The sequence below is a fragment of the Paenibacillus sp. GCM10027630 genome (assembly GCF_042676305.1).
GTDB lineage: Bacteria > Bacillota > Bacilli > Paenibacillales > NBRC-103111 > Paenibacillus_S.
On sequence record NZ_JBHTGY010000003.1, the window covers coordinates 115,344 to 223,930 of the forward strand.

Annotated in this window: 91 protein-coding genes (1 of these 91 only partly in view); 3 read left to right on the forward strand and 88 right to left on the reverse strand. The window is 45.0% G+C overall.

Going from position 1 to position 108,587, the window contains the following annotated elements; genetic code table 11:
- From ACFQ0C_RS02930 to ACFQ0C_RS03160, 47 genes are all read right to left on the reverse strand, one after another.
- On the reverse strand, positions 1-425 hold the beginning of the coding sequence (locus ACFQ0C_RS02930; RefSeq protein ID WP_379363813.1) for a PHP domain-containing protein. 1,081 nt of this gene lie to the left of the window's left edge; only the first 425 of its 1,506 coding nucleotides appear in the window; the start codon lies at positions 423-425; its stop codon lies beyond the left edge, outside the window.
- Between the two features lie 4 nt (positions 426-429).
- A complete protein-coding gene (locus ACFQ0C_RS02935) occupies positions 430-1,881 on the reverse strand; it encodes a sulfatase family protein (protein ID WP_379363815.1) in 1,452 nt (483 codons plus the stop codon).
- Between the two features lie 90 nt (positions 1,882-1,971).
- Positions 1,972-3,177 (reverse strand): ROK family protein, encoded by a 1,206-nt coding sequence (locus ACFQ0C_RS02940; protein ID WP_379363817.1) that lies wholly within the window; start codon positions 3,175-3,177, stop codon positions 1,972-1,974.
- A 48-nt stretch (positions 3,178-3,225) separates the two neighbouring features.
- Complete coding sequence (locus tag ACFQ0C_RS02945) at positions 3,226-3,840, reverse strand: YesL family protein (RefSeq protein ID WP_379363819.1); 615 nt, start codon at positions 3,838-3,840, stop codon at positions 3,226-3,228.
- A gap of 26 nt (positions 3,841-3,866) precedes the next feature.
- Entirely contained in the window at positions 3,867-5,162 is a 1,296-nt protein-coding gene (locus ACFQ0C_RS02950) for an ABC transporter substrate-binding protein (protein ID WP_379363821.1), read from the reverse strand.
- A 21-nt stretch (positions 5,163-5,183) separates the two neighbouring features.
- On the reverse strand, positions 5,184-6,020 hold the full coding sequence (locus ACFQ0C_RS02955; protein ID WP_379363823.1) for a carbohydrate ABC transporter permease: 837 nt from the start codon (positions 6,018-6,020) through the stop codon (positions 5,184-5,186).
- A 12-nt stretch (positions 6,021-6,032) separates the two neighbouring features.
- Positions 6,033-6,950 (reverse strand): carbohydrate ABC transporter permease, encoded by a 918-nt coding sequence (locus ACFQ0C_RS02960; protein WP_379363825.1) that lies wholly within the window; start codon positions 6,948-6,950, stop codon positions 6,033-6,035.
- 244 nt (positions 6,951-7,194) lie between these two features.
- Positions 7,195-8,319: a glycoside hydrolase family 88 protein gene (locus ACFQ0C_RS02965; protein ID WP_379363827.1), complete on the reverse strand. Its 1,125-nt coding sequence runs from the start codon at positions 8,317-8,319 to the stop codon at positions 7,195-7,197.
- Complete coding sequence (locus tag ACFQ0C_RS02970; RefSeq protein ID WP_379363829.1) at positions 8,316-10,148, reverse strand: ulvan lysase-like protein; 1,833 nt, start codon at positions 10,146-10,148, stop codon at positions 8,316-8,318. Before ACFQ0C_RS02970 ends, ACFQ0C_RS02965 begins: the two co-directional genes overlap by 4 nt.
- 36 nt (positions 10,149-10,184) lie before the next feature.
- Positions 10,185-11,639 carry a sulfatase family protein gene (locus ACFQ0C_RS02975; protein WP_379363831.1) on the reverse strand — a complete coding sequence of 485 codons (1,455 nt, stop codon included), beginning with the start codon at positions 11,637-11,639 and terminating at the stop codon, positions 10,185-10,187.
- Positions 11,640-11,696: 57 nt separating this feature from the next.
- Positions 11,697-13,919 (reverse strand): heparin/heparin-sulfate lyase HepB, encoded by a 2,223-nt coding sequence (gene hepB, locus ACFQ0C_RS02980; RefSeq protein WP_379363833.1) that lies wholly within the window; start codon positions 13,917-13,919, stop codon positions 11,697-11,699.
- A 3-nt stretch (positions 13,920-13,922) separates the two neighbouring features.
- Positions 13,923-14,663: a response regulator transcription factor gene (locus tag ACFQ0C_RS02985; protein WP_379363835.1), complete on the reverse strand. Its 741-nt coding sequence runs from the start codon at positions 14,661-14,663 to the stop codon at positions 13,923-13,925.
- 10 nt (positions 14,664-14,673) lie between these two features.
- Positions 14,674-16,503, reverse strand: coding sequence for a cache domain-containing sensor histidine kinase (locus ACFQ0C_RS02990; RefSeq protein ID WP_379363837.1), 1,830 nt, complete (start codon positions 16,501-16,503; stop codon positions 14,674-14,676).
- A gap of 19 nt (positions 16,504-16,522) precedes the next feature.
- Positions 16,523-17,365, reverse strand: coding sequence for a carbohydrate ABC transporter permease (locus tag ACFQ0C_RS02995; RefSeq protein WP_258214557.1), 843 nt, complete (start codon positions 17,363-17,365; stop codon positions 16,523-16,525).
- A 13-nt stretch (positions 17,366-17,378) separates the two neighbouring features.
- Positions 17,379-18,317 carry a carbohydrate ABC transporter permease gene (locus ACFQ0C_RS03000; protein WP_379363839.1) on the reverse strand — a complete coding sequence of 313 codons (939 nt, stop codon included), beginning with the start codon at positions 18,315-18,317 and terminating at the stop codon, positions 17,379-17,381.
- 192 nt (positions 18,318-18,509) lie between these two features.
- The gene (locus ACFQ0C_RS03005) at positions 18,510-19,976 is read right to left on the reverse strand and encodes a sulfatase family protein (protein WP_379363841.1); all 1,467 of its coding nucleotides are present in this window, start codon (positions 19,974-19,976) and stop codon (positions 18,510-18,512) included.
- Positions 19,977-20,001: 25 nt separating this feature from the next.
- A complete protein-coding gene (locus ACFQ0C_RS03010; RefSeq protein WP_379363843.1) occupies positions 20,002-21,507 on the reverse strand; it encodes an extracellular solute-binding protein in 1,506 nt (501 codons plus the stop codon).
- A gap of 178 nt (positions 21,508-21,685) precedes the next feature.
- The gene (locus ACFQ0C_RS03015) at positions 21,686-22,675 is read right to left on the reverse strand and encodes a Gfo/Idh/MocA family protein (RefSeq protein WP_379363845.1); all 990 of its coding nucleotides are present in this window, start codon (positions 22,673-22,675) and stop codon (positions 21,686-21,688) included.
- Positions 22,668-23,651, reverse strand: a complete 984-nt coding sequence (locus ACFQ0C_RS03020; protein ID WP_379363847.1) for a Gfo/Idh/MocA family protein — start codon at positions 23,649-23,651, stop codon at positions 22,668-22,670. Before ACFQ0C_RS03020 ends, ACFQ0C_RS03015 begins: the two co-directional genes overlap by 8 nt.
- Positions 23,652-23,697: 46 nt before the next feature.
- Positions 23,698-24,774: a Gfo/Idh/MocA family protein gene (locus ACFQ0C_RS03025; protein WP_379363849.1), complete on the reverse strand. Its 1,077-nt coding sequence runs from the start codon at positions 24,772-24,774 to the stop codon at positions 23,698-23,700.
- Between the two features lie 24 nt (positions 24,775-24,798).
- Complete coding sequence (locus ACFQ0C_RS03030; protein WP_379363851.1) at positions 24,799-26,415, reverse strand: extracellular solute-binding protein; 1,617 nt, start codon at positions 26,413-26,415, stop codon at positions 24,799-24,801.
- Positions 26,416-26,454: 39 nt separating this feature from the next.
- Positions 26,455-27,348, reverse strand: coding sequence for a carbohydrate ABC transporter permease (locus ACFQ0C_RS03035; protein WP_379363853.1), 894 nt, complete (start codon positions 27,346-27,348; stop codon positions 26,455-26,457).
- Positions 27,349-27,361: 13 nt separating this feature from the next.
- Complete coding sequence (locus tag ACFQ0C_RS03040; RefSeq protein WP_379363855.1) at positions 27,362-28,270, reverse strand: ABC transporter permease; 909 nt, start codon at positions 28,268-28,270, stop codon at positions 27,362-27,364.
- Between the two features lie 46 nt (positions 28,271-28,316).
- Positions 28,317-29,708 carry a sulfatase family protein gene (locus tag ACFQ0C_RS03045; RefSeq protein ID WP_379363857.1) on the reverse strand — a complete coding sequence of 464 codons (1,392 nt, stop codon included), beginning with the start codon at positions 29,706-29,708 and terminating at the stop codon, positions 28,317-28,319.
- A 250-nt stretch (positions 29,709-29,958) separates the two neighbouring features.
- The gene (locus tag ACFQ0C_RS03050; protein ID WP_379363859.1) at positions 29,959-32,325 is read right to left on the reverse strand and encodes a helix-turn-helix domain-containing protein; all 2,367 of its coding nucleotides are present in this window, start codon (positions 32,323-32,325) and stop codon (positions 29,959-29,961) included.
- A 136-nt stretch (positions 32,326-32,461) separates the two neighbouring features.
- The gene (locus ACFQ0C_RS03055) at positions 32,462-33,436 is read right to left on the reverse strand and encodes an ROK family protein (RefSeq protein ID WP_379363861.1); all 975 of its coding nucleotides are present in this window, start codon (positions 33,434-33,436) and stop codon (positions 32,462-32,464) included.
- Between the two features lie 60 nt (positions 33,437-33,496).
- Positions 33,497-34,480: a Gfo/Idh/MocA family protein gene (locus tag ACFQ0C_RS03060; protein WP_379363863.1), complete on the reverse strand. Its 984-nt coding sequence runs from the start codon at positions 34,478-34,480 to the stop codon at positions 33,497-33,499.
- Positions 34,473-35,570, reverse strand: a complete 1,098-nt coding sequence (locus ACFQ0C_RS03065) for a Gfo/Idh/MocA family protein (protein ID WP_379363865.1) — start codon at positions 35,568-35,570, stop codon at positions 34,473-34,475. Before ACFQ0C_RS03065 ends, ACFQ0C_RS03060 begins: the two co-directional genes overlap by 8 nt.
- Positions 35,571-35,742: 172 nt before the next feature.
- Positions 35,743-36,822, reverse strand: coding sequence for a Gfo/Idh/MocA family protein (locus ACFQ0C_RS03070; RefSeq protein ID WP_379363867.1), 1,080 nt, complete (start codon positions 36,820-36,822; stop codon positions 35,743-35,745).
- A 38-nt stretch (positions 36,823-36,860) separates the two neighbouring features.
- Complete coding sequence (gene nagB / locus ACFQ0C_RS03075) at positions 36,861-37,697, reverse strand: glucosamine-6-phosphate deaminase (protein ID WP_379363869.1); 837 nt, start codon at positions 37,695-37,697, stop codon at positions 36,861-36,863.
- Positions 37,649-39,151, reverse strand: coding sequence for a DUF3604 domain-containing protein (locus ACFQ0C_RS03080; RefSeq protein ID WP_379363871.1), 1,503 nt, complete (start codon positions 39,149-39,151; stop codon positions 37,649-37,651). Before ACFQ0C_RS03080 ends, nagB begins: the two co-directional genes overlap by 49 nt.
- A 13-nt stretch (positions 39,152-39,164) precedes the next feature.
- The gene (locus ACFQ0C_RS03085; protein WP_379363873.1) at positions 39,165-39,368 is read right to left on the reverse strand and encodes a YuzB family protein; all 204 of its coding nucleotides are present in this window, start codon (positions 39,366-39,368) and stop codon (positions 39,165-39,167) included.
- 14 nt (positions 39,369-39,382) lie between these two features.
- Positions 39,383-41,008 carry a sulfatase gene (locus ACFQ0C_RS03090; RefSeq protein ID WP_379363980.1) on the reverse strand — a complete coding sequence of 542 codons (1,626 nt, stop codon included), beginning with the start codon at positions 41,006-41,008 and terminating at the stop codon, positions 39,383-39,385.
- 62 nt (positions 41,009-41,070) lie between these two features.
- Positions 41,071-42,123 carry an aldose 1-epimerase family protein gene (locus tag ACFQ0C_RS03095; protein WP_379363875.1) on the reverse strand — a complete coding sequence of 351 codons (1,053 nt, stop codon included), beginning with the start codon at positions 42,121-42,123 and terminating at the stop codon, positions 41,071-41,073.
- A gap of 75 nt (positions 42,124-42,198) precedes the next feature.
- Positions 42,199-43,527, reverse strand: coding sequence for an ABC transporter substrate-binding protein (locus ACFQ0C_RS03100; protein ID WP_379363877.1), 1,329 nt, complete (start codon positions 43,525-43,527; stop codon positions 42,199-42,201).
- Between the two features lie 35 nt (positions 43,528-43,562).
- The gene (locus ACFQ0C_RS03105; protein ID WP_258214578.1) at positions 43,563-44,393 is read right to left on the reverse strand and encodes a carbohydrate ABC transporter permease; all 831 of its coding nucleotides are present in this window, start codon (positions 44,391-44,393) and stop codon (positions 43,563-43,565) included.
- A 2-nt stretch (positions 44,394-44,395) separates the two neighbouring features.
- Positions 44,396-45,517: a carbohydrate ABC transporter permease gene (locus ACFQ0C_RS03110; RefSeq protein WP_379363879.1), complete on the reverse strand. Its 1,122-nt coding sequence runs from the start codon at positions 45,515-45,517 to the stop codon at positions 44,396-44,398.
- Positions 45,518-45,541: 24 nt separating this feature from the next.
- On the reverse strand, positions 45,542-46,747 hold the full coding sequence (locus ACFQ0C_RS03115; protein ID WP_379363881.1) for an ROK family transcriptional regulator: 1,206 nt from the start codon (positions 46,745-46,747) through the stop codon (positions 45,542-45,544).
- A gap of 770 nt (positions 46,748-47,517) precedes the next feature.
- Positions 47,518-48,429 carry an N-acetylmuramic acid 6-phosphate etherase gene (murQ, locus tag ACFQ0C_RS03120; RefSeq protein ID WP_379363883.1) on the reverse strand — a complete coding sequence of 304 codons (912 nt, stop codon included), beginning with the start codon at positions 48,427-48,429 and terminating at the stop codon, positions 47,518-47,520.
- Positions 48,430-48,451: 22 nt separating this feature from the next.
- Positions 48,452-49,219 (reverse strand): HAD family hydrolase, encoded by a 768-nt coding sequence (locus tag ACFQ0C_RS03125; RefSeq protein WP_379363885.1) that lies wholly within the window; start codon positions 49,217-49,219, stop codon positions 48,452-48,454.
- Positions 49,219-50,040 carry a carbohydrate ABC transporter permease gene (locus ACFQ0C_RS03130; RefSeq protein ID WP_258214583.1) on the reverse strand — a complete coding sequence of 274 codons (822 nt, stop codon included), beginning with the start codon at positions 50,038-50,040 and terminating at the stop codon, positions 49,219-49,221. The genes ACFQ0C_RS03125 and ACFQ0C_RS03130 overlap by 1 nt, the downstream gene beginning before the upstream one ends.
- 25 nt (positions 50,041-50,065) lie before the next feature.
- Entirely contained in the window at positions 50,066-51,034 is a 969-nt protein-coding gene (locus tag ACFQ0C_RS03135) for a carbohydrate ABC transporter permease (protein ID WP_379363888.1), read from the reverse strand.
- Positions 51,035-51,074: 40 nt separating this feature from the next.
- Positions 51,075-52,103 (reverse strand): serine hydrolase domain-containing protein, encoded by a 1,029-nt coding sequence (locus tag ACFQ0C_RS03140; protein WP_379363890.1) that lies wholly within the window; start codon positions 52,101-52,103, stop codon positions 51,075-51,077.
- A gap of 47 nt (positions 52,104-52,150) precedes the next feature.
- Entirely contained in the window at positions 52,151-53,065 is a 915-nt protein-coding gene (locus tag ACFQ0C_RS03145; protein ID WP_379363892.1) for a C40 family peptidase, read from the reverse strand.
- Positions 53,065-54,162 (reverse strand): dipeptide epimerase, encoded by a 1,098-nt coding sequence (locus tag ACFQ0C_RS03150; RefSeq protein WP_379363894.1) that lies wholly within the window; start codon positions 54,160-54,162, stop codon positions 53,065-53,067. The genes ACFQ0C_RS03145 and ACFQ0C_RS03150 overlap by 1 nt, the downstream gene beginning before the upstream one ends.
- Before the next feature lie 71 nt (positions 54,163-54,233).
- On the reverse strand, positions 54,234-55,541 hold the full coding sequence (locus ACFQ0C_RS03155; protein ID WP_379363896.1) for an ABC transporter substrate-binding protein: 1,308 nt from the start codon (positions 55,539-55,541) through the stop codon (positions 54,234-54,236).
- A gap of 157 nt (positions 55,542-55,698) precedes the next feature.
- Positions 55,699-56,301 (reverse strand): L,D-transpeptidase family protein, encoded by a 603-nt coding sequence (locus ACFQ0C_RS03160; RefSeq protein WP_379363898.1) that lies wholly within the window; start codon positions 56,299-56,301, stop codon positions 55,699-55,701.
- Positions 56,302-56,849: 548 nt separating this feature from the next.
- Here ACFQ0C_RS03160 and ACFQ0C_RS03165 point away from each other — a divergent pair.
- Positions 56,850-58,010: an FAD-dependent oxidoreductase gene (locus ACFQ0C_RS03165; RefSeq protein ID WP_379363900.1), complete on the forward strand. Its 1,161-nt coding sequence runs from the start codon at positions 56,850-56,852 to the stop codon at positions 58,008-58,010.
- 54 nt (positions 58,011-58,064) lie between these two features.
- On the forward strand, positions 58,065-58,736 hold the full coding sequence (locus ACFQ0C_RS03170) for a TetR/AcrR family transcriptional regulator (RefSeq protein WP_379363902.1): 672 nt from the start codon (positions 58,065-58,067) through the stop codon (positions 58,734-58,736).
- A gap of 802 nt (positions 58,737-59,538) precedes the next feature.
- Here the strand turns inward: ACFQ0C_RS03170 and ACFQ0C_RS03175 are convergent.
- The 11 genes from ACFQ0C_RS03175 to ACFQ0C_RS03225 all read right to left on the reverse strand — a co-directional run bounded on the left by ACFQ0C_RS03175 (position 59,539) and on the right by ACFQ0C_RS03225 (position 75,304).
- A complete protein-coding gene (locus ACFQ0C_RS03175) occupies positions 59,539-61,794 on the reverse strand; it encodes a glycosyl hydrolase family 95 catalytic domain-containing protein (RefSeq protein WP_379363904.1) in 2,256 nt (751 codons plus the stop codon).
- An 8-nt stretch (positions 61,795-61,802) separates the two neighbouring features.
- Complete coding sequence (locus ACFQ0C_RS03180) at positions 61,803-62,672, reverse strand: carbohydrate ABC transporter permease (protein WP_379363906.1); 870 nt, start codon at positions 62,670-62,672, stop codon at positions 61,803-61,805.
- Between the two features lie 18 nt (positions 62,673-62,690).
- Positions 62,691-63,653: an ABC transporter permease gene (locus ACFQ0C_RS03185; protein ID WP_379363908.1), complete on the reverse strand. Its 963-nt coding sequence runs from the start codon at positions 63,651-63,653 to the stop codon at positions 62,691-62,693.
- A gap of 68 nt (positions 63,654-63,721) precedes the next feature.
- The gene (locus tag ACFQ0C_RS03190) at positions 63,722-65,278 is read right to left on the reverse strand and encodes an extracellular solute-binding protein (RefSeq protein WP_379363910.1); all 1,557 of its coding nucleotides are present in this window, start codon (positions 65,276-65,278) and stop codon (positions 63,722-63,724) included.
- A 188-nt stretch (positions 65,279-65,466) separates the two neighbouring features.
- The gene (locus ACFQ0C_RS03195; RefSeq protein ID WP_379363912.1) at positions 65,467-67,716 is read right to left on the reverse strand and encodes a helix-turn-helix domain-containing protein; all 2,250 of its coding nucleotides are present in this window, start codon (positions 67,714-67,716) and stop codon (positions 65,467-65,469) included.
- 957 nt (positions 67,717-68,673) lie between these two features.
- On the reverse strand, positions 68,674-69,555 hold the full coding sequence (locus tag ACFQ0C_RS03200; RefSeq protein WP_379363914.1) for an AraC family transcriptional regulator: 882 nt from the start codon (positions 69,553-69,555) through the stop codon (positions 68,674-68,676).
- A 52-nt stretch (positions 69,556-69,607) separates the two neighbouring features.
- Positions 69,608-70,387 (reverse strand): phytanoyl-CoA dioxygenase family protein, encoded by a 780-nt coding sequence (locus ACFQ0C_RS03205; protein ID WP_379363916.1) that lies wholly within the window; start codon positions 70,385-70,387, stop codon positions 69,608-69,610.
- 40 nt (positions 70,388-70,427) lie between these two features.
- Positions 70,428-71,309 (reverse strand): carbohydrate ABC transporter permease, encoded by an 882-nt coding sequence (locus tag ACFQ0C_RS03210; protein ID WP_379363918.1) that lies wholly within the window; start codon positions 71,307-71,309, stop codon positions 70,428-70,430.
- A gap of 13 nt (positions 71,310-71,322) precedes the next feature.
- Positions 71,323-72,267, reverse strand: coding sequence for an ABC transporter permease (locus ACFQ0C_RS03215; protein WP_379363982.1), 945 nt, complete (start codon positions 72,265-72,267; stop codon positions 71,323-71,325).
- 138 nt (positions 72,268-72,405) lie between these two features.
- A complete protein-coding gene (locus tag ACFQ0C_RS03220; protein WP_379363920.1) occupies positions 72,406-74,085 on the reverse strand; it encodes a type 2 periplasmic-binding domain-containing protein in 1,680 nt (559 codons plus the stop codon).
- A 40-nt stretch (positions 74,086-74,125) separates the two neighbouring features.
- Entirely contained in the window at positions 74,126-75,304 is a 1,179-nt protein-coding gene (locus ACFQ0C_RS03225) for a Gfo/Idh/MocA family protein (RefSeq protein WP_379363922.1), read from the reverse strand.
- 583 nt (positions 75,305-75,887) lie between these two features.
- Here ACFQ0C_RS03225 and ACFQ0C_RS03230 point away from each other — a divergent pair.
- On the forward strand, positions 75,888-76,742 hold the full coding sequence (locus tag ACFQ0C_RS03230) for an AraC family transcriptional regulator (RefSeq protein WP_379363924.1): 855 nt from the start codon (positions 75,888-75,890) through the stop codon (positions 76,740-76,742).
- A 60-nt stretch (positions 76,743-76,802) separates the two neighbouring features.
- On the opposite strand, the gene ACFQ0C_RS03235 is transcribed toward ACFQ0C_RS03230, so the two are convergent.
- The 30 genes from ACFQ0C_RS03235 to ACFQ0C_RS03380 form a co-directional block, all read right to left on the reverse strand.
- On the reverse strand, positions 76,803-77,684 hold the full coding sequence (locus ACFQ0C_RS03235) for a TolB family protein (protein WP_379363926.1): 882 nt from the start codon (positions 77,682-77,684) through the stop codon (positions 76,803-76,805).
- 20 nt (positions 77,685-77,704) lie between these two features.
- Positions 77,705-78,169, reverse strand: a complete 465-nt coding sequence (locus ACFQ0C_RS03240) for a VOC family protein (RefSeq protein ID WP_379363928.1) — start codon at positions 78,167-78,169, stop codon at positions 77,705-77,707.
- 15 nt (positions 78,170-78,184) lie between these two features.
- Positions 78,185-78,838: a ThuA domain-containing protein gene (locus ACFQ0C_RS03245; RefSeq protein WP_379363930.1), complete on the reverse strand. Its 654-nt coding sequence runs from the start codon at positions 78,836-78,838 to the stop codon at positions 78,185-78,187.
- A 30-nt stretch (positions 78,839-78,868) separates the two neighbouring features.
- Entirely contained in the window at positions 78,869-79,567 is a 699-nt protein-coding gene (locus ACFQ0C_RS03250) for an SDR family oxidoreductase (RefSeq protein WP_379363932.1), read from the reverse strand.
- Positions 79,564-80,073 (reverse strand): VOC family protein, encoded by a 510-nt coding sequence (locus tag ACFQ0C_RS03255; protein ID WP_379363934.1) that lies wholly within the window; start codon positions 80,071-80,073, stop codon positions 79,564-79,566. The genes ACFQ0C_RS03250 and ACFQ0C_RS03255 overlap by 4 nt, the downstream gene beginning before the upstream one ends.
- Positions 80,074-80,101: 28 nt before the next feature.
- Complete coding sequence (locus tag ACFQ0C_RS03260) at positions 80,102-80,560, reverse strand: VOC family protein (RefSeq protein ID WP_379363936.1); 459 nt, start codon at positions 80,558-80,560, stop codon at positions 80,102-80,104.
- Positions 80,561-80,621: 61 nt separating this feature from the next.
- The gene (locus tag ACFQ0C_RS03265) at positions 80,622-81,491 is read right to left on the reverse strand and encodes a carbohydrate ABC transporter permease (protein ID WP_379363938.1); all 870 of its coding nucleotides are present in this window, start codon (positions 81,489-81,491) and stop codon (positions 80,622-80,624) included.
- 1 nt (position 81,492) lies between these two features.
- Positions 81,493-82,452, reverse strand: a complete 960-nt coding sequence (locus tag ACFQ0C_RS03270; RefSeq protein WP_379363939.1) for an ABC transporter permease — start codon at positions 82,450-82,452, stop codon at positions 81,493-81,495.
- 16 nt (positions 82,453-82,468) lie between these two features.
- Positions 82,469-83,995 carry an extracellular solute-binding protein gene (locus tag ACFQ0C_RS03275; RefSeq protein ID WP_379363941.1) on the reverse strand — a complete coding sequence of 509 codons (1,527 nt, stop codon included), beginning with the start codon at positions 83,993-83,995 and terminating at the stop codon, positions 82,469-82,471.
- A 342-nt stretch (positions 83,996-84,337) separates the two neighbouring features.
- The gene (locus ACFQ0C_RS03280; RefSeq protein ID WP_379363943.1) at positions 84,338-86,140 is read right to left on the reverse strand and encodes a cache domain-containing sensor histidine kinase; all 1,803 of its coding nucleotides are present in this window, start codon (positions 86,138-86,140) and stop codon (positions 84,338-84,340) included.
- 229 nt (positions 86,141-86,369) lie between these two features.
- Positions 86,370-87,773, reverse strand: coding sequence for an alpha-amylase family protein (locus ACFQ0C_RS03285; protein WP_379363945.1), 1,404 nt, complete (start codon positions 87,771-87,773; stop codon positions 86,370-86,372).
- Between the two features lie 62 nt (positions 87,774-87,835).
- A complete protein-coding gene (locus tag ACFQ0C_RS03290) occupies positions 87,836-88,669 on the reverse strand; it encodes a DUF6282 family protein (RefSeq protein ID WP_379363947.1) in 834 nt (277 codons plus the stop codon).
- A gap of 24 nt (positions 88,670-88,693) precedes the next feature.
- On the reverse strand, positions 88,694-89,623 hold the full coding sequence (locus tag ACFQ0C_RS03295; RefSeq protein WP_379363949.1) for a hypothetical protein: 930 nt from the start codon (positions 89,621-89,623) through the stop codon (positions 88,694-88,696).
- A 31-nt stretch (positions 89,624-89,654) separates the two neighbouring features.
- A complete protein-coding gene (locus ACFQ0C_RS03300; protein WP_379363951.1) occupies positions 89,655-90,419 on the reverse strand; it encodes a hypothetical protein in 765 nt (254 codons plus the stop codon).
- Positions 90,420-90,445: 26 nt separating this feature from the next.
- Complete coding sequence (locus ACFQ0C_RS03305; protein ID WP_379363953.1) at positions 90,446-91,990, reverse strand: extracellular solute-binding protein; 1,545 nt, start codon at positions 91,988-91,990, stop codon at positions 90,446-90,448.
- Positions 91,991-92,027: 37 nt separating this feature from the next.
- Positions 92,028-92,198, reverse strand: coding sequence for a hypothetical protein (locus tag ACFQ0C_RS03310; protein ID WP_379363955.1), 171 nt, complete (start codon positions 92,196-92,198; stop codon positions 92,028-92,030).
- Positions 92,198-94,513 (reverse strand): helix-turn-helix domain-containing protein, encoded by a 2,316-nt coding sequence (locus ACFQ0C_RS03315; protein ID WP_379363957.1) that lies wholly within the window; start codon positions 94,511-94,513, stop codon positions 92,198-92,200. Before ACFQ0C_RS03315 ends, ACFQ0C_RS03310 begins: the two co-directional genes overlap by 1 nt.
- A gap of 23 nt (positions 94,514-94,536) precedes the next feature.
- Positions 94,537-95,415: a carbohydrate ABC transporter permease gene (locus tag ACFQ0C_RS03320; protein ID WP_379363984.1), complete on the reverse strand. Its 879-nt coding sequence runs from the start codon at positions 95,413-95,415 to the stop codon at positions 94,537-94,539.
- A 2-nt stretch (positions 95,416-95,417) separates the two neighbouring features.
- Entirely contained in the window at positions 95,418-96,326 is a 909-nt protein-coding gene (locus ACFQ0C_RS03325; RefSeq protein ID WP_258214662.1) for an ABC transporter permease, read from the reverse strand.
- Between the two features lie 355 nt (positions 96,327-96,681).
- Positions 96,682-97,563: a carbohydrate ABC transporter permease gene (locus ACFQ0C_RS03330; protein WP_379363959.1), complete on the reverse strand. Its 882-nt coding sequence runs from the start codon at positions 97,561-97,563 to the stop codon at positions 96,682-96,684.
- Positions 97,564-97,578: 15 nt separating this feature from the next.
- A complete protein-coding gene (locus tag ACFQ0C_RS03335; protein WP_379363987.1) occupies positions 97,579-98,463 on the reverse strand; it encodes an ABC transporter permease in 885 nt (294 codons plus the stop codon).
- An 85-nt stretch (positions 98,464-98,548) separates the two neighbouring features.
- On the reverse strand, positions 98,549-99,634 hold the full coding sequence (locus tag ACFQ0C_RS03340) for a mandelate racemase/muconate lactonizing enzyme family protein (protein WP_379363961.1): 1,086 nt from the start codon (positions 99,632-99,634) through the stop codon (positions 98,549-98,551).
- 84 nt (positions 99,635-99,718) lie between these two features.
- The gene (locus ACFQ0C_RS03345) at positions 99,719-102,043 is read right to left on the reverse strand and encodes a helix-turn-helix domain-containing protein (RefSeq protein WP_379363963.1); all 2,325 of its coding nucleotides are present in this window, start codon (positions 102,041-102,043) and stop codon (positions 99,719-99,721) included.
- 93 nt (positions 102,044-102,136) lie between these two features.
- Complete coding sequence (locus ACFQ0C_RS03350; RefSeq protein WP_379363965.1) at positions 102,137-103,669, reverse strand: extracellular solute-binding protein; 1,533 nt, start codon at positions 103,667-103,669, stop codon at positions 102,137-102,139.
- Positions 103,670-104,337: 668 nt separating this feature from the next.
- On the reverse strand, positions 104,338-105,351 hold the full coding sequence (locus tag ACFQ0C_RS03355) for a response regulator transcription factor (protein WP_258214646.1): 1,014 nt from the start codon (positions 105,349-105,351) through the stop codon (positions 104,338-104,340).
- A 214-nt stretch (positions 105,352-105,565) separates the two neighbouring features.
- Positions 105,566-105,928, reverse strand: a complete 363-nt coding sequence (locus tag ACFQ0C_RS03360; protein ID WP_379363967.1) for an NUDIX domain-containing protein — start codon at positions 105,926-105,928, stop codon at positions 105,566-105,568.
- A 42-nt stretch (positions 105,929-105,970) separates the two neighbouring features.
- A complete protein-coding gene (locus tag ACFQ0C_RS03365) occupies positions 105,971-106,504 on the reverse strand; it encodes a GNAT family N-acetyltransferase (protein ID WP_379363969.1) in 534 nt (177 codons plus the stop codon).
- Between the two features lie 3 nt (positions 106,505-106,507).
- Positions 106,508-106,915 carry a hypothetical protein gene (locus tag ACFQ0C_RS03370; RefSeq protein ID WP_379363971.1) on the reverse strand — a complete coding sequence of 136 codons (408 nt, stop codon included), beginning with the start codon at positions 106,913-106,915 and terminating at the stop codon, positions 106,508-106,510.
- Positions 106,916-107,033: 118 nt separating this feature from the next.
- Positions 107,034-107,699: an HAD family hydrolase gene (locus ACFQ0C_RS03375; RefSeq protein ID WP_379363989.1), complete on the reverse strand. Its 666-nt coding sequence runs from the start codon at positions 107,697-107,699 to the stop codon at positions 107,034-107,036.
- 70 nt (positions 107,700-107,769) lie between these two features.
- Positions 107,770-108,192, reverse strand: a complete 423-nt coding sequence (locus ACFQ0C_RS03380) for a hypothetical protein (RefSeq protein WP_379363973.1) — start codon at positions 108,190-108,192, stop codon at positions 107,770-107,772.
- Positions 108,193-108,587 lie beyond the last annotated feature (395 nt).

Consider the following 108,587-nt stretch of genomic DNA (forward strand, 5'->3'; position numbering starts at 1 on the left):
GTATAACCGACATGATGGGGAACGGCAATGACTTCCCTCGGCTTAAGAGCATTTACAACCTCATAAGGCGAAATACCTTGATACAATGGCATATCATCTTCCTTGCACAGAATATGATGATCGCCGTATTCGCTGGAATGAGCCTCATATCCCTGAAACGTGACAAATTCATGAGGGACATTCGCTTTTTTTACCGTCTCCAAAATTTGCTCCCAACGTGAAGCCAGCTTGGCAAAGCCCTTTTCATGAAAGTCGATAAGGAATTCAAGCTCCTGACTTCTTTCAGGCATATCATGCCATGAAGCATGCCCAATAATGGAGACGAAATCAAGCTGCCCCCGCGCCGCCTTCAGAGCATTTTCCAAGCTGCCGTAACCGTAGCTAATTCCGCAATGATTGTGAATATCTCCCCAATAAATGTTCATATGCTTATTCTCTCCCCGTATATTTCATTTTTAATGCATCCGCTTGCTTGTTCCACCCTGCTCTTTCCAGCCTTCCCACCCATTGCTCCGGTAGCATATAACGGAAAGGTCCGCCCGTCCGGATAATTTCCTGCATCGGATCGATTGTCCGTCCGGTTTTGTTCAAGTTCTCCGTCACCCAGCGTTCCAAGCGCTGCTCCATCAAATGGATGATCTCCGGATGCTCTTCGGCCACACTAACGGTTTGATTGGGATCGTTCAGCAAATCATAAAGCACAACCTCATCGAATTCGTACATCCCCTCATGATACGTGCGGATAAAATACCACCGTTGATCGCGCACAGCTCTCTGGCAAGCGTACAAGCCATGCTCCAACACGATATATTCCCGCCCTTCCATCTCTTCACCACGCAGCGCCGGCAGGAATGACTTGCCGTCCCAGCCTGACGGTTTTGCCAGCCCTAACAAATCAGCAATTGAGGCCATCACATCAACGTTGTAAACCAGGTCGTCATTCACATGACCCGGCTTGGTCACACCCGGAATTTTTACAATCAACGGAATATGATGCACCGATTCCGTAGCCATGCCATGTTCGAGATAGATCCCTTGCTCGCCGAAGGATTCGGCATGATCCGCACTTATGATGAAGCATATTTCATCCTCAATCCCAAGCTCCCGGTAGGCGTCCACTATTTCACCTACGCAAGCATCCATGTAAGAGATGCCTCCGTCAAAGCCATCGATCAGCTTGCGGTAATCGTTACGGCTGGCGATTTCAAGCGGCATCGTTGCCTGCGGAATTTTGCTGAAATCATCACTCCAGTGAAGGAAGGTCGCCGATCTCGGATGGCTGTCCTTGCGATGGCGTTGTATCGTTTCTTCATCAGGAAAGTCGGGTGCCGGTTTATCGGCAAACTGCTCCGCAAACCTCGGCGGATAAGTATATTTGGAATGCGGATCCCAATATTGGATATGCAGAAAGTAATTGTCCTCCTTACCATTCTGCTTGATCCAGGGAAGGACGGCCGCATTAACTTCATGCGCATCCTCATTGCCGCCTTTTAAAGTGTGCGTGTGAACCTCGTTCCACCCGGCAAAATACCACCATGCATGATGTCGATCTCCGAATGAAGAGAAGGTGATCGTCCGGTAGTCAGCCTCGCGTAAATACCTCGTAAAGAAAGGTACCTCCTTGCTGTGGAAATCGCCTTCCGGATAATGAAATTGACCGCCTGGCCCCCAGTGGGTTAAAGCTCCGTGGTTCATTCCGAACCGGCCCGATACGAAGCTTGCCCGGGAAGGAACACATGGGGATGCCGCACAATAGGTATGATTGAAGCGGACACCCTGCGATGCGATCTTATCCAAATTAGGCGTCGTGTTCCTGGAATAGCCGTAGCAGCCCATATGATCCGGCCTAATAGAATCGATATCCAAATAAATAATTCTCATCTTAATTCCTCCCGTATTTCAATAACGCGATTTACTTTCATAATGAATTTAATTAAAAGAGCAAAGCTCTCCTTAGAGCTTTGTGCCGGATTATAAAAGCGAGTATAGGGAAAAAGAGTCGTCAATCACTTGAGCCGCAGCCCCGAGTACAATAACTTCCTTCATATCGGAAGATACAATTGCCGTTTTTCTGGAGAAAACATTCATCTCCCTAGCTGCCACCATTTTCTTGATTTGTTCAAGTAAAATAGGATGACAGGTACCCAGCCTTCCGCCGATAATGATCATTTCCGGTGCAAAGTGCTGAATCACATTGGATACTCCTACTCCCAGAAAGGTCCCTGTTTCCTCCAACGCTTTCTTGGCTAGAATAGAGCCTTTCTCCATAGCGGTGATAATGTCTTCAAGCTCCACGGCATCAATGTCATTGTTGAAGTAATGCAGCTCACCCCGGCCTTCAAGCTTTAATATCTTTTTCATTCTTTCCACGACCTTCGGGATAGATACCAGTGTCTCCAGACATCCGTAATTGCCGCAAGTACACTGCTCTCCGTAGATATCGACGGTAGTGTGGGCTATTTCACCGGCCTTCCCGCTCAATCCACGGTACAGATTGTCGCGAACGATGATGCCGCTACCGATTCCCAAATCAGCTAGGATGTATACGAAATTGGTTGAACCTCTGCTTTTACCGAACCATTTCTCCGCAAGAGCTGCAACGTTCGCATTGTTATCAATGGTAATAGGAAAAGGAATCGCCTCTTCAAGCATCGCCCTCAATGGAATTTTCGTTTCTCCATAAAAGTTCGACGGCGATATATACCCCTCTTTGGTCTCGTTCAGCCAGCCTGGAATGCCGACGCCTACCCCAAGCAATTTGGAAGCATCTACATTAGCTTTGTCAAGCAATTGACCGGGTATTTCGCGCAAGTATTCGATGACGTTGGTAATTTTATCAGCTTTTGTCGTCGGCTTTACTTCAAATTGAATTAAGTTCCCTTCCAAATCGACTAACGCCGATTTCACGACCGTTCTACCGATTTCCACTCCAATCGAATAATAGCATTGGGCATTAAAGGTAAGCAGCACCTGACGGCGCCCGCGACTGGAAGGGAGTGTCCCCGCTTCCCTGATGATCTGTTCCTTTAAAAGCTCCTCAATGATTCTCGTTACCGTCGGCTGAGGAATATCCATGGCATCGGATAGTTCCTTACGCGATATAGGTCCCTTATCCCTAATGAACTTGATTACCTTTTTAATATTCAGTTCTTTCCCTACATGAAACACATTGATCATTGCGGCCACCCTATGGACGATTTTTATTAATCTTACTACAGTCTTTAATCACAAGTCTATATTTACAGGCTGCTCTGTGCTTCCCATAATTTTATCCGCAAACAAAACGATCAGAAAAGCTACTAAGCTGAAGCCTATGATTGGGATCAAGATGGGTACAAAATACAAAATCAGAACAATGAAGCTGATTCCTGCACTCATCAAAAGCGTCTGCGGCAGCTTTTGAAGGCTGTACACCAACGATTGCTTCAAGGTCTGAATAACACCAAGTCCGCATGAGGTAGAGACAGGAAATACAAACAACAGGGTTGACACGTAAAGTGCGCTAAGAAACAAGGACCATGCGAACAGTGCGGTATACACCCATTTATTTGCCGCAAAGCTGTGAGCGAACAAGAAATTGGAGGCAACAACCAGCAGTAACAAAAGCATTACGATTCCAAGACAAGTGGCAGGCAGCAGTTGCTTCACAAATGCTTTCCAGAAAAAAGGGATAAGACTTTCCCTATCCTTCTCATTCCGGTACATTTGGATGGTTTGAACCAAGCTTGCGCTTGAGGCAAATACTGTCACTAAGGGTAAACTAAACATAATCCATACAAAATTCAGTAAGGCTAAATTCATTACCCATTCAAAAAAACGATTCGCTTTTTCCGCTTTCATATCTTGTGCCCCCAATTGGCTCCCTATTATTTTTGCAGCAGTTTGTTCGCTTCCTGTGCTGCCTCGTCCAAAGCTTGCTGTGGCGTTAGTTTACCGTATAAAGCCTTCACAATCGCCTTGGAAATCGTTGTTCCGACCTTGGAATAATTTTCTGTCGGTGGCGGGGCGATAGCTTCGTTTAATGATTTGGAGAAAGGCTCTACCAACGGTGTTTTCGAAACAAATTCCTGATATTCTTTCGTTTGGAGCGTCGCCGGTTGAGTAGGCAAGCTGCCCATGCCGATATTCCATGCAGCCGAGTTTTCAGGTTGCAGCAAAAATTGAATAAACTCGTAAGCACCATCCTTATTTTTGGATTCTGACGGAACGGTTAAATACCATCCTCCTAAATAAGTAGCCGCTTTTTCGCGCTTCGGCAATTGAGCCGTTTTCGTGACGAAAGGGAATGCTTTCGATTGAGTAATCCAAAGTGGGAAGCCGATAAACATACCTACCTTACCCGTTGCAAAAGTTTGGGTGATCGTATTCTCATCCATTTGCTGCAATGGCGTTACCTTATGCTTCTGTACAAGATCAACCCACAGCTGCAAGGCTTCTACACCCTTGGACGAGTTGAACGTTGCTTGCTTCATATCCGGAGTAAAGTAATCCCCGCCGTTTTGCCAGAGAAATGCAGACCACTGGTTATTGGTAAACAATACTTCCTTCGTTGGCAGCAGAAGCCCCCACTGGTTTTTGCTTGGATCCGTCAGTTTTTTGGCATACTCAACCACTTCTTCCCATGTCTCCGGCGGCTTCGTTAAACCTGCTTGCTTGAATAAATCTTCGTTGTAATACAAGGCTGCCACACCAGCACTGATAGGGACTCCCCACATCTTATCATCCTTCATAATCACGGGACGTAAGGATTCATAAAATTGATCGGCCTTAATTTTCTTAGGCTTGTCCTTCATTAATTCATCAATAGTCATAAGTCCTTTGGAGCCTCTCAAAGCTGCAATATCCGGGGGGCCAGCTGTAAACAAGTCGGGTGGCGAACCGGCTGCGATCTCAGTAAATATTTTCTCCATCCGCTGATCAGGCGGAACGAAGGTTGGATTCACTGTGTATTTGTCCTGCGATTCATTAAATTTTTTGGCCAGAGACTGTACGATCTCACCATTCGCCCCTGCGAGTGCATATAAAAAGCTGACGGTTTGCTTTGCCGCAGGCTTGCCCTTATTTGGGTTATCTTCATTCTTTGCAGGCGTACTGCCGCCACAAGCTGACAATGCTACGGAACTAGTAAGTAAAACAGCAAGCGACCATTTCATTTTTCTCATTACCTTCACCCCTTATATTAGTTAGCCTTTAACTCCTGAGGAGACCGATCCTTCTACGAAAAACCTTTGGAACGCAATGTACACAACAAAGATAGGGATGGAAGACAGCACGGTAGCAGCCATCAGTAACGGCCATTGCAGCAAAAATTCGCTTTTAATCAATGCGAGACCCACCTGTACGGTACGCATCTCGGTGGATGTCGTCATAACGAGCGGCCAGAAAAAATCGTTCCATATATACGTAAAATTAAAAATAATGACACTTGCAATCGCAGGCTTGGAAATTGGAATGATGATTCGAATCAAGGTCTGCATCCGATTGCATCCATCCAGATAGGCTGCCTCTTCAAGCTCTTTCGGTATAGAAAGGAAAAAATTACGAATCAGAAACACGGCAAACGGATATACAAGAAACGGAATAATTAACGCCTTGAAGGTGTTCACCCAACCAAACGTCTTCATTAACAAAAAGCTGGGGACCATTGTCGCCTGATGAGGAATTAGCATCGTGCCGAGAATGACAATGAAAATTACTTTTTTACCTGGAAAATGCATTCTGGACAACGCATAACCTGCCATTAGGGATGTAATTACAACTCCAATAGTAGAGCCTACCGTAACCACCAAAGAATTATAGACGTAGTGCAGGAGCGATGCTTTCTGCAACGCTTCCGAATAGCTCGAAAGCAGTAACGTCTGCGGAATAATACTGATACCGGAAATTAGCGCTTCCTGCTGGCTTTTAAATGATGTAGACAGCATCCAGAGAAAAGGAAACAACGTTAATATACCCGACACATAAGCAATGACAGAAGTGAACAACGATTTGAAGCCCTTCCCTTTTTCAACCAAAGCCAACTGTCCTTTCCATTAAAAATCTATCTTCTTATCCATCAACTTAAATTGAAAGAGTGTTACCGCAAACATGAGCAAAAACAAAACAAATCCTATCGCGCTGGCGTAACCCATTTCAAAGTGCTGAAAAGCTACCTCATAAAGGTAATGCACCATTACATTCGTACTGCCGAGCGGACCTCCAGAAGTCATTACGTACACCTGTGCAAAAACTTGAAACGCATGGATCACCGTCATTATAATAACCAGCATGGATGCCGGCATCAGCAGCGGCCATGTTATATGTAAAAATTTCGTAAAGCTGCGCGCTCCATCAATTGCCGCTGCTTCATAATAATCATGTGAAATCCCTTGAAGCGCAGCTAAGTATATAACCGCATAGTACCCCATGTTTTTCCATATACTCATTATAATAATGGAATTCAATGCCCATTTCGGATCATCCAGCCACTGAGGGGACGTTAATCCGGCCGCTTGAAGCAATTGCGTAAGTGGACCAATATTCGGATCGAATAAATATCCCCATATCATCGCAGCTGCAACCATAGAAACAACGACGGGAGAATAGAAAAAGCCCCGGATAACAACGATGCCGCGAATTTTTTGATTAAGCAATAAAGCGATTGCAAGTGCGGCAGCGACGGAAAATACCGTTTTCATCAAAGTAAAATAAAACGTATGGTAGACAGAACTCATAAACTCTTTATCCGAAAACATCCGTGTATAATTACCGATACCAATGAATGTTTTATTCGGATCAATCAAATTCCATTCGAAAAAGCTTAAATATATGATGTAATAAAGTGGAAAAGCCATAAAAACGCCAATCCATACGATCACAGGAGATAAAAACATGTATCCTGAAACTGTTTCCGTAAAATTGTAGCCACTCTTCTTAAAATGTGCACGCACCTGATTTTTAATGTTACTCACCTCCATCCACAGTCCATTTAATTTCACTTTAAATATATATAGAGATAATTACAGGAATTAAAGCAGAATTCATCTTTAATTCCTCTTGATAGAGTATATCATCCCCTTTATATTATTTCAATATGAAATTATATAAGGATTTAATGCTTAAGAGATGAGAATGAATCAACACAGCAAAAAAACAGGAGGGTCGTATTGGTCCTCCTGGCTTTATTCATAAGTATGCCTTAACACTAGTACCGAATTACCAGAACATGCCCGTCTGCCCGCGAAGCTTAGCCAATGCCTCGACATAAAAGTAGTCTCCATAAATCAACGGTACATCGATATTTTTACCTGTCGGATAGGAGCCTGTCGCATGCATCACGATGGCCTCGTTCTGCAAATCCCATACGGTATAATGATTCGTTATGGATTTGAGAATACGTTCGGCGGATGATCGGTACATGACCGCATACTCAGTCGGAAGCTGCTCACTCAAGAGCAGCATACCCCCCGCTGCTATAACGGCAGCGGAAGAATCCCGGGGCGCGCCTTCCAATTCAGGAAGCCTGAAATCCCACGGAGGAACAAGATCCTCCGGTAAATTCGCCAGGAAGAAGTGGGCCGCACGCTGACTTCCGTGCAAATATCTTTCTTCCTTCGTATACGAGTAACAAATAGCCAACCCGTATACCGCCCATGCGATGCCTCGGGCCCAAGCGGATTGCGGACTGAAGCCTTGTCCGCCAAGGGCATCTTTCCGTTCTCCGGTCTCCGAATCGAAGCAAACAATATGATGAACCGAGCCGTCCGGTCTTAAAAATTCACGGAGCACCGTATCGGCATGCTCCATGGCAATATGCCGAAACCGTGGATCACCGGTTACCTCCGATGCCCAGAAGAGCAGGCTAAGATTCATGGTACAATCGATAATCGCCCAGCCTGTATTCTCCTCGAGTCCTCCCCAGTCTTTACCATTCCACGCCCTGATGAATTTGCCTTTAACATTAAATCTTCCAGCCAGCCAACTCGCGACCTTCAGAGCGCGTTTTCTCGACATCTCATTTCCGGTAACTTTGTAATTGGCCACCGAGCTTAGGCACCACATAAAGCCAACGTCATGATGCAGCTTCTCAAATTCATCAATCGCCGTATCCAGCTTCATTTCGCATTCTTCAGCCAACTGCCGCAGACTTTCATTGCCGTTGTCCCGGTACATTAACCACAGCAATCCCGGCCAAAAGCCGGATGTCCATTTGTTCGGCTCCGTGCTGTCATAGTGACCATCTATGGAGGCATGCGGAAATCCGGAGCCGATTAGAGGACTCGTAAGCCCGATTTTTCCCGTAACCTTATTCCATGCTTGTTCAATCCACGCTTCACTCATTCCCTAACTTCTCCTTTCATGATATGAACACTAGGTTCATCTAACCGAATTGACACTCGAAATGAATATTGTCCCGAGGTGAGCGGTCCTGTCCGCCATTTGAGAGGGACAGCAAGGACAGACGGAAACACAGACACAGCTTGCTCCGTTAACGATTCCCGGTCCAAATGGAAGCCCGCTCCCCTGCCGGAAACTTGAATGATGCTCCCTTTAACAGAAGAAATGTTAATTTCTCCCGCTATTTCTAATGCCGCGGAATCAGCTCCTGACACAATAGGTTCAACGATCCTAATTTGCTCGCATGGCAGCCGGACGTCGAAATCATATATTTTTTCAACATAGGCATCATAAAAAAGGTACCGGATCTTGTAAGAAATGCCGCAATCATACCGGATTCGGTCAGCTTCATATTTCAATTGCCCGTGTACTTCAACCTCAGGCCGACCCTCATTCATGAACGAGGCTGCATAAGCCTCATATTCATATAAATTGCTGTAAGTCATCCCTTGGCTTACCGCTTCAATTCTTGGAGTCGTTAGTTCTTCTGACACAGCAGGAAATGCCGGCATATTATACGGCTCATACCGTTCATATTTCGTCACGCTTCCGATCTGAACCGGACCGATATGCTCGTTCCACAAATAACTGATTGCTCCTCCAGTCGGAGCATGATGCACATGGTAACATGACACAGTGCCCATCCATTGACCCGTCCTCATATGATGGACTCCAAGGGAGGCATATTCCCTCACTCCGAAGATATGGTGCGATGGAATTGCGGCATCCTTCTGTGTAGGATCTTTCCCATAAGCAAGAGCAACGGCAAAAGCATCCGCCCTGTTGATGGTGGAGTGAATACAGCTCTGACTGAACAATTTCTTATAATGAGGACCGTAACCGATCATTCCGCCGCCTGGCCCGATGCTCTCTGACACATAGTAGGCGTTAAGTTCTGCTGCTTTGTAAAATGCCGGCTCCTCGTCGCACAGCATCATAAAAGCCATCTGGCAGCCATGAGCCGTCTTGCTTCCGAACAAGGTCCACTTGTAGTTCCTGCTGCCGAAGGAATTATCCATGGACCCGTCCGGATAAATCATTTCCAAATGCTTTCTCAGCGCATGCACAGTCATTTCCTTAACATGGTTATCTCCGGTCAAAATCGCATATTCGGCCATCGCGCCCAAGCTCATATCCATGTTATAGCCGATATCCACTGTACTTGTTACTCGGCTGAACGGCCGCTGATTCGTTTTTTCCCCCAGCAGAAAGCCGTCTCCGGTCAAATTAGCAAGCCCATAACGATCGATTAACTGCCGGGCCTGCTCCGCATAATGCGGAATCGATAAAATTATACTCGCCCAGTGGAGAACCACAGCCGATGTAAGGTAGTAATTGACGTTTGTTTTTCCGCCGTTTCCAAATATATGCGACACCCATTTCGCGGAAGAAGCAATCAAGTCTTTTAATGTATCCGCTTCTGTTTGCTCCCCGTACCTGCACAATAGATCGTAAGCATGGCATAACGAAAGCAGCTGGAACACGGTCGTTCCTTTCCATTCCCCTGCCAGCTCGTTTAACCAGGCCCCATCCGGCTGCTGAACGGAACGCATATAACCGGTTAACAACCGGGCGGATGTCAAATATTTGGCATTTCCTGTCGTTATGTACAAGTAATACAAAGGAAAGATCGCATCCCCGCATCGTCCATGAACGGTCCGGCATGCCGGACAACGAATCCCCCCTTGCCAAGCTGGGTCCGCAAGCTCCTGATGATCGATCAGCGTATCGCAGCAATGCTGCAAAAGCGGGAACAAGTAATTATCTGTCATCGCAATGCTCCTCTCAATCGGCCCTGTTTATACGGTTTATGCGTGAAAGCTGGCGTACATTTCAATAAATTGTTCATACGCATCATCAGATAAACTCAGCAAATCGCTCGTATCCTTCATATGCCGCCGCAGACTGGACAGCATATCTTCAATCCGTTCACGGTACGGCTCTCCGAATGCCAGATTTATTTGCTCCTGCGGATCATGGACGACGTCGTACAGCTCAAGGAACAGTTCATCCTTAAACAAATCTACTATCAATTTATAGTCCCCGTGCAATACAGTTCTTTGAAAGTTACTGCGGGAACCGTTCCCGTCAAACTGAATATATAAATCACGCTGCCCGATCGGCTCTCCCTGCATCGCCTTCAGCAAAGAAACTCCGGAAAATACCGTCTCTCCCTCCGCTATCTCCAAATAATCACATAACGTTGGAAGTACATCCACTGCACTAACCGGTTCTTCCAGATGCTTCGGCTCCATCCCCTCATGAGCAGGAAATTTGAATAGCAGCGGAGTTTTAACCGATTCCTCGTACATACACATTTTTTGATATAAACAATGCGAACCGAGCATTTCCCCATGATCGCTTGTAAAAACAAGAAGGGTATCGTCATAAATGCCCTGCTGCTTTAATTCGTCTACTATCTGGCCGACACAATGATCCAGCAGCGTAACCAAGCCCAGATATACAGGCCAAATACGCTGCCAATCCTCTCTGCTGTACCTTCCGCCTATGATGCCGGGCAAATTGTACAATTGAAGCGGAGACTGGCTTTTCGCCCATTGACCCACATTCTCAGGGAGCTCGGCGTCCTTGTACATCGAGTACCATGGCTCTGGAATATCAAGCGGTGGATGCGGGGCAACGAACATCGCATTGACCAGCAGCGGCTTGTTGGGATCACGCCCACGGATAGCATCTATCGTCGTGCGGGTAATATATCCGTCGTAAAAAAAGTCCAAGCCTTCCTCAAAGCAGCCGGTCTTGGGTATGGAATACCGTTTGCGCCGGGTCACTTTGCCAAATGCCATTTCCGGGACCCCACCCTTGAAGGAGGGACCGCCAGGATGCCGCTTTCCGTTCGCCTTCAAATAAGCATCGTAATTACCCTCCAGCGTATGCCAATGTGTCTTGCTGGCGCTCGCTTGAATGTCATCCATGTAAAAATGCTGTTTTCCGGTATGCCAGCTATCCCATTCCTCCTCCATCAGCTGGTACAGATTCGTTGTCCCCGGACGGACTTTTCCATGCTCCGCTTCCTTCGGCTCCCATGGGTTGATCAATGATCCGTTCACATTCGGATACGTTCCGGAGAAGAAGCTACCTCTCGCCGGTACGCACAGCGGCGAGGCGCAATATGCCCGATCCATTACGACACTTTCCTGCTGCAGACGATATATATTGGGAGTATACGTTTCATTTACAACATCATATCGCAGCTGATCTGCCATAATGATGACTACATTCGGTTTACGGATACCGGACATAAGTTACACGCTCCTTAATGGATTCAAATAAATGCCATTGTCGATGATACGTAATTGTCATTGAATTCCATTCAGCTGTCTAGTTAATCGGATGCTGCCGTTAATTCCTTGCAAATCCAGTGTGCCATTGTCTGTTTGGAATGACGCTCCATCCGTTTTCGCCTCTGTATGCAACTGCCATACGCCATCCTCCAAATCCGTGACCAACACCCTTGTCGATCCGTCAGATTGAGCAACAGGTATGCTTACTGTCCCGCCAATCCGGCTTCCATCGCTGCTGAATAAAACAAGCCAGTCTTGAACCTGCACTCCTGTCATGTTCCCGCAATTTATCCGAACGGCAGCCGGCGCTTCCACTCCATCATGATCTTTGATCTGTATCGCATGGAGGAAACGATCCTCGCGAGCCGCTTGCTCAGGCTGAACCTCGATTCGCCATGCACCCTGCTCCACGGTCTCTGCGTTGTCATTGGAGTAGTTCGTACCGGATACGAGGAACTCTTGTCCCTGTCCTCCGACCTTTCGGATCACAGCTTGTTCAGGCAGCAAGGTATCGACTGCAAGCTCTCCGCCGTAGCCCTCTTCTGCGCGCGATATAAGAGACCTGCTGCCCTGAACGACGGGTTCTTCAATGCTGTGGAGCAGCCATGATTTAACAAATTCCGGTTCAGAAGAAACGATGTAATCGTAAACGATAAACACAGCAGGAATCCCCGGCTTCTTCAAATTCAAAAAGACGAATGAACGGGTATGCTTGCTCACTTTGCTTGAATAGGCAGCGGTAATGTCCCCTTTTAAGTAAGAGAAATCCGGTGCCGCTTCATCCGGGCCTGCAGCATGAGCCAGCACCTCACCCCTTTGAAACTCGCCGCTCAGCAGCTCCTTCAGCAATTTTGGCGGTCTTCCATTGTTAGGCCAGCGCTGTCCGCCATCATTGACATTCGGCCATGTCAGGCCGCCGTCATGAATAGATGGATAATGCTCCAGCTCCTTCGGATCGTAGACCAGCATCGCGTTGTGAGCGATTGTGCGCTTGAAATAATATTTGTTATGCGGTGAGTGATATTTACCTGAAGAGCCTTTATAAATACCCGAATCAATCGCCAAATAGCCTTTATAGTAAATTTGAAACGTCCCCGCATCCAAATGCTGATGGTTATTGTACTGATACATCCCAACCTTCATTTCGGCCACTACCGTGGAGGATTGCTTGTCGATCCCTTCATCCCAGCCCGTCCGGGCGATCATAATTCCTGCCGGCTCCGCGAAATATCGGGTGAGTGGAAGGTCATGATGCGGTTTACGCGATAGCTTCGGATCATGAAACAGAAATGCAAAGAATACATACGCGTCCGGTATATCCGGATGCTCCCTGTATTGTTGATCGAGAAAATAACCGTTGCGGTAATAATTGCCTGCCATCAAGTACACAAGCGGAAACAATCGAATGTACTGATTCTCCTCATATAGCGGATTATCCGTGTCGCCATCCCGGAGCAGCTTGCCGTCCGGACGTCGGGTATATATCCATTGGTAGCCGATTCTTTCTTGTGCAGGGTCGAACACACAATCATGTCCCATTCTCGCAAAAAGCCATGTCGCATATAATTCAGACTGGTATCGGAAGCTTCCGTAATTGTCACCTTGGTGATGCCAGCCGGAAGGGTAGAAAAAGTTACGGGCAGGTACAAATTCAGCGAAAAAGCGGCCTGCGGCCAGATCGTACATTTCCGGATCTTCATCGTAAATGGCGATACCCGTGCCGATCAGATCGCGCATGAGCATCAGCTCGCTTGTATGGCCGACAAATGCACCTTCATGAGTCGGCGGATATCCGCATTCCAATAATGAAGCCAGCCGCTTGAAATGTGTGATCATATGGTTTCGTTCCGGCTCATTAAACAGGTCGTAGCACCAGTCATACACGACAGCCCCCGCCAGCATCAGGCGTCCTATCTCACGGGAAATATCCTGATACCTTGCGTTGAATTTCCTTGTAATGCTCGACATGGCTAGTGCCTTTGCTTTACGGCCCGCTTCCACCTGTCCGTTAAGGATATACAACAATGCATTCGCTTCCAATATAAACGCAGTGTCAGGGGAATCCCACGCTTCGGGTTCAATCACTTCGAAATCCGCAAAATCATGCAGCCGTTCCACCAGCTGAGACATATCCGGATGGTTCATCCTTTCTTGAAGCATCGCTCTGTCTGCAGCTTGCAGCAGCAACCGGGGTCTTTCTGCCGGAGGTCTCACCGGAGGTTTTTCCCACATAGCCATTTCTCACCCTTCCTCAATTTCATCTAAATGCTCGTCTTCATGATTTTGGTATATTTTAGGAGACATTCCTGTGTACTGCTTGAAGACCTTGCGAAAGTGCTTATAATCCGCATATCCTATTTGTTTGGCAATATCGGTAATGCTCAGTTTGCCGCTTTTAATCATTTGTATCGCCGCTTCCATGCGCTGCTCAGTCAAAAACTGCACAAATCCTTTGCCTGTTTCCTGCTTAAACAATCGGCTCAAGTAAGAAGCGTTGTAGCCCATCTGCTCGGAAAAATCGACAATAGACAAATCCTTCATAAACGACTCACAAACCGATTGCCGAATGTTCTCAATTAAATCTTTCCCCTGGGTTGAGGTAACTGGTACCGTATTCAATACGTCCACACGTCCCTTGGAGGAAGGCGGCATAGCTGTCTTTGCCCGCTCCAATGCAGATATAATTTGAGTCCGGTTCAATGGTTTTAAAATATAATCAAATGCGCCGTAATGTATCGCTTGCTTCGCATAATCAAATTCGCTATGCGCCGAAACGATCAAGACCGGAATCTTCCAGCCCCTCCTTCTTATTTCCTGCAGCAGCTGCAAGCCATCCATACCCGGCATGAGAATATCCGTTATGACAAGATCGATCTTTTCTTTCTCCAGATGAGTGATTGCCTGCAAGCCGTCTCTGGCCACCGCCGTTACCGTATAATCGGGGCAATCCCGCTTAATTACCTTCTTTAACCCTTCCAGCATCCAAAATTCGTCATCCACGATCAGCGTATTGTACAGTGTCAGTCCCTCCCGAAATTCTCATTTCCACACAGGTTCCTTCGTTTATACGGCTCCATATGTTCATACTGAATTTTTCCCGGTAATACATCTGTAATCTCAACCGTACATTGACCAGCCCGATATGCTCGTTCGGATCAAGGAAATTCGGCTCATCCTCCTGGAGCTGTGTGTGAATTTCACGCAGTCGGTACTCATCGATTCCAATCCCGTTATCTTCAAAACGAAATACGATATCTCCGCCTTCATTTCTTACAGCTATGGAGATTTCGCCTATTCCCTCCCTGCCTTGAAAAGCATGGGTTACAGAGTTTTCCACAATGGGCTGACAGATTAATTTCAATATTTTGTTAGGAAGCAGCTCAGGATCGACATGTACACGTACAATAAACTTATTCGGAAAACGGACCTGCACAATGCTCAGATAAGCATTCAAATGATCGATTTCTTCTTCCAGCGTAGTTATGGAGGAGCCGCTAATACTATATTTGAACATATGTGACAGCGCCTGGCTGACGGAGACGATATCATCAACGTCATAGACCTCTGCGATGCAAACAATAACGTTTAACGTATTGTAAAGAAAATGCGGATTGATTTGAGCTTGCAGCGCCTTCATTTCAGAATTTTTGCGAAGCAGCTGATGCCTGTATTCCCGCACCTCGGCCATATAGACTTCATCCTTCATCCGATTCAATTCAGCAACCATACGGTTGAACTGATTGCTAAGCCGTCCAATCTCATCATGGCTTCTCAAGGTTAGAGAAACATTGAAATCACCTTTCTCCACCACCCTCATGTTCTGCTCCAAATCCTTTAACGGACGAGTGATCATTCGACTAAGTGCGGTAGAAAGAATAAAGATTACAATGATTGCAGCCAGGCCTACGAGCACGATCCCCACGCGAATGCTTTGCATTTCCGTAGCTAGCTCGCTGAACGGGACGACACCGACTATTTTCCAGCCTGTTTGAGAGGAGGTGTAAAATCCAACGAGCATCATCTGTCCATCGATCTTCATCTGGAAATGACCCGATGTTTTCCCTTGGAAAAATTGCAGCCTGTTGTCTTCTTGCAGCCAGGATAGCGATTGCTCCGTTGGTATAACGTACCTTCCGTCTTCTGTCATCATAAAAACATACCCTGTGCTTCCCAACTGGATCGTTTCGCTCATCTGGCGAATGATTTTTGGAGAAAAGTCGAACAGCAGTGTCCCTTTGGTACGAAACTCGCGATTATCCATCAGCCTTGCGGAGAACGTGACGACCGGTTCATCTTTTAAATAAGTTTGAGGATGTACAGGATTCAGGTGAAACAATTCTTTTTGTTTGATTTGCCGATACCAGGCATCCTGCTCGAACGAATAATTCCGTTTGGCCACTTCCCCCGCTCCGTTATATACGAGTAAACCTGAGTCGGTGATAAGAAAAATTCCTTTCAAATGACTTCTTAAATTACCGATATTATCAAATAAGTCTCTGGTGCTGCGGATAGAGTAAACGAGCGCTGGCTCCGTGGGATCCTGCGAGTCGTGAAGAATGGTCTGTACATCGGGATCGAAACGCACAATGTTACCGACTCTTTCCATTTCCTGTACGAAGGAGTCTAATCGTTCTCCTACCTGTTTGGCGATTTCTACTGTATATTTACTCAGCTCTACTTCAAATGCTTTCGTAGAATCACGGTAAAAAATAAGCGCAAAAAACAGAATCGGTAATAGCCCGATCAGGAAAAAGACGATCAACAGCTTGTTCTTCATGTTCATGTTGCGAAATAATCCGGTTATGCCATTGTGCGTATTCATTAATTTCTTCCCCCAACGTTTAGCCTTTCACAGAGCCGGCAACTCCTTCCACGAAATAACGCTGAAAGGCAATGAAAATAGCGATGATTGGCAATAGAGAGATACTGGCGGCAGCCGCCATCCCTGTCCAGTCCACACTGTGTTCGCCTACAAATTGGTACATTCCGACACCAAGTGTACGCAGCTCTGGTTTACTTAATGTGAATATGAGCGGTAATAAAAATGAATTCCAAGACCACATAAATTGCAAAATGCAGGTCGTTGCCAAAATCGGCTTCGAGAGCGGCATCATAATTTGCACGAACGTACGGATAAATCCGCTGCCGTCCATCTCTGCAGCCTCTTCCAGTTCCTTAGGTATTCCACTAAAATGGGCGGTGAACAACAGGATGAACAATACATGAGCGCCCCCAACCTCCGCCAAAATAACGCCGGCCAAGGTGTTGTTAAGACCCAATGTGTTTATAAGAAAATATATAGGGATAATTGTATACCCTTTTGGCATAAATAGGGTAGCTGTTATTACAGACATAAACAACATTCTGCCCGGAAACCGGTAGCGGCCTAAGACATAACCGGTCATAGCGCACACCGCTACAACAATCGCTACAACGAACACGGAAACAAGGACCGTATTGACAAAATACGTGGAAAAATTAGCGGTTTCCCAAGCCCGCGCATAATTGGCAAATTGAAATTTCTCCGGAAGGAAGCTGTAGCCCTTCGATATGTATTCCGAATTCGTCTTGAATGAAGAGGAAATCATCCAAACAAACGGATAGATCCATATAATTCCGAAAGCTATTAATACCAGATGAACGCTCCAACGTGCTATGTTTTTGACCTGTCTGGATAATACCATTTTGTAGTCCTCCCTAGTGCGAAGATTGTTTGCCACCTGTTTTTTTGACCACGATCCCCAATATCAAGGATACGAACAGGATGGCGAAGCCGTATACAACACCCGCAGCAGATGCAAATCCTGCTCTTGGCATGCCTCCGCCCTCGAAAGCATAACGGTAAATGTACAAGTCAACCATATCCGTGTGAAAGGCAGGTCCTCCGTTCGTCATTGATTTCACAAGATCGAAGACATGCAGGGCATTAACCGAGGATAGCAGCAAAATTACGCTGCCCACAGGCAGCAGCAGCGGAAACATAACATAACGGAAGGTTTGCAGCCAGTTGGCTCCGTCAACTTTGGCCGCCTCGAATAGCTCTTTCGGAAGTGATTGGAGGGCAGCCAACCAATATACCATCTTCATTCCAAACGTTTTCCATATCCCCACCAATATTATAATCATCATAGCTGTATCCATTGAGCCTAACCAATCAATGGGCTTATCCAATATGCCCACTGCTATCAGCATTTCATTAATAAGTCCCTTGTAAGCGCCGAATATAAAGCGCATAACGATCCCGATAACCGCTGTCGTCGTCACAACCGGCAGGAAATAAATGGTCCTGTATATGGTTGCCCCTTTTAGCCAGGATGAATTCAAAAGAATCGCTATTAGAAGTGCCAGCGGTACCTGAACCAGCACAACGAAAAACATGAAGATGAAGCTGTTCTTGAATGCATTCCAAAAAAATGGATCGGAGATCGTTTCTGCGTAGTTTTCAAGCCCAATAAAATTGCTCAGTGAACCATACCCGCTCCAATTAAAAAAGCTGTACACATAACTCATAATGATCGGATAAATGGTGAAAGCGAGAAAAAGCGCCAACTGCGGTAAAATAAAAATATAGCAATAAATAAGTTTTTTTCTACGATTTTTGCTTATTTTCCCGGCATTTGGTTTGTTTCCTTTCATGTGCATCCCCTCCTGATTATATCTTTATTGTAACCGCTGTCAGCTGTATGTTTAAGGCAGTCTCTCTTTACATGGAGGGGGTTTATTTTTACTTTTCTAAAAGCAATTAAAAGCAAATTCTTTGCAGTCGGCTAAAAGCAAGCTGAAATAAAGAAGCAGTCCTACTGGTAGCGACTGCCTTATAGCGTACAGCTATTTAATCATTTTATATTCCGGATGTGGAACTTTAAACTTCTTATCTACATAACCGCTCGAAGCCGGATCCCCTACATTAAAGGATTCCAGACCCAGCTCCTGTTTGATTTTCGCTTGAAAAGCCTTGGCTCTTTCCTCCGTCTCCTCGGGATCGCATACGCTTCTCAACCTTTTTTCACCTTCCATCAGCACATCCTGAATAAACGGGGACGACTCGAGGTCAGCTGCCAGATCCTTCATTTCTTCCGGGTCCTGCTCAAGATCGAACAGCTGCGCTTGAACTCCGCCTGTGAAATAGACATATTTCCATTTGCTCCAACGAATCATGTACATTCCAACCGGCATACCATGTCCATGGTACTCACTGAACACAAAGTCGTTGCGGGATTCATCTGTTTCTCCACCCGCCAGCTTTAACAGCGACCTGCCCGGTACATCTTCAGGAAGCGGAATGCTGAGCGCATCACAAACTGTAGGAAAGATGTCCACCAGAGACACCGGATGATCTACCCGATTCCCTTGCCTTACATTCGGGCCCTTAACGATTAACGGTACATTCGAGGTTTCCTGATACATGCTGCACTTAAACCATAGACCATGCCGTCCAAGCTGCTCCCCGTGATCGCTTGTATAAATGATCAGCGTATCATCGTACAGATCTTCTTCCTCCAATGTACGAATGATCGTTCCAATATTGTCATCCAGCTCATTCGTGAGCGCATAATAGCCTACATGCATACGCCTAATCGTCTCTTCATCCACCACATCCGACCTGAAATAATGCCGAAGTGCATGAAGCGGTTCATTCAATTCCGTAAAGGGCCTGTTTAAAGATTCCGGCACATCCTTAATAAGGTTATCGTAGTAATCCCAATAATCTTTTTTCACATAGAAGGGAAAGTGAGGATGTGAAAATCCAACATACAAAAACCATGGTTTTTCCGGATTCGACTTTTGTTTCTTCGAGCGCTGCTTCAACCACTGAACCGTTTCTTCCAGAGCAAGCTGATCGTTGCTAAGCCCCTCGCGGATTCCGATGCGTTGGTATCTCTCCTCTACCAGGGGCTTCGCCTCTCCGGTTTCCCGGAAATAAGCTCCTACATCAATACGATTGCGATGTCCCGGCCGACTGGCTTCAAGGCCGTCATAGCGACCATCCGGATGGAGATCTAATTTCCCGATACTATGCATCGTTTGCCCGTGATCCGCAAGATGCTGGGACATCCCTTTGATTTGTCCGTCATAAGGGGTCGCATTGTCCCATGTGCCCAGCTCATTAACATAACGCCCTGTAAAAAAGCTCGCCCTTGCCGGAGTGCATACAGGACAATTGGTGTAGGATTGTGTAAATTGAGTCCCTTCCTTGGCCAAGCGATCAAGTGTTGCGGTTCTCGCTACTTGATGTCCGGAGCATCCCATCACGTTATTTGAATGTTCATCGGACATGATTACCAGTACATTCATTTATTGAACCCTCTTTCGAAGTGAACTATTTTAACGCCTTGTACAAATCATCCGTATAATCCTTGGCTGGGTCCCAATTCGGGAAAGTAAAATCGTTCAAGCTGACATTCGCACCGCTCTTGTTCACCTTGTCGATAGCCGCCTGTAAACCTGCATTTAGTTTGTTGTTATAGTCCTTTAGTGTCGTCTCGACGTTGCCTTTATCCTCCATCAAGAGCATGATCAGCAAGTCACCGAAAATCGGCTTTACTTTGGACTGCCGCATTTCACCCAATTCCGCAATAACCGTAGCCGTGTTCGGATTCCGTTTTGTCGTGCTCGGACCGAGTCTCATCGTTGAGGCATGAAGGTTATAGAAGGTGTTGAACTCAGGATACGGATACAGCGATTTATCTTTATTTAGTTCATCAATTGGCGACATGCTTACGCCGCTTTGAAGGGTGCTCTTAAAAAATTCCTTCGAAGCAAAAGCTTCGTCAATAAACTTTCCGGCAATTTCCGGATGCTTGGAGTGAGCCGAAATCATATACCCTGCACGGCTTGCAAGTGTATATCCATAGAAAGTTTCCTTACCATCCTGCTGTGGAACGGGCGCCATATCGAATTCGGCTTTTGGCACGTCTCTTTTTACCTGCCACATCCGGTACCGTGCGTCAATGAAGAAGGCTGCCTTATTTTCCCCGAAAAAGACAGTAGCTTCAGCTGCCTTAAGCGAATACGAGGAAGGTAGTATCGATCCGTCCTTTTTCATCGTTTGAAGAAGCTTTACAGCATCAATCCATTCCTTCGAATCGAAAATGTATTTACCCGTTTTTAAATTAAAGCCCGGAATATCTCCATGAGTGGGAATCGAGCCTGCTGTCAATCCCATCACAGTCTGGTCTAGAGGAGTCGTTTCTCCGCCTGCAAAAATAAGGCCGTAAACATCGCCTTTCCCCTTCTGTGAAACTACCTTCGACATCTCTCTCAATTCATCCCATGTTTTGGGCGGCTTGTTGGGATCCAGTCCTGCATCTTTCATGACCGTTTTGTTGTAATAAAGCATTGCACGGAGATTTTGTCCTCCAAGCGGCCAGCTGTACGTTTTCCCGTCGAACACATTAACTCCATCTTCAAAGGACCCTTGCGTAAACCGGTCTTTAAATCCTTTGGACACATACTCATCCATAGGCTTGGCCCAACCATTCTTAACGATTTGCCGCAAGTCCATGCCTTGTGGAGTTAAGAAAATATCAGGTAGATCATTGCCAGCAATTGCGGCTTGAATAGCCGTGCTATACTGCGAGCTTGGCATATACTGGACTACTACATTGATTTGACCCTTATTTTTCTCGTTAAAATCCTTGACGACCTTCATTCCTGGACTATCGTCACCTTTGAAAAAATCGCTGAACCCTGCTACCTTAATGGTGACTTCTTCCTTCTTAGCTGATGTTTGAGACTTGTCCCCTCCCCCAGACGTGCTGCATCCAGACAAAGCAACGGCAAATATCAAAAGCATCATTGCCACGATCATTGATAAACGCTTCAAGATGATTCCCCCTTAAGTTTGATTCAATATACCCGCATTATCTATTGTAATCGCTAACAAATCATACAAAAAGAAGGCTCTCTTTACATCATGGGGTCTATTTTTTACGTATTCAACATTTCTTGTCCAAATCTTAAGGGGTCTAAACTACCATCTTTATTATGAATTTGTCAATCTTTCATGGATTGCTTAAACATACAGGTCGGCCCAGCCTCGAAGATTCATATGCGGCAAAGGAGATTACCGCTGAGCGCAAACCGTCCTCTCCTGTAATCGGTACAGGTATTCCAGATCTGATACTATGAACAAAGTCTCCAACAATGAGACTATTTAAATTATCGCCCCAGTCGCTCCATTCGGCGTTGCCGCTCAAATTGCTGTACACCTCGTTGCTTAGCTTCCTGACATCTACATGGATCGTTCCTTCTGTTCCGATAATTTCCAACGTCAAATCCCTTTTCATCGGGAATGCTTTGCCCCTGGACCAGCTTGTATCCAGAACACCGATAACCCCGTTTTCATATTTAAAATGAATCATCCCCGTATCATCAATCGGAATATCGTGGAATAATGTATCGGATTCTGCATACACCTCAACAACTCTCGATTGCAGAATCCAGTTGAATAAATCCATCACATGGACAGAGTGATCCAGCATAGCTCCGCCGCCGGATAAGTTTCGGTCAACGAACCACTCCCGACGAGGTAATGCTCCTTTATTGGTGCCTTTCACGGCAATGACAGTACCGATCTCGCCGCTTTCCACCGCATTCTTCGCCCGGATCACCGCTTGAACATAGCGATTATTAAAAGCGGTCATTAGCTGAACCCCACTCTTTTTGCATGCTGCTACCATATCTTCCATTTCTGCCACTGTGGTGCCTAATGGTTTTTCACAAAAAATATGCTTTTTGGCTTTAGCGGCGTCAATAGTCAATCGAGCGTGGCGGACATTCTCCGAGCAAATGAATACAGCCCCGATATCGGTTGCCAACAGCTCCTTATAGTTCTCGAAATAAGGGTACAGCTTATCGAAGGGTTCCACATAGGAACGATTCTCATCTGCGACCCCGGCAATCTCAACTTCCGGATGATTGGCCAGCGCACGCAGAAAGCCTTCTGCATGCGTATGAGCAAACCCGATCATGCCTACCTTTAATTTAGCCATGATTCATTCCTCCCCAAGGTACAGGCATTCCTGTTAATACCGAACGAGTAGCTGCTTCCGCAATTTTAAGCGCCTGATGCACATCTTTAACAGCAACCTGAGAGTCTGTACCGAGCCTTATGCAATCGAGAAAGTGCTCCAATTGATAAAAGTAAGGACTATGAAGCATTGGGCATTCAGCTGTGATAGTATTGGCGGAGCCTTGCTGTTTTTTCAGCTCGAAGCTGTTCGTATTCCTGCTGTCATAACGAATGACACCCTTATTTCCAGCGGCTTCTATTCTGCAGCGATATGGCTCCGGATCGCCCCAGTGAGCGGCCAGGTTAACAATCCCACCTGTTTCCAACCGCAAAGTGACCACAGCATAATCAATCCCCGATACCGTTCGTTGCATAGCATACACAGATCTGACTTCACCTAAAATCCAACGCATCAAGAAGATGTCATGGATTAATCTTTGCTGGATGATCCCTTTGCTTGTACTCTCATCGTTATACCAATTCTCGCAACCTCTTGGACTTGGACCCGAATGCTGGATATGTGTAACCCCCACACTGCCAATCGATCCCTTTGCTATTTTATCTTTTAAATTTCTATAATACGGCGAGAATCGTTCGGCAATCCCAATAAATATCTTTACACCCTTCGCGTCCGCCGCCGTCATGATGTCCTCCGCTTCAGCTGATGTAGCGGCTAAAGGCGCTTCACATATAACATGCTTGCCATGGTCAATAGCCTTTAGAATATATTCTTTTTGCACGTAGGTAGGCAGACATACACAAACAATATCCGGTTCGGTGTTCGCCATCATTTCCTCATAAGATCCATAAGCAATCGATCGGCATAAGCTTGCCAGTTTATTTGCAGCTTCTGCTCGGACGTCACAGACTCCCGTTACTTCAACATTGTCAAGCTCACAAAGGCTTTGCGCATACTCATTCCCTAGGCTGCCACCGCCTAATAAAGCCACTTTCATCGTCCTATTCCTCCCTTATATCACCTTGCGCTGCAGGTTTTCCATATTATGTGAAGTAGACCGCTTTCCCTGTTTCAGCAGATTCGTAAACGGCATCTAAAATTTGCGAAACCACTAACGCTTGCTCCGGTTTGACGACAAGCTCTTGATCGTATAACACGCTGTCGAGCCACACCCTCATTTCCAGCTCGATCGATTTGCTCCTGACTTTATCCAAGGACGGAATACCTGTGCCCTCCATAACAATTTCTTTGTCGTACAGTTTTCCGTTCTCTTCGCCATTGATCCACAGACCGTCCCTCATATCGGCTCCGCCTTTCGTACCGCATAAGGTAACTTTCGCTGCTCCCTCTTGGCGGATATTCAAGGCCCAGCTGGACTCGAGCATGATGGTAGCCCCATTCTCCATAACAATCATTCCAAATGCCGAATCTTCAACCTTGAAGCTTTTCGGATCCCATCCCCCGTTTCTGGCTGCTTCATTATTTTGTGATAACATATGATAAGCTGTGCCAACTACCATTTTCGGCTTATAGTTGTCCATCATCCACAAGGTCAGATCCAAAGCATGCGTCCCGATATCAATCAACGGACCGCCGCCCTGCTTGTCTTTGTCCAGGAACACCCCACGGGTAGGAACGCCCCGCCGACGTATAGCATGTGCCTTAGCAAAGTAAATAGTGCCCAATTCGCCATTTCTGCAAACTTTATGCAATTGCTGACTATCGGAGCGGAAGCGATTATTGTAGCCAATCGTCAATTTCTTCCCTGTGCGTCTTGCTGTCTCCAGCATGCGTACAGCATCTGCCGCACATATGGCCATCGGTTTTTCACACATGACATGTTTACCTGCCTCCAGAGCCGCTATACTAATTTCGGCATGGCTGTCATTACTCGTACACACGTGGACCACATCAATAGTCGAATTGGCCAGCAATTGCTTGTAATCCGTATAAACAGCCGCATCCGCAGTTCCGAATTGCTCAGCTGCCTGTTGAGCTTTTTCTGCAAAGCTGTCGCTGAAAGCGCTCAGCTCAACCTCGGAAAATTTAGACAAATGAGGTAAATGCTTATTTGCAGCAATGCCTCCACATCCGATAATGCCGATCTTCAGTTTTTTCATAACTCTTATCCATTCCCTTCATCATTAATTTTTTTTGTAGCGCTCGGAAGCAGCCTCATATATTTTCAGTAAATCCTTTACGCCCATTTTATTGATCGAGCTGACGTACTGATCCCAGTTAGCAAACGGTTGCCCACCGGATATAAATTTCAATTGCTGCTCTTCGACAAAGGTAACAATATCGCTTTCCAACGCATTTAACCGATCCTGTTCATCCTTCGTAAACAAAAAGCTTGGCCAAACATTTTTAGAGGTATTGGGACCTAACAGCTTTGCTGCTTCCAAAGAGCTTGGAAATGTATTCCCTGTTTTGTCATATTTCTGAAGTACCATCTGCGGAATTCCTCCGCCCGGCCACGTCGAGAACTGTCCTGCAGCTTGGTCCAACGATAGTTTGGGGTTGCTCCGAATATCCTCCTTGTACTGAATATCTCCGTCAGGTAGCTTTTCATAAGTGATTCCCTCGATACCCATCCGTACAAATTTACTTCCTTCTTCACTGTAGAAATAATCTACCCAGCGCATAGTAGCCTCGGGATGTTTATTCTTGTTTGTAATGGCGAAGGCGCCTTGGCCTTGCGTAAAAGGAGCCACATTAGAAAACAACTGGTCTCCATAGGGCCCTTTCAACGCCGGAGCCGGTACATAATCGTTCATATACGTATTTCCGGCCTGGTTCACGTTGCTTGCATGGAACGCTCCTACCAAGCCTTGAGTTAATTTAGCATTAAACTGAGGCAGCTCCTGTGCAAACGCTTCTCTATCCATCAAACCTTCCTTAAATAAACGCGCTATGAACTCGAGCACTTCCTTGTACTTGGGATCCGTCGCGAAAAAACGAACCTTTCCATTCGAGTCCTCGTCCACATACACACCTTTCCGGTTGCCGGTTGTCCCCATTCCCCATGACCCTCTTAAACCGGGCAGCAAATCGAAGGACTTGTCGCCTGTCCATGGAATTTCATCGTTTTTGCCATTTCCGTTCATGTCATTTTCTTTAAAGGCTTTAAGTGTTTTGTAAAATTCCTCTACCGTTGTCGGTACCGGCAAGCCTAATTTATCGAGCCATTTCTTATTAATCCACAACTTCTTGTTTATTCTTGGAGCCACCTGTTCATTTAATTGCGGCAGTGAATAAATGTTTCCGTCAGGTGCTGTAATGCTTTTCTTTACATCCGGGTGCTTCTCCATGATGGCTTTAAGGTTCGGTGCGTACTTGTCGATCAAATCGTTAAGCGGAATTAATATACCCTGGGAGCCATAATTGACCTCATCGGCTGGAGTAAGTGCTGCACGATAAAATGCTTCCGGATAATCTCCGCTTGCAATTCTAACATTTCTTTTTTCTTTGTAGCCGGTATCGGGTACTGCCTCAAACACGACTTTGACATTCGTCATTTTTTCGTATTCCTTAAAAATCAACATGTCGTTCCATTCCGCATGCAGCGGAGCCTTGGATCCCATCATTTGAATCGTTATCGGCTCGTTCACAATGGGAAACCCTGTTGCGTTAACGCCGCTTTTAGCTGTAGATTCCTTACTCTTCGGGCTTGTATCATTCGTTGTAGAGCAACCTCCCAGAGCGGTAACAGCCATTGTGATCGCTACGGAGGCGGGTACCCAGCTTCGTGTAAATCTCATTGTTCATCCCTCTTTCAATAAGTTTATTAACAACCATGCTTAACCCTTAATCGCACCAATCATAATTCCCTTTTCAAAATATTTTTGCAAGAACGGATACAAAATCAGAACAGGCAAACTGGAAACTACAATAATCGCATACTTGAGTCCTTCAGCTAAATTCTGCTGTTCTATCATCGATTGCGAATCCCCTGACATCATCTCATCCATTTGGTTTTGGATAAGCAGCTCCCGCAAGAACAGCTGCAGCGGATACTGCTGCCGTTCCGATAAATAAATCAATGCGTTAAAAAAGGCGTTCCAATGGCTCACTGCGTAATACAAGATCAACACGGCAATGATGGGCATGGACAAAGGTAAAACGATGCTTACTAAAATTCTTATGTTCGTGCTTCCATCCATAAATGCCGATTCCTGCAGCTCTAAAGGGATTGTATTTTGGAAAAAAGTCCGCATAATAATCAAATTAAACACCGAAACCGCGCCGGGCAAAATCATAACCCAAAAAGTATTAATAATACCCAAGCTTTTAATGACCAGATAAGTAGGGATAATCCCACCGCCAAAAAACATCGTGAATACGAAAAAGGCCATAATAACATTGCGTCCATAAAAGTCCCTTCGCGACAATGGATAAGCACCTGCAATGGTCATGACAATATTGACGCAAGTACCCACAACCGTATACAAGATCGTATTTCTATAGCCAACCATAATATCCGCATTTTGAAATACACGCTTATAGGCTTCAAACGAAAGCTCTTTAGGCCATAACCAAACCTTGCCTTGCAATACAAGCAAGGGATTACTAATTGAAGCGCTTACTACATAGATAAGCGGATAAAGCACAACTATTAAAACAAGCGATAATATGCATATATTGATCGTGTCGAACCAACGGTCTCCCAAACTTCCCCTAGCCCCTAGTCCCATTAAGCCATTCCTCCTACCACAAACTCGTTTGACTTATCCGCTTCGAAATACTGTTAACGACAATTAATAAGGTGAAATTGATAACCGAGTTAAATAGCCCAATAGCTGCCGAGAAACTATACTGGGCACCGACCAACCCATTTTTGTAAACATAAGTTGAAATTACCTCAGAGGATTCCAGATTCAGGTTGTTCTGCATAAGGAACACTTTTTCGAAGCCGACACTCATTACATGTCCAAAATTCAATATTAGCAAAATAATAGCCGTAGGCATCAAGCAAGGTATCGTGATATGAATAATTCTTTTTATTTTGCTTGCTCCGTCCACAACGGCCGCCTCGTAAAGCTGTGGATCAATTCCAGCCAATGCAGCCAAATAAATAATCGAAGCCCAGCCAGCATTTTGCCATACTTCCGAAAGTACATAGACGCTTTTGAACCATCCGTTTTCCACCATAAAGTAGACCGGATCTCCTCCCAAAGCAATAATGACCAAGTTGATCATCCCATTTTTCGGAGATAAGAACACCAGTATTAACCCGACCATGACCACAGTAGAAAGAAAATGAGGGGCATATGTGACCGTTTGCACGATCCTCTTAAATTTATTGTTCCTTACTTCATTTATTAATAACGCCAAAATAATCGGGATTGGAAAGGAGACTGCAAGCTGGTACAGACTTATGCCTAACGTATTACGAATCAATCTCCAAGCATAATAAGAATTAAAAAACCGCTCGAAATGCTTCAAGCCCACCCATGGACTCCCGCCAATCCCTTTGACCGCCATAAAATCTTTGAATGCAATTTGCACGCCATACATAGGCAGGTAATGGAAGATGACGAAGTAAGCAATAACAGGCAAAATGAGCACATACAAATCCCAATTCCTTCGAATACTTTTTAACCGTCCGTATATCATCGATTTACATATGCCCCCTTTCAAAATAATAAGCGGATAGGATCATCTATACTCCATCATCGTCTTGAAGTTGGACACGCAATTCGTGCAGCTCCTCCTTCAAGGAACGGATGACTTCAGTGTTGGCCGGATCATGATAGACATTGTTCATCTCATATGGATCGGCATGCAGATCGAACAACTCCCACTCCGGCGGCTTTGGCTCGTCAATCGCGCCTGTAGAACCCAATGCCTCCCCATAGTAGTAGATGAGCTTATAACGCTCGGTGCGGATTCCGTAATGGGAGTATACATAATGATTCCCCAGGTGCATCCAGTAGCGGTAGTACATCGACTTGCGCCAGTCCTCAGGCTTTACGCCTTGCAGTAGCAACCGCAGGCTCGCGCCCTGCATATTCGAAGGTACGGGTATGCCTGCGTAATCTAGAAACGTCGGGGCGAAATCAACGTTAAGCGCCATCTGCTCGCACACGCTGCCCGGCTTGATTTCACGCGGGTAACGGATGATGAACGGCATTCGCAATGACTCCTCGTACATAAAGCGTTTATCGTACCAGCCATGATCGCCAAGGAAAAAGCCTTGATCTGACGTGTAGATGACGATCGTACCATCCGCTATACCTTGCTCCTCTAGCCAATCGAGCATCCGGCCCACATTATCATCGATGGAAGCAATGCAGCGAAGGTAATCCTTGATGTAGCGTTGATACTTCCAGCTTTTCAGCTGCTCGGAAGTTAGCCCTTCCGGTGGATCCATCTTCAAATCCTTCTTGCTTAAATCCCGGTCCACCCTCATTCGGGCTGCTGAAGCTGCCGCAGCCCGGTTCGAATAATCATCATTGAACGTTTCCGGCTCCGGTATGTCGGCGTCCTCATACATATGAGCATGTTTTTCGTCAGGAATCCATGGCCGATGGGGAGCCTTATTATGGCACATCAGGAAAAATGGTTTATTCTTGTCCCGCTTGTTCAGCCAATCGATTGACAGCTCAGTCGTAATATCGGTGACGTAGCCTTCATACACTTTCTGTTCTCCCATTTCAATGAACGTCGGGTTATGGTAATCTCCTTGTCCGGGAAGCACGTTCCAGTAATCGAAGCCCGTCGGATCGGCATCGCCCCCGTGGCCCAAATGCCATTTACCGATAATTGCCGTCTGATAGCCATCTTCCTGCAGCAGCTTGGCCACCGTCTGCTGACGCCCATCCAGCTTATCGCCCAGCGTCTTTACTCCATTCAGGTGATTATATAACCCTGTAAGAATGGCAGCTCGACTTGGTGCGCATATGGAATTGGTACAAAAGCAGTTATCGAACCGCATGCCCTCATTGGCAATACGGTCAATCTGCGGGGTTGTATTGATCCTGCTGCCGTAGCAGCTTAAGGCATGCGCTGCATGGTCGTCACTCATGATGAATACAATATTAGGCCGATTCATTCTTTCTTATCCCTCCTTAGCGTTTTGCTTTAGCTCTGTTTTCGCATGCTGCTCCAATATCCCGCAAGGGTGAAGCCATACTTCATGGTGAACTATATAACAGCCCCATGCAGAAGTACATCAGCAGTATAACTAATGATCTGCATTTTTTTACATCCGTATCAAGAAGCTTTACTGCAGCAGCCTTTCCTATCTGCAATTTCAACATTCGATATGCAGATGGTTACATTTTGAAAAAAAGAACCGAAAATCACGTGGATTTCCGATTCAAATATTTTGAATAATTAGTTTTACGGTATAGTATTGGCGTGATGCCTTCGACCTTTTTAAATTTGCGAATAAAATTGGTCTCATCCACATAGCCGACCTGCTCGACAATTTGCTTAACCGTATAATTGCTGGTTGTCAGCAATTTTTTCGCCTCATTCATTCGCAATAAATCAATGTGCTGCTTTTGCGTATAACCGGTTTGATCCTTAATAAATCGGGATAGGTAGGACGGGGATATATCAAACTCTCTTGCAATCGATTCCTGGCTTAAGGAACTATCGCTGTAGTGCTCCTTCAGGTAAGCCATAATTTCATCGCACAGATCCACGTTTTTGCTTTCTTTTTGTGCGTCAATATAATGGCTAAGCTGTTTGCAAAATTCGCATATTTCACTTTTTGCCATTTCAAGCGTTTCGAACTCCTGATAAATTAATAGCTCCAAGTCTTTCTGGAAACAATCATTTAACTTGTCATTCATATCTTCCATCGTATTGAACACCTTATTAATAATTCCGGAGCATATATGCTTCGCCGCTTCAAGCGAAAGCGAGTATTTGACGATCTCGTCAAATATTTCCGCAACGATCACTTGAGACTCTTCAGCTTTGCCTTGTTTAATTGTTCTCACCAGCTGCTCCTCAAGCTCTGACGGATACCGGTAAGGCTGCTGCTTCTCCCGTTCAATATCTTCATAAAACAGGATCTGATCATCCCCCTTAATAAACCGATACAATATGGCTTTCTGTGCTTCTGCATAAGTGTCGCATACCATCGACAAATCATTGTAAATACGGCTAACTCCAACCGTCAAAGAAAACTTATAGTTCTCTTTAAAAAAGTTTTTTATTTTAACAGCCAGTGCTGTAATATGCTCTCTGTTGTTCTTATCAGCCTTCACATTTAAAACAAGCGCGATTCCGCGGTCATCGATTAAATCGACCCCGTATCCGTCTCCCACTTCTCCGGATAGCTCTTCGGCAATATTAATAATGCTGAATTTAAACAAGTTCTGCATGGAGACGCTGTTTTCAGTTCGAAACCGGTTATAATCATCAATAAAAAAGAGAAGGGTGCTAAAGGAAGAATAAGAAAAAGTTAAGGCTGAGGCTTCCATCATGCTTTGCAAATGATGAGGCTGCACATCCTGCTTGCCTTTTAGTAATGAAAGTAACAGACGTTCCTTCATCATCCCTCTTTTGCTTCCCAGTTGGCTCATTAGACCTTCTTGTTCCGTAATAACTTCATTAAAAGCTTGGGACAAATAAGAAATTTCATCCATATTGTCCGAGGTTCCCTTCAACACTTTGCGATCTACAATCATTTGAACGATGCTTCGTAAGGATCCGTAATTATTATTTGCCAAAATAAAAGAGATACAAATACCTATAAGAAAAATAACCACGGCAGAATAAATGAAGATAAGTCTGCTATGCTGGACCTTTTGCAAAATTTGATCCGTAGGAATCACCGTTACATAAGACCATTCATTGTAGTCCGAAGAGACTTTAATAATGGAATAGCTCCCGTACCGGTTATGAACCTCACTCGCTTGCGATGTCCAAGCAGCTTCGTCCAATCCGCCTAAAAATTGCTGAGCTGTTTGTTCCAGCTTTCCTGACCGAAGGGAGATGATCGGATTGTTATGCTTATCCAGAATGTACATATAACCGGAATATTTATTCAAACCATTGCCCAAAATCTGGCTTAACATCTTTTCCTCAATTAAAAACATTACAGCCCCGTATGGTTTCCCCTGATTAATGGGCAGCGGGCATATATACGTAACAAATTTTCTTTTTGAATCTACACCATTAATATTGATTATTTCCGCCGGCCTTATAACAGGTGAAGTCATCCTTTCGAGTTGCTCAAAAAATGGGGACTTTCCCCAATTTTCATACCGATATATATAGTTAAAGTAGGATTCATAGCTGTAAACACCGCTTGCCGCATACAGCTTTCCCGTGTCCCGGTAAGGGTACAACAAGGCCACATCGTAGATTAAGAAATTACTGGATCGGTACTTGCCCAGCTCCGTAATTGCCCGATAAGTTGGATACCCCTCATCCGCCACCATAAAAGGAGTCATCTCCGGGTTGGAAGCGATCTGTAAAGCAATCTTCTCCAGTTCCTTCATTTTCGATTCTACGGTATCCCGAATTTGTGTTAACCCGATTGTAGTTGAGCTTTCCACTTCATCTTGGAAGGTTTTAATAATGTTACTAAAGACTACAATACTAACAATCAGCAGCATGATAACAAGCAATAATACATACGACAAAAAATATTTGTAAAAACGAACCGATCGTCTTCTATCAGCTTGCATTCCAGTCATCATTTTTTTCATAGCCTATCCTCCTTTCTCTGCTTGAAAAGGGTCGTGATCAGCCAGCCTATCAACGATGCTATAACGGGGGGATTATTTCGCAAAAACCCTGCTCCAGCTGGGAACAGGGTTTCAAATACGATGGTTTATCTCTCTATTAACCTAACTGCTGATGGTAGTTCACCAGTGCTGCCGCACCATACAAGCCTGCGTTATCACCTAGCGATGCCATAGAAAATTCCACATCACGGATCCCCAATAAGGAACGCTGCTGTGCCATTTCCACTGACGGCTTTAAAAGGAAATCCCCTGCTTTGCTGACGCCGCCTCCGATAATAATTTTTTGCGGATTATATAGATTAATCAAGTTAATAAGGCCAATGCCTAAGTAAGTTCTCGTTTCTTCAACAATTTCCATAGCCAAATTGTCATTGAGCATAGCCGCAGCAAAGATGTCTTTAGACGTTAAGCTCTCTTCCTCAACCAATTGCAATTGACTAAAAGACGTCTGGCCTTCCCTTCTATAACGAGCCAATTTTTCCCTTGTCCTCTGCACGATACCGGTCCCCGAAGCGCAAGCTTCAAAGCATCCATAATTGCCGCAACTGCATAATGGGCCCTGCGGATCTATAATCATGTGACCGACTTCGCCTGCGCTCCCTTGCTCGCCCAGCAGCAAATGGCCGTCAACAATGACGCCAGCCCCGATTCCCGTGCTGATGGTAATGTATAGCATGTTTTTCGTGTTACGTCCTTTGCCGTACAGCCATTCCCCAAGGGCTGCGGCATTCGCATCATTATTTAAGTAGACAGGAACATGGAATTCATCGGCTATGATCTGCTGCAAAGGAATATCCACCATTCCGGGCAGGTTGGATGGGGAAAGCACCATCCCTGTAAATGGATTAAGCGGCCCGGGGCTGCCGATGCCAATACCGCTGATGCTGTCCGATGTATGCTCCCCTGTATAGCCAATCACTTCGCGGATGCTTTTTTTGATCCTGCCAATGACGGCTTCTGCCCCCTCTTGAGCCAGCGTTAGCGCTTCGGCTTTAAACAAAAGCTCGCCCTTTTGGTCAAATAATCCTGCTCTGATCTGTGTTCCGCCAAGATCCACTCCAATGGTATACACTTTATCACCCTCTATCCAGCATTTAGTAAATTTATTAGTGCACCGATCCCGATCCGCCGGTTACAGGCTCACCGGTTTTTTAAGACGAATCGATTCGTAAGCAGCCAATGCGATTACGGTTGAATTGTACCCGTCTTCCCCGGTAATAGGCACAGGCTTTCCTTCTTTAATGCAATGAATAAAATCATCGATCAGCATTTCATCTTTATTATCGCCCCAGTAGCTCCACTCTGCATGCCCCGTTGCTTCGCTGTACACCTCATTGATCTGGGCAAAATAATCGATCGAAATAACGCCATTCGTACCGATTATTTCCATAGTTAAATCACGTTTATAAGGAAAGGCGTGCGTCCGCGACCAGCTTGCATCTAGAGCAGCGATGATCCCGTTCTCATATTTGACATGAACCATCCCTGCATCATCGATATCGATGTCATGAAACATGCTGCCCGATTCAGCATACACTTCCACCGCCGGTGAGCGGAGAATCCAGTTCAACAAATCCATGACATGTACGGTATGATCAATTAGTGCGCCTCCGCCCGACAGGTTCCGGTCATTGAACCAGCCGCCAATCATTTCACCTTTATTGGTTGCTTTAACAGCTACAACCCGGCCGATCTCGCCACGGTCGATGGCTTCTTTGGCGGCAACGACCATTGGAATGTAACGGTTTGGAAAAGAAGTCATCAGTTGAACTCCATTCTCTTCACACGCTTCAATCATAAGGCGCATTTCCTCTCTGGAAAGACCAAGAGGCTTCTCGCACAGCACATGCTTCTTATGCTGCGCCGCTTCGATTGTCATCTGTGCGTGTCTGGAATTTTCAGAGCTGATAATGACCACATCCGCATCTCCAGCCAGCAGCTCTCGATAATCAGCAAAATACGGAAGCTGATGCTGCTGTATAAACGGTTCAACACGCTCGCGGTTTTCATCGGCAATCCCAACCAGCTCCACATCCGGCCGCAGTGCTAAAGCTTGCAAATAGCTGACCGCATGAAGATGGGCGAAGCTGATCATTCCTACCTTCACCTTATGCATAATCCCCACCTCCACGAACTTCTTCGTTAACAAAGCTATCCGTGCTTGCAGATGCCAATTCCACTGGCTGTCCGGTGCGCAGCGATTGCTCCGCTGCCCTGACTACTTTCAGCGTTTCGCAGGCATCCTCAGCGGTCATAAACGGTTTGCCGCCATCCCTTATGCAGCTCATCAAATGAACAAGCTCATCCCGCTCAGGTTGGCGAAAGGAGGGGCTGAATTCAGCCTTTATCGGCTGCTCAGACCTCCTATCAGCTGCTTTCTGAATGCTTAATCCATTTGTTTTCCGGCTGTCATTACGGATAACGCCTTTTGAGCCGGCAAATTCAACCGCTGATGCATATCCCCCCGGATAACCCCAGTACGCTTCAATGTTGGCGATTGCCCCAGTATTAAATTTAAGCGTCACCAGGACATAATCCAAATACTCGGTAGTTGTACGCATCGCATACACATTCGCAACTTCGCCGACTGTCCAGCGCAGCAGATCGATATCATGCAGTGCGAGACGGAACAATGCGCCGCCCTTTACACCTTCGAGTATCTCGCCGTTCAGTCCTCCTGTCCAGCGTACGCCATCTGTATCCGATTCATGCTGTAGGGCGGCCCAAGTAGACCTAGGAAATGGACAATAACGCTTAACATTGACCACGCCAATATTGCCTATCGCACCGGCTTTAATACGTTTTCTCAAGTCAACGTTATGGTAATAAAATCTTTCCGGATGGCTGAACAACAGCCGGCTCCCGTTCGCTTTGGAAACATCCAGCATCTCATGAACATCCGCCGCATCTAGAGTGATCGGCATCCGAGCGATCACATGCCGACCACTGGCTAACGCCTGCAATATATAGGGCTGCTGGCTGTCCAAGGATAGACCTAAACCTATACAAACTGCGTCTGAAGGCAATGCAGCAATCAGCGCATCATACGATCCAAAAGCGGGGCACCCGAAACGTTGAGCCCACTCCGAAGCCACTTCAGGCTGCATATCATAAACGCCGACGATTTCCGTCTGCTCCATGCTCAGCAGATGCTGAGCATATCTTTCTCCGCTTCCACTCAGTCCAACTACAGCCACCTTTAACATAATCACCCTCCTCAGAGTTTTGCTTTAGCAAAACTATCTTCGTAAGCAGCAGCTGAGTTTTGCTTTAACAAAACTATCTTCGTAAGCATTAGCTGAGCTTGGCTTCAGCAAAATTTTCATTATAAGCATCAGCTGCTTTTTGCTTTTGCAAATATGGACTATTATCACTGGTTTAAAAATAGACGGCTTTACCGGTTTCCGATGAAACATAAATCGCTTCCAATATTTCCTGCACGATCAGCGCCTGCTCCGGTTTAACTACCGGTTCAGTGTCGTTTAATATCGCCTCAATCCATAGCCGGGCTTCCAGCTCGGAAGGACTCTCCTTCCTGGTCTCGTAGAAGGGGATTCCAGTAAGCTCCAATTGGATACGGTTTGTATAGAGATTACCGTACTTTTCTCCGTTAACCGTTAATCCATCCCACATATCAGCGCCGCCTGCGGTTCCGCATAAGGTCACTTTGGCTGTGCCTTCTTGCAGAATATTTAATGCCCAGCTCGCCTCCAACATCACGCTAGCGCCATTCTCCATCGTAATCATAGCAAAGGCTGAGTCCTCCACTGTGAATTGTTTAGGGTCCCACGATCCGTAAGGATTTGCTGCGTTTTCTATTTTCCCTAGCTGATGAAACGCTGTTCCCAGCACAGCCTTAGGCTTATAGTTATCCATCAGCCAGAGCGCCATATCCAATGAATGGGTGCCAATATCGATCAGCGGACCGCCTCCCTGCTTTTCCTTATCGAGAAAGGCTCCCCAGGTCGGAACTCCGCGACGCCTCAGTGCATGTGCTTTGGCTAAATATAGGTGCCCAAGATCGCCGTTACGGCACATACGGTACAAATATTGTGTGTCCGGGCGATATCGGTTGTTGTAGCTAATCGTCAGCTTTTTATTCGAATGCTTGGCCGCCTCTACCATTCTCCGCGCATCGGCGGTTGTTATGGCCATCGGCTTCTCGCACATTACATGTTTGCCGGCTGCCAATGCTGCAATCGCAATGTCTGCATGGGAATTGTTGCTGGTACACACATGGACGACATCAATCGCATCGTCCTCCAGCAATTCACGGTAATCCGCATATACTTTGGCATCTTTCGAACCGTAGGTACTAGCTGCCAAACGGGCTTTATCCAATCCTCGGTTGGCAAAAGCAGTCATCTCCACCTGAGGTAATTTAGCTAATCCCGGCATATGTTTGGCGTTGGCAATTCCACCGCAGCCGATAATGCCAACACGTAATTCCTTAGCCATCCTAGAATCCCCCTTTCGAGTTAGGAGCCGTCCGTCCCTCAACAGTCGGATGATCGCTGCAGCAATGAGGCCGCTTCTTCATCTGCGATTACTCGTACCGCTGGATGCAACCGCAGTGCGGTCACTGGGACTTCGGGAGATAGATCTCCATAAAGCAGTTGGTAAAGCGCCTCCGCTTTCACGGTACCGCTAGCCAGCAGCAAAATCGCTTTCGCTTCGAGAATGGTGCCAATCCCCATAGTGATAGCTTGCGTTGGCACAAGACCAACATCCCCGAAGAAACGTGCATTGTCCTCGACCGTCTCCCGCTTCAAAGCAACGAGCCGTGTTCGCGATGAGAAGGATGTCCCCGGCTCGTTAAACCCAATGTGCCCATTGCGTCCGACTCCAAGCACCTGCAGGTCAATCCCTCCCGCACGGCCAATTGCCGTTTCATAACGCGTGCATTCCTGCTCTACATTCGCCGCCTCTCCATTAGGAATGTCATAGCTCAAAGGAGTCAACGGATTATACACATGCTCTCTCATAAAATGGAAAAAGCTTTGCGGATGATGACGAGGAAGAGCATAATATTCATCTAAATTAAATGTCGTGGCCTTAGACAAATCGGCTTTGTTCCTGCAGAGCTGCCGATACATTCCGATGGGGGTGCCGCCGGTAGCAAGGCCCAGAACACTGTTCGGGCGCTGTGCCAGCTGGCCGAGCACCAGCTCTGCAGCAGCTTGCGACATCTCCTCATCATTTTTAACGATTGTCAGATGTAGATTACCTTGATGAATGACTTGATTCTCTTGGTTGACTTTACCCGCTACGCTTTTCATATTCATCATGCCAGTACAAACACAGGGGATATCCAGGCACATTGTCCATTCCACTGCTTGATCTCCACATGGTAAGCATCGCAATCTGTTTCCTTCTGATCATCCGACCATTCCCCTTGGAAGCAATATTCGTTCTCAGGAACTGTGCGATGAAAGAGGACCGCTTCCGAATTGTATGCTTCCAGGTGAGCGGAACGGCTGCCCGTTAGCAGCTCTCCAATCGAATAGGCAAAGGTTTGGCCGTTCGCCTCAATCGCCAACTTGCTGTTCAAATCACCATCGATTTCAAAAATGAGCGCAGCCGTTTGCGGATGCTGTGTAGATGGATTTTTAAACGTGGTGCAAGTCCATACCGCACTATTGTCTGAAGAAGAAATAAGCTTATTGCTTAATGCATTAATATCCGGGTTATCCCGCATTTCCGGCGTTGGGGCAAGAACACTTTGCCCACGGAAGCATGTTTCTACCGAGACGATTTGTCCTCCATCCAGCTGTGCACGGCCATTCCATAGAAATCCGTCCTTATTTTCTCCCCAGCCCATTTCCACACGTACTTTATACCTGCCATTGCTTGGCTGCTGCACTTGACTACCCGCGCTAACCCCATTCACAATGCTCCAGGATTTGCCGTTTTTATATACCGTCACTTTTTCGATCCCGTCACAAGCCGTTACATCAAGCTTCAGCTGCCTGCGTCCGCTGTCTTTCACCTCACTGCCATAAATCGCTCCATTGACGGTAAATTGGCAAATGATTTTATCGCCGGTTACCGCATAGGTGCGCCGTGCCAATAGAGCTTCCCATATAGCTTCACGTGTTTTTTCAGCAGCCATAACAGCAACTCGGCCGTCTCCATATGAACCCGGATAACCGGCATGATGATCGGTAGATCCGGCAAAGCTGAATCTTTTACCGCGTTGAAGAGCAGAAACGATCGTATTGCGCGAATCACGCGGACCCATTGTGTGCAAATATGGATATGGACTGGAATCCGACATGCTGCAGCCGTGTTTGGAAAAAACCTCTACGACCGGACTTATTTCCTCAGCAAACGCATCCCAATTCACTCCCCGATAGCCGGGTGTGTATCCCACATGGTGGGGAACAGCAATCACCGGCAGCGGAGCAAGAGCCTCGACCAGCTTCGCCGGGGAATCCGCCTGGATCAGCGGCAATTCGTCTGAAGGCGACAGTATATGATGATCGCCAAACTCGCTGGAGTGAATTTCGTAGCCCTGGAATGTAACGAATTGATGAGGAATGTTAGACTCACTCACCGTACGGCGTACATATTCCCAATTTTTCTGAAGCTTGGCAAAGCCCTTCATGTGGAAATCCACTAGAAATTCCAATTCCTCTGTTTTTTCCGGCATATCCGGCCACATAGCATGGCCAATGATGGCACAGAAATCAAGCTGTTCTCTTGCCGCCGCCAGTGCATTCTCCAAGCTGCCAAAGCCATAGGTAATGCCACAGTGATTGTGCAAATCACCCCAATATAAGTTCATACGTCATCCACTCCTATTTATAATTCTTGTAGTCTCTAACCAGCGTTCCGTCCACTAATGCCATCAAGCTTTGCGGACACCAAAAGCAATATCCCAGACAATGGACCTCTTCGACCTCTCGGCCGCTGCATTTGCCGACAAGAAGTGCTTCAGCAGCCTGCTTCGCGCTCTCCCCGGCAAACAAATCCAGGTTACTCACACACATCCTGATATTCATTGATCAACCCTCAATTATATGTCATTATCCGCGCTAGCCTCATCCAGCCCTAGACGCTGCAGCTGCTCCTGAGGAGCTGAGATCTGAGTGATCTTATTACGTATTCCCTGCTTCAGCCGTTCCAGGACGTCAGGGTGCTCGCTTGCAACATCATGCTGCTGCGCGTGATCCCGAGCGATGTAATATAGCTCATCGTGCGCCACTAACGGCGATGACTCGCGATCGCATTCGTTGCGAATCAGTCTAGGTGCCGCATGGCCGGGATGTGCATTCTCATATTGCGTAGGAAAGCGTTCGCCATCCCACTGCTTCAATCGTTCCTCGCTGTCCGCGTATAAATTTTGTTGGCCAAAATCCCAATTGTTATAATGCGAACGGGTATACCAATAGAGCGGCGAGTTGCCTGGCAGCGGCTTCTTCACCAGCAGCCATTCCCCGTCCGTACAATACACCGGACCGCCAAACACTCCAAATATCAATTCCTGACGTGAGCGAATTCCACCGCTTGAGGTTAACCCGACTGCTGTTGAACCGATGCCCGCTTCTGTCTCATCCCGTCTTGCTATGGCTTCATCAAAACCGGAATCCTCATCAGGCTCCCACAGTGGAACGAGGCTTTGCCCGTGCATATGTGCCGGAACCTGAACGCCCATCGTCTGCATGATAGTTGGCGTCAGATCAGCCATCTGCACCAGCTGCTCATACACGGCACCGGGCTTGACACCTGGATGATGGATCAGCAGCGGTGTTCTTGCGATATCTTGATACAACAGTCTGGCGTGCTTCCCCAGCCAATTATGTTCACCGAATAGAAAACCGTGGTCACTTGTCACAATTACCATCGTGTTATCCAGTAAATTCAGCTGATCCAGTTTGTCATAAAATTTTCCGAACCAATGGTCGACAAAGCTCACTTCCCCACAATACAAAGCATGAACCTGCTCCAACTCTTCTGGGGTCATTCGATCGGCTTCCCCATACTTAGGCCAAATTACCGATTCACCGGTATACCCCGGGTTATATTTCTCTACATATCCCGGAGGAGGATCGAACGGTTCATGGGGATCAAAGCAGTCAATCATCAGGAAAAAATCCGGCAAGTTTTTATTCTGCTCCACCCAATCGATCGATTTCTGGAATACTTGAGCCGCGAAATAATCTTCTTCCTTACGGAAATGCGCCGTATTTCTCGCATATTTCGGCCAATTGCGGTTTAATTTATGTTCGGAGGCGGGATAAGTTATAGGAATATCCGGACTGGTGATCCAATTGTCCATTTCCTGCCCGCGAATGATTTCCATACCGTTAAATGAAAAATGATAGTTCCCTGACCCATACTGCCACAGGTGGTAATGATCGGTAATAAGCATAGTTGTCTTATCGTGATCGGACAGCAGTGTGACCATATCCGACTTGTCATGTTCCAAAGGAGACCAGCCCCGCCACAAAAAATTGAGCTGTCCTGTCCATAAGTCCTGGCGTGCAGGCATGCAAGGGTATGATCCAATGTACGCATTACTGAAAAGAGCGCTGCCTTCAGCAAAACGATCCAGGTTCGGGGTTTCTATCGATGAATTCCCGTAGCAGCCCAAATGATCCCGCCGTAAAGTATCTACTAAGATGCAGATGACGTTAATGATATACCCCTCCTACAAACTTTCCCTTAGGGAAATTACTTTTCATTACTTTTCATTACTTTTAATTACATTTCACAACCATGAGTCAAGTTTACTTCGATACAAAACGAATATGTTTTTTGTTCCCCTGGAGCCATCATCGGTAAGGTTCCCCTGGAGCGGTGAACAGCCCGGCCTTCCGTGGACGCATTGCCCGGCTCGATGCCTAGTACATACACACCCTTGCCGGGGTGCTTCCATTGCGTCAAGCAAGGACTTGCAGCTTTATCGTAATCAAGCTTCAACGCGAGATTACATTCTTGCCCGTTGTGCATAACTTTGTTGCTTATTTGAACTTGAACATTGCCATTGCCTGTATCGGCCTTCACGTCCTCATGCAGCATAACGGTTGGCTGTCCGTTCTCTGTTGGCGCGGAAAAGCCGCTCCATCCATCGGTAGCTCCTTCTCCGTTGATCCATCTTTTCGGACCGGGTGGTATACTAATCGAGCAGGTTTCACCAATCAGCGGAAATCCGAAATTAAAATGATGCATCATTAAATGCTCAACTGGCTGAAACGACTCGTTCGTTACCTTATCCGTAATGTAAATCCGGTTCTCCCCGAGCCGCGTAACGATAGTTCGTTCCATGGCGATGTTTTCCCCATTCACCGCACATTCACGGACAAGTCCGCGAAAGATCAGCTCATACTGTCCACCGTTCCAGCGTCCCTCAGCCTGCAGCAGCTCGCCTGCCGTAGAAGATATACGCCCATGCGGACCGAAAGCTTTGCCCTCATCCACACTGGGCTTCCCCATAGTGGTCAGCCCGCAGGTAGCGAGCAGACCGCCTTCAAAGCTGTGATTCCAATTCTCTTTTTCATAGGAAAAGGGAGAAACCGGGCCGATTTGTGACATCCAGGCAATGGGTATGCCATAAAATTCGCACATTCCAATATCAAAAGCACGGCTTACTGAGATTTGGAACTGCAATCCGGAACCATTGCGTACCTGAATCACCTCATTGCCCTTGCCCTTTCCTTGAATGAGCTCCATGCGCTGAAATCCAGCTATTTGACGAATATCCGAGACATGCTCGAGAAGGCTCTGTTTACCGTACTGACCATATACCTCCGGCATTCTTTCACTCCCTGGTCATTTCCTTTTGGCAGCTATGACAAGCGAACCTACACTTGTCATAGCTGTTGAATGGAATTATTTTTTGCTGCTGTCAATGATTGCTTGCAATTCCTTCTCTGCGCCCTTCAATGCTGCATCAGGCTTGATCGTTCCTGTCATTATGCCGGAAAGAGCCGTATTCATCAGCTCATGCTGCTTCAAATAGTAAGGAACAAGCGGTTCATCTTTACCCACTTTGAGCGATTCCATGACCACATCGTAAAATTCACGCGGTTGCAGCGAAGGATCATTCAGAACGGAGTAACGAATAGGCAGTCCGCCCAGCTTTGCTTGGCGCATGGCTCCTTCTTTGCTTGTCATAAACTCAACGAATTTAGCCGAATCATCTTTGTTTTTCGCGTTTTTATTCATGATCAAAGACCAAGAATGGTATAGCGGAGTCCGCAAAATTTTACCGTCAGCCTGCTTCACGCCCGGAACTACACCAATCTTGATTTTATCCTTGAATGGGCTGTCGCTTTTCTTGATCTCCGTGTAGGCTGCGCTCCACATCGGCGCCGCCATTGCAATCGTACCTGTTTTCAAAGCATCAAATACGTTGGAATAACCCCAGTTCGGCGTATCCTTAGGAACAAGCCCTTCTTTCATCATGGTCTGCCAAATTTCCCCTGCCTTGATGGCTCCTTCCGATCCAATGCCGGTTTTACCGTCTTTGACAAGCTCAGCACCGTAAGACCACATCATGGAGTAGAACACTTTCGGTTGCTCAGATCCCGATAAAGCTGTCCAGGAGGCGCCAAATTGTGTTGGTGAATTCGGATTTTTGGATTTCGTCCATTTTTTCGACTCTTCAACAAATTCATCCCAGGTTTGCGGAGGATTAGGAATAAGATCAGAACGGTAATAGAACATATGAATACTAAGGTTATACGGCATAGCTATCATTTTGTCCTTATACTTGTATTGAAAGGCTACGTCCTTCCAATCATAGTTCGGATCAAATTTTTTCATGTATTCGTCGAACGGTTCAATCGCACCGGCTTCTGCCAGCGGGGCTACATAAGTGTTGTTGGTTGTCGCTAAATCAAACGCATCTGTTCCGCCGACCAATTGATTCGTAAGGTTAGTGAAATAGTTGCTTGCGCCTTGCTCAGTGAAATTGACTTTGACCCCAGTCAGCTTGGTAAACTCTTTGGCTTGCTCCTTTACATAATCGCTTGTATCCGGACCGGTACGCGTAAATATCGTAATTTCACGCGGTTTTTGACTGTCTCCAGCCGGCTTGCCTCCTTCAGCATTACCTTTGTCGCCAGGTTTGCCGGTTTCCGATGAACAAGCGCTTAAAAATGCCAGCATGGTGACCAGCAGCAACGCCGTTGCTTTTTTGCCCATTACATTTTTCATCCTTTGTACCCCTCCATGAATGGTTTTTGTTGAATCTATTTAACCGCACCCACTGTTAAGCCTTGCACAATGTAACGCTGCAGGAACAAAACCATAATGAATGCAGGCAATAGAATTAAGCTTCCGGAACCGAATACCGGCCCCCAATTGATCGAATACCCGGTAATAAAATCGCCAGTGGCCACGGGTAACGTTTTACTTTTTTCAGAAAGCGCCAATGTAAGACCGAATAAATATTCATTCCATACAAATAAGAAACAGAAAATACTGGTCGTAATTAACCCCGAACGGGCAACAGGCAGCGATATACGCCAAAATGCTTCGAGCCTTGTGCACCCGTCAATCAAAGCCGCTTCCTCCATCTCCTCCGGCAGCTCATCAAAGAAACCTCTCATCGTCCAGATTACAAACGGAATGTTAAATGTAATATTGGCAATCACCAGAGCCCAAACCGTATTAATTAAACCGATGCTTTTAAACATCAGAAAAAAGGGGATGATTAAAATAGCCGGAGGTGCCATTTTGGTAAAAATGACCCAGTTAGCAAATGCATTTCCGCCTGTCCGCCATCGGGCGATACTGTAAGCCGCAAGTGTGCCTGTAGTGACGCATATGAACGTAGCCGTTAAGGCAACGATTAAGCTGTTGATCAAGTACTGGAAAAAATTTTGCGTTTCAAAAATAAATTTGTAATTATCCAATGTCGGCTTGAACCATACGACTAGCTTGGGCTCGATAATCGCCTGAGTGGACTTGAAGCTGCTTAAGATCATCCAAAGTATGGGTACAGCCCATACAGCTATAATGACTGCGATGACACAAGCGATAGCAATTTTGGCGGCTGCCATTTTTATAGACCGATCCACGTTTAAGCCCCCCTCCTGGAAATCCATTTGCCAATACCGGAAAACACGAGGCTGACTAAAATAATGAAAACAAGCACGATGATCGATAACGCCGCACCTTTACTGTAGTCCTGACCCGTTAATCCGACGGAAAAAATATGAATGTTAAGCGTACGCATCGTAACCGAATCTCCAAACAACGCCCAAATCTGATCATATACTTTCATCAGGTCGATAATCCGGATCAGGAATACGACTCCAATTACGGGCCGCAGCATCGGAAACGTAATATGCCAAAATGTTTTCCAGCTATTGGCTCCATCTACTTTGGCTGCTTCATAAGGCTCTCTCGGCAAAGCGCTTAGCCCGGCTAAAAACATCAAGTAAACAAATGGCGTCCACTGCCAAATATTCACTATGATAGCGGATACAAAACCAATATTGGCGTTCAAATGAGTAATTAGGAAATCCCCGACAATCGGTATATTACTCACGTAGGGAAGCGGTTGATTAGTTAGCCATGGCACCTCAGAAAATCCAAGATCCTTTAGCACCAGGTTGATGAAACCGTTATAGCTGCTGTACATATATTTCCAAAGCATGGCAATGACAATCGGACAGGTCATAACCGGGATAACCAGGATGCTTGATACAAACGAGCGCCCCCGAAATTCCCGCTGCAGCAGAAGCGCCAAGCACATCCCAATGACAATTTGCAGTCCAAGCACAATGACCATATATTCTACGGTACGGACAATAGCTGCATAAAATAATTTGTCCTTGGTGAAGAAATACATATAATTAGTAAAACCAACAAATGACCAATCCCCTTTAAAATTCAGCAGCGACACATTGAACACACTGAGATAAAGCAGGAACACAGCAGGGACCGATGTCACACAAAAGAGGATTATAAACCCTGGAATAATCAACGTATAACGAATGTTTCTATCCCCGAAGAAAAACAAAGACCACAGGAAGATCAAAACAATTGTCACACCGATAATACCGAATTTAGCTGCCGGGTCCACACTGCTTTTCAACATGAACACATTAGTAATGATCCCTAACAAAGATAGCCACAAAAACAAGTTAGCCGGTGACCATCTCAGCGAGAACTTGTTTGCTTTCGTTTCCAATTGCATTAACAAATCCCTCCATGGTATGAATTAATTCCAAATGATGCGGTGGTACGTGTCCGAGAAAAAATGCTTGCTGATCACAGCCGCAGCCCCTCTTACCTGAAGTTTTTCCGAGTCCTGGGAGAATCCAATTTTGACATCCTTCGAAACAGCAGATAGCGCTCTCCTTTGAACGATTTCAATGATTTTCTGTTCCAGCCTCTGCCCTGCACTGGTGATATCCCCTTGTATAATCAACTGCTCCGGATTAAAAATATTTAGAATGTTGGCGATCCCCACTCCCAGCCAGTAGCCCGTGTGGTTAAGTAGCACATCTGCAACCAAAGGGTCTCCGTCATGATACATTTTTAAGACGGTGTCGAAATCAAGCGAAGCGTATTTCTCGTCTCTGCGGGACAACTCTTCGCCAAAGGCAGTGATCGAGGCCAACGCATCCCAACAACCGTGATTGCCGCATCGGCAAAGCGGCCCGTCATGCGAAATTACCGTATGGGCGAAGTTCACAGCACCATCGAACGCTCCCCTGTACACCTCGTTGTGGATGACAACTCCCGTTCCTATACCAAGACCAACGCTTACGCAAACGAGTGCATCTTTATATTCTCCATTGCTGTGAAGCAATTCCGCATAAGTCCCGGCACGAGCATCGTTTTCAATAAAGATGGGGATTTCCAAGCATTCGCGCATATAATCACCGATCGGAGCATCCGTCCATGGTATGGACGCTGAATACCGCATAATCCCGAGCTTGGTGTCAACCAATCCACGAACTGCCATACCGCAAGCGATGACAGGCTGCAATACACCCTGTCCGCGTGCCTCTTGAATTAGCTGACGAACGTCCTGCACGATTAGATCCAAGGTCTGGCGGAAATCATCGTATATTTTAATTTTCTTCTTAACGTAAAACTTCACTACACCGACTAGATTGGTTAGAGCCACCTCGTACCGCTCATTATTGAAGGAAACAGCAACGATCAGTGCGGCATCAGCTTGAAAATCCAACAGGATGGGTCTTTTACCACCAGCTTCAGTGGAATCTCCCCTTCCAGTCTCGTAGACCAAGCCCTCCCGGATCAGCTCATCCACAAGAGCAGATACTGCCGGCTTACTTAAACCAACAGCCGCAGAAATTTCTGCACGGGAACAAATCCCGCTTCTAACCGTTTTCAAAATACTCATCCGGTTAGATTCCTTCATATCATTTTTACTTATCATCTTAGTATTTTTCATTCAGCACACCTTCTTGGTAAAGACATATGGGTTTGTAGGTTAAGTTAGTTAATAAAACTAACTAACTTCATATTTTTATTTTAACTGACTCTTACAAAATGTCAATACCATTTTCTATTGGGACCCTTTCTACAATCCTGACGTACCTCCAGATCCCCCGCCCTGTAGCCATGCAGGCAGTGATTAAGGATGAGGGGCCATACATCTCGTCTGAAATTGAACAGCAGAGCGCCGATGTTAATGAAGACTTAGCGGAAGTAATCATTCCGCTATTCCATGGAAAGCACAACAAACAGAGAGATAACGGAACAACTTCTTCCGTAATCACTCTGTTTTTGTTCATTTCACCTCTATTTTCCTCAAATAACGGAATTCCAACTTCCGTTATTGTCTTAAATTGGAGGTGGCAGATTAAATAACGGAACTTTCAGTTCCGTACAGGACCTTTAGCGCATATAGCTACTTCCCGGCTATCCGAATATAAAAAGGAACTCGTCTAATGAATGATTGAATACGTAAAAATCTCAAGCATTCATAGATTCGTGTTTCAACGGATGTTTGGCTTGCGAGATAAGATGCATCTCCGGTTCACCACACTTATGCTCTCTAATCTCGCAAAAAAATGCAGCCGCAGGTCATACTCCCCCTAATTTCCATCGTGCGCGAATTCCGGGCGCGCGTTGCGGCGTTGCATAGCGGTCGGTCGAACCCCACGCAGCTGCATTAACCCTATTCAGTGCCTTCCATTCATCGCATCAACAGCCTGCGGCTCACCTTTTTGTTAAGCTGATGAAAGCATGGCCAAAATGGTCGTTAGCCTCCTCCAGCTCCTTCATGGCTTCCTCATAGCTGATTTGATATTTAAGCATCAGGATCGCAGCTCTTGCGTCACCTTTTGCCTGATCGGCAATGGTGCAAGCGGTCTCCTCGCTCGCCCCGGTAGCCTCCCTAACTATTCGAACCACACGATCCTTCAGCTTGATATTGGTGGCTTGTACGTTCACCATCAAGTTTCCATAAACTTTGCCAAGCTGGATCATTACAGCAGTCGAAATCATGTTAAGCACCATCTTAGTGGCGGTTCCGGCTTTAAGCCGGGTGGACCCGGTTACGATTTCCGGTCCTACTGGAACTTCAATGCGATATTGAGCCTCGGCGCTTATAAGCGTGTTGCTGTTGCAGCTTAGCGCCACCGTTAAAGCACCGATCCGATTAGCCTCCTGCAGTGCGCCGACTACGTATTGGGTTGAGCCGCTAGCTGCAATCCCGACAACTGCATCTTTGGATGTTACTTTATCCGCCAGTTCGCGTTTTCCCGCCTCATAATCGTCTTCGGCATTTTCGATGGATCTGGTTATAGCCTTTTCCCCACCTGCGATCAAGCCAACAACAAGTCCGGGATCAACACCGAAGGTGGGAGGGCATTCGGAAGCGTCCAATACCCCCAGTCTGCCGCTTGATCCTGCCCCAATATAAAAAATTCTGCCTCCCGTCTTCACAGCTTGAACTATGGCTTCGATCGCGCTGCTGATTTGAGGCAAGGCGGTCTGTACGGAAAGGGCAACCGTCTGGTCCTCTTGATTCATTAACTCAACCGTTTCACGAACGGATAATTGATCTAAATGCACAGATTTCTCATTTCTTTGCTCTGTAATCAATAATGCAGCCTTTGTATTTGCCATCAGTAGCCCTCCTTCCAGGTTGTCATAAACATTCCAGCAGTTCTTCTATTTGATATAAAACATGAGTCGGAATATAGGCGGGAGGATAGGGTGTCGTACGGATATGCGGATTTTCCGCTTTCAGCTTCTCCTCGCAAATTTTCATGAATTCAGCGCTGGCCACACGCCATTGCGGACTCATAGTCCGAAGCGCTTCAGGCAGCTTGCGATAAATCATCACGGATGGAACATCTGTTGCGTTGGCTAAATATACGTCATGGTCAAGCCGGTCTCCCACATGAGCAACAATTTGCCCGCTTTCCTGCAGTCCGCGTAAAATGTTGACATCCGGCTTGCCGCAGCCTGCCTTCTCAGGTGTAATGATTTCATCAAACCATTGGCTAAGGCCAAGCTCCTTCATCACAGGATATTGATACTTGTAAAATCCGTTGGTTACAGTCGCGAGCGAATAGCCTTGTTCCTTTAGCTTTCTTAAAGTGGGGATTACGGCATCTTCGAGTACATATATCTTAGGATCAATTGAATGTTTCAGCACCAACTGCTCCACATTGATTTCAAGGTCAATCTGCTGCTCCCTCAGCAGCTGCTGAACCATCTCATCCCAATCGTAAGCTTCCACGGTCCTGTTCTGCTGCATGCGCAGCTCATGCTCGCGTACCAGCGCTTCTGTTGATTTGAATTGCCGCTGCAATTTATTCGAGATGAGCTCCTCCACCTCCGGAAAAACCCATTTTCCAAACGGATTTTGCATTAAAGTTCCATCTAGATCAAACGTAATCCATTTCTTCATTACTTAACCGCTCCTGTCGTCATACCCTCAATAAATTGTTTGGAAGCAAATAGAAATGCCACAATCATCGGGAGAGAGGACAACGTTAACCCGCAGAACAGCAAGTTCCAATCCGTGTCATATTCCCCGAACAATGTCAACATACCGAGTGGGATCGTGCCCAGCTCCGTGCTTTTAATGAAAATAAGCGGGTAAAAGAAATCATTCCAAATGCCAATCAAGTCGACAATGCTGACCGTAGCTAATGCCGGCCTCATCAGCGGCAGTACGATTTTGTAATAAACCTGAAAATCGTTACAGCCGTCGATCCGTGCGCTTTGATCCAAATCCTTCGGCAGCGTCTGGAAAAATCCATAAAACACAAACACAGCAAATGAAATATGCCCCGCTACATAAACGATAATAAGCGCGGTGAGCGTGTCCAGAAGATTCAGCTTCAGCATCATCATATATAACGGAGAAATAGCCAGCTTCATCGGGAGCATTAAACCCAGCATAAAGAAAAACAAGACGAAACCGTTCCAGCGAAACGTGTACCTGGATATATAGAAGGCCACCATAGACGAAACGAACAAAATCAGAAGCACTGACACCGAGCTAATATATAAACTATTTAGAAAGTAATCCGCAAAGTGGACTTTTTTCCATACCGATACATAATTTTCAAACGAAAAGCTGCTTGGCATGCCCAACGGATGCGTTGTAATTTCCTGCTTTGTTTTGAAGGATGAGGTGATCATCAAAAATATCGGATATATCGACACGAATGTAAAAAAAGATAAGATGACATACTTTACCGATTGCTGCAGCCGTAGCGCCATGGATTACCTCCGATGATTTTTTTACTTAATGCTCGACTTGCTTGCGTTTAAAAAAGAACATCGAACCCGCAGTTGCTCCAGAAATCAACAGCAATAAGATAACGGCAAGCGCGGAACCCAGACCGATAGACTCTCCCCCGCTTACAGAGCCGAACGCTAAACGGTAAAAATAAAGGCCCAGCACATCTGTTGAGAAATACGGCCCACCTGACGAGCCCTGCATGGCAAAAATGAGTTCAAATGTTTCAAAGGCTCCGATAAACGTTAATATCGACATAATCATTATGGATGGCATGGACAAAGGGATCGTAATTTTGTAAATCATCTTGAAGCCAGAAGCCCCGTCGATTCTCGCAGCTTCATAAATTTCCTGGGAAATGGCCTGCAGGCCGACAAGGAATATAAGGACGGCGAAGCCGAAGCCATACCAGCTGTTCACCAGAATGATCGTGTAAAGTGCCGTGTTAGGGTCCCCAAGCCATGGTTTGGCAAGCTCTTCAAGCCCGATGGTCCTGAGAAATGTATTTAGAGCTCCATAGGTCGGATTCAATATCAAACTGAATAAAAAGCCAACCACAATGACAGAGAGCAATTTAGGAACAAAAAACAACGTCTTAAAAAGTTCTTTGCCTCGTATTTTACTGTTGATCAGCAATGCCAGCATAAATGCAACGACAAGCTTGGACAGCATAGTCCCTATAAAAAATACTACATTATGTCCTAAAGCCCGGGTAAACGTTTCTTTAAATGGGGATTCAGTAAACAGCCGGATAAAATTGGTCAAGCCAATAAAGTCGCCGCGTGTAAGTCCCTTCCATGAGAAAAAACTATTGATCAGCGCTTGAAAAATAGGATAAATCATAAACCCTACATAAAAAATCAACCCAGGCAGCAAAAACAGATGGACCATATGCTTCATGAAGCGCCTGTTTTTCTTATTCGGCAGCTTAGATAAGTTGACTTCCTTTTCGCGATCTATCTCTGTACTTGTCATAGGCAGCTCCTTTTGTAAATAAGCTTATTCAACACCCACCCTATGAGTGAAAAAGCGAAGCAAATATTTCATCATGCAGCTGGCGCCGCAAATGTCTGACGGGATTGTCTCGCCCCAAATGGACGGCATTGGTTAGAAAAACGACTGCAAGATCATGGGAAGGATCCATCCATAAACTCGTACCCGTAAAGCCTGTATGTCCGAAGCTTCCCCGCGGCCATAATGTTCCGCAGCTGTAGGGGATCGCTTGAGTGTCGTCCAGCACCTCCCAGCCTAAGCCTCTGTTTTGAAACGGCTCGTTAAGCGCAGCCTGTATGTAAGCCGCCGGAATAATCCCATACTTATCGGGTGCCAGCCATAAATCCGCGTATTTCGAAAGATCACCTGCTGTTCCGAACAAACCGGCGCTTCCCGAAACACCACCTAGATGATAGCTTTTCTCGTCATGTACTTCTCCAATGATATAGGCTCCATCCACAAGCTCTGTGGCAGCAATTCGCTGTTTCAAGGCTTCACCCGGATTGAACCCTACATCAGTCATCCTCAGCGGTTCGAACACGACTCTGCGCACATATTGATCCAACGGCTCACCGGAAACGAGGGCGATGATCTCGCCAAGCAATATCATGCCAAGGTCACTGTATAAAACTTGTGTGCCTGCGGGAGCCAATAGTTCTTGTTTGAAAATATCGTTAAGAACCTGACGTCCTTGCGCCGAGCGCGGCTCAACCGGAAGATCGGCTGGCAGTCCCGAGCTATGCAACAGCAAGTGGCGAATCGTAACCTGCTCATGTTTAAATGCGGGGATATAGGATCTCACTTTATGCTCCAAACTGAGCTTGCCGGCAGCCGCGAGCGTAAGGATTGCCGGCAATGTGGACACCACTTTGGTCAACGATGCAAGATCAAATAAAGTATTCAAAGCAATTGTTCTCTCGGCTGTACCGTCTGAATAAGAACCATATGCTTTATGGAAATGGACTCGGTTTTTCAAAGTTATGCTTATGACTCCGCCCGGTATTTTCTGTTCTTGAACCCAGCCTTCCAGCATTTTATCTACATTATCCATTCCATAATCGCTCCCTACCGTTTCCACCGCCTTCGTATGCGGATTATCTATTTCCAATATCTTTTTGACAGGAAATGCTCTTTGACCAGCTTGTATTCGTCCAATCGGACCTGCTCCACGGCGCTTCTGGAATCCGGTGAATGGATCATGCAGTTGTCCCCTGTATAGATGCCTACGTGATGGACATGCCCTTTTCCCTCATCATGTGCAAAAAACAGCAGGTCCCCCTCCTCCAACCGATCTCGGGGAATCTCCATACCATGACGCGCTTGATCCGAAGCATCCCGAGGAATCAGGATACCCTGTGAGCGGTGTAATTGGTAAGCAAAGCCGGAGCAGTCGAAGCCGAAGGAAGACATGCCGCCCCATAAATAAGGCAGCCCGATGAATTTAACGGCTTGTTCGGCTATGCGATTTCCCGTATGAAATGGAATCGGCTCGTCATTCGGGTCCGAACTAATCCGGACATCTTTCCGGTTCAGCAGGCCAATGCCAAGTGGCGTTTCTACGCGGACGGTTTCATCACTTTCTTCGATTAAAGGAAGCCGGGTTAAAAAGCTTAGCTCCAGCTCCAATGCTCCTAAGGAAAGCATAGCTCGAAATGACGTCACCTCAGCCCATTGCATCACTGCGGACCGATCCGGCAGCTGGGCCAGTTGACATTTCGGGACCCACCCGGGATAGCCGAGAGGGTTATTGCGGGTGCTCTGCTCGGGAATGCAAATCTTCGCCCAATCCCCGCTCTCTTCTACGACGATAACTTCCGTTCCCAGCAGCATTTGAGTTTGCACACGGTTCCCATCGCAAAGATCCAGCTTATCTTGAATGGATAAGCTGCTAATCCAGCCCTCAATATCCGCTGGGTTTTGCAGAGCAGGCTCATCAATATGTCTTGGAGATTCAGCCGATGTCCAAACTGTAGCTACCGAAACCGCCACTTGCTTCTTTACTAACCCGTTCATTACACCGCCCCCATCGAAAATGGCTTCACGTCCAAAATGCCGAGCCCCGCTTCTTGCGGAAGTATCATAGTCGGACCGTCGTACTTGACCCCTCCTGTTACCAAGTCATGAAGCAGCATGAGGGGGGCGTCGAGATCGACCCGGGTAATATTTTTTTTGCTTGCAGCAAAATGGGCAGCCGCCGTAACGGCTACTCGCGATTCGATCATGCTGCCGACCATGCATTCAATGCCGAATTCTTCCGCCATTTGATTGATGAGCTGCGCTTTATAAATACCGCCGGATTTCATAAGCTTGATATTTAACATATCCGCGGCACGACGCCTGATGATTTCGAAAGCCTGCAGAGGAGAAAACACACTCTCATCTGCCATAACAGGCGTTTCTACAGCATCCGTTACACGTTTCAAGCCGTCAATGTCATGTGCCTTCACGGGCTGCTCCACCAGCTCGATATTCAAACCCATATCCTCCATACGACGAATCGATCGGATCGCTTCCTTGGCTTGCCAGCCTTGGTTGGCATCGACCCGAATTTTGATTTCACCGCCTACACGCTGCCGAACCTCACGAATTCGCTCTATGTCTTGTTCGATCGAATCTTTGCCCACTTTGATCTTCAGCACGCAAAACCCACATTTCACATATCGTACGGCGTCCTCTCCCATTTCTTCCGGAGAATTAACACTTACCGTGAAATCCGTCTCAAGCCGATCTCTGTAGCCCCCAAGAAACTTGTATAACGGCATGCCGCTGAGCTGGCTTACCAAATCATAAATAGCCATATCAACAGCCGCTTTAGCACTGCTGCAGCCGACCATCGATTGATGCATCGCTTGCAGCAGCTGCTCATATGCAAGCACGTTCTTGCCAAGCAAAAGCGGAGTGAACGTTCCGGCAATCGCCGCTTCAATACTTTCCAAGCTGTCCCCAGTTATAACAACGGTGGGCGGAGCTTCGCCCCACCCCACTCTTCCGTCGTTTAATGTGATACGAACCAGTACAGACTCAGCGTGATGAACGGTTCGCAGAGCTGTTTTAAAAGGCTTGATCAGAGGAACAGATTGGCGCACTGTGTCGATGCTCCGAATTTCCAAATTGCCGCCTCCCTTGCAGGTTCGTAGAAATTTTGCAGTAAACTTAACTTGCAGGTTAACCGTATTTTGTATTATTTCTTCGGTTTAAACCATTTGTCAGCCGATGCTTGTGTATCCTCAGCCACTTTCTCAGGCGTCAATTTGCCGATATACATGCCCTGCAACGAGTCCTCGAATGTCGTCTTTGTAGTAGGTGTGCCTTGGCTGAAGCCTGTGAGCAGCAAATAAGGGGTGCTATTCTTCTCGTTAAGCGCGGCCATTTTCTTAAGCTGCGGATGCTTAGGCTCAACTCCCTTGATCGGGCTAACTCGGGTAAGCTCATCACTGAACATTTGGCCAAACTTCTTGGATGCCAGGAATTCTATAAACTTCGTTGCTTGCTCCTGGTGTTTCGAGCTTTTGGCAATACCATAGGAGCCGTCTACCCAGGCAGCGATTTGAGCAGGCTCTCCTTTTTTAGCGGAAAAGCCTGGCATGAATTCGATAGGGAATGCTACTTTGTTGGCTTCGAACGTTTCGAGCCTTTGGCTTCCGTTTATGTACATTGCGGCTTTGCTCGTATAGAATAACCCCTGCGCATCTTTATCTTCAATAGCTATGAAGTCTTTCGGGAAAAAAGTCTCCAGCTGCTTCATACGCTTGATGGATTCGACGAATTTGGCATCCTTGAAGTTCGTAGAACCTTTGAGCAGCGATTGCAAATATTCAGTTCCTCCGTATGCGCTTGGACCAATTACAGTATGAGTCGTAGAAAGTAAATAAGCAGCTTTACCGGATTGAGCGATTGGAATAATATTTTTGGCTTTTAGAGCTTCACATGTTTTCACGAATTCTTCCCATGTTTCCGGAATCTGCAAGCTGTTGTCGTCAAAAATCTTTTTATTATAGAAAATAACCGCATTGTTCAACATTAAAGGAATGCCATATACTTTATTGTCTGTACCTCTGGCCGCATCCAAATAGCTATCCGTGAAATTCTCGATACCTTTCACCTTATCCACAGGAGTCAAATAATTCGCGTCAGCAAGAGCTTTGGCGCCGTCATAAGGCCGAAGCTGCAAAATATCTACGCCTGTGCCCGATTGCAGAGAGTTGGCCAGAATTGTGTTGTACTCCGTCGCTTTGAAGGGCTTGAATTCCACCTTAATATCGGGATTGTCTTTCTCGAACTCTGCAATAAACTTTGCGTAGCCGTCTTTATCTTCAGGTCTCCAGCTGTACATAACCAGCTTTACGGGATCGCCTTTCGGCTTAGCTACTTCGCCTCCTGCGGCAGGCTTATTAGCCGTCGGATTGGTAGCGCTTCCACCACTGCAAGCACTAACGATTGAACTCAGCAGCACCAGCATAGTACCGAATAATAGTTTATTCCTTTTCATGTTATCATGCTCCCTTTTTATAAATTTACAATATCTTAACAAAAGTATATTAAATTTTATTACTTGATGTAAAGGTATTTTTGAAATTTTATTTCTTTGTTTATAAAAATGTGCAAAAAAATACCGACTGCTTCATAGCAATCGGCTTGTGTCTTGTTCAACCTATCCTTATTATAGGATGCTTTTGCGGATAAATCGCTCTCATCAGACGCACCAAATTATTATAGGACATCGCAACACAGCCTGCAGTAGGGCTGTTCTCACCTTCCCATTGGTGCATAAAAATAGCGCTCCCTTTTCCCTTAATAATCGGAGCCATATTATATTTGATAATAATAGCATGCGTATACAAGCGATGGTTCAATCTTTCGAAGGATTTCCAATGATCCGATGGATTTCCTTCATAATGCATCCATTGGTTATAATCATCGGAATACTGATCATCAATCCAGTAATCATACTTAGTCACTTGATGATAAGGAATAGTGATTCCTTCAGGAGCTTGTTTTGTACCAAATGATTCGCCAAGCTCATACATCCCCTTCGGAGATTTCCCATCACCTTCGGTTTTGTCATTAGTGCTTCCGTTTCTCCCTATGACAGCAGGGAAGCTCTCCATCGTTTGAAACCATTGTCCATTAATCTTTTCAAACAACTTCACAGTTGCGTGAAAAGAGCCGGGATTATCCGGTTCCACAACAATAACTTGCTCGCTTTCAAGCATAGGATCATGCATATCCGTCCTTTGATTGTGAACCATAAGCAGTCCTCCAAAAATGGTATAACTGTTAGTTTCAACAAAACAAAGGAATTTCCTGTTTATAAGCGAGCTTCTTAAAAATAAAAACTCTATGAGCCGAGCTTTGTCAAAGATGGGTCTGCAATCATTATTTCATAATGTACCCTGACTTGCCGAACGATATGCTCCCTCAACTAAATAATGCCTTCACTGCTTTAGACGCCCATGTCAGCAACATTACATTTTCCAAAAAATCAGGTCAGGGCATCCACGATATGCATACAGGTGTCGACAATAGAAGAACCTCGTACTATTTACGTCGTCAAGAAGCGCTGCTTAACCGCGGCTGTTCGCGGTCATTCGGTAAGCTTTTTATGAACCCAGACTTCGGCATGAAGGCATCAGATACATACTGGATACAATAACTACATACAATAGCTGCAAAATAACGATCAAGACAAGGATAAAATTACTATCGACCGTAACGAACATTGTTCTTTACGAACGGTGTTCGTTGTGATATAAATAAGACATAGCAATCATAATCTAACTTTGAGGTGTTGATAATCATGACAATAGAACAAGTAAAGGAAGAACAACGCATAGCAATTGTAGGAGCAGGCCCAGGCGGGCTGACGTTGGCCCGGATTTTGCAGCAGCATGGAATAAAGACCGTCGTTTATGAACGAGAGCCCGGTCCTAACAGCCGCCAGCAAGGCGGTTCATTAGACATCCATCACGATTCCGGACAAATGGCTCTAAGAGAAGCTGGTTTATTCGAACAATTCGAAGCGCTTGCCCGATTTGAAGGCGAAGACTTCCGCCTTCTCGATAAAACAGGCAAAGTCTATATAGATGAGTTCGCTGAATCCCAAGGCCAGCGTCCCGAAATTGATCGCGGAACGCTTCGCGAGCTTCTACTAAATTCTCTCGACCCTGATATCATTCAATGGGGGCACAATTTGGTCCAAGCTATCCCTATGGAAAATGGTAGGCATGAGCTTCACTTTGAAAACGGTCATGTGGATACCGTCCACCTTGTCGTGGCAGCAGACGGTGCCTTTTCCCGGATTCGTCCGCTCCTCACGGATTCCATACCTGCCTATTCCGGACTTAGCATGGTTGAACTCTATCTGGACAATGCAGCTATCGATCATCCAGAGATCGCTGCTTTTAATAGACGCGGCAAAATGTTTGCTCTTGCGGACCATAAAGGCATAATGGGGCAATTGAACGGAGACGGCCGCATTTGCGTATATTTGGCATTTCAAATTGAACAAGAGTGGCTGGATACCTGCGGCATTCCGTTCGATCTGCCCGAGGAGGCGAAACAACAGCTGCTGAAGCATTTTGATGATTGGGACGAATCTCTTCAGAATTATATCCGATCCGCTGACGGCCCCATGATCCCGAGACGCATCTATATGCTGCCTGTCGGCCTCAAATGGACCCATAAGCCAGGCGTCACGTTGATCGGCGATGCTGCGCATTTGATGTCTCCTTTTGCCGGAGAAGGCGTGAATCTGGCTATGCTGGATGCTATGGAGCTCGCTTTGTCTATCGTCCAGCATGGTGATCTCGACAAGGCGGTAGATGGCTACGAGATGAAAATGTACGAATACTCCTCCAAATCAGCTGAGGAATCATATGCGAATCTCAAGCTTATTTTCTCCGATGATGCGGCAGCCAAATTAACGGATCTGATGAACCAGTATTATGTACAGCAGTAAATCACTCTACCTACATTTTTCTATTACATTCGAGCTGCTATAAAGGAGAAAACTATGAATAATCCACCTAAAACCGTGATCAGCCGTCGTTCGCGGCCTGCCAAGGAGCCGCTAAGCAAAGATCTCATTGTGAAAACGGCCTTGGAATTATTAAAAAATGAAGGCTCAGCCGGGTTGAGCATGCGTAAAATCGCCAAAGTGCTGGATACCGGCCCCTCTTCTCTATATGTATATGTCACGAACCTTCAGGAGCTTAGCGCCTATGTTTTGGATTATGGACTGGATAAGGTCGTATTTCCAAGCTCTCAAGACGGTTCCTGGAAAACAAGGCTATTCGATATGCTGAACTCTTATTTAACGGTTCTATACAAATCCCCGGGTATTGCCGAGCTCTCGCTAACTACGATTCCAATAGGTCCTCACTCGTTAGCGATCACGGAATACATCCTTCAGCGTTTGCATGAAGGAGGAGTCCATTCTACGTCAGCAGCATGGGGTGCAGATCTATTGCTTTTATATGCATCTTCCGTGGCGTTCGAACAAACATCCCGTGATAAGAAAGGGACAACGCTGCTTGCTATTTCCTCTTCTTACCAATCGTTGGATGCCATTCAATATCCGATGCTTGCAAGTTTGAGGAACGAGATGACCTCCTCCGATGGTGAAGAACGGTTTCGTTGGGGGCTAGAGGTGATCTTGCACGGAATTTTGCTAAAGCAGGAATAGAATAAGAAAAGCTTCAGATCGAAGCCCTTTCGAGGAAGATACATTCGTGTCTTAGCGGTGGCTTTTCTTGCAATATTAGAAAGGTGAACCTCCGGTTCGAACTTATACTTTCTAAATATTATCAGAAAAACGGAGTTTCCCTTTTTATAAGAAAAATTCCGTTTTTTTAGTTTTTTGGGAATAGTAGAAGTTTATTATTAGCGTACTTGCTTAATCCCTTCAAACTGAAGAGGGAATCCTGTATGGGATTAGGGCTGATGATGAAGTCACGTTCTTTTCTATGAGATGCCTACGGTGGTGGGAACACGATCCTCAATAGGTTATCCTCTTACGGAACGTCATTCCGTTATTTGTTTGGAAACGATCGAATTTATGATTTTACGGAAGTACGATGCGTTATTTCGTCTCTATCTCGCCCAAATGCAACATTTGGATGCAAATAAAGCATCGTACTTCCGTTCCACCGTAATGATCACTTGCATTTGACAAAATAGCGTATCCACGTTCCCCCAGTGAGGAGCAGCAGTAATTGGAATCACCAGACATTATGCACGAAAGCTAATTTGTTGTCATATAAGACCGTCATAGTTCCTTTATTGCCTCGGAAACATCAAAAACAGAGAGTTTACGGAAGCGTTAGTTCCGCTAACTCTCTGTTTTTGCACATATCACCCCTGCTTTCTCCAAATAAAGGAACTCCCGCTTCCGCTATCGACCTAAAATGGAGCCCGCAGCTTGAATAGAGGAACTTTCAGTTCCGCCGATCCTTCATCGGTGTGCGAATCGAGCTGACGACCTGCCCCTATAACTCCGGATTACGCCCGTGGTTTCTTTCTACTCTTGTTCTTGCATTTAAGCCGTAGCTATTCACGGCTTCCGCTGTAGGTGCACACGGATCAACAGTCCATTCCGTCCCATGCCCAAGAGCGAAGACAATCTCCTCACCTTTTAGCAGCTGCAGCCTGATCAGCCCCTCACTGATAGGCTCAATCTGAGCCTTAGAAGCGGTAACTACCTGATAAGGCTCTGAAATTCCTGTTCTCAGCAAGCATGGCTCTCCAGCTAAGCTTTTAATTCGAACAAACTGAGTAACGCCTTCTTTTCTTACGGCGCTTACCAGGAATCCTCCTTCCGCACGCATATCATGGATGGCGGCATCCTTCCATGCTTCGGGTAATGCAGGAAACACACGAATCGTGTTGCCCCAGCTCTGGAGAAGCATATCATGGATCGATTGCGCAGCAGAGAGCGGGGTTTCAATAACGGGCCCAAGCTCCCGATACATCGTAGTTGGAGATAAAAAGCCTTCCCATAGGCGTTTTAAATAAGCCAATGCCCTATCGCCGTCTCCAAGCCCTGCCGATATGGATGCAGAGCCTGTACACGAATAGCCTTCCAAATATTCCGGCTTGCTCTGCCAGTGCAGGAGCGATTTCTCGATGCGCTCTCTATTCCCCGGCTGTTCAGCGTGAATTAAATATAATGGATAGATCATAAGTAAATGGGAGTAATGACGATGCGATTTCTCATAGGATTGGTCCCTGCCGATCAGGAAACCTTCACTGTCGTTCTCAGGATATGCAGTGAGATTCTCCAGCACTTCGCCCCATCGCTCCAGCAGCTCATCTCGGATACCAAGTCGCTGGCAGCTGTATATGAGAGCTTCGCATCCCCATCTCAGAAGAGACAGATCGTAATTGCAGTCTTCCATCACTGCGCCGTATTCGGGCGATGAGGTTGCCAATAAGTGCAGTCTCTGCTCCTCATCCTCGTACAAAAAGTGCAAATAATAATTAATAGAACGCCGCAGTAACGGATACAGCACCTCTTCGAGATAGCTGTCATCCATGGTCATCCGGTAGTAGAGCCAGCAGTCATGCAGTGCCCATGTTAAATTCCCTGCTTCCGCGAAGCCGGATTTTACAGTTCCGGGTACAACTACTGGAGCCAATAAATCCAGTGCGGTCGATGTCGGAATTCCTGCGGAATCATGACGGTACGGTTCAGCAACGTTGCTTATCAAGCTATCCAACCCGTTATGCAAGGTTCTCCATAAGGATTGCGCCAATGGCAAACGGTTGGAGGCGAACAGCGGCCAATAGCTTAATTGTACATTCAAATTCCAGGTAGCGTATGGCCATGGAGATTCATCCAGCCACGGTCCCTGGTTATCGATAAGGGCACGGTCTGCCCGGGTAGCCGAAAATAATTTATACATTTGAATCCAATAAAAGCTCTCCAGCTGCGTATCGGAAAAGGAAACAAAGCTTAACGGGTAATACTTGTGCCAAGAATGGCGGTGAGACTCCCATAGTGATTCCGATGCAATGGCTGCTACTTGTTTAACTGTGGCCCATGCATCTCTGTCGGCAATTTCTTGCGGATAGCTGTGAGCTGCACTTACAATGAGCAAGCGTCTATCATCCGTCGTTTTTTCTATCCAGGCCGTAGCCGTTTGACCCCCTGCCGATAAGGGCTGAACTGATAAAGATATTCCCTCCTCTTGTCGGAACAAGCTTTTCGGATTAGGCAAATAGGAAGCCATTGTTCTCGTACTGTCTCCATGGCGCAGTCCATAGGATTGTCGCGGACTTACAGCTTCGGCGGCAAACCATTGCCAGAAGCAGTTCTTTTCACCTGAATCAGGCTTGGTTTCTACTAAAATAGCCAACTCTTCCGAATGAACGATCGCCTTAATATCAACTTGACCTTTATCCGTGAAAATAGTTCCGTTAAGCTCAGCATTCCATAACTCAAGCCTCATCTGGCAACCCGTAACATTCCCTTCGAAAACCAATAGAAAATGTCCAATAGGAAGCCTTGCTCTGCTAAAACCCGGAATTCCGTGAGAATCATCACGATGGTCCTGCACATCACTCCGATAAATCTCCAGATGCCAAGCAGCTTCCCCCGGCTCCTTGAACAGCATGGCCCCCATCAACCCGTTACCCAAATAAGGGCTGTCCTCCCACTTCTCCGGACAACGGTCCCAGATCAGATCATGCTTGGCAAGAAATTGCGGCCAATCCACATTAAGCTTCATATTTGCAGGTCCCATCCTATCACCTACTCCTTCACAGATCCCAAGGTAGCACCTTGAATAAAATATTTTTGCAAATAAGGATACAATATCACGATCGGCAGCGTCGAGAAAATAATGACCGCAGTCTGCAGCGTTTCGGGATTGTACGGCAGCATGACATTGCTTAATGATCCCATGATCGTTTCCTGATTGACGATATATTCTCTCACTTTTAGCTGAAGCGGGTACAGCTTCGTATTTCGGATAAACAATATGGCATGGTAAAAAATATTCCAATACGCAACAGCATAAAATAACCCTACTGTCGCCATGACCGGCTTGGATAAGGGCAGAACAATGCTGAACAAGGTACGGAAATCGCCGCAGCCATCCATCTTGGCAGCTTCTCCGATTTCACCCGGTATTTGTTGGAAGAAGGTTCGCACAATGATCAGATTAAATGCCGATATACCACTAGGGATGATTAGAGCCCATATACTGTCAAGCATGCCAAGCCCTTTAATAGTCAAAAAGTACGGAATCATCGGGGGATGGAATATCATCGTGAAAACGATGCCGATCATAATCGGCTTGCTCATTTTAAACTCCGATTTGGATATCGAATAAGCAAGCATAACCGTGATCAGCATACTAAACAAAGTGCCCACTACCGTAACGAACAAGTTAACGCCGAGCGCGGTCCACAAATCATTTTTGGCCAAAATAAATTGATATGACGCCAGTGTAAACTCAACCGGCCAGAAGGCGATATGCCTTCCTTCTACCTGAAGCGGAGAGCTCAATGAAATAGCCGCCACATGAACCAACGGCAGGAACATCGTTAAAGAAATAGCTAGCAGTACGAAATAATTGGAATAATGAAACAAGTTTTCCCCAAACGATCTTCTTATCATATTGCTTCTTCTCCTTTCCTAGAAAAGACCTTGTCCTGTAGTTCTCTTGGATAATAAATTTGCGCCCCATAAGAGGATAAATCCTACCAGTGATTTGAATAAGCCGATTGCCGTTGTCACACTGTAGTTTCCTTCCTGCACACCTGAACGGAAAACATAAGTATCCAGTATATCGCCCACCGAAAATGTCATTGGAGTCAATAAAACATAGGATTGCTCGAAGCCAAGCTCCATAAAATTACCAATTTTAATCAAAAATAAAATCATGATCGTCGGAGCCAGGGAAGGCAGCGTAATGGAGAATAATTGCCTCCACTTGCCTGCTCCATCCACAGTTGCCGCTTCATATAGATTAGGATTGATGCCTGTTAAAGCCGCCAAATAAATAATTGCGTTCCAGCCCACTTCTTTCCATATTGAAGAGACGGTAACAATAGTACGGTAATAAATTTCCTTTTGCATAAACAGGATCGGATCACCGCCAAATAACGTTACAAGCTTGTTCATCACCCCATTGGTGGATAACACTTCAAACATAATCCCACCTATAATAACCCAGGAAAGAAAATGCGGAAGATAGAAGAAGGTTTGAACCGTCCGTTTAAAAAGCTTCTGCTTCGCTTCGTTAAGAAGAAGTGCCAGCACTAGCGGAGCCGGGAAACCGAACACCAGCTGGTATAAGGCAATAAGCAGTGTGTTTCGTAAAATGCTTAAAAACTCGGGGTAGCTGAAAATAAATTCAAAATGCTTAAATCCAACCCACGGACTTTTCCAAAATCCGTTAAATATTTGATAATCCTGAAATGCGATTAAGGAGCCTAATACAGGCACATAACGAAAAACCAAAAACCATAAAACACCAGGCAAAGCCAATATATATAAAGCCCAATGCTTTCTTATATTGTCCAAAATCCGTTGATTCAAGGTCTCCTTTTTGTTTCCGGAACGGGCATTCTGAGGCTGTGTTACTGCAGTTTCCAAGGTCCGTCCTCCTATTCTGGGCAAGGTTAAGGCCATATCCGTATGATTACGGGTATGACCTTGTCTAATTATTTTTTATTTACTTTCGAATACCATTCATTTGCCTTCTTGGTTACTTCATCGCCGCCGGATTTTTTCCATTTTTCTACAAACTCATCAAATTTTTCGATTGGATAATCACCCATAATGATTTTAATTGCATATTCCTGGAAAATCTTATGAGTGCTAATATCTCCGAAGCCATCGAAAACGCTGTTAGGCATACCGTCTGCTGGAAGCAGCTTTTGAGCAGGCTGGGATATTTCCCACATAGCAGGAATTTTTTTGCCGTATTCCGATTGGTTTATAGCGACAATTTTTTTACGGAAATCCATATCCCAATAAGATAAGCCGCTTAAAGCGAACTCTCTGGATTTAATTTGAGCCGGTGTATCCTTCTCAGCCAAGTACTTTACTTGACCGTTCTCTTTAACCCATGTTTGATTTTCTTGGCCATATAATTGGAAGTTCTTCCCTTCCTCTGTATACCACCAATCCAAATATTTCAGTACGTTAGCTGCGTTCTTCTCTGCACTCTTAGGAATCATATAATCGACGAAGCCCATTGCTTTCTGGGAAACAAAACCTTCGTAGCCTTCGACCTTAGGCACAGGGATGACGATCACGTCGGCTTTCGGGTTTTTCTGCTTCATTGCATTGAAGTTAAGTGTTCCCTCGCTCGGAATATGGAACCACATACCCACTTGATCATTTTTAATTTTGGCAGACCATGTATCGCTCTTGTTCAAGAAGGTCTCATTATCCAAAAGCTTCTCTTTATAAAGCATTTTAATAAACTCTAAAGATGCTTTCATGTTAGGTGTAATCCCTGAGTATACAAGCTTCCCATCGACTAAGTTCCAATCCGGATAGCCTTCATACATTCCCACTCCATACATGGAGAACAATTCATCCATCCATCGTGCGCCTTCACGTCCGCTGGTAGGGAGTTCATCCTTTTGTCCATTGCCGTTGGGATCCTTATCACGGAACGCCTTCAGCACTTCCACAAGCTCCGCTTGCGTAGTAGGGACTTTCATACCAACAGCATCAAGCCAATCCTTACGCATCATGATGCCTAACCTTGGAAAGAGATCATATTTAGGAAGGTAATATATTTTACCGTCCGGAGATGCCGCCCGCACTTTATCCCAAGCTTCTTTAGGCATCGTTTTCCACAAGTTAGGAGCATATTTCGGAAGCAGATCGTCAAGAGCCAGTGCCGCGCCTTGCTTAATCATAATTTGATCAATATTACCGCCCTGTCCATTCGGTCTCAAGAGATCAGGAAGATCTCCGGAGGCAATTAATGTTTGGACCTTTTGCGTGTAATCATTCCATGGGAAGGTTTCAATTTTCAAGTTAACCCCGATCTTATCGGATACATACTTGGTATCAGCTTCTGATGGTGTAGAATCAGGATCAATCGGTCCTTTAATAATGCGGATAGAATCCGCCGCTTTCGATTTGTCGGCGTTGCCCTCAGTCGAATTCGTCTCCGTCTTGCTGCATCCAGCTAGCGCTCCTGCCAGAACCAGGCAAGCAGCCATTAATAGAATGCCTTTTTGTCTTTGATTTTTTTTCACGGTAAACCGCCCCTCGCAATTTAAATAATGAATGTAAAGCCTTGATTCAAATCCTAATTGAATGTGGACAGCCGGGCAACGGTTCATATTCTCAGGCATATGCAAATAGCAAAAAACCGGGGCTTTTTAATATAAGCATACCGGTTTATTTTAAGCATATCCCTTGAGCAGCCTATAGTTGAAGGCTATTATGACTGTTCTTTCAGCCAATCCCTATACTTTCCGGGGGTCATGCTTTTCATATTTCTAAAGACCCGAATAAAGCTATTTTCATTCTGATAACCAACCATTTCGGCGATTTCAAAAATTTTATAATCCGTTTCTTTAAGAAGCATTTCCGAATGTTCAATTCTCAGCTTGGTGAAATAATCATAAACGGTTTGTCCGGTTTCCTGCTTAAACAACTGGTTGGCCTGATAAACACTAAGCTGCGCCGAATCCGAGATATCCTTGACTCCGATATTTTCACTCAGATGCTCCAGCATAAAATCAATCATCCCCTGGATGGTCATATTCGTTTTGCTTACTTGTTTCTCTTGGAATTTGGATAAGATTTGACTGACTATGCCATTAAAATAGTTCCTCAGATCATGAATGTCCATTGAGTTAATTTTGGGGTAAAAATAAGGCTTCATAGCCGCTTGAATGGGTCTGCCTAATCCTTCGGCCGTTTTCTCCAACGAAATCTGAAGCTTCTCAAGGGCAGCCATCACGGCCACAGGCGAATAGTTTTTTTCAGAGATGGCATTGAATAAACGATCGACCCCGAGCCATGCCTGTGAGTCGTTCCCCGTTTGGAGAGGCTGACAGACCGCTTGAATGAGTGCTTCATCCACATCGGCCTTTACTCTTTCCTCCTGTGTCTTTGCGATATACACATTGCCGTATCCGTGATAAAGCCGTTCAAATAAAGCTATGTTCGATTGCCGGTAAGACTGAGATAAATGTAATACATCGTGGGTCGGTTCGCTTAGTCCGATTGAAACAGACATATTTAAATACCTCAGCGCTTCATCGACTACCCTGCCGCATATCCCTTCCGTATCATCGGCATTCTCATGGTTAGGCTGCAAAAGTAAGTAAAACCCTTCTTTCCCGTGCTGTACCATAACGCTCCGGTTGCTTTCATTAAAGCACTCCGCCGTAATATTTCCCAGAGCATATAACAATAGTTCGGAATCTCCCAGGCTGTAAGGCTTGGACCATTCCATGTAATGATCGATAGAAATAGTCGCTATGTAGAGCGGGCCTTGCTGCCAATCTGCAAAATGGTCCTTCCACTTTTGATACAGCTCCACAGCATCCGCTTGTTCGAAGCAGGCATCTTCAAGAAATCTCTTGCGGATTTCCGGCATGCTGGTTTTGATCTGCTTGGACATAAAGGAATGATCATTCAAAATTTTGGTTGTTAAATTTTCCAAATCAAGCAGCTCGGGCTCGTTATACGTTTTTTCAATCGGGATCAAAAGCTTTCTCATCCGTCTGATAGGACGCAGCATTTTGTTATTCGTTATAACGATGAGAGCTACACTCACGATGGCAAACAAAACCGAAACTAACAATACAGCATTCCGAATCCAATACATGCCTTTAAATAATTGCTGCTCAGGCAATACGGAAACAAAGCTCCAACTCGTGTAGTCCGATTTCAAAACATACAGCAAATACTTTTGTCCATTGCTATAAAATGTGGGGTTATGTGCGGTATCTGCATGCTTCACTGCATTACCCAGCTGCGCTTCCTGGAGCCCGGCGGTATCCTTAGCCAGAATCGGCTCGAAAGCAGCATCAAAAACAAAATGGCTCCGCCCAAAATCATTTTCAACATAAATCTGACTGGAAAAAAATTTCTGTACAGGGATATTAATGACGAGAATGCCTTTTTTCTGCGCGTTCAAAAGGATAGGTCTGAATAAAGAAATATACATCTCTTTCCGGCTTTTATTTAGCCTCTCTTTGACAACCATCCCCGTTATCGAATCAATATCCTTAAGCCAGTCACGATCTGCCAATAGATTCATGTTCGATATATAACCTACCGGATTGCTTGCGGCGATTCTTTCTTTTTCGATATCATATATATAAATAGATTCGATATTGTTGGAAATGCTTGCTGCATTAAGAAAATTGGTAATATTCGTTATTTTATCAAAATCATTATTGCTGCTCTGCAGGAATTCAGTGGTTGCCGTGTGAAGAATGACCTGTACAGCTGTCATATCCACATTTTTCACAAACTGATCCGTTAAGTCACGATCAATAGTTAATTTGGTCAATTCTGGAACAGCCATTTCCTTCATCAGGATGCTCTTCGAAATTGCATAGGATGCCAGACCAAGAGAAAGTATTAACACAGAAATGACCAAGGTTAAGGTAACCAGCAATCGTGATTGGGAATTTTTCATCGTATATTTGAGCCAAAATAACAGACGTTTCATGCTTTCTATCCACCTTATTGCTCTAGTCGTAGAAATAAACCCCTTTGTGATTTCAGGAAGAGGCCCCTCCGACTTATCTTATACTACTTCCCTTAATTTGAAAACAAACGCTGTAAAATTGTCTTAAAAGCACAGAAAAAGACAAAGTAACCGCCATGCCCTTGCGGAGTCGTTGTTGTACAATCTGCGTCAGTTCTTGGGGAGCGAGGTTTTCTATTGAGGAAAGAAAAGCTTCTATTCAAAGCCCTCTCGATGCTTGATGAAGATACATTCGTGTCTAAGCGGTGGCTTTTATGTGCAAACGCATACGTGTGAGCGTGGGGAGGGAATCTGAAAGGAAATAAGGTGCGCTATTTCATTGTTTTAACGTTATTGTTCAAGTGAAACGGAACTAGGATCTCTTATTTGTTGGTTAATATGGATTTTACGACTATTAAAGTCAGAATAACGCATCATAGTTCCGCAACTTCATGAAATAGGGTGGGTTTTCAACCAATAGAGCATTGACGTTCCGTTAGTCATCGGAATTCATGTTAGATGGAACCAAGACATGGCATATGATGGATGAAAATGTTCATAATATCCCCACGGCCACAAGAGAAAGACTTCCCCTATACTGTATATAGAATCGGCTATCCGTATCGGATCGAAGACCCGTAGGCTCATCGAAATCTATTTGCTGCCATACGTTCGAGTCCATATCTTACCCAACCAAAATTGAAATAAGGGGTAAGCTTCGCTCACCCCAAACCATATAGACTCTGGAGAAAAAGGGGCTGTCCCAAATAAGTGTCAGTGAATGAGTCAGTCCCAAACTATGTACAAAAACGCCTCCAAATCCACTATGTAAGTGGGGATGGAAGCGTTTGTTCGTAAGAAAATTCCCATTAGAGGGGGATTCGAAATTCCAGAAATGACTTTTGGGACAACCTCTACAAGCTGCTCCGAATCTTCCGATCAAACAACCTGTTTTTTTCGAAAAAAGGTAGGAGTCATTTTCATTTCTTTGGAAAAAATACGTGTAAAATAATGAATCGTTTTAAAGCCGGCTATTTCAGCGATTAATTTTACAGGCAGATTGGTTGTAACCAGCAGCTCGATCGCCTTTTCAAGACGAGTTTTACGAATAAAATTGGAGAAGCTTTGTCCCCTTTCTTCGAAAAACAGCCGACTTAAATGCCGGGGCGACAAATGGACATAATTGGCTACATCGTTCAAGCTTAAATTGGATGCCATATTATCTCCGATATAGGTCATCGCTTGAGCTAATGTATTGTCCCTCAAACGCCTTATCTTTCTTTTCACCGGCACTATTTTCTGCTGTTTAAAGTTGTCCGGAATAGATAAGATAAAGTGGTAAGCCAAGTCGCGGATAAAGTTATCCTTGTCACCTTTTGTATTTAGCGCCGCTTGATGCAGCAATGTTTTCCACATTAATACGGTTAATGTCTCATGAGAGTCATAACAAATCACTTTATCAGAGCTCTCTAATTCCTGATACTTAGCATTCAACTCCGCAGAAGATGAAGCCGGCTTTATCTCAAAGCCGATAAATAACACAAATAATCCGTTTTCACTAATAATTTGATGCATGATTCCCGGCCGGGAGCAAAACAACGTTCCGCTTTTTAACCCATGCTGTACATTCCCCTCCGCATAAATACCTTCCCCAGCGATTACATAAAAGATTTCATAAAACGTATGTTTATGGGGTTTGTTGCTGAAATGCAGCTCGTTGCCCGCCCAATAATGGACCTCGAATGTACCCAGCTCGCCTTTGACCTCATTGGTAATTGCTATTAACAAATGGTTTGATTCCAATAAACTATGGGCATCCATTTGCCTCACCTCATCATTATTTATAAGGCTTAAGACCATACAAGAGCCGAATTCAATCTTCAGCCAATTTACCGGTATAGTTGTATTTTCTGAACAGTGGATTAATTCCGCTCAGCATAAGTCCCTGTCCCCAATTTACATGAGTATCTTTGGTCGGCATATCTTCAGGATCACGAACCTGGACAAGAATATTTCTTCGAGTCCGTTCGCTGCGATTAATAGGAGAGCCATGGATCGTTAAATAGTTAAAGAATAGCACATCGCCTGCTTCAGCCAAGCAAGGAACCCCGCTATGTATCGGATATTCCTGGTGATTTAAATAATAGCTTCCGACATGCGGAAGAGGGCCGGATTTATGGGAGCCAGGTATGACATGCACACATCCGTTCTCCTCGTTCGTTGAATCCAAATGGATGCTTGCCAGCATCATCGTATGCTTCTCATGCGGGAAATACGGATAATCCTGATGCATCGGGAAGGCAGCGCCTTTCTCCGGCGGCTTTACCATCATCTTGGTATGGTGGAGTTGCACATTATCACCGATCAGCTTGGTAAATACATGCACGAGATTCGGTTGTGTTATCATCCGGGTAAATTGGGCGTCATGGTACTGTACATCATGGAAGCCCTTCAGCACCAGCTTCTTCAATTCCTCCGGCGGTAAATAGTCTCCTTGCCAGGCATGGCTCCGGTCATATTTGGAGGCAGCGGCCCGCTTCAGGAAGGTGTCCACCGAATTCCTAAGCGTTTCGACTTCTGAAGTGTCGTACACTCCTTTCACCAGCAGGTAACCGTTCTCATGATAAAATTCCATCTGTTCCGCAGTAATCATGCGATCCCTCTTTCCCTTATGGATTTTAAGATGTATAACATTATCCTTTCACCGCTCCTATCATAACTCCTTTAGTAAAGTACTTCTGTAAGAACGGGTACACGGCAATGATCGGACCTGTTGCCACTACAATGGTGCAATATTTAATAATTTCGCTGACAGCCTCTTTATCACTGCCGCCCGAGCCTGTAATCATACTATCCGTGCTGCTGTTTACGAGAATTTCACGTAGAAATAGCTGCAGCGGGTACATATCTCTTTTCTGCAAGTAAATCATAGCGCTGAACCAGGAATTCCAATGAGCCACAGCATAGAACAAAACCATGACTGAAAATACAGCCTTTGAAAGCGGCAATACAATTCGAAACAAAATGGTAAAATCATTGGCGCCGTCAATTCTCGCAGATTCTTCCAAACTAACCGGGATAGCTGCAAAAGACGTTCTCATAATAATCAAGTTATAAGTATTGATAGCTCCCGGTATTAAAAGAGCCCACATCGTATTAAACATGCCAAGATTTTTTACCAGTAAATAGTTAGGGATCAAGCCGCCGCTAAAAAACATAGTAAATACGATGATCATCATCATCGGATCTCTAAGCATGACACCTTTTCTGGACAATACATAGGCACCCAAGCAGGTCATGAAAAGATTGATGCTTGTTCCTACCATCACATAAACAATCGTATTGGTATAGCCGGTTATAATATTGGGATTTTTAAACACATTGATATAGCCGTCCACATTAAATCCAAGTGGTGACAACAGCAGCCCGGAGTGGCTTGCTAATTGAGACGGATTGCTTAAGGATGCAAAAACAACATATAGAAACGGGTACAGAGTAACTAGAGTCAGAAACAACAAAAAGCATACATTAAATACCCCAAAAATGTTTTCACCCATATTTCTTTTTTGATTCATTATTGTCCACTCCTTACCAAAGGCTTGTCTCGTTGACCTTCTTACTGAATTGATTTGTTGCTACCAAGAGCACAAAATTGATAGCCGAGTTAAACAACCCTACGGCTGCGCTAAAGCTGTAATTCGCTTCAAGAATACCCTTTCTATAAACATAGGTTGAAATGACATCTGAGGTTTCATAAGTAATCGGATTGTACAAGAGAAATATCTTATCAAATCCGACATTCATCATGCTCCCCATTTTCAAAATAAAAAGGATGATGATGGTTGGCATGATCCCAGGCAGCGTAACATGCAGCATTTGCTTGAATCGTCCCGCCCCGTCAATCGTCGCAGCCTCGTACAGGTCCTGGTCTATTCCGGCTAACGCCGCCAAATAAATAATAGAGCCCCAGCCTAGCTCCTGCCATATATTGGAGCCTACATAAATAGATCTGAATAATTCAGGTTTAAGCAGCATCGTGACTCTTTCCATGCCCATGAAAGCTAACAAATCATTAATGATGCCGTTTCTTGAAGTGAAATCTACAATCAAGCCGCATAATACCATGACTGAGATAAAATGCGGAAGATAAGTTACGGATTGTACAAATCTTTTAAATATTTGTTTTCGTACTTCATTTAGTAAAAGCGCTAATATAATGGGTGCCGGAAAGCCAAATATAATGTTATATAAACTGAGCAGTAATGTGTTACGAAATATTCTTACGAAATATACGTCCTTAAAAAAATCGCTAAAATTTTGAAAGCCTACCCACGGGCTCCCGGATATTCCTTTAATAGCGGAAAAATCTTTAAATGCAATCGAGGCGCCATACATAGGCCCGTAGTCGAAGATTAAGTAGTAAGCAATCACGGGCAATGCCATGAAATAAATAATTTTGTTTTTGGATAAATCCCGCAGCAGTCTGCTAATAAAATTGTCTTTTCTCCTTACAGATACTCTTCCGTAAAGCATCTGTTCGCCAGTCTTTACTTCCCCCATCTGCATTCTCCTTTTAATCAGCCTAAATAACTTATTAGATTTCTATTAAACAAGGACACCATACGGGGATGAACGGTCACCCCGTATGGTTATGGTCAGACGGAAATTATATTATTTACGGGCTATATATCTGTCATATGCGGCCTGCTGAATTTTTATTGCATCTTCTATCCCCATACCTTTTAATGACTTCATGTAATTATCAAACTCACTGAGTGGCGTCTGACCCATAACGAACTTAAGGAACTGCTCATCCCTGTAGGTATTGACCGTAGACAGAATGGATGCTATTTTGGTAGATTCCTCAACCGTTGGCGTTACTCCAGGAGGCATTGTTCTGTCGTATGAACCTGCTTTCCATAAGCCAATAATTTGCTGCTGCTCAGGCAATGCCATACGTTGATGCCATATCTCAGGTGTCATTACGAAGGCTAAGCCGCCAGACCCTCTGGAATATTGCGATAATGCCTCATCAATAGACAAGCCCTTCGGATTATTCGTGATTTCAGGGAGCAATTGAGGCGAGCCATTCACCATTTTGTAGCTCTGTCCCTCGATACCAAATGTATTGAGCAGCGATCCTTCAGGACTATAGCCATAGTCCAGCCACATAGCAGCTTCTTTGGCGTATTTACTTTTAGCGGAGATGGCCACCCCGCCGCCGCTGGCAATCTTGATTTCATCTACATTGAAATTATAAGATTTTGTTCCTTTGACATAAGGCGGAACCGTTCCCAATAATTTCACTGTGGGATCTTTGGCTTTCATCAGCTGAACAAATCTTCCGAATGTTCCAGATGTGGATCCCGTCCAAGAGCCTGCACGGTTCCCCATTACTTTGGCATCAAATTGCTTGCCGTCCGTTAATGCAAAATCCGGATCAATCAAGCCTTCTTTATACCACTTGGCTAATGTCGTAAGCGCTTCCTTATATTCAGGCGTATAAGGTCCAAATTTAACTGTACCGGAATCATGATAGAAACCATAATTGATCCCCCATGCCCTTACCCAGTTCTGCAGGTCTCCCGCTCCTTTAGGTGCGAGAGGTATCTCGTCATTTTTCCCGCTGCCGCTAGGATTTTTGGTTTTAAAAGCTTTTAACACTTCATACCAATCTTCAATTGTTTCCGGTGACTTTAAGCTTAGTTTCTCCAGCCAATCCTGTCTTATCTGCCATCCGAATGTCTGGAAAGCCGGGTTAGGATTTGGGTTTACCTTCGCAAACTGATCCGGTGATTGTGCCTCGGGATACACATAGATCGTACCATCGTCTGTACGCATTTGTTTATTAGCTCTGGGATCGGAATTCATAAATTTTTTGAGATTGGGCGAATATTTGTCCACCAGCTCATTAAGCGGCATAATTACGCCATCCTTGATAGCTTTGTTAGGACCACCGTTATAATCGCCTATCCAATTATAGTAAATAAGATCTGGTATATCGCCTGACGCAATCATCAGATTGAACTGCTCTTTGACAGCTGCCGCATCCATAGACGCGGGATGAATGAAATCAATATGTATGCCCGTTCTTTTTTCCAACTCTTTAAACACGGCTATTTCATTATAATTTTTCATTGTTGCCGCTACTTTGGCATCCATCGCCACAAACATTCTTAAAGTAATGGGTTTACTGACTATCGGTAGCGGAATTGTACTGATGCTTGCATCATCACTTTTCTGTGTCGAGCTCGTCGGCTGTGCAGTATTAGAACTGCATCCCGAAAATACACTTGCGAGTAATGCAAAGGAAAGTGTAAAAGCTGATGCCTTACGGAATTTACCTTTCATTGATAGTTCCCCCTATAAATTATTTTAGTTACCAAGGCTATCACTGGGAATAGCTGATATCCATAGCTCCATCCCTGTTAACCTTCTTCTCGTATTTCGAGCTTTTGATAAGCTCATTCAGTTTCTTTTCATATTCATCTGCATCCATAGGCAGCCTAACGGTTTGATCGTTAAACGAAGAAAGCATAATCGCATTGGCAATGGTTAGCCCGTTGATCCCCTCTGGTCCATGTGCGATGAGTTCTCCACCACCATTCCGGATAGCTGCAATGAACTTCTCAGTAACTAGTCTATGCCCGCTGGGAACGCTTACATCTACAGGGATTTCAGTGTACCAATTCTCGACATTACCCATCCTGCTTTGAGATTCTTTGATAAACCGAAGCATGGACTCCCGGGTTCTATAAAAAACAATTTTATTATCTTCATAAATCAGTTTTCCGTACTCTCCTACAATCTCCATTCGGTTTGATCCAGGAGTTTCTGCTGTGGTTACTATAAAATGTCCAACCATTCCATTGTCATGCTCGAAGTATGCCGTCACTTCATCTTCGACTTCGATATCATGGTATTTTCCAATATGAGCGAATCCGTTGATGCGTGCCGGCACGCCAAATAACCATTGGTATAGATCCAGATTATGCGGGCATTGATTGGTCAGAATCCCTCCGCCTTCCCCAGCCCAAGTAGCACGCCAATCGCCGCTATCGAAGTAAAGCTGGGATCTGAACCATTTGGTATTAATCCAGGTGGCTCTTATTAATTTCCCGAGCTCTCCGCCATCGATGATGTCTTTAATCTTCTTATGAAAAGGCAGCGTCCTTTCTTGAAACATAATCCCAAAAATAAGGGATGGATCTTCTTCCTTTGCCAACTCATAAGCAGCGATCGTTTTCTTGGCATCATTTACATGCACGGCAATAGGTTTTTCACAAAGAACATGAATCCCCCTATTGAAGGCATCAATGGATATAGGCGTATGATCGTAATGCGGCACTGCTATTAACACAGCCTCTATGCCTGATTGCTCAAAAAGCTCCGTATGGCTGTAATAAGCTTTAGTATTGTATACCGCTGCTGTGCTATCGGCATTTTCCTGGACAACATCACATACGCCTACGAGCTCTACGTTATCCATTTGATTCAAATACCTTAGATGACTGTTTCCCATCCCGCCTAATCCAACGACTCCCAGCTTCACTTTACTTAATGTACTCATACAATAGCCCTCCATTTAATTTGAACTGTAAGTGCAAAATGTACAAAACATGACGAAAGCGCATACATAAACAAGATTTACATACAAATTAGGAAGATAAAGGATAAATACCATTACACTGCTATTCTAAAATAGATTTAAAGATATATCATAGTTTTTTGTGATTAAAATATTGTTTTTTGTGCAGTTTCCATTCGTACTATAGATGATTCTGCCCCTTTTTTACACTTACATGGACAGTTAATCTAAAGATAGTTTAATTTATTTTTCACTTGGTTGTATTTATCAAAAACGGACATTAATTTGCACTTTGAAGCCATGTTTTAAAACCAGTATTTCATGAAGAGACAGGAGAGTTCAGCCCGTGCTTGAATCTTTTAAATATGTTCAATATCAAAAAAATGCATCTATCTCCTGAAGAGATGGATGCAAATCAACCTTTTAGTATAGTCACTCACGAAATCATCAATTTAGTCCATATTATCATCAAAATATACAAGGAAATTGTAAATCCTATATACTACTCTATTATTACAAAGAATGTAAATGGGAACCTATTTTATTCTAAAGTGAGGTAATGCTGATGAACCTGGCTTATGAAAGTATAGACGAATGCATTCTCTATGAGCATAAACTGTATAATCCCAACCTGAACAACGTTAACTTTCATTTGCATGATGAGTTTGAAATTTATTTTTTAATATCAGGTGATGTGAACTATTTTGTTGAAAAAAGCATGTATCCTTTAAAGTATGGGGATTTAATGATCACAAATAATCAGGAAATTCATAAGCCCTCCTTTAAAAATGACAGGTTATATGAAAGAATAACGTTACAGTTTGCCCCCCATATCGTCCGCACTTATAATTCCCCACGGCTTGATCTCCTGAGCTGCTTTCTAAATAAACCAAAAGGCCAGCAAAACAAGATTTCTCTTAAACCAAGTCAGATCAAAGAATTGCTGCGTCTCTTTAATCAAATGGAGCAGCTCAAAAACAATGCCGGATATGAAATTTTAAAGCTAAATTATCTCATCGAAGTACTAGTTTTGATCAATATTGTATTTATGGACAATAACCTCTCGGAAAACATCTCCACTATGCCGGAATTATTAATTTCATTATTGGACTATATTGATATGAATTTGGAAAATGACCTTACCCTTGAATCCCTCTCCAAAAAGTTCTATGTGGACCGGTTTTATATGGGACGAGTTTTCAAGAAATATATCGGCAGCAACATTCATGAATACATTCTTTTCAAAAGAATCTCCAAAGCAAAGGAAATCCTGTCTGAAGGCTATAGTGTCACAGATACTTGTGGAAAATGCGGATTTAATGATTATTCCAATTTCCTGAAAATGTTTAAACGAACCGTCGGGATCTCCCCTGGCAAATACAAGGGCAATCTGGGAAACTCCCCCTCACCAAGGATCTGACAGGAGTATAATGAGCTCCAGAAATTCTTGTTATCCGTTCGCTATAAGTCTAAACTTCCTCTACTCTTTTAGCTGATAGCTCACAAACGCCAGCTGCCTGCTGTCAGGCGACCAGGAATTAACGTTGATTGTGCCCTGTCCTCCGAACAGTTTAACAAGCGTGCGAAATTCGCCTCCAGCGCTCTGCATCAGCCGAATTTCAACGTTCTTGTTGGCAGGATGGTCGCCGGGAGCAACATCACCCTTGCTGTAAGAAATAAAGGCTACAGATTCGCCATCCGGAGACACATGCGGGAACCAATTGTTGCTCTCATCAAAAGTCATCTGTGTCGGCTCACTCCCATCGGCGTTCATCCGCCATACCTGCATTAAGCCTGTACGCACCGAATTGAACCAAATGTGCTTACCGTCCGGCGAGTATTCAGGACCGTCATCGAGACCCGGAGAATCCGTCAGCTGCGTTTCAACGCCTCCGGTTACCGGGATCGTGTAGATGTCGTACTGACCGTTTCGCTCCGCACAATAAGCCAGTGTGCTGCCATCAGGTGACCAGCCATGCAAGTAGCTTGGCGCAATAGGCGTAATCAGCACGGGATTGCCACCCGTTAGCGGCAATACATAGATGCGGGACAAGCCATCCTCCAGCGTGTTATGGCTAACCGCGATGTGCGAATTATCGGGAGACAGCACATGGTCGTTGTTGCATCGCGTGACATGTCCCGATTCAATAGCCGTGCTTTCTCGTGCGCTAATGTCGAAGGAATAAATGCGCCCCAGGCTGTTATAAATAAGCCGTTTGCTGTCAAGCGTCCAGTTAGGCGCTTCGATCAAGTAATCGAATTGGGCTAACTCCGTGCGTTCGCCGGTTTGTACATCCACTGTTTCAAGTGTGCTGATCACATTGCGGGTTGCCATCTTACGAGGCTCCTTTAAAGTATTCATTGGATATCTCCTTGCCCCTACTAGTTTTTATCGACTTCCTTAAACTCCAGCGTGACGCCCAGCTTCTGGACTGTATCGAAATAGGCGTACCGCTCTTTTCCCTTCTCCGTCTTCTGGATGACCGGCATCCCTTTGTGTTCCATCAGTTGAATATGTTCTTCAAAGCCTTCGATGTTCATCGCAACATAATGAACTCCCTGACCGTGTGCTTCTTTAAACTCGTTCCATGGACTTGGTTCGTTAAGCGGCTCAATCAGTTCGATATAAATCGGCTTTAACGGCACGATGGCTGTTTTGCAGCGAACCTTCCGCTTCTCTCCCCGGAATATCGTATAGGCCCGTGGATCCGGCTGCGTATCCGGTTTAGGCACACTCACTTTCGGCACTTCAATGTTGAAGATTTCTGCATAATGTTTTACGGCTTCCTCAATATTTTCAACTACAATACCGATTTTAACGATCTGGTCTGTTGAAATTTTTTCCATGTTTGCCGTCTCCTATTATTGGATTTGAATGCAACGCAGTACCGAGTTTCTTAGCAGCTCCAGCATTCCTTCATGTAGAAGTCCCTCTTTGTTATGCGCCGGCGTTAAACAGCATACCGTCCCTTTGCCATAGGAATGAGTCCATCCGCCTATCGAGTGGCCGTCAACCGAATCCGATTGCAGAAACACGGTCGTCCTTGTCTCATCGCAAATAACAAAATAATGCTCATCCAAAATTTCAAACGATATTTCTTGGGAATGATCCGTTGGAAGTACCCCTCTGTAGCTCACCATTTGATGCTTGGACGGATGGTAATCGAAATACCCCCCTAGCATTTCAATAAATAGTGAATCCTGCGGATAAGAGGCGAGCCCTGAATGCCATGCCAGGAATCCCCCTCCCCCCTCAACGTAGCGGGAAATAGCTGCCGCTATCTCCTCGGTTAACCAGTGATGCACAGCCTCGTCTCGAGGATTGACCCGATCTTCCTTGAACAGGATCACAGCAGCAGGACCTGAATCCAATCGTTCCAGCAAATGATCAGCTGATATATATTCGATCTGATAGTGCCCACCCTCTATAACCGGATCAAGCGCCAAGCTCAAAGACTGTTGGATAATATCTTCAGAATGATAGTAATCTCCAACGATTGCATAAATAGTTTTCATCCGTTTATTTCCTCCATAGGCTTCAGGATATTAGATTGGCATCGGTTCACCTTTAAAATTAATGAAAAAATGCTCCGGATCGATGTCCTTTCTCAATTCCACAATATCGATTATACCCTGCGCGCTTTCGACCGGATCACCAGGAGCCTTCTCACCGCCCATGTCGGTCTTGATCCACCCCGGATGAAGCGCATAGACACGAATTCCTCTGCCCCTTACGTATTTTTTGAGCTGCTTGGAGAGCATGTTGATCGCTGTTTTGGAGATGGCATAAGGATAATCACCCCCATATGCATTCGACAGACTTCCCGCTTCTGATGAAATATTGATGATAGCGCGAGAGGGGCCATCCGGCACCAATGGCAGTAAATGCTTGATGACTCTCATCGGTCCGAACAAATTAATCTCAAAGCTCCGTGCTACATCCTCCATCTGCAGAGCCTCAATTGAAACTCCTCGGCCCAGCAGTATGCCTGCATTATTAATAATGGCATCGACTGCTTGCCCATCCGCTATTAGATTTCGCGCTAATTGCGCAACCGTCTCTTCACGGCATACATCCAGCTCTACGGCTTCGATCTGGCCGGGGAAGCGGCCGATGAGGTCCAGCAGCTTCCCTTCAGGCTTTGCAGAACGAATACCAGCTACAATAAAATGACCTCTTTGCGCAGCCTCTGCTGTGAGCTCATAACCAAGGCCGCGATTCGCTCCTGTAATGACAATTCTCATGATTGCCCCTCCAGATTCGGCATAATGGGAATATCCTTAGGCTCGCCTAGCTCCTGAAGTCCAAGCGTCACCCCAAGCTTGGCAATCGTATCAAAGTAGCTGTATCTCCCTTTTCCATATTCGCCCTTATGAGTCAATGGAAACCCTTTGCTTTCTACGAAATCGATATGCTGCTCAAAACCGGGAACGGTAAAGGTTATGAAATGAACGCCTTGCCCATACTGCTGCTTGAACTCGTTCCATGGACCCGGTTCATCATACGCTTCCAGCAATTCAACCGTCACGGGTCCCATCTGCATATTGGCCAGCTTGACACGACCGGGGATAAATGTGCCTCGATACCACGTATAGCCACTCTCCGTATGCTGCGGCACGCGGTTCAAATCAGGAACACGAATGATTGGCATCTCAGTACCGAACAATTCGCAATAATGCTTGACCGCCTCCTCAATGTTGTCTACAAGGATGCCTATCTTCATCAATTGATTATTTTCTATATGCTCCAAATTCCGACAGCTCCTTATTAGAAAGATGTTACTTCTTGTCGTTTTCCAACAGCTCTACAATGACCTTTAGCGGCTCGAAGGTATCGATATACGCATATCTGCCTCCGGTGTATTCACCTTTTTGCAGCAGAGGCATCTGGTTACGCTCCAGCGTCATAACTTTATCCTTCATACCCTCAATTCTGAATGCGATATGATGCGGACCCTCGCCATGCTCATCCAAATATTCGCGCCATGTGCTTGGGTGCTCATCAGGTTCAATAAGCTCCAATTGCAGCGAGCCCATTTTGAAAAAAGCCAGCTTCGCTCTCGCTTCTGAACGCTCGCCTCTATATTCCGTTTGTGCCGATTCTACAGCAGCGGTAAGCGCCCAGCCCGGATTATCCACTCCGAAAAAATCAGCGTAAGCCTGCGAGGTTTTCTCGATATCGTGAACCAAAATACCGATTTGCGTTATAAAATTAGTATCCAATAAGTTTTTTTCCATTTTTCATACTCCTTTGAATTGTATATTTAGCTTCATCAGCCTTTGTTACATGCAGCAAACATTAGCCCTTTACCGAGCCAAGCAGCATGCCTTGATTGAAATACTTTTGCAGGAAAGGATACACAACGAGCAGCGGAATCGCCGTGAACACCACGGCAGCCATTCGGACGGCCGGGCTAAATTCCAAGCCTTCGACTGCCGGGCCCATATTCTCACTCGGTTGAATAAGCATTTGACGAAGAAAAACTTGAAGCGGCATTTTTTCAGCAGAAGTCAGGTAAAGGATCGAGCCGAAATAGGAATTCCAGTAATCAACGGTATAAAAGAGCGTAAAGGTTGCCAGGACCGGCTTCGATAACGGAAGTACAATTTTCCACAGCAAGCCGAATTCAGAGCAGCCGTCAATCCGGGCAGATTCCTCTATTTCAGAAGGGAAATTTTGGAATGAGCTTCGAATAACGATCAAGTTAAACGGAGCGATAGCACCTGTAAGAAATAAGGACCAGTAAGAATCTAGCAGATTTAAGCCTCTTACAAGCAAATAGAGTGGTATAATGCCTCCACTGAACAGCATCGTAAACAACACCATGAAATTTAATAGCTTGCGCCCCTTCAACCAGGTTTTGGATAGGCCATATGCCATCAAGGTTGTGAGAGTCATACTGATTGTTGTGCCGCATATAGCGATAATTGTTGAGTTTTGGAAGGAGGTAAGAAAGTTCTGATTCACCATTAAATAAGCATAAGCGTTCGTTGTCCATACCTTCGGTATTAGGAAAAAGCCCCTTGTTAAAATTTCCTGCTTGGTTGCGAATGAGGCAAATACAACATATAGAAATGGAATCAAAACAATAATCAGGACGAGGATCAGCAGCATGTAAACTACCGTCTGGTATATAGGAGCTCTACCTCTGAAATCATGTGCTTTCATCTCAATAGACTCCTTCCTCTCCGAGTTTTTTGGCAATTCGATTCACAATGAGGATCAGACTTAATCCGATAACGGATTTGAAAAGTCCTACCGTCGTTGTGTAGCTAAAATCGCCTTGCAAAATCCCTATCCGGTATACATATGTGTCGAACACATCGGATAATTGCAGGTTCGTCGGATTTTGCATCAGGAGGATGTGCTCGAAGCTGGTATCCATCAAGTAGCCGACCCTGAGAATAAATAAAATAATGATTGTCGTTCGTAAGCCCGGTAAAGTAATATGCCACAGTTGTCTCCACCGGCTGGCACCATCGACAACAGCAGCTTCGTATAAGGTTGGATCAATGGACGCAAGTGCCGCGAAAAAGATAACTGCACTCCACCCGGCTTCTTTCCAAATACTTTGCGAAACATAAAGGAATCGGAAATAATCGCTGTTGGTAAGCAGCTCAATCGGGGCAAAGCCTGCATTTATTAACAGCTTATTGACACCACCCTCCTGCATTGAGAACAGAAGGATGGTGAGACTGACGACAATAACCCATGATAGAAAGTGGGGAACATACACAACGGTCTGTACGAATTTCCGAAACCATGCAGCCCTCGCTTCATTCAGCAATAAGGCTAAAACAATCGGCGCCGGGAAAAACAAAATTAAATTCATACAGCTAAGTAAAAGTGTATTTTGCAGCAATCTTACGAAATCCTGCTCCCCGAATAACCTGCGAAAGTTATCCAATCCCACCCAATCACTTTTCAGAAATCCGTCAAAAGGGTCAAACTGCTGAAAGGCTATGATTACGCCACCCATAGGAATGTATTTAAATACAATAAAGTAAAGCAACCCCGGAAAAATCATCAGGTATAGTGGAATTCCACGCTTCCAAGCTCGAGTATTCCTTTTCCTTACTGCCAATGAATGTACACTTTCCTCTTTCCCCTTTAGACTTATCGCCTTCATAAAGTATGTTCCTTTCCTATTTGGACAGCTTGAATTGTTCGTTCATTTCTTCAATAATCTTGTCACCGCCATCCTTTTTCCAAGCCTCTACTGCTGCATCTATAGCTTCAAGCGGCTTCTGTCCCATAATGATAGCTACCATCTCACCCATCAGCTTTTGATCCAATGAAGCTCCTGATTTCGTTGAGGTTTCTGAGAATAGCCCCGCACCTTTATCCTTGACCAAATATTTCTTGTTCTCTTCAAATAAGGCTTGAACCTTTTTCGGCTTTTCCTGATCTTCCCAAGGGCGGACAGTATTCAATGCATCGAAACGATGGAAGAACCAGAAGTTTATCAGCATAGGGCGATCCGTCTCGAAGGCAGGAAGCATTTCATACTTGTCACCGTTCTTCTTGAAGTGGATGCCCTCAACCCCGTAAGTGATAAGAGAGTGTCCCTCATCGGTTACCATATAGTCCATCAGCGCCATAATGCGTTCCTGCTTCTTCTTGTCAATTTTGGCATTAATGACAACCTTATTCGTAGTTGCATAGGTTGTATTTCCTTGAAGACCGGTAGGCCCCTTCGGCGGTGCCAGTTGGAGCACCTGAGCGGTAGGTACGACCTTCTGGAGATTCGGAAGACCGGTGTCATAAATATTCGTTCCGGGAACATCCGTAAAGCCTACCTTGTTGGCCTCGAATTTAAAATCGGGATCCTGTCCTTTATTAATTGCAAAGTCCTTGTCCAGTAGCCCATCTGCATACATTTTGCGTGTAAAACCTAAGAAATCCTTCAATTCCTTAAGCTGTGCCTGCCAAGGGACGATTCCACCGTTAACTTCCTTCCAGCCATTGGCCAGTCCAAAAGCAAATCGAATCGGGTCCGCGCCGCGTGTAAAGCTGCGGTTATTCGCAATCGCAAAGGAATAGCCCATCGTATCGTCTTTGCCATTTCCGTCCGGATCATTTTTCGTAAATGCTTTGGCCACTTCGTAAAATTCATCTATCGTCGTTGGCGGCTTCAAATTAAGCTTATCGAGCCAATCCTTACGAACGAGCAACGTTTCCCTGAATTCCGGGGTCCAGTTAGGCAGCGCATAGGTTTTACCCTTGGGGTTGCCTATAGCTAAAGTTTCTGCATCCATGGTTTTCACCAGATTGGGATATTTGCTCAGCATCGGCGCTATATCGAGAAACACTCCCTTATCACGCCATTTCAGAAATTCAGCGCTATTAATTCGGAATACGTCGGGAAATGAATTGGAAGCGGCCATAACACCCAATTTTTCCGTATAATTATCGGAGGGAACCCACTGAATTTTCAAATCGATATTAAGCTTCTTGTTTAATTCATCGATAACGGGATGCTTATCCGACCAAGCACCACCCTCATAGGCGATAGACATCATGTTAATACTTATCTTCTCACTTTGTGTGTCTGCAGCCTTCGAATCTGCAGGTGCAACTGTGGCAGGCTTCGCTCCTTGACCTCCTGAGCATCCTGCGATTAAGCCGGCTGTAATTGAAATGGCTGCAATTGTCCTCATCCGTTTACTCATTGGACATTCCCCCTTTGTAAATGTAAATCTCGCCTCTACAACATACGATAATATGTAAGCGAATACATTACCATATATTATGATTTCTTATCCAATATTGTCATTCTGCACAGGGATGTTTTCCAAGCTGCATATGCCCTTGTTCGTACTGGATTTCTCGCAATCCTTCAAGCATTCTGCTTCCATATATGTTAAATAGCGAAAAGCTGATGAGAAGGACCCAGCGTATTTACACTCCTTATGAGCATTTCTTATGATCCCTGTTCCAATCTTCTTATTTAGGAACTGATGAAATGGAACAAACAGCCGTCGTCCTGGTTGGAAAATCATGCGCAATTCCTATTATTCAAGATGAATAGGTATCCGAATAGAGACGACAGCTCCCCTGCTAGGAAAGGAGGTTAGCTGAACCCCGTAATGATTTCCATATTGCAATACAAGCCTCGCATGCACATTAGCAATACCAAGCGAATCCTGCTGCTGAGCCTCATTCTGCTCCAGAGAAGCTGAAATCCCCTCTAATTGCTGATTGATTCTCAGCAGTTCATTCTCCTCAATGCCGGGACCATTATCGGCTACTTCTATGATGAGATCCGAGCCTTCGTCATAGGCGCTTATAATGACCACTCCTTCCCCTCCTCTCGGCTCAATAGCATATTTCACCGCATTTTCCACAATGGGCTGGAGAATAAACTTTACGACACGGCAGCTGATAAATTTATCATTAATGAAAAAACGGCTTTGAAAATGCTTGGGAAACCGAACATGGATAATATCCAAATATTTGTGCAGCTGTCGAAGCTCATCCTCCAGCTTCACTTCCATATCGGTAAATTTGGCCGTATACCGGTATACATCCGATAAATTGCGCGCCATTCTTTCAATAACCGGCACCTTTTCAAGATACGCCATACTCGTAATAATCCCTAACGTATTGTAGAGCAAATGGGGATTAATCTGATTTTGCAATGCCTTGATCATGGTTTCCTTTTGTTTGAGCAATGCCTGCATTTCCTTCATCTGTAATCCCGAGTTGGTAACGATCAATTCATCCAAACGTTTGACCATCACATTAAAGCTGTGAAACAGCTGCTGCAGCTCATCTTGTCCCGGTACGGATTCGGTTTGTACGCTCAGGTCTCCTTTGGAAACTTGTCTCATTAAACCTCTAAGCGTCAAAATCGGATTGACGAAACGATTGGAGAGCAGCGGAACAACCAGAATGACAAGTAAAGTAATAATTCCCAACACCCATAGTGTGGAAAATCTTGCAGAGCTCAGCCCCACCGCCACCTCAGCAAACGGAACTAAAGATACGATCCGCCAGCCGGTAACAGGTGATCGTGAGCTGCCTATTAAATAGTCCTCGCCGCGAAACTGCTGGATGGAAGCTTCCGTGTTGTCCGGAATCCTAAGTGAAGCAAGCTCAGTCTGTGACATGGGAACCCCATTCCACTCTTCGTTCGGGTGGTAGACAATAGAATGGTTGTCGGACACAATGAAAAAGAACCCCGAGCCGCCGAGCTTGGAGCCTCTGAAGGATCTGTCGATTTCATGCAAGGAGATGTCCACTGCAAGGGTACCAATCAGCTCTATCGTCTCCTTATTATAGATAGGCATCAGCATAGACATGACAGGCCGACCATAAGCCCCTTCATATTTGGCCGTATGTGTAGGAAGAATCAAAACATCGGAGGATGCGGGAACCCCATACCAGGGCTCGTCTACAAACCGGTCCAGCTTACCGAAATATTGCGCCATTGAAACGATATGATTGGTTTTGGATATGAGAAACAAGCCCTGGATTTCCGAATAGTTCAGTACCAGGTATCTCCTCATTTCCTTCTCAACGTTTTGAATGTCCACATTCGTATAGCTTTGGCTAGTAAGCCATTCCTGCACAATATCATTTTGAATCAGCGAATGTGTAGATTGCTGGAGCTGCTGATAATAGTAATCCAAATGATAGTTCAACCTCGCTGTCGCTTCATTGGAAATTGTGAAAAACTCCTTTTCCGCCGCTCTGCTGTAATAGTAATTGGAAAAGAGCCCCAGCAGCAGCACAGAAAGCACACTCACACTGAGAAAAGCCAGTACCATCTTCATTTTAATCGATAGCTTCCTAAGCAATGTAGGGCTGATCATAGTCCAATTCTCTTTCTATATTCGATAGGAGTCATGGTCATTTCTGTTGTCATCCCCTTATAGTCTTGGTAATAGATACAATTAGTACTTCCCTTTATATTAGCGCAACTCTTATGAAATCTTTGTCGGAAATTGGCGGAAACAATTGTAACGTTATACTATTAGCTCTCAAAAGAAAAAAACTGCATAGAATTAGTTTCTACGCAGTTCGTGAATGAAGCACCAGGTGCTATATATTCAAATCCTTTAGAGCTCGACCCACAGCTTGAATGTTTGCCATCCGCATCTCGGCATATTCGCGTGAAAGCACGATACCTCCCGCTCCAGCTTCGAACGCTTTGTGGACGGCTTTATATACGGTATCCGGATTAGCCGGAACATGCTCGGCATTCCACAGCACATCAAAACCTATACCCGGATATACCGGTACCTTGCCCCCAACATTGGATACAAGCCGTTTCGTCAGCCTGTATACATAATCCTCGGTAAAGCCAGTAGTGTCAAGTTCATCGAGCTTAGGCTCTTTATTTTTATCCAGCCCCATAATGTCATAGAAGCCGGACAATAAATTTTCCAGCGGCAATTCACGTAGAAACGACCCGTGAACGCTATCCAGCAGCCATCTGCGTACTCGCGGAGCAGCGATATCGTGATAAGCGATAGGCTTAATAAAATCGCAGTAATTCGCCATCTCAGCATACTCCAGCTCAGCCAGCTGGAATAAATCATAGGTGCTTTGCTGGTGGTCGATGTGAATGCCGAACTGCGCGTCGGGATTAATAGCCTTCACCGTGCCGTAGAGCCGTTTGGTCTGCTCTTCCTTGGATGTATAAGCATCATACTCCCAAGCGAGAATTTCAGGATATTTCAGCAATATCCGCATCAGTGTTACGAAGACGCCGTCAATCGGGTTGACCGTTTTATTTCGGAGCCCGGTTATGTATTCATACAGCTTCCGGTACCCTTCAATAGCTCTCTCCGGGTTGATTCCTTTGGCCCGCGCGCGGGTGCAGCAATGCTCGCAGAAGCAGCTTGGAACCTCTCCATGCAATAACACACGCGACAGCGGCCCTGATCGTTCCGATCCGTACTGCAGGCCATCCAACGGATAGCTTTTGAACATATCCTCCACAGTGGACAGCCAAAAGTTGTTGTAATCCGGGTTATTAAAACATGTATTCGGATAAATGCGGCCATACACGTCAATGGACATAATTTTAGGCCAATTATCAATAAATTGCACCGGCCTGCGTTGATGAGGCTCAAGGATGCGAGCGTACAGCTTCATGCCCCGCTTGCGAATAGGTCCCTGCAGATCTTCAAGCACATCTCGGTCTGCATATTCCTCTGTGGCCGGATCCCTCTTATGACGCAGAAAGGTGCCTCCAAAATATTGCTCATGATGTTTAATCCACACTTTGGTCGTATTGCGGCTGCGTTCATCGCGAACGGGTACTCCGTGATCCGGCGCGAGTGCTTGAGCCGACCTGCCGTGCGCTCCATAATAGGAATGGGTCGAAACTATAATGGTGTTGACTCTCCCTTGCTCCTGAATAATATCAAGACAATGGTCCACTCCTTCGTCATATACGCTTTGTGGACCAAGTTGAATGCCGATAAAATGATCTGTCATAACCGCTTCCTCCTTATCTCCGATAATGTGAACTCTATATAAAATGAAAAGCTTCTGTCACGTTACGTTAAATCCAACAATTCAGCCGGGGTAAACTTGGTCATCCTGTCAATAGCCTCTGCAGTGATGCCGTGATCGGATAAATACTGAATATACTCCGTCAGCATCATGCTCCAGGAAGGAAGCTCTATCTGTCCCCCATCCGTGGCAATGATCGTTGACTCATAGCCTAACTCTTTTATGGCTTGCAGATTGACGGCCAGATTTGTTGTATACCTTCCTCCTCCTGCCGGTTGGGCATAGACACGCTCGAACCATACACCGTATTGCTCCAGCATTTTACGTTGGTCCTCCAGTGTCATCCCTACTGAATACGATTCGGGATGAGTAACAACAATTTTACGGACGCCCTGCTTACGCGCTTCCTCAACAACAACGAATATATCCGCCGCTGACAAATGACCCGTGCCTAGTATGCCGTTGTTCTCCGCAATAAGCTTCAGCACATCCTTTAACGGCGGGACTATCCTCCGGTTCACCACTGTATCTATCCCGCCGCTTTTCCCTTCCATCTGTCGGTGCCTTGCCGAATACACGGTTGGCAGCCAGACCGTTTTGGCCCCCAGTTGGAAGGCTGTTTCCACCGCGTGGGGATTAATGCCGCCTACTGGCGGATTTAGAGTAATGCTTCCAAACAACCGAACCTCCGGATGCTTTTGGTTAACGAGCTTGGCTCTATCCATGGTAGGCACCAAATGGGATTTGATGACAAGAGCACGCACTCCCAGCTTGACCGCCTGTTCGGCTAATTGAAAGTCGTCATGGGAGCGCGGCTTTACATCCGGCGCCGAATGGACATGCAAATCTATAATTCCATTCAGATCCACTTTATTCATTAAGAGTCCATCCTTATAAGCTTGTTAGGCAGGCTGACCATCGCGCCCCAGCTTCCCGATGTCAAAGCGGTCTTTCAGCTCTTCCACGCTCATATCGCCAACAAAAAATTCGCTTGCGGAAGCCAAATAACGGAAGCCGGTATGCAAAATATGCGCATAGCTGCTATGCGGTTCTGCCGCAAGTGCAGAACGTACATCATAATCCCGTGAACCGGAATCTTTGGCGCGAAGGCTTACAGCCAGCTTCAAGAGCGGTTCTTCTTTATCGTAAAATTCAGCGTCCGTAATGTAGCGGTCAACCTTGGCTAGGACAGGGTTAAGAATCGCGTCTCTGTACCTTTCAACCTCCAGTGTAAAGCGCTGTCTCTTGCGTTCAATAAAGTCGAACCAAGCATCCGTATCCCCGTTTACCGCTCCAGGGTGATGCATAGGCAAAAGAGAGTTTTGAATGATCATACGGTTCAGCTCCCTTGTTCCTAACACGTCAAACCGTTCATTCTCAGGACCGCTGTCCATCTGATCTTCGAATACCGACTTGGGATACAAGCCGTTTTCTTCCTTGGCATAATACAAATGATACATAAAAGCATCGTTATACACACTGCACTCCGACGGTGAATAATCGATGTTTTCCGCATGCCGGAGCGTTGAAGCGTCAAAGGAGCTGAAAACAGGCTTCATGCAGCGATCAGCGGCACGATGGCACAGCCATCCGAGCACATAGGTCAGCTTGCGTTGCTGAGCCTCGTCAAATTTGCCGCTGCGATATGCTTCCCGCAGCTCGCCCATCAGGGGGGCGGTAAATTTGTCCCCATAACGGGTCACGCTTGCAAGCCTTGCCAAGTTGTAATTCATTTGGCCAGCCTTCTTGAATTCGGAGCAAATGTCCGGTGAAACTTCCATAAAATTAAAACAATCTTCCATCGAGGAAAAATGCGTAATATTTTCTGACATCGTTTCCACTCCTCTCTGCTTTCGGTCAAATTTAAACAGCCGTTTCCTTGTAATTGGAGCTGATCTCCAATAATCGGTTAAATCCATTTCGTACGATTTGCCCATAAAGACTGGCAGGCTCAGTGCTAAGAGCCGAATGAACAGCCTGTGCTTCCACGCTCTGTCCTTTTCTAAGCTCCAGCAGCAGCTGCAGCAATGCGTCATCGCTTGAATAAAACGGAATCCCATCCACATTGCGGGTAAGCTCCGCCAGATCTGGGTGAACTGCCGCTGCCGCAAAAGCTTCAACATCCGGTCCAAAGTCACGATCCCACTTGCTGATCAGCTCGATCCATTCGTCAACGGAAGCTATATTGGCAATGAAGGTATGAAGCTCAATGGTGTTTCTTTGCCGCATCGAAGTAAACATGGCACGAATCGAGCTTGCTTGAGGCGTAGTATTCCCTGCGGTGATGTAATACAAGCTATACAGGAAAGCATCCGCATAAAGCGCCTTTTCTCCAAGCTTGCTCCCGGGATTCAACTCTTCGATCCCCCTTGATGCTGCCAGCCCGAGCCCTAATGCCAGCTTGGCCGACAGACGCTCATCCTCTGTTTGGCTTTGTAACACCTTCCGGCTGTAATCCAGTAAATCCTGCTCATTATTCGGGCTTGCTTCAGTCGCATCGCCCATTAGAAAAAAATGCGGCTCCTGCTTCACAGCCGCCTTGAACGCTGCATCGATTTCCCCGGATGCTTCCACAAGCTTCAGAATGTCGTTCAAAGCTTCGATCTTCACTAACGATACATTTAACAAAGCGTATTCCTCCCCATCCGTTGTGATTATTTAGGCATTTTGGCATAAAGCTCGTTCATTTCCTGAATGACCTTGTCACCGCCGGCCGATCTCCATTTTTTCATTTCATTATCCCAGCCTGCTTCATCAATCTCCCCAATAATAAACTTCACACGGGCATCCTCAAGAATTTGCTTCAGCTCGGTGCCTCTTTCGGTCAACGTTTTCGAAATCAAAGTGATGGCAGGATTCGTTACGACCTTGGAATTCATTTCTTGTTTAGCCGATATCCATGCCTGATCAACGGGATTCCGCTGGCCTTGAATGGAAGCTTGCAAGCCATCGACAATTTGAAGCTCATTACGACGGTTATTAACAACCGCATTGTTGGCTGCTTGCTCTGGAGTAACGGAGGCTTTGCCATCCTTTAACGAATAATGCTTGCCCTCAAGCCCCCATGTAAACATCGTTTGCATTTCCGGAGCCGACAATTTGTCAAAATAGCCGAGTACCTGCTTCAGCTCCGCTTCGCTTTTGATTGCGGATTTCGGGAAGAAGAAGTTGCCTGTATAACCGTTGGACATGAAGACGCGTTCACTCCCGGTAGTACTTTGCATTTTCACAAAGGTGTCCCACTGTGCTTTCGGGTCTGTAGTACCCGCCGAAATACCGATAATCATATCGGGATCACCAATCCGCACGCCAGCTTGCCCTTTTTGCAGCAGCTCATGAGCTTGAGTCCGGCTTTGCAGCGTAAATTCTTTATTCATTAGCCCTTCCTTATACAGCTTCCTGTAAAATTTCAAAGCCTCCAGATATCCTGGATGAAATTGCGCAGGCGACAGCTTGCCATCCTTCAGCTCCCATTCGTTAGGCGCTCCATGAATGGCCGCCACGTAGCCAAATCCGCGCAAAGCGCTCTCATCAACTAATCCGATTGTGTCATTTTTGCCATTTTTGTCCGGATCGTTTTGTGTAAACACTTTAATGACGTTGTAAAGCTCATCCGGTGTTTTAGGCTGGCTTAAGCCCAAGTTGTTCAGCCAATCTTTTCTTATGACGACTCCATCGCCGATCAGCGGGCGTGAACGGTATAGACTGTACAATTTGCCGTCAATTTTAACGCCTTCAAGCACCTCGGGGTATAAATACTTTTTCAAATTCGGAAATTCATTAATATACGGCCCGATTTCCCAGAACACACCCGCTCTGACTGCATTGATCAATGTCGTAGATTTGTTCTCAAATACCAGCAATGCCTTGGGCATATCGCCTGAAGCAATGATGGCGTTGATTTTCTCATGCACGTTACCGCCCGGAATCCAAGTAATCGCCAGCTTCGTATTGGTGAATTCCTCAATTTTCTTAACGAATTCATCGTCTTCTCCGGGCGGCTGGTTCTGGGTAAACTGGTTGACCATGGTCATCGTAAATTTCTCCTGCGCCGCTGTATTTCCAGCTGCAGAAGTTCCTGTTGCAGGCGCAGCGTTTTCAGATGAGCATGCAGCCAATACCGTGGAAATAAGAACAAGTGACGCTGTTACCGCCATACCTTTCCTTACTGCCGGATGATTTAATTTGTTCCCTGTCAAGCTTAAAACCCCCTGTCATTTTTGAATTTTCTTCCCTTTACTTAACAATACTGTGCAGCAGCCTGCTTCCTCTACCGGCAACTCCTATTCTAGGGAGAAGCTGCAGAATCAGTCTATAATCACTTAAGGCCAACCGTCCCCCAAACCGCACATAATCATAACAGACCGAATAGTTATCTTCGCAGCCGCCCGCTCTGCTGTATGCCATTAGCCGATGAAGCCTTTAATCACGGGCGGATTTCTTTTTTTTCTATATTCACCGGGTGTCACGCCCTCCATCTTGCGGAAATACCGGATAAAATTTTGCGGGTTATTGTACCTAAGCCGGTTGGCAATATCAACAATTTTCATATCCGTTTCCAGCAAATACTCCCGTGCTTTCTGCAGCCTATATCGGGATAAATAATCGCTGAAATTCGTATCCAGCTCTTTTCTTAATACCCGCTTCAAATAACTGGGGTGAACGTCGAGCCGATCAGCGCAAAGCTCCAGACTCAAATCGGTATCATATTCCTCACGGATGATATGGGCAAGCTCTTCGGCTACCTTGACATATTTAATTTCTCTACGGTTATTCAGCAGCTCTAGAATTTGCTCGATAACCTCATCGAGAAACCATTTCTTTAATTCCTCAGACGTTCGCAGATTAAACAGCTGGGTAAAAATCGAGCTTTCATGCTCAAGCAGATGCTTCGCGTTGATTCGCATATCCTGCACAACTTTCAGCACATCGATCAGAACTCTGGCCAAATAAACCTGCTGTTCACGGTAGCTCACCTGCTGGGACAGCAGCCAATCAAGAAATTTCGTGAAATTAAGTTCAACGGTTTGCTTATCTCCGATATTCAGAGCGTTAATTAGCTCCATTTCAATATGCCTGGGAAAGGCCGGCAAAGCACTGTCATCCTCATCCGGCTGCACATCCTTCAAATACAGAATGGATTCGTCGCCATATTTAATCCGGTAATGCAAAGCCTCCTGAGCCTCTTCATAGGCACGTGAAGTGTGGACGATCTGATGGTACGGCTTACTGATTCCGATGCTTACATGAACATTCAAATAGGCTTTCACCGTTTGCTGCACATGCTCGCAAATATGATACATTTCCCGTTTTATTTCATCTTCGTCTGTACTATCATGCTCGATAATGGCTGCCTGAAATTTATCAATCAGAACCGATTGAAAGCGGTTACCAGATGCAATCAGCTCTTTCACAATATTGTTAATAGCAAACATTAACAAATCCCGGTCTTTTTCCTGGAACCGGGTGTCGTTCAATGAGTCAATTTGAGTTGTGAAGACGCTTAGCATAGACCAATCCTCGGAGATCTGGAATGCCTTGCATTTTTCATGAGCCTCTTCATGACTTAACTCGCCTCTGAACAGCTTCTGCAGAAAAAAATCCTTTAATTGCAGGAGCTGGATATTTAACTGATCCTTCATTGAAAACTGCGAGGACCTCATGCTCAAAAATTGTTTACGGATCAGCTCCAATTCATCTCCTTGGTCATTGGGAACCGCTTCTGTCGCAAATTCATAAATTTGGGCAATTGGCCTGTACATTTTCCGTGACCCGAGCAGCGCAAGAACCACAATAAGCAGCAGCATAACCGCACCGATCACCAAAGCTATTGAGCCGATAGCCCGCGAATCTTTGGAAATTTGCGTAAACGGAGCAACGGATATATAAGTCCAGTTGTTATAAGAGGAACGAATATATGTAAAACCGACCTCCTGACCGTCCACATTCAACGTATTAAATCCGTTCTTGGTCGGCTGCTCTTTAATATTGCTGATCACCTCATCGCCGGATAACGTTTGTCCGATCCTAGTGACGTCTGAATGGGCGATAACGCGGTCTTGACTGTCGGTAATCATAAAGTTTCCCAGCTTATCGCTGTTTGCAACCATTGAATTTAACGCTTTGCTAGGAAACACTACGATGGCGAGTCCCGTTGGATTTGAAGAATATTGAGGGATTTTTTGAATCAGCAGCAGGCTGTCGCCGTCTCTTTGATTGCGGTTGACGCTTGTATTTGGCAATAGGCCTTGATTCAATACCCAGGCCGACGGGGTTTGGATGACATTCAGCAGCTCGTTATATTTACGTTCGTCATCAATTTGATCCAAATAATAAGTTCCTTCCCCATCGACAACCCAATTTTTCTCCAAATTAATCAGGTACACACGTTTAATTCCATATTCATAAAAGCTCATGGAGGAAACCGTCCGGTTCAGCTTCGTAAATAACGGGAACAAGGCTGGCTGTACCGGCGAATTCATCGCATTAAGCAGCTCCGTTGAATTCACATAATTAAGCATCGTGGATTCGACCGATTTCAGAATTTGCTCCGTATGGCTTTGCGACTGCTGAAGCAGCAGTCTGTTGCTTTCGAGCACTTTATCCTGAATCATGGATGAAGCTTTATGATATGAAAAAATTCCTTGAAAGATAACGGGTATCATCGCAAGGAATAAGCTGAACGCAAGCAGCTTAAAAAAATACGTTTTTCTTTTTTTCACTCTAATTCCTCCGTCCCCAAGTATTACCCCTTAACGGAACCAAGCAGTGCGCCTTTCGCAAAATGCTTTTGCAAAAATGGATAAACGAATAAGATAGGAAGCGTGCTGACGACAATCACGGCCATTTTAATAATTTGTGCGGGTGGAGCTGTGTTGGTATCGTTATACTGTGCGTCCCCGAAGCCGCCTTCGGAAACGATTACAATTTGTCTAAGCCAAACTTGTACAGGCCACAGCTTGGAGTCGTTAATATATAACACAGCCTGGATATAGGTGTTCCAATGCGTGACGGAATAAAATAATGCAAAAGTTGCCATTGCCGGTAAAGAAAGAGGTAATACGATTTTAAATAAAATGCCGAGATCATTGCAACCATCAATTTTCGCTGCTTCCTCCAATTCACCTGGCAAGTTCTGAAAAAAGTTTTTTAGAATGATTAAATTAAACGGACTGATCAAAGCGGGAATCATCAGCGACCACAACGAATTCAGCATGCCCATCTCTTTAACGACAAGGTAAGTCGGAATCATTCCGCCGTTAAACAGCATTGTAAACAAAACAACCAGCATCAAAAATCTTCGTCCATCCAAATCGCGCCGGGCCAGTGAAAAAGCCATAAACGAAGTGAAAATTAAATTGAGCAGCGTTCCTACTACGGTAATGTACACAGAGACGCCGATGCTGCGGATGATCAGATTGTTGCTGAATATATATTTGTAGCCTTCAAGTGAAAATTGGGTCGGAAACAGCACAAACGATTTGTTAAGCAGCTCCTCCTTGGCTGTAAAGGAAGCAGCAATGATATAGACAAAAGGAATAATGGCTACAACCGCAATCGCCAGCAGCAAAACGATGTTTATCATGTTAAAAATACGGCTGCCCCAGTGTTTATCTTCAAGCATCATCAGTACACCCCTTCTTCACCGAATTTTTTAGCCAGGGTGTTGGCCATGACAACAAGCACCAAACCGACCAATGATTTAAATAATCCAACCGCAGCGCTGTAGCTGAACTGTCCCTGACGAATCCCTGTCATATAAACGTAGGTATCATAGACATCCCCCACCTCGCGGTTTGCTGCATTCACCATAAGAAAAATCTGCTCGAAGCTTGTATCGAGAAATTGTCCCAGCCGCAAAATAAATAAAATAATAATAGTGCTGCGGATGCCTGGCAGCGTAATATGCCACATTTGCCGCCAACGGCCTGCCCCGTCCAATTTGGCTGATTCGTATAAGCTTACATCTACACTGGCTAACGCTGCCAGAAAAATAATGGTGCCCCAGCCGGTTTCCTTCCATATAACCTCAGCTGTGACCATTATAGGAAACCACGTTTTACTCAGCAAAAAGTTGATTTTCTCAAAACCGAGCTGAGCTGCAATTTGATTGATAACGCCTTCCTCCGTGCTGAAAAAAATGTATACGATACCGACAACCACAACCCAGGATACAAAATGCGGAACATAAATCAAGGTTTGTAAAAATCGTTTGTACAATTCGTTGCGCAGCTCATTGAGCATTAAGGCAATAACAATCGGCAGCGGAAAAAAGAACATAATATTTAAAACTGCCAAAACGGATGTATTTCTTAACAAAACCCAAAACTTTTCATCCGTAAAAAATCGTTCAAAATGCTCGAACCCTACCCAGTCGCTGCCGCTGATCCCGAGAAAGGGCTGGTAATTTTGAAAAGCAATGACAATTCCCCACATAGGCAAATATTTGAACAATAAAAAGTAAATCATTCCGGGCAACAGCAATATGTACAGCCACCTGTTTTTTAATATTCTGCTTAACAGCTCAGACCTTATTTTGGTGCCCGAAGCAACAACCTGATTCGTATGACCGGATACTAATGTCTTTCTCAACCTGCACGCCTCCCCATTTTCCCTCTGACTCCTTAAGGATAGGGCCCTCATTCAGTTGCAGTCTATAATCAATTCAGTCTTGCCGGCCTAAAAAGCGTAAAACCACGATAATCTTGACTGATGAATAATAATCCTTGGGGATCAAGCTTACAGATTCGCTTGCGTAGGGCTCGACCGACCGCCATGCAATGCCGCACGTGCTCCCGGTTTTGCTCCAAATCTCCAGCCCCCGCATCCCCAGACAAAATATAACGAGCTCAGCAATGTGATAGTTGCTGAGCTCGTTCGTTTGCTTGCTTCACCCTTTAACTGAGCCGATCATTACCCCTTTGGCAAAATGCTTTTGCAAAAAAGGATAGACAAGAAGAATCGGCACCATCGCGAGCACTATAGAAGCCATACGAATGGTTTCCTGTGGAATAACTCTGTCATCGTTCCCGCCGCCCGCTCCGCCAACGCCGTTAGAATCCGAATCGATTACCAACGATTTGATCAGCACCTGCAGCGTCCATTTCTTAGCGTCAGTCAAATAAATCAACGCATTGAAGTAGGTATTCCAGTAGGCAACCGCAAAAAATAAAGTGAAAGCGGCGATCGCCGGCATGGACAACGGAATGACAATGCGCCAGAAAACCGCGATATCGGAGCAGCCGTCAATATGAGCGGCATCCTCCAGCTCAGGAGGCAGCGATTCCAGAAAGCTCTTAATAACGATCAAGCTCCACGCGTTGGTTAACCCGGATAAAATTAAGGACCAGTGCGAATTTAAAAGCCCAAGCTCTTTAATCAGCAAATAATTGGGCAAAATGCCAGCGTTGAAAACCAGTGTAAATATGACCCCGCTTAGCATAAGATTTCGGCCTGGTACAGCTTTTTTGGTCAAGACGTAGGCAAAAGTAAACGATACAATCACACTAAGTACGGTCCCTATGCCCGTCACGAACACCGTGCTTTTCAAAGCATTAATAAAGCTGTTCGTTGACAGGATATACTTATAAGCCGACAATGACCATTTCTCCGGTAATAAGTAAAACTGCAGTGGTATATACACTTCCGGGTCCGTAAAGGAAACGCTGAACACATAAATAAATGGAAATACGCAAACCAAGGAAATGATTCCAAGCAGCGAGTAATTCACATAATCAAAAAGAGTCGCCCTTTTAGTCGCTACGAAACTCAATTTTTATTTCCCTCCCTAATAAATACCCTCTTGACCCATTTTTTTCACCGTATAATTCGACAGCAACACCAGGATCAAGCCAACAACCCCCTTGAACATGCCAACCGTCACACCAACGCTGGTCTTTCCCCCGAGGATTCCTATCGTATAAGCATAAGTATCAAACACCTGTGAAACGGAAGTAACCAACGGATTGTTCATTAACAGCACTTGCTCGAATCCGACATCCGCCATGTGACCAAGCCGCAATATCAATAAAATGATGATGGTCGGACGAATCGCCGGCAAAGTAATATGCCATATTTGCTTCATTCGTGACGCGCCGTCTATAACGGCTGCCTCGTACTGCTGGGGATCAACGCCAGCCATGGCCGCCAAAAAAATAATCGTCCCCCAGCCCGCTTCCTTCCACATGCTTTGTGCGGTGAGCAAGGCCCAATAATAGTCAGGAGTAGACAAAAATGAGACCGTCTCATAGCCCATACCCGAAATAATTTTATTCACAATGCCCACGTCCGTGGAAAGCATGAAGAAGGTCATACTGGCTACGACAACCCACGATAAAAAGTGAGGCAGGTATACAATCGATTGATTAATTCTTTTGAACACCTCGTGTCTCACTTCATTAAGCATTACAGCCAAAATAATAGGTAAAGGAAACATAAAAATGATCCCGAAAATATTAATGGCAAACGTGTTTCTTAGCATGCTGTAGAAAACTTGACTGGAGAACAATTCGGTGAAATTCGTGAAGCCAACCCATTGGCTATCCCAGAGCCCTTTATACGGGTTATATTCTTTGAACGCGATCAATAACCCCCATAAAGGAGCAAATTTAAACACTAGAAAATATAAAATGCCCGGTAAAGCCAACACATACATCCATTTTTGCTGCAGCATGGCCCGCCAGAGGCGGGGGCGCATTTGTTGTTGATTTTTCTTGATAGCCGTTAGCATAATAAACACCCCGTAAACGCTTTTAGTTTCATTGGCTGATCCGGTACTCCGCATTGGTAAGCCACTCCGGCCGAACCGTTATTCCCCACCCGGGTCCTTCCGGGACCTGCACCTTGCCGTCATGCACTTCCAAAGGCTGAGTAAAAAGGTCATGCGTCCACGCATCATCCTCAATTGTATATTCCATGAAGGTTCCCGCATTCGGTATGGCTGCAACCATGTGAAGCGTAAACACGGTAAGCATGGATAAATTAGCTGCATGCGGTGTGCAGGTCATTCCAACGGCTTCCGCCATTCGGGCCACTTCAAGCGCACGGCTTAAGCCTCCCACATAACAGATGTCAGGCTGAACGATATCCACGGCACGCATTTGGATCATTCTTCTAAACTGGGACAAGTCTGTATCTTGTTCACCACCGGTTACCGGAATGTCGAGCGCGTCCGCCACCTGTTGGGTCCATTCCAATTCCATATAAGGGCAAGGCTCTTCAAAGTGGCACACCCCATATTGGGCCAGCATATGCCCTGTTTCGATCGCTTTCTGAGGCGTAAATCCGCTGTTGGCATCGACATAGAGCAGCGTATCGTCTCCAATCGCAGCGCGGACTGCTCGTACCACCTCTTCGGTACGGCCCGGGTAGACATCCGTATCGTTACCGAAGTTGTTTCCTATGCGGATTTTAAAAGCACGGAATCCGCTAGTCTCTTTTAGACGCTTAATCCGCTCTGCTTCCTCTTGAGGCGAGATGTTGCGTTTCATGCTGGAGCCGTAAACCTCCACCATACGCGGCTTTCCGCCTAATAGCTCGCTAACACTTTTTCCCAACCGTTTCCCTTTCAAATCCCATAATGCGGTATCCAATCCGCCTAACGCCCTGCAAATGTAAGAGCCTGGAAATTTATGCTCCTCTCGGATGCAGACGGCGGCCAAGGCCTCAATCTCGTTAGCAGCGGCTCCAAGTGCATGAGCTGCCAGCTGTTGGTGCAAAACTAGTGCAGATATATTGGCATGATAGGGTGCGATTTGTCCGTAGCCCTGCAGTCCATCCTCCGTTGTGACACGAACAACCGACAGCTGCTTGGTCGTAAAGGTCTCGATACTTTTAATTTGCATAATTTGCTCCTTCGTCTCCATTGTTTATTTGGCTTTCAGTAATAGCATTGCTGCACGGGCTCTTAACCCTCTATGAGCTGCGGCCTATCGGAACTGTGCTCTGAAATTTCCCGGAGTTAACTGAACATGTCGTTGAAAAATCCGTATAAAATTCCTTTCCGAATAACCGATTGCCGTTGCAATCTCACTGATGCTCTGATCCGAGTCCTTTAACAGCCGTTTAGCCTCATCAATTTTGCTTTCCACGACATATTCCAGGAAGTTTTTACCCATTCTTTTTTTAAACAGCCGGCTTAAATAGGAAGGACTAACCCCAACAATTTCGGCGCATTGTACCAAGGACAGGTCACTCCCGCAATTTTCCTTAATATATTTACAAATATGCTGAATGGCGGTATCGCTCGTAGCTTCCCGGTCGTTATGGGTTAACCATAAATAAAGAGGGAACAACGTCTCTTCAAACCAATCGTAAATCTCCTTGGAGGTTTGTTTGCTTCTCAATTGTCCGAACAAATTATGTTCCATAACGTCGCCTGCATGCGCTCCTTGCTTTTCCAGAGACATGATGAGCGATGATAATAAGATGTGATAGCTTTGGTAAATAAACACATACGATTGGGAGCTTTGCAATATTTCTGCAAACCGTTTGAAGTTATCAACAGCAAAAGGAATATCCTCCTGAGCAAGAGAATCTATTATGGCAGCTTCCAGCTCCAACGGATAACTAAACAGCGTCTGCTTCTTGACATGCTCTGTATCTTCAATAAACAGCACTTGCTCCGAGTCACGAAAAATCCTGTAGTTCAGAGCTGTTTCCGCTTCTTTATACGACACAGGAACATCTGCAGCGTGTGCGTAGAACCGACCGATTCCAACGGCTACATCAAAGGATAAATAGCTTTTGAATGCTTCAATGATTTCGTCGACATATTCCACGGTCCGGTCGAGCATTGTGTTTTGCACCGCATCAGGCTTGAATTGAAGAATTGCTACACCACGTCCCTGATATGGAATGGCATAACCTTTAAGGGAATGATTACGCAGAATTTCCTGCATAACGTTAGCAAGTGAAAAGGCGACAATCCCCTTCTCCTCCGGCAAAAACCGCTTCTCTTTGTAAATATTTTCGGCTTCCACGATCAAGACGACGTTAGTGAAAGTCACTTCCATACCGTATGTCCTGCAATCCTCCACTAGTGTCCCATTTCTTGTATAATCACCGCTCAGAAGCTGAAAAAGGAACTTTTCCCGTAAAGAAGGCTCGATATTTTCCATATACATACCCAGCTTCTCGGTTTCCTTACTTAAGTAATCCAAAGACTCCTTAATGATGTCGAGTTCATTCTCCTTGTATTCCATACCATCAACACTCAAAGAACGGCTGTGATTAATCAATTGTTCAATGGGAGTATAGGCTCTCTTGGAAGTGAAATAAGTCAGAATGATACCGACTCCTACAAATACGATCAGGATAAGCACCATCATTCTGCGTATCCAGCCTAATTGCTCCGTAATAGCTTGCTCTGGAATAATAGAAACATATGTTCGAGCGAATACATTTTTAACATATCTATATTGGGCTGGCTTACCGTCCATGCCCTCCTCTACAAAATGGCCAATGCTTTGATCCGACCTTTTTATTAGCTCTATTCCCTTTAATCCGGCAGTCTCATGTATAAGATCAACATCCGGCTGCCGCTCTGCTGCAAAGGGGCCATGCAATTTCACAATAGTCAGTTCTTGATCGCCTGTAAGAATAACGGTGTCCGTTTCAAGAAATTTGCTAAGCAAAGACGTCTCAACCTCAAAGCCTAATACCCCCTCGGGCCCTTTGGTGCCGATTAACGGAAGCAGTCTTGCAAATGTAATATAACCATCTCTTCCGCTAATTTGGAGCCATTGAGTAGGAAGCTTGCTTCGCAAGAGCAGGTCTATATCATCCTTATATTTATAGTCAGACTTCGTTACGGGACCATAATCATTGGATAGAACCACATCTCCTGAGCTGTTATACAAAAAGATATCATTAATAAAGCTGTTCGAGTTTTTGGCCAGAGCTATTTTATTCATAATTTGAATATTGCGGATGACATTCTCGCTTGAAGAACGGGTATAAGCTTCTTGCAGCATCGGATCTTTGGCTAACTGGAGAGAGGCCTGCTCGATTTCTTGTAAAACCATTTCGGCACGATCCTTCATAATGGTCAAGGACGAATCGCTTTCGGACCCGATGCTTTTCTCCATGCGGTCCATTGAAAGCTGGTAGTAAACCATGCTTATCAAAATAACGGGAATACACACAGAGATACAGCCCAGCCAGATCAGCTTGTATAAATACTTCCTAGGATTCGTCAGCCGTTCGATGCCTAAATATTTCAATATATACTTGCTCCAGCTCCAGTTAGCCATAAATCCTCCTGTTATTGGACAAAAGATCAAGCTGGCGCCGCGGGTCTAAGGATGTCATCCCCTCAGATTCACGGCATCCAATTAGACATTCATTTAACTGCCAAACTTCTCTTTATAATCCTTGTTAAATTCCTGATAAGCTTTCTTGAAGTCATCATTGCTGTTTAACTTATCGACATAAGCTTTGTACTCATCCATCGATATTTGCCCTACAATGGCTTTAACAACCATCGACTGCCATTCACTTGTATATTTCGGCCAGACGGAAGTCCAAGTATTCGAGTTAATGATCGAGAAGAAGTCAAATTTGCCGACTTTACTATATTCCTCCACTGACTTTGATTTGGCGTCGTTATACGCTTTCGGTGCGGCTGGGTTGATTACCTTCATCTTGTTGTTATAGGCAAGCGGGAAAATGGCGCCCGTACCGTTGGCAGTTACTTGTTTTTTGCCAATTTCCGTGAGCTGCTGCTGACCGTCGACCATCGTATAATCGACTCCCTCTATACCATAGTAGTTATAATCGGTCTGTTCCATCGTTGTTGTTCTCTCGAAAAAGTCCAGAATTTGCTTTACTTTCTCCTGCGGCACTTTTTTGGAAATATAGAAAGCGCCGGAAAAAGGTATCGCCAGTTGAACGCTTACTCCGCCTGGCCCTTTCATCGGCGGCAGAGAGATGACCTCCGCACCAGGCTGTACTTTCTTAATGCTTTGCTCAAACGTATAATCCCGCCAAATATTACGGGCATAGGATGCAGCGCGGCCGGTACTGTACATTTCTTCCGCTTGCGTCTGTTTGATTGCCGAAAAATCTTTAGCCAATATGCCATCCGCATACAGCTGGCGGAAATAAGCTACCATATCGGTATAATTAGGCGTAAGCAGCTTATTGATCAGACCTCCGTCTTTGTCATAAACCGCGTCCAATCCCCCAAAGGCTGATAAGAAGCTGCCATCGCCGTCAGCAAGAATGAAGCCTTGGCCGATAAGACCTACCGTGTCCTTCTTCCCATTCCCGTCCGGGTCATTGTTAACAATGGCTTTAAGTGCAGCTGTGTACTCATCCAATGTTTTGGGAATGGGCAGATTGAGCTTATCCAGCCAATCCTTCCGCATTTTAATACTCAAGTCGATTTGCGGACGGTTTCTCGGCACGCCATAAATTCCACCCTCGGACCTCATGTATTTCCATACTTCCTTATAGCTGTTATTTTTCAAATTCGGATACTTGCTGAAGTCGCCAAGCAGAGGGTTCAAATCCCAGAAGGCACCCTGCTTTACAGCGTTTTGCAGAGTAGGGCGTGTAATGCTATTGGCCACAATAACCTCCGGAATGTTTCCTGAAGCCAGCACCAGATCAAATTTAGTATCATAATCGCCGGATGGAATCCAGTCAATATCCAATTGGACTTTGTTATCCTTTTGAAATTTCGTCCAATATTCATCATTCATATCCGGAATATCGGCATACGACGGAACCATGAATTTAACCTTAAGATCAGAAGCTGGTTCAGGAGTTTTTCCTGCTTGCGGCTGTTGACTTCCTCCACTGCATCCGGCGACAACCCCCATTGAAAGCGCCATTAACATAGTCATGCTGAAAACTTTACTAGATAAAACCTTCATAGTGACCTCCCCATATCTTGTTATTGAATCGGTACGCCAATCCTTCTCATTTTCAAATGGCAGGCAACGATTTCAGGCTTTATCATAGTCGTATCCCCGACTGCATGTAAGTGACAGTTCTTGAACTGTGTTGAAAATCGGCTTAAAACCAAGAATAAACGACATTAAAAGAGTAAAAAGCTGGTAAAACCTTAAACAACACGGCAGTGCTTCATCCACGGAAGTGAAGGGTAATACGGAAGCAATTGTTAAACCTTAATCAACACACCAGTACTGCTTTCACGGAAGTGAAGAGTAATGCGGAAGTAATTGTTCCTTTATCACCTGAAAAGCCCAAAAATCAGAGTGATAAGGGAACAGCCCGTTCCGTTATTGCTCTGATTTGTGCATAAATGCTCCAATTCGGCCAACATAACGGAATTCCCACTTCCGCTATCGCCCCAGATTGGCGGCGGCAGATGGAATAGCGGAACTCTCCGTTCCGTACAAAATCCTCCAGGGCTCATCGCCGCTATCCATATAACAATCCGCTTTGTCTTGCGGGATAAATAGGTTACCCTCCCTCGGCAAGCTTATATTAGAAAGGGCAACTCGCTTTAGTGCTATAAAGTACTTAAACTTTCTTGTATGTTAAAAGAATCCTCAGTTCATGAGGATCCTAGCGTGGCTTATAGTCCAATTCTCTTTCTATACTCGACAGGAGTTATAGTCACCATTTGCTTGAAAATACGGTTAAAATACGGCAGAGAGGAATAGCCAATCATATCGGCAATCTCATAAATTTTTAAATCCGGTTCTTTCAGAAGCTCCTTAGCCTTTGTGATCCGAATCATATTTAAATAGTTTAAACAAGTTTGGCCCGTTGTTTTTTTGAAAAGCATACTAAAATGGGATACGCTCATATGAGCAATATCAGCCATCTTGGCCAGAGAGAAATTTTCAAAGTAATGAACATCAATATGATCCCGAACTCTCTTGATCGCAGAATTGACATGCTGATTCGAATATTGCGGATAAACAAGCAGCCATTCATCCATCAGATCTGCAAAATGCTTATGGATTCCTGCTTCATCCTCAGCCGTCAATGGTATAAAGACATGGCGCTGATCATACGCCTGAAGCAGCCCGTTAAGCTTCGCCGACAAAATTGCAAGCAAGCTTTTACGCATTCCTGGCGTGGTAACTCTCAGACTCAAGATGGAAGCTAAGAGAGCTTTGATCTCGGCAAGAACATTCGATTGACTCATTTCGGACATATGCTCCACAAATCTTTGTATATGTAAAACACCCTCGTGTATTTCCTTCATTCCCTCTAATTTCTTAACCGACCTTTTTAGAGCGGCATGCAGCTCCTCTTCATCAACCGGCTTCAACAAGTATTCGGTAATACCAAAGCGCATCACCTGTTTGGCATATTGGAAATTATCGTATCCGCTTACAACAATGGTGACCAAGGGCAGATTAGCCTGATAGATTTGCTCGCTTAACCATATCCCATTTTTATGCGGCATCATAATATCTGTGATCACAATACTCGGCCAATGCTCTTGAATGAAATCCCATGCTTCCTCCCCATTGCTAACCTCGCCTGCAACGGTAAAATGAGGGGTCAGCCTATCGACCATTTCCGCAACAGCATCACGAATCCATAGCTCATCCTCTGCCACCAGCACTTGAAACATAGTCAACCCCCTACCCTATGGTTTTACTCATGGATAAATGTTAACAACTCTACCTATTATCTTAACATTAACTTGGTTTTTGCAGGTGAATATCGTTTAATTTTAACTGAAAATAGAGGTAAGATGCACTATTCTCTTAAAAATAAAACATCCCGTCCCACTGAAAATCGCGGCTCGGGATGTTTTTTAGTTTCAAGTTATTATTATTCATATTTTATCTTAGATAGGGTAATATTCTCTTTACTTCATTGTTATCCAAAAGCTCATTAATAGAAATCCATCTTACTTCCTTCAATTCCTGTTCCTCGTGAATCCGTTCAGGATCATATCCTAATTGTAAGTCACCTTCTAAAACAGTACCCAAATAGCAATAATACATTCCTTGTATTCTCTCGTTATAAAGTTGCAGTAGGGGCTTTGTTATTTCGACTTTTAATCCCGTGGCTGCTTGTTCAGATGTTTCTCCTTCTTCAATGCTTCCTCCGGGAAATGTCCATATCTCTTCGCCTTTATACAGCTGCCTTACCATTAATAGTTGATCATTCTTTATGATTGCTACGCTGCTTCGGGTACCCACAAACCTTCTCCCCATCCTTTGTTAAATTACCCACTTGTCCCTTCATATAGATTTGGTCATTTTTATTCCTGCAATTTCGTTATTGTCAAAGTCAGTTACGCATTTAATTTCATAAGGCTTGAATCCCAGCTTGTTGTAAAGCAATAGAGCTTTGGTATTTACATTGTGACAAACTAACCGGAGTTCCTTTGCTTGTAGTTCATTTTTAGCCCTTTCCAATAATGCATTTACTAAATATCGCCCTGCGCCGCGCCCTCTAAATTTTGAACTTATAATTACATTTCCTAACCAATAATGATCCTCTTCGATATACAAATTACTATATCCAACAATTTCCTTGTCATATTCAATTACCGTGGGTAAATAACGCGTCTTGGAAACTTCAAATAATTGTAGTGGGTTTAAAGGAAATGTTCCTTTCGGATACATATAAAATGATTCTGCACGATTCTCAGGAAAAGCAGCAATGACGTCTAAATCTTCCTTTTTTAAGTCTCTATAACTAAACACAAAATCGCCCTTTCTGTATGGAGTTTTTGGCGGTACTTTAACAGCATGAAGTCTGATTGATCTCAAAATTTATATTCTATGTTTTATTGGAATTACTAATTTAAGTGCAGACCATGTCTCATCTACAGCACAAACTTTAACATCCACCAATTCGTTATTTAAGGCTGTATTTCTTATCACATCTTCATTAATATCTGTTGGGATCTTGGAGGATTTCTTTGGCCAAGAGATCCACAGCATACCATTCTGCTTCATTTGGCTTTTAATTTCCAGATGCTTTTCATATTCAGACTTGGATTTCACAAAAATATGTATAAAGTCTATTTGTTCTTCAGTCTGCTCCACTTTCTCAATAGTCGAAGGCAAAGTTCCGAGAAGCTCCCAATAATTATTCGGTTCGTTCACTACACAAATTGTACATCCTTCTTTAATTCCAAGCTTTTTGATAAGCGGAGTTCCTGAATATCCTGCATTCATAAATATCCTCACCTTCAAATTGTTTTTTTCCTTAATGGATGTAGCATATAACTTTTTTATATTCCTGATGCCTTACGGACTTAAGCTCGTTTCTTAAAGCTATCCATTATTGAAGTTATTAGATTTCTTTGATTATCTCTTTAGGGTCATCAATCTTTTTATAGTTACTTTCTACATACGTATTGAACCATATAGCATGATAAACTCGTAAACCTGCATCATTGGCTCCGTCCAGCTCATTTGAACCGCCATCTCCAACAAAAATGGTTTCTTCCGGCGTCACTGACAAGCCTTCACACGCTAGCTGGTATATTCTCACATCAGGCTTGGCTATCCCAACTTCATACGAAAAAACTATTTTGTCAAAATACTGAGCCAGCATACTTCCATGCCAAAATCTAACTTCCTCTTCCGTGCAATTGCTAATTAGACCTATCTTAATGTTATTATTTCGAATATACTCTAATAGCTCAATTATGTCCGAACGAATATTAAGGAATGGAATCATCTTCTCTTGAATTCTTTCCTGATACAAATATTGAACGGCTTCATCGTTATATTGCAAGTTTCGATTCTCCAAAATATCCTTTAGAACCGCGGGATAATCCGAAAAAAAACCTGTCATTCTCTTCTGCTGACGACTACCCCATTCTTTCTTAAACTCTTCTGCAGCAAACCCTAATAATTCCATATAATTATATGACCGATTTGATATTCTTCTTCCGTCTGAAAACTCAGTTATTAACGTTTCAAATAAATCAAAGAAGATAGCTTTGGTCTTCAGTTATATCAGCTCCTTGAATTGGTCTGGCCCTAAGACTTAAAATCCCTTCGGCCGAGTTCGGTTCTCTGATCTACTTGCGAATAATGTCTTCAAATGATTCCAAATAATATCCCCAGTCAGTCTGTTCATTCTCATATTGCCATAGTAGCTCTTTAAAAGTTACTACAGAATTCCCAAAACGAGTAAATAACAGGTCCTTTATATCATTAAAATTCTTACCTTCATGCAATAAATCATCTATACAATACTCATCAGGAACATATATACCTTCACCTAATATCGGATATAATTGAAAACATAAATTTCTTATAGATTCTCGTAAATCTGAGTCTGATAAAAATTTCTTCCAACGGACTGTATGATACAATTGACATAAATGTTTTCCAAAATATAGAGTAAAGTCCCCTCCACCTTCTAATATCAAATATTGTTCTTTGTTAAACTGTTCCAGTAAACTACTATATTCTTCGTAATGCGTCCAACTCCATTTCAACTTTTTATTTGCAGTAAGCCCCTTTTATATGAACTGCATATATTTCCTCTAACTTGTGAATTTCGTACAATCCAGTTTTATGTATGTATTCGCGAATTTTATGTTAATTCCTTTTTATGGATAAAGCTTATACTCCGTAATAGGTATTGGATCATGGGGCTGTCCAAAAAGCCTTTTTGGAGGTGCTTTTTTGGCTTTGCATGGCAGATTAGGGAGCCCTCTCAAATATCAGGAAAATGTCAGGTTAATTTCTCTGAAAATTGGGTTTCTAGCCCGATAACTGGAATTTCTCAGGCTGTCGAGAAAGTCTCGGCAGTCTTTTTTTTCTTTAATACAATTCACCAATTCACCGCGTTAATTTGATATAATATAGTAAATAAGTTGGAAAGTGGTGA

Coding starts and splice junctions, on each gene's coding strand:
- ACFQ0C_RS02935 (WP_379363815.1), bottom strand. CDS start 1,881: ATGAGAATTATTTATTTGGATATCGATTCTATTAGGCCGGATCATATG.
- ACFQ0C_RS02940 (WP_379363817.1), bottom strand. CDS start 3,177: ATGATCAATGTGTTTCATGTAGGGAAAGAACTGAATATTAAAAAGGTA.
- ACFQ0C_RS02945 (WP_379363819.1), bottom strand. CDS start 3,840: ATGAAAGCGGAAAAAGCGAATCGTTTTTTTGAATGGGTAATGAATTTA.
- ACFQ0C_RS02950 (WP_379363821.1), bottom strand. CDS start 5,162: ATGAGAAAAATGAAATGGTCGCTTGCTGTTTTACTTACTAGTTCCGTA.
- ACFQ0C_RS02965 (WP_379363827.1), bottom strand. CDS start 8,319: ATGAGTGAAGCGTGGATTGAACAAGCATGGAATAAGGTTACGGGAAAA.
- ACFQ0C_RS02970 (WP_379363829.1), bottom strand. CDS start 10,148: ATGACAGATAATTACTTGTTCCCGCTTTTGCAGCATTGCTGCGATACG.
- ACFQ0C_RS02975 (WP_379363831.1), bottom strand. CDS start 11,639: ATGTCCGGTATCCGTAAACCGAATGTAGTCATCATTATGGCAGATCAG.
- hepB (WP_379363833.1), bottom strand. CDS start 13,919: ATGGCTATGTGGGAAAAACCTCCGGTGAGACCTCCGGCAGAAAGACCC.
- ACFQ0C_RS02985 (WP_379363835.1), bottom strand. CDS start 14,663: ATGCTGGAAGGGTTAAAGAAGGTAATTAAGCGGGATTGCCCCGATTAT.
- ACFQ0C_RS02990 (WP_379363837.1), bottom strand. CDS start 16,503: ATGAATACGCACAATGGCATAACCGGATTATTTCGCAACATGAACATG.
- ACFQ0C_RS02995 (WP_258214557.1), bottom strand. CDS start 17,365: ATGGTATTATCCAGACAGGTCAAAAACATAGCACGTTGGAGCGTTCAT.
- ACFQ0C_RS03000 (WP_379363839.1), bottom strand. CDS start 18,317: ATGAAAGGAAACAAACCAAATGCCGGGAAAATAAGCAAAAATCGTAGA.
- ACFQ0C_RS03005 (WP_379363841.1), bottom strand. CDS start 19,976: ATGAATGTACTGGTAATCATGTCCGATGAACATTCAAATAACGTGATG.
- ACFQ0C_RS03015 (WP_379363845.1), bottom strand. CDS start 22,675: ATGGCTAAATTAAAGGTAGGCATGATCGGGTTTGCTCATACGCATGCA.
- ACFQ0C_RS03020 (WP_379363847.1), bottom strand. CDS start 23,651: ATGAAAGTGGCTTTATTAGGCGGTGGCAGCCTAGGGAATGAGTATGCG.
- ACFQ0C_RS03025 (WP_379363849.1), bottom strand. CDS start 24,774: ATGAAAAAACTGAAGATCGGCATTATCGGATGTGGAGGCATTGCTGCA.
- ACFQ0C_RS03030 (WP_379363851.1), bottom strand. CDS start 26,415: ATGAGATTTACACGAAGCTGGGTACCCGCCTCCGTAGCGATCACAATG.
- ACFQ0C_RS03035 (WP_379363853.1), bottom strand. CDS start 27,348: ATGGGACTAGGGGCTAGGGGAAGTTTGGGAGACCGTTGGTTCGACACG.
- ACFQ0C_RS03040 (WP_379363855.1), bottom strand. CDS start 28,270: ATGATATACGGACGGTTAAAAAGTATTCGAAGGAATTGGGATTTGTAT.
- ACFQ0C_RS03045 (WP_379363857.1), bottom strand. CDS start 29,708: ATGAATCGGCCTAATATTGTATTCATCATGAGTGACGACCATGCAGCG.
- ACFQ0C_RS03050 (WP_379363859.1), bottom strand. CDS start 32,325: ATGAAAAAAATGATGACTGGAATGCAAGCTGATAGAAGACGATCGGTT.
- ACFQ0C_RS03060 (WP_379363863.1), bottom strand. CDS start 34,480: ATGCATAAGGTGAAGGTAGGAATGATCAGCTTCGCCCATCTTCATGCG.
- ACFQ0C_RS03065 (WP_379363865.1), bottom strand. CDS start 35,570: ATGTTAAAGGTGGCTGTAGTTGGACTGAGTGGAAGCGGAGAAAGATAT.
- ACFQ0C_RS03070 (WP_379363867.1), bottom strand. CDS start 36,822: ATGGCTAAGGAATTACGTGTTGGCATTATCGGCTGCGGTGGAATTGCC.
- ACFQ0C_RS03080 (WP_379363871.1), bottom strand. CDS start 39,151: ATGAACTTATATTGGGGTGATTTGCACAATCACTGTGGCATTACCTAT.
- ACFQ0C_RS03085 (WP_379363873.1), bottom strand. CDS start 39,368: ATGAATATCAGGATGTGTGTGAGTAACCTGGATTTGTTTGCCGGGGAG.
- ACFQ0C_RS03095 (WP_379363875.1), bottom strand. CDS start 42,123: ATGCCGGAGGTATATGGTCAGTACGGTAAACAGAGCCTTCTCGAGCAT.
- ACFQ0C_RS03100 (WP_379363877.1), bottom strand. CDS start 43,527: ATGAAAAATGTAATGGGCAAAAAAGCAACGGCGTTGCTGCTGGTCACC.
- ACFQ0C_RS03110 (WP_379363879.1), bottom strand. CDS start 45,517: ATGCAATTGGAAACGAAAGCAAACAAGTTCTCGCTGAGATGGTCACCG.
- ACFQ0C_RS03115 (WP_379363881.1), bottom strand. CDS start 46,747: ATGAAAAATACTAAGATGATAAGTAAAAATGATATGAAGGAATCTAAC.
- murQ (WP_379363883.1), bottom strand. CDS start 48,429: ATGGCAAATACAAAGGCTGCATTATTGATTACAGAGCAAAGAAATGAG.
- ACFQ0C_RS03125 (WP_379363885.1), bottom strand. CDS start 49,219: ATGAAGAAATGGATTACGTTTGATCTAGATGGAACTTTAATGCAAAAT.
- ACFQ0C_RS03130 (WP_258214583.1), bottom strand. CDS start 50,040: ATGGCGCTACGGCTGCAGCAATCGGTAAAGTATGTCATCTTATCTTTT.
- ACFQ0C_RS03135 (WP_379363888.1), bottom strand. CDS start 51,034: ATGACAAGTACAGAGATAGATCGCGAAAAGGAAGTCAACTTATCTAAG.
- ACFQ0C_RS03140 (WP_379363890.1), bottom strand. CDS start 52,103: ATGGATAATGTAGATAAAATGCTGGAAGGCTGGGTTCAAGAACAGAAA.
- ACFQ0C_RS03145 (WP_379363892.1), bottom strand. CDS start 53,065: ATGAACGGGTTAGTAAAGAAGCAAGTGGCGGTTTCGGTAGCTACAGTT.
- ACFQ0C_RS03155 (WP_379363896.1), bottom strand. CDS start 55,541: ATGAAAAGGAATAAACTATTATTCGGTACTATGCTGGTGCTGCTGAGT.
- ACFQ0C_RS03160 (WP_379363898.1), bottom strand. CDS start 56,301: ATGGTTCACAATCAAAGGACGGATATGCATGATCCTATGCTTGAAAGC.
- ACFQ0C_RS03165 (WP_379363900.1), top strand. CDS start 56,850: ATGACAATAGAACAAGTAAAGGAAGAACAACGCATAGCAATTGTAGGA.
- ACFQ0C_RS03170 (WP_379363902.1), top strand. CDS start 58,065: ATGAATAATCCACCTAAAACCGTGATCAGCCGTCGTTCGCGGCCTGCC.
- ACFQ0C_RS03175 (WP_379363904.1), bottom strand. CDS start 61,794: ATGGGACCTGCAAATATGAAGCTTAATGTGGATTGGCCGCAATTTCTT.
- ACFQ0C_RS03180 (WP_379363906.1), bottom strand. CDS start 62,672: ATGATAAGAAGATCGTTTGGGGAAAACTTGTTTCATTATTCCAATTAT.
- ACFQ0C_RS03195 (WP_379363912.1), bottom strand. CDS start 67,716: ATGAAACGTCTGTTATTTTGGCTCAAATATACGATGAAAAATTCCCAA.
- ACFQ0C_RS03200 (WP_379363914.1), bottom strand. CDS start 69,555: ATGGATGCCCATAGTTTATTGGAATCAAACCATTTGTTAATAGCAATT.
- ACFQ0C_RS03205 (WP_379363916.1), bottom strand. CDS start 70,387: ATGATTACTGCGGAACAGATGGAATTTTATCATGAGAACGGTTACCTG.
- ACFQ0C_RS03210 (WP_379363918.1), bottom strand. CDS start 71,309: ATGAATCAAAAAAGAAATATGGGTGAAAACATTTTTGGGGTATTTAAT.
- ACFQ0C_RS03215 (WP_379363982.1), bottom strand. CDS start 72,267: ATGCTTTACGGAAGAGTATCTGTAAGGAGAAAAGACAATTTTATTAGC.
- ACFQ0C_RS03220 (WP_379363920.1), bottom strand. CDS start 74,085: ATGAAAGGTAAATTCCGTAAGGCATCAGCTTTTACACTTTCCTTTGCA.
- ACFQ0C_RS03225 (WP_379363922.1), bottom strand. CDS start 75,304: ATGAGTACATTAAGTAAAGTGAAGCTGGGAGTCGTTGGATTAGGCGGG.
- ACFQ0C_RS03230 (WP_379363924.1), top strand. CDS start 75,888: ATGAACCTGGCTTATGAAAGTATAGACGAATGCATTCTCTATGAGCAT.
- ACFQ0C_RS03235 (WP_379363926.1), bottom strand. CDS start 77,684: ATGAATACTTTAAAGGAGCCTCGTAAGATGGCAACCCGCAATGTGATC.
- ACFQ0C_RS03240 (WP_379363928.1), bottom strand. CDS start 78,169: ATGGAAAAAATTTCAACAGACCAGATCGTTAAAATCGGTATTGTAGTT.
- ACFQ0C_RS03245 (WP_379363930.1), bottom strand. CDS start 78,838: ATGAAAACTATTTATGCAATCGTTGGAGATTACTATCATTCTGAAGAT.
- ACFQ0C_RS03250 (WP_379363932.1), bottom strand. CDS start 79,567: ATGAGAATTGTCATTACAGGAGCGAATCGCGGCCTTGGTTATGAGCTC.
- ACFQ0C_RS03260 (WP_379363936.1), bottom strand. CDS start 80,560: ATGGAAAAAAACTTATTGGATACTAATTTTATAACGCAAATCGGTATT.
- ACFQ0C_RS03265 (WP_379363938.1), bottom strand. CDS start 81,491: ATGAAAGCACATGATTTCAGAGGTAGAGCTCCTATATACCAGACGGTA.
- ACFQ0C_RS03270 (WP_379363939.1), bottom strand. CDS start 82,452: ATGAAGGCGATAAGTCTAAAGGGGAAAGAGGAAAGTGTACATTCATTG.
- ACFQ0C_RS03275 (WP_379363941.1), bottom strand. CDS start 83,995: ATGAGTAAACGGATGAGGACAATTGCAGCCATTTCAATTACAGCCGGC.
- ACFQ0C_RS03280 (WP_379363943.1), bottom strand. CDS start 86,140: ATGATCAGCCCTACATTGCTTAGGAAGCTATCGATTAAAATGAAGATG.
- ACFQ0C_RS03285 (WP_379363945.1), bottom strand. CDS start 87,773: ATGACAGATCATTTTATCGGCATTCAACTTGGTCCACAAAGCGTATAT.
- ACFQ0C_RS03290 (WP_379363947.1), bottom strand. CDS start 88,669: ATGAATAAAGTGGATCTGAATGGAATTATAGATTTGCATGTCCATTCG.
- ACFQ0C_RS03295 (WP_379363949.1), bottom strand. CDS start 89,623: ATGTCAGAAAATATTACGCATTTTTCCTCGATGGAAGATTGTTTTAAT.
- ACFQ0C_RS03310 (WP_379363955.1), bottom strand. CDS start 92,198: ATGGCATACAGCAGAGCGGGCGGCTGCGAAGATAACTATTCGGTCTGT.
- ACFQ0C_RS03320 (WP_379363984.1), bottom strand. CDS start 95,415: ATGCTTGAAGATAAACACTGGGGCAGCCGTATTTTTAACATGATAAAC.
- ACFQ0C_RS03335 (WP_379363987.1), bottom strand. CDS start 98,463: ATGCTGCAGCAAAAATGGATGTATGTGTTGGCTTTACCGGGCATTTTA.
- ACFQ0C_RS03340 (WP_379363961.1), bottom strand. CDS start 99,634: ATGCAAATTAAAAGTATCGAGACCTTTACGACCAAGCAGCTGTCGGTT.
- ACFQ0C_RS03345 (WP_379363963.1), bottom strand. CDS start 102,043: ATGGCTAACTGGAGCTGGAGCAAGTATATATTGAAATATTTAGGCATC.
- ACFQ0C_RS03350 (WP_379363965.1), bottom strand. CDS start 103,669: ATGAAGGTTTTATCTAGTAAAGTTTTCAGCATGACTATGTTAATGGCG.
- ACFQ0C_RS03355 (WP_258214646.1), bottom strand. CDS start 105,351: ATGTTTCAAGTGCTGGTGGCAGAGGATGAGCTATGGATTCGTGATGCT.
- ACFQ0C_RS03370 (WP_379363971.1), bottom strand. CDS start 106,915: ATGAATGCAGGATATTCAGGAACTCCGCTTATCAAAAAGCTTGGAATT.